This is a genomic window from Tamlana sp. 2_MG-2023, from assembly GCF_030548465.1.
In the GTDB taxonomy this organism is placed as follows: Bacteria; Bacteroidota; Bacteroidia; order Flavobacteriales; family Flavobacteriaceae; genus Pseudotamlana.
In genome coordinates this window covers 230,686-346,028 of sequence record NZ_JAUOSF010000005.1, presented here as the reverse complement: position 1 = coordinate 346,028, position 115,343 = coordinate 230,686, and the positions used below count along the sequence as shown (strand labels likewise).

The 115,343-nt window shown below is 35.0% G+C and carries 105 protein-coding genes, 1 pseudogene and 2 riboswitches (2 of these 108 only partly in view); of the genes and pseudogenes, 30 read left to right on the top strand and 76 right to left on the bottom strand.

Annotated features, from left to right (window positions below):
- The 17 genes from metH to Q4566_RS10900 all read right to left on the bottom strand — a co-directional run.
- Positions 1-2,629, bottom strand: partial view of a methionine synthase gene (gene metH, locus Q4566_RS10980; protein WP_303421089.1) — the 5' portion only. The gene continues 47 nt to the left of window position 1, outside the view; the window shows 2,629 of its 2,676 coding nt (coding positions 1-2,629); it begins with the start codon at positions 2,627-2,629; the stop codon falls past the left edge of the window.
- Positions 2,629-2,910 (bottom strand): antibiotic biosynthesis monooxygenase, encoded by a 282-nt coding sequence (locus tag Q4566_RS10975; protein ID WP_303421087.1) that lies wholly within the window; start codon positions 2,908-2,910, stop codon positions 2,629-2,631. Before Q4566_RS10975 ends, metH begins: the two co-directional genes overlap by 1 nt.
- A 77-nt stretch (positions 2,911-2,987) precedes the next feature.
- Positions 2,988-3,995 carry a homocysteine S-methyltransferase family protein gene (locus Q4566_RS10970; protein WP_303421085.1) on the bottom strand — a complete coding sequence of 336 codons (1,008 nt, stop codon included), beginning with the start codon at positions 3,993-3,995 and terminating at the stop codon, positions 2,988-2,990.
- A gap of 53 nt (positions 3,996-4,048) precedes the next feature.
- Positions 4,049-4,161: riboswitch (SAM riboswitch) on the bottom strand.
- A gap of 107 nt (positions 4,162-4,268) precedes the next feature.
- Positions 4,269-5,159 (bottom strand): cysteine synthase CysM, encoded by an 891-nt coding sequence (gene cysM, locus Q4566_RS10965; RefSeq protein WP_303421083.1) that lies wholly within the window; start codon positions 5,157-5,159, stop codon positions 4,269-4,271.
- Positions 5,149-5,886 carry a serine O-acetyltransferase EpsC gene (gene epsC, locus Q4566_RS10960; protein ID WP_303421081.1) on the bottom strand — a complete coding sequence of 246 codons (738 nt, stop codon included), beginning with the start codon at positions 5,884-5,886 and terminating at the stop codon, positions 5,149-5,151. Before epsC ends, cysM begins: the two co-directional genes overlap by 11 nt.
- Before the next feature lie 175 nt (positions 5,887-6,061).
- Positions 6,062-7,117 carry an NAD(P)/FAD-dependent oxidoreductase gene (locus tag Q4566_RS10955; protein WP_303421079.1) on the bottom strand — a complete coding sequence of 352 codons (1,056 nt, stop codon included), beginning with the start codon at positions 7,115-7,117 and terminating at the stop codon, positions 6,062-6,064.
- A gap of 16 nt (positions 7,118-7,133) precedes the next feature.
- A complete protein-coding gene (locus Q4566_RS10950; protein WP_303421077.1) occupies positions 7,134-7,709 on the bottom strand; it encodes a bifunctional precorrin-2 dehydrogenase/sirohydrochlorin ferrochelatase in 576 nt (191 codons plus the stop codon).
- Between the two features lie 3 nt (positions 7,710-7,712).
- Positions 7,713-8,474, bottom strand: coding sequence for a uroporphyrinogen-III C-methyltransferase (cobA, locus tag Q4566_RS10945; RefSeq protein ID WP_303421075.1), 762 nt, complete (start codon positions 8,472-8,474; stop codon positions 7,713-7,715).
- A gap of 28 nt (positions 8,475-8,502) precedes the next feature.
- A complete protein-coding gene (locus Q4566_RS10940; protein ID WP_303421073.1) occupies positions 8,503-10,590 on the bottom strand; it encodes a HEPN domain-containing protein in 2,088 nt (695 codons plus the stop codon).
- Between the two features lie 235 nt (positions 10,591-10,825).
- Complete coding sequence (locus tag Q4566_RS10935; RefSeq protein ID WP_303421071.1) at positions 10,826-12,073, bottom strand: sulfate adenylyltransferase subunit 1; 1,248 nt, start codon at positions 12,071-12,073, stop codon at positions 10,826-10,828.
- Between the two features lie 176 nt (positions 12,074-12,249).
- Positions 12,250-13,155 carry a sulfate adenylyltransferase subunit CysD gene (gene cysD / locus Q4566_RS10930; RefSeq protein WP_303421069.1) on the bottom strand — a complete coding sequence of 302 codons (906 nt, stop codon included), beginning with the start codon at positions 13,153-13,155 and terminating at the stop codon, positions 12,250-12,252.
- Positions 13,156-13,179: 24 nt separating this feature from the next.
- Positions 13,180-13,800, bottom strand: coding sequence for a phosphoadenosine phosphosulfate reductase family protein (locus Q4566_RS10925; protein ID WP_303421067.1), 621 nt, complete (start codon positions 13,798-13,800; stop codon positions 13,180-13,182).
- 11 nt (positions 13,801-13,811) lie between these two features.
- Positions 13,812-14,069 carry a DUF2061 domain-containing protein gene (locus Q4566_RS10920; RefSeq protein ID WP_303421065.1) on the bottom strand — a complete coding sequence of 86 codons (258 nt, stop codon included), beginning with the start codon at positions 14,067-14,069 and terminating at the stop codon, positions 13,812-13,814.
- Between the two features lie 161 nt (positions 14,070-14,230).
- On the bottom strand, positions 14,231-14,650 hold the full coding sequence (locus Q4566_RS10915; RefSeq protein ID WP_303421063.1) for an Rrf2 family transcriptional regulator: 420 nt from the start codon (positions 14,648-14,650) through the stop codon (positions 14,231-14,233).
- Between the two features lie 103 nt (positions 14,651-14,753).
- Entirely contained in the window at positions 14,754-15,791 is a 1,038-nt protein-coding gene (locus Q4566_RS10910; RefSeq protein WP_303421061.1) for a polysaccharide lyase family 7 protein, read from the bottom strand.
- A gap of 340 nt (positions 15,792-16,131) precedes the next feature.
- Positions 16,132-16,512 (bottom strand): flavodoxin domain-containing protein, encoded by a 381-nt coding sequence (locus tag Q4566_RS10905; RefSeq protein WP_303421059.1) that lies wholly within the window; start codon positions 16,510-16,512, stop codon positions 16,132-16,134.
- Positions 16,513-16,531: 19 nt separating this feature from the next.
- Entirely contained in the window at positions 16,532-16,663 is a 132-nt protein-coding gene (locus Q4566_RS10900) for a hypothetical protein (protein ID WP_303421057.1), read from the bottom strand.
- Between the two features lie 97 nt (positions 16,664-16,760).
- Here Q4566_RS10900 and Q4566_RS10895 point away from each other — a divergent pair, with 97 nt between their 5' ends.
- Positions 16,761-17,120 carry a hypothetical protein gene (locus Q4566_RS10895; RefSeq protein ID WP_303421055.1) on the top strand — a complete coding sequence of 120 codons (360 nt, stop codon included), beginning with the start codon at positions 16,761-16,763 and terminating at the stop codon, positions 17,118-17,120.
- Between the two features lie 84 nt (positions 17,121-17,204).
- Here Q4566_RS10895 and Q4566_RS10890 read toward each other — a convergent pair whose 3' ends face one another.
- The 4 genes from Q4566_RS10890 to Q4566_RS10875 form a co-directional block, all read right to left on the bottom strand.
- Entirely contained in the window at positions 17,205-18,374 is a 1,170-nt protein-coding gene (locus Q4566_RS10890) for a PLP-dependent aspartate aminotransferase family protein (RefSeq protein ID WP_303421053.1), read from the bottom strand.
- 154 nt (positions 18,375-18,528) lie between these two features.
- Complete coding sequence (thrA, locus tag Q4566_RS10885; RefSeq protein ID WP_303421051.1) at positions 18,529-21,927, bottom strand: bifunctional aspartate kinase/homoserine dehydrogenase I; 3,399 nt, start codon at positions 21,925-21,927, stop codon at positions 18,529-18,531.
- A 31-nt stretch (positions 21,928-21,958) separates the two neighbouring features.
- Positions 21,959-23,233, bottom strand: coding sequence for an O-acetylhomoserine aminocarboxypropyltransferase/cysteine synthase family protein (locus tag Q4566_RS10880; protein ID WP_303421049.1), 1,275 nt, complete (start codon positions 23,231-23,233; stop codon positions 21,959-21,961).
- A gap of 185 nt (positions 23,234-23,418) precedes the next feature.
- Positions 23,419-23,520: riboswitch (SAM riboswitch) on the bottom strand.
- A 123-nt stretch (positions 23,521-23,643) separates the two neighbouring features.
- Positions 23,644-25,200, bottom strand: a complete 1,557-nt coding sequence (locus tag Q4566_RS10875; RefSeq protein WP_303421048.1) for a hypothetical protein — start codon at positions 25,198-25,200, stop codon at positions 23,644-23,646.
- Positions 25,201-25,348: 148 nt separating this feature from the next.
- Here Q4566_RS10875 and Q4566_RS10870 point away from each other — a divergent pair, with 148 nt between their 5' ends.
- On the top strand, positions 25,349-26,524 hold the full coding sequence (locus tag Q4566_RS10870; protein ID WP_303421046.1) for a 2-isopropylmalate synthase: 1,176 nt from the start codon (positions 25,349-25,351) through the stop codon (positions 26,522-26,524).
- Between the two features lie 55 nt (positions 26,525-26,579).
- Positions 26,580-27,698, top strand: coding sequence for a 3-isopropylmalate dehydrogenase (leuB, locus tag Q4566_RS10865; RefSeq protein ID WP_303421044.1), 1,119 nt, complete (start codon positions 26,580-26,582; stop codon positions 27,696-27,698).
- A gap of 619 nt (positions 27,699-28,317) precedes the next feature.
- Here leuB and Q4566_RS10860 read toward each other — a convergent pair.
- The 25 genes and pseudogenes from Q4566_RS10860 to ilvD all read right to left on the bottom strand — a co-directional run bounded on the left by Q4566_RS10860 (position 28,318) and on the right by ilvD (position 54,102).
- The gene (locus Q4566_RS10860) at positions 28,318-29,550 is read right to left on the bottom strand and encodes a family 16 glycosylhydrolase (RefSeq protein WP_303421042.1); all 1,233 of its coding nucleotides are present in this window, start codon (positions 29,548-29,550) and stop codon (positions 28,318-28,320) included.
- Positions 29,551-29,763: 213 nt separating this feature from the next.
- Entirely contained in the window at positions 29,764-30,231 is a 468-nt protein-coding gene (locus tag Q4566_RS10855) for a DUF3124 domain-containing protein (protein ID WP_303421040.1), read from the bottom strand.
- Between the two features lie 311 nt (positions 30,232-30,542).
- Positions 30,543-31,457, bottom strand: coding sequence for an alpha/beta hydrolase (locus Q4566_RS10850; protein ID WP_303421038.1), 915 nt, complete (start codon positions 31,455-31,457; stop codon positions 30,543-30,545).
- A gap of 260 nt (positions 31,458-31,717) precedes the next feature.
- Positions 31,718-31,876: pseudogene (locus tag Q4566_RS10845) on the bottom strand (MarC family protein); the annotation flags it as partial.
- A 123-nt stretch (positions 31,877-31,999) separates the two neighbouring features.
- A complete protein-coding gene (locus tag Q4566_RS10840) occupies positions 32,000-32,638 on the bottom strand; it encodes a hypothetical protein (RefSeq protein ID WP_303421036.1) in 639 nt (212 codons plus the stop codon).
- 65 nt (positions 32,639-32,703) lie between these two features.
- A complete protein-coding gene (locus Q4566_RS10835; RefSeq protein ID WP_303421034.1) occupies positions 32,704-33,213 on the bottom strand; it encodes a DUF3124 domain-containing protein in 510 nt (169 codons plus the stop codon).
- Positions 33,214-33,278: 65 nt separating this feature from the next.
- The gene (locus tag Q4566_RS10830) at positions 33,279-33,482 is read right to left on the bottom strand and encodes an N-acetyltransferase (protein WP_303421032.1); all 204 of its coding nucleotides are present in this window, start codon (positions 33,480-33,482) and stop codon (positions 33,279-33,281) included.
- A 14-nt stretch (positions 33,483-33,496) separates the two neighbouring features.
- Positions 33,497-33,772, bottom strand: a complete 276-nt coding sequence (locus Q4566_RS10825; protein WP_303421030.1) for a hypothetical protein — start codon at positions 33,770-33,772, stop codon at positions 33,497-33,499.
- A gap of 17 nt (positions 33,773-33,789) precedes the next feature.
- Positions 33,790-35,064: an argininosuccinate lyase gene (argH, locus tag Q4566_RS10820; RefSeq protein ID WP_303421029.1), complete on the bottom strand. Its 1,275-nt coding sequence runs from the start codon at positions 35,062-35,064 to the stop codon at positions 33,790-33,792.
- 157 nt (positions 35,065-35,221) lie between these two features.
- Positions 35,222-36,292: a M20 family metallo-hydrolase gene (locus tag Q4566_RS10815; protein WP_303421027.1), complete on the bottom strand. Its 1,071-nt coding sequence runs from the start codon at positions 36,290-36,292 to the stop codon at positions 35,222-35,224.
- Complete coding sequence (gene argB / locus Q4566_RS10810) at positions 36,289-37,071, bottom strand: acetylglutamate kinase (RefSeq protein WP_303421025.1); 783 nt, start codon at positions 37,069-37,071, stop codon at positions 36,289-36,291. The genes Q4566_RS10815 and argB overlap by 4 nt, the downstream gene beginning before the upstream one ends.
- Positions 37,064-38,002 carry an N-acetylornithine carbamoyltransferase gene (locus Q4566_RS10805; RefSeq protein WP_303421023.1) on the bottom strand — a complete coding sequence of 313 codons (939 nt, stop codon included), beginning with the start codon at positions 38,000-38,002 and terminating at the stop codon, positions 37,064-37,066. The genes argB and Q4566_RS10805 overlap by 8 nt, the downstream gene beginning before the upstream one ends.
- Before the next feature lie 7 nt (positions 38,003-38,009).
- A complete protein-coding gene (gene proB, locus Q4566_RS10800) occupies positions 38,010-38,771 on the bottom strand; it encodes a glutamate 5-kinase (protein WP_303421022.1) in 762 nt (253 codons plus the stop codon).
- Positions 38,772-38,835: 64 nt separating this feature from the next.
- A complete protein-coding gene (locus Q4566_RS10795) occupies positions 38,836-40,032 on the bottom strand; it encodes a glutamate-5-semialdehyde dehydrogenase (protein ID WP_303421020.1) in 1,197 nt (398 codons plus the stop codon).
- Between the two features lie 11 nt (positions 40,033-40,043).
- The gene (locus tag Q4566_RS10790) at positions 40,044-41,210 is read right to left on the bottom strand and encodes an aspartate aminotransferase family protein (RefSeq protein ID WP_303421018.1); all 1,167 of its coding nucleotides are present in this window, start codon (positions 41,208-41,210) and stop codon (positions 40,044-40,046) included.
- 194 nt (positions 41,211-41,404) lie between these two features.
- Positions 41,405-42,382 carry an N-acetyl-gamma-glutamyl-phosphate reductase gene (gene argC / locus Q4566_RS10785; RefSeq protein ID WP_303421016.1) on the bottom strand — a complete coding sequence of 326 codons (978 nt, stop codon included), beginning with the start codon at positions 42,380-42,382 and terminating at the stop codon, positions 41,405-41,407.
- A complete protein-coding gene (locus tag Q4566_RS10780; RefSeq protein WP_303421014.1) occupies positions 42,382-43,560 on the bottom strand; it encodes an argininosuccinate synthase in 1,179 nt (392 codons plus the stop codon). The genes argC and Q4566_RS10780 overlap by 1 nt, the downstream gene beginning before the upstream one ends.
- 31 nt (positions 43,561-43,591) lie before the next feature.
- Complete coding sequence (locus tag Q4566_RS10775) at positions 43,592-44,176, bottom strand: hypothetical protein (protein WP_303421012.1); 585 nt, start codon at positions 44,174-44,176, stop codon at positions 43,592-43,594.
- Between the two features lie 520 nt (positions 44,177-44,696).
- Positions 44,697-45,197, bottom strand: a complete 501-nt coding sequence (gene azu / locus Q4566_RS10770) for an azurin (protein ID WP_303421010.1) — start codon at positions 45,195-45,197, stop codon at positions 44,697-44,699.
- A 364-nt stretch (positions 45,198-45,561) separates the two neighbouring features.
- Positions 45,562-47,154 (bottom strand): NADP-dependent glyceraldehyde-3-phosphate dehydrogenase, encoded by a 1,593-nt coding sequence (locus tag Q4566_RS10765; RefSeq protein ID WP_303421008.1) that lies wholly within the window; start codon positions 47,152-47,154, stop codon positions 45,562-45,564.
- Positions 47,155-47,318: 164 nt separating this feature from the next.
- Complete coding sequence (gene ilvA / locus Q4566_RS10760) at positions 47,319-48,581, bottom strand: threonine ammonia-lyase IlvA (protein WP_303421006.1); 1,263 nt, start codon at positions 48,579-48,581, stop codon at positions 47,319-47,321.
- A gap of 10 nt (positions 48,582-48,591) precedes the next feature.
- The gene (gene ilvC / locus Q4566_RS10755) at positions 48,592-50,067 is read right to left on the bottom strand and encodes a ketol-acid reductoisomerase (protein WP_303421003.1); all 1,476 of its coding nucleotides are present in this window, start codon (positions 50,065-50,067) and stop codon (positions 48,592-48,594) included.
- Between the two features lie 14 nt (positions 50,068-50,081).
- Positions 50,082-50,618 carry an acetolactate synthase small subunit gene (gene ilvN, locus Q4566_RS10750; protein ID WP_303421001.1) on the bottom strand — a complete coding sequence of 179 codons (537 nt, stop codon included), beginning with the start codon at positions 50,616-50,618 and terminating at the stop codon, positions 50,082-50,084.
- A 13-nt stretch (positions 50,619-50,631) separates the two neighbouring features.
- Positions 50,632-52,362: a biosynthetic-type acetolactate synthase large subunit gene (gene ilvB / locus Q4566_RS10745; RefSeq protein ID WP_303421000.1), complete on the bottom strand. Its 1,731-nt coding sequence runs from the start codon at positions 52,360-52,362 to the stop codon at positions 50,632-50,634.
- A 54-nt stretch (positions 52,363-52,416) separates the two neighbouring features.
- A complete protein-coding gene (ilvD, locus tag Q4566_RS10740) occupies positions 52,417-54,102 on the bottom strand; it encodes a dihydroxy-acid dehydratase (RefSeq protein WP_303420999.1) in 1,686 nt (561 codons plus the stop codon).
- A gap of 606 nt (positions 54,103-54,708) precedes the next feature.
- On the opposite strand from ilvD, the gene metK reads away from it, so the two are divergent.
- From metK to Q4566_RS10725, 3 genes are all read left to right on the top strand, one after another.
- The gene (gene metK / locus Q4566_RS10735) at positions 54,709-55,962 is read left to right on the top strand and encodes a methionine adenosyltransferase (RefSeq protein ID WP_303420998.1); all 1,254 of its coding nucleotides are present in this window, start codon (positions 54,709-54,711) and stop codon (positions 55,960-55,962) included.
- A 428-nt stretch (positions 55,963-56,390) separates the two neighbouring features.
- Positions 56,391-57,839, top strand: coding sequence for an MBOAT family protein (locus Q4566_RS10730; RefSeq protein WP_303420996.1), 1,449 nt, complete (start codon positions 56,391-56,393; stop codon positions 57,837-57,839).
- Positions 57,840-57,954: 115 nt separating this feature from the next.
- Complete coding sequence (locus Q4566_RS10725; protein ID WP_303420994.1) at positions 57,955-58,794, top strand: hypothetical protein; 840 nt, start codon at positions 57,955-57,957, stop codon at positions 58,792-58,794.
- 474 nt (positions 58,795-59,268) lie between these two features.
- Here Q4566_RS10725 and Q4566_RS10720 read toward each other — a convergent pair whose 3' ends face one another.
- The 12 genes from Q4566_RS10720 to Q4566_RS10665 all read right to left on the bottom strand — a co-directional run bounded on the left by Q4566_RS10720 (position 59,269) and on the right by Q4566_RS10665 (position 75,076).
- On the bottom strand, positions 59,269-59,595 hold the full coding sequence (locus Q4566_RS10720) for a hypothetical protein (RefSeq protein WP_303420992.1): 327 nt from the start codon (positions 59,593-59,595) through the stop codon (positions 59,269-59,271).
- A gap of 15 nt (positions 59,596-59,610) precedes the next feature.
- Positions 59,611-60,018 carry a hypothetical protein gene (locus tag Q4566_RS10715; protein ID WP_303420990.1) on the bottom strand — a complete coding sequence of 136 codons (408 nt, stop codon included), beginning with the start codon at positions 60,016-60,018 and terminating at the stop codon, positions 59,611-59,613.
- A 90-nt stretch (positions 60,019-60,108) separates the two neighbouring features.
- Entirely contained in the window at positions 60,109-60,663 is a 555-nt protein-coding gene (locus tag Q4566_RS10710) for an REP-associated tyrosine transposase (protein WP_303420988.1), read from the bottom strand.
- Positions 60,664-60,803: 140 nt separating this feature from the next.
- On the bottom strand, positions 60,804-61,460 hold the full coding sequence (locus Q4566_RS10705) for a hypothetical protein (RefSeq protein ID WP_303420986.1): 657 nt from the start codon (positions 61,458-61,460) through the stop codon (positions 60,804-60,806).
- 3 nt (positions 61,461-61,463) lie between these two features.
- Positions 61,464-64,358, bottom strand: coding sequence for a hypothetical protein (locus Q4566_RS10700; protein WP_303420984.1), 2,895 nt, complete (start codon positions 64,356-64,358; stop codon positions 61,464-61,466).
- A gap of 11 nt (positions 64,359-64,369) precedes the next feature.
- The gene (locus tag Q4566_RS10695; protein WP_303420982.1) at positions 64,370-64,840 is read right to left on the bottom strand and encodes a PAAR domain-containing protein; all 471 of its coding nucleotides are present in this window, start codon (positions 64,838-64,840) and stop codon (positions 64,370-64,372) included.
- A gap of 174 nt (positions 64,841-65,014) precedes the next feature.
- Positions 65,015-66,466: a TolC family protein gene (locus tag Q4566_RS10690; protein ID WP_303420980.1), complete on the bottom strand. Its 1,452-nt coding sequence runs from the start codon at positions 66,464-66,466 to the stop codon at positions 65,015-65,017.
- Positions 66,459-69,701, bottom strand: coding sequence for an efflux RND transporter permease subunit (locus tag Q4566_RS10685; protein ID WP_303420978.1), 3,243 nt, complete (start codon positions 69,699-69,701; stop codon positions 66,459-66,461). The genes Q4566_RS10690 and Q4566_RS10685 overlap by 8 nt, the downstream gene beginning before the upstream one ends.
- A 23-nt stretch (positions 69,702-69,724) precedes the next feature.
- Positions 69,725-70,807, bottom strand: a complete 1,083-nt coding sequence (locus Q4566_RS10680) for an efflux RND transporter periplasmic adaptor subunit (protein ID WP_408056948.1) — start codon at positions 70,805-70,807, stop codon at positions 69,725-69,727.
- A 226-nt stretch (positions 70,808-71,033) separates the two neighbouring features.
- A complete protein-coding gene (locus tag Q4566_RS10675; RefSeq protein WP_303420974.1) occupies positions 71,034-71,435 on the bottom strand; it encodes a hypothetical protein in 402 nt (133 codons plus the stop codon).
- 98 nt (positions 71,436-71,533) lie between these two features.
- Positions 71,534-74,035 carry a DUF5686 and carboxypeptidase-like regulatory domain-containing protein gene (locus tag Q4566_RS10670; protein ID WP_303420972.1) on the bottom strand — a complete coding sequence of 834 codons (2,502 nt, stop codon included), beginning with the start codon at positions 74,033-74,035 and terminating at the stop codon, positions 71,534-71,536.
- Positions 74,036-74,098: 63 nt separating this feature from the next.
- Entirely contained in the window at positions 74,099-75,076 is a 978-nt protein-coding gene (locus Q4566_RS10665) for a pyruvate dehydrogenase complex E1 component subunit beta (protein ID WP_303420970.1), read from the bottom strand.
- A gap of 401 nt (positions 75,077-75,477) precedes the next feature.
- Between Q4566_RS10665 and Q4566_RS10660 the strand changes: the two genes are divergently transcribed.
- The 5 genes from Q4566_RS10660 (at position 75,478) to Q4566_RS10640 (ending at position 80,621) form a co-directional block, all read left to right on the top strand.
- On the top strand, positions 75,478-76,224 hold the full coding sequence (locus Q4566_RS10660; protein ID WP_303420968.1) for an electron transfer flavoprotein subunit beta/FixA family protein: 747 nt from the start codon (positions 75,478-75,480) through the stop codon (positions 76,222-76,224).
- 152 nt (positions 76,225-76,376) lie between these two features.
- The gene (locus Q4566_RS10655) at positions 76,377-77,336 is read left to right on the top strand and encodes an electron transfer flavoprotein subunit alpha/FixB family protein (RefSeq protein ID WP_303420966.1); all 960 of its coding nucleotides are present in this window, start codon (positions 76,377-76,379) and stop codon (positions 77,334-77,336) included.
- 116 nt (positions 77,337-77,452) lie between these two features.
- Positions 77,453-78,070, top strand: a complete 618-nt coding sequence (locus Q4566_RS10650; protein ID WP_303420964.1) for a bifunctional nuclease family protein — start codon at positions 77,453-77,455, stop codon at positions 78,068-78,070.
- Positions 78,071-78,086: 16 nt separating this feature from the next.
- Positions 78,087-79,619, top strand: a complete 1,533-nt coding sequence (locus Q4566_RS10645) for a NupC/NupG family nucleoside CNT transporter (RefSeq protein ID WP_303420962.1) — start codon at positions 78,087-78,089, stop codon at positions 79,617-79,619.
- Between the two features lie 177 nt (positions 79,620-79,796).
- The gene (locus tag Q4566_RS10640; RefSeq protein WP_303420960.1) at positions 79,797-80,621 is read left to right on the top strand and encodes a thymidylate synthase; all 825 of its coding nucleotides are present in this window, start codon (positions 79,797-79,799) and stop codon (positions 80,619-80,621) included.
- Between the two features lie 166 nt (positions 80,622-80,787).
- Here the strand turns inward: Q4566_RS10640 and Q4566_RS10635 are convergent, their stop codons facing one another.
- Entirely contained in the window at positions 80,788-81,084 is a 297-nt protein-coding gene (locus Q4566_RS10635; RefSeq protein WP_303420958.1) for an isoamylase early set domain-containing protein, read from the bottom strand.
- A gap of 301 nt (positions 81,085-81,385) precedes the next feature.
- Here Q4566_RS10635 and Q4566_RS10630 point away from each other — a divergent pair, with 301 nt between their 5' ends.
- The 5 genes from Q4566_RS10630 (at position 81,386) to lspA (ending at position 86,286) form a co-directional block, all read left to right on the top strand.
- The gene (locus Q4566_RS10630; protein ID WP_303420956.1) at positions 81,386-82,306 is read left to right on the top strand and encodes a dihydrofolate reductase; all 921 of its coding nucleotides are present in this window, start codon (positions 81,386-81,388) and stop codon (positions 82,304-82,306) included.
- Positions 82,307-82,547: 241 nt separating this feature from the next.
- On the top strand, positions 82,548-84,104 hold the full coding sequence (locus Q4566_RS10625) for an NAD(P)/FAD-dependent oxidoreductase (RefSeq protein ID WP_303420954.1): 1,557 nt from the start codon (positions 82,548-82,550) through the stop codon (positions 84,102-84,104).
- A 13-nt stretch (positions 84,105-84,117) separates the two neighbouring features.
- Entirely contained in the window at positions 84,118-84,678 is a 561-nt protein-coding gene (locus tag Q4566_RS10620; protein WP_303420952.1) for a sugar O-acetyltransferase, read from the top strand.
- 205 nt (positions 84,679-84,883) lie between these two features.
- Positions 84,884-85,777, top strand: a complete 894-nt coding sequence (gene fabD / locus Q4566_RS10615) for an ACP S-malonyltransferase (RefSeq protein ID WP_303420950.1) — start codon at positions 84,884-84,886, stop codon at positions 85,775-85,777.
- A complete protein-coding gene (gene lspA / locus Q4566_RS10610) occupies positions 85,777-86,286 on the top strand; it encodes a signal peptidase II (protein WP_303420948.1) in 510 nt (169 codons plus the stop codon). The genes fabD and lspA overlap by 1 nt, the downstream gene beginning before the upstream one ends.
- 478 nt (positions 86,287-86,764) lie before the next feature.
- On the opposite strand, the gene galE is transcribed toward lspA, so the two are convergent.
- The gene (galE, locus tag Q4566_RS10605) at positions 86,765-87,787 is read right to left on the bottom strand and encodes a UDP-glucose 4-epimerase GalE (RefSeq protein ID WP_303420946.1); all 1,023 of its coding nucleotides are present in this window, start codon (positions 87,785-87,787) and stop codon (positions 86,765-86,767) included.
- Positions 87,780-88,913 carry a DegT/DnrJ/EryC1/StrS aminotransferase family protein gene (locus Q4566_RS10600; RefSeq protein ID WP_303420944.1) on the bottom strand — a complete coding sequence of 378 codons (1,134 nt, stop codon included), beginning with the start codon at positions 88,911-88,913 and terminating at the stop codon, positions 87,780-87,782. Before Q4566_RS10600 ends, galE begins: the two co-directional genes overlap by 8 nt.
- Before the next feature lie 228 nt (positions 88,914-89,141).
- On the opposite strand from Q4566_RS10600, the gene Q4566_RS10595 reads away from it, so the two are divergent.
- The 3 genes from Q4566_RS10595 to Q4566_RS10585 all read left to right on the top strand — a co-directional run bounded on the left by Q4566_RS10595 (position 89,142) and on the right by Q4566_RS10585 (position 91,470).
- Complete coding sequence (locus Q4566_RS10595) at positions 89,142-90,380, top strand: 3-deoxy-D-manno-octulosonic acid transferase (RefSeq protein WP_303420942.1); 1,239 nt, start codon at positions 89,142-89,144, stop codon at positions 90,378-90,380.
- A gap of 75 nt (positions 90,381-90,455) precedes the next feature.
- Complete coding sequence (locus tag Q4566_RS10590; protein WP_303420940.1) at positions 90,456-90,827, top strand: hypothetical protein; 372 nt, start codon at positions 90,456-90,458, stop codon at positions 90,825-90,827.
- A gap of 217 nt (positions 90,828-91,044) precedes the next feature.
- Positions 91,045-91,470, top strand: coding sequence for a hypothetical protein (locus Q4566_RS10585; protein WP_303420938.1), 426 nt, complete (start codon positions 91,045-91,047; stop codon positions 91,468-91,470).
- A 113-nt stretch (positions 91,471-91,583) separates the two neighbouring features.
- On the opposite strand, the gene Q4566_RS10580 is transcribed toward Q4566_RS10585, so the two are convergent.
- From Q4566_RS10580 to Q4566_RS10570, 3 genes are all read right to left on the bottom strand, one after another.
- A complete protein-coding gene (locus tag Q4566_RS10580) occupies positions 91,584-91,913 on the bottom strand; it encodes a 2Fe-2S iron-sulfur cluster-binding protein (protein ID WP_303420936.1) in 330 nt (109 codons plus the stop codon).
- Between the two features lie 200 nt (positions 91,914-92,113).
- Positions 92,114-92,356: a NifU family protein gene (locus tag Q4566_RS10575; protein WP_303420934.1), complete on the bottom strand. Its 243-nt coding sequence runs from the start codon at positions 92,354-92,356 to the stop codon at positions 92,114-92,116.
- A gap of 3 nt (positions 92,357-92,359) precedes the next feature.
- Positions 92,360-93,496 carry an Mrp/NBP35 family ATP-binding protein gene (locus Q4566_RS10570; protein WP_303420932.1) on the bottom strand — a complete coding sequence of 379 codons (1,137 nt, stop codon included), beginning with the start codon at positions 93,494-93,496 and terminating at the stop codon, positions 92,360-92,362.
- Positions 93,497-93,954: 458 nt separating this feature from the next.
- On the opposite strand from Q4566_RS10570, the gene Q4566_RS10565 reads away from it, so the two are divergent.
- Positions 93,955-94,344 (top strand): hypothetical protein, encoded by a 390-nt coding sequence (locus Q4566_RS10565; protein ID WP_303420930.1) that lies wholly within the window; start codon positions 93,955-93,957, stop codon positions 94,342-94,344.
- 2 nt (positions 94,345-94,346) lie between these two features.
- Here the strand turns inward: Q4566_RS10565 and Q4566_RS10560 are convergent, their stop codons facing one another.
- Genes Q4566_RS10560 through trmB form a run of 3 tightly spaced genes read right to left on the bottom strand, consistent with a single transcriptional unit; the run spans position 94,347 to position 95,981 of the window.
- The gene (locus Q4566_RS10560; RefSeq protein WP_303420928.1) at positions 94,347-94,679 is read right to left on the bottom strand and encodes an MGMT family protein; all 333 of its coding nucleotides are present in this window, start codon (positions 94,677-94,679) and stop codon (positions 94,347-94,349) included.
- Positions 94,679-95,305 (bottom strand): LysE family translocator, encoded by a 627-nt coding sequence (locus Q4566_RS10555; RefSeq protein WP_303420926.1) that lies wholly within the window; start codon positions 95,303-95,305, stop codon positions 94,679-94,681. Before Q4566_RS10555 ends, Q4566_RS10560 begins: the two co-directional genes overlap by 1 nt.
- Position 95,306: 1 nt before the next feature.
- A complete protein-coding gene (gene trmB, locus Q4566_RS10550) occupies positions 95,307-95,981 on the bottom strand; it encodes a tRNA (guanosine(46)-N7)-methyltransferase TrmB (protein ID WP_303420924.1) in 675 nt (224 codons plus the stop codon).
- Positions 95,982-96,272: 291 nt separating this feature from the next.
- Between trmB and Q4566_RS10545 the strand changes: the two genes are divergently transcribed.
- Positions 96,273-97,319 (top strand): glycosyltransferase, encoded by a 1,047-nt coding sequence (locus Q4566_RS10545; RefSeq protein ID WP_303420922.1) that lies wholly within the window; start codon positions 96,273-96,275, stop codon positions 97,317-97,319.
- Here the strand turns inward: Q4566_RS10545 and Q4566_RS10540 are convergent.
- Positions 97,302-98,345 (bottom strand): cell wall metabolism sensor histidine kinase WalK, encoded by a 1,044-nt coding sequence (locus Q4566_RS10540; RefSeq protein ID WP_303420920.1) that lies wholly within the window; start codon positions 98,343-98,345, stop codon positions 97,302-97,304. The two genes, Q4566_RS10545 and Q4566_RS10540, sit on opposite strands and share 18 nt — an antisense overlap.
- On the bottom strand, positions 98,345-99,025 hold the full coding sequence (locus tag Q4566_RS10535) for a response regulator transcription factor (protein WP_303420918.1): 681 nt from the start codon (positions 99,023-99,025) through the stop codon (positions 98,345-98,347). The genes Q4566_RS10540 and Q4566_RS10535 overlap by 1 nt, the downstream gene beginning before the upstream one ends.
- 192 nt (positions 99,026-99,217) lie before the next feature.
- Here Q4566_RS10535 and Q4566_RS10530 point away from each other — a divergent pair, with 192 nt between their 5' ends.
- Both Q4566_RS10530 and Q4566_RS10525 read left to right on the top strand, forming a co-directional pair.
- Positions 99,218-99,559: a T9SS type A sorting domain-containing protein gene (locus Q4566_RS10530; RefSeq protein ID WP_303420916.1), complete on the top strand. Its 342-nt coding sequence runs from the start codon at positions 99,218-99,220 to the stop codon at positions 99,557-99,559.
- Positions 99,560-99,650: 91 nt separating this feature from the next.
- Positions 99,651-100,628 (top strand): acyl transferase, encoded by a 978-nt coding sequence (locus tag Q4566_RS10525; protein WP_303420914.1) that lies wholly within the window; start codon positions 99,651-99,653, stop codon positions 100,626-100,628.
- Positions 100,629-100,778: 150 nt separating this feature from the next.
- Here the strand turns inward: Q4566_RS10525 and tyrS are convergent, their stop codons facing one another.
- Positions 100,779-102,077, bottom strand: a complete 1,299-nt coding sequence (tyrS, locus tag Q4566_RS10520; RefSeq protein WP_303420912.1) for a tyrosine--tRNA ligase — start codon at positions 102,075-102,077, stop codon at positions 100,779-100,781.
- Between the two features lie 86 nt (positions 102,078-102,163).
- Here tyrS and Q4566_RS10515 point away from each other — a divergent pair, with 86 nt between their 5' ends.
- On the top strand, positions 102,164-103,165 hold the full coding sequence (locus Q4566_RS10515; protein ID WP_303420910.1) for an NAD-dependent epimerase/dehydratase family protein: 1,002 nt from the start codon (positions 102,164-102,166) through the stop codon (positions 103,163-103,165).
- Positions 103,166-103,168: 3 nt separating this feature from the next.
- Here Q4566_RS10515 and Q4566_RS10510 read toward each other — a convergent pair whose 3' ends face one another.
- Genes Q4566_RS10510 through Q4566_RS10500 form a run of 3 tightly spaced genes read right to left on the bottom strand, consistent with a single transcriptional unit; the run spans position 103,169 to position 105,696 of the window.
- Positions 103,169-103,624, bottom strand: a complete 456-nt coding sequence (locus tag Q4566_RS10510) for a DUF4296 domain-containing protein (RefSeq protein WP_303420908.1) — start codon at positions 103,622-103,624, stop codon at positions 103,169-103,171.
- A complete protein-coding gene (locus tag Q4566_RS10505) occupies positions 103,621-104,967 on the bottom strand; it encodes a dihydroorotase (protein WP_303420906.1) in 1,347 nt (448 codons plus the stop codon). The genes Q4566_RS10510 and Q4566_RS10505 overlap by 4 nt, the downstream gene beginning before the upstream one ends.
- A gap of 6 nt (positions 104,968-104,973) precedes the next feature.
- Positions 104,974-105,696: a polyprenol monophosphomannose synthase gene (locus Q4566_RS10500; protein WP_303420904.1), complete on the bottom strand. Its 723-nt coding sequence runs from the start codon at positions 105,694-105,696 to the stop codon at positions 104,974-104,976.
- A gap of 118 nt (positions 105,697-105,814) precedes the next feature.
- Here Q4566_RS10500 and Q4566_RS10495 point away from each other — a divergent pair, with 118 nt between their 5' ends.
- Positions 105,815-106,462, top strand: a complete 648-nt coding sequence (locus Q4566_RS10495; RefSeq protein ID WP_303420902.1) for a DUF4271 domain-containing protein — start codon at positions 105,815-105,817, stop codon at positions 106,460-106,462.
- 22 nt (positions 106,463-106,484) lie between these two features.
- On the top strand, positions 106,485-107,234 hold the full coding sequence (locus tag Q4566_RS10490; RefSeq protein ID WP_303420900.1) for a uroporphyrinogen-III synthase: 750 nt from the start codon (positions 106,485-106,487) through the stop codon (positions 107,232-107,234).
- Positions 107,235-107,301: 67 nt separating this feature from the next.
- Here Q4566_RS10490 and pckA read toward each other — a convergent pair whose 3' ends face one another.
- Together pckA and Q4566_RS10480 are read right to left on the bottom strand one after the other, a co-directional pair.
- A complete protein-coding gene (pckA, locus tag Q4566_RS10485) occupies positions 107,302-108,918 on the bottom strand; it encodes a phosphoenolpyruvate carboxykinase (ATP) (RefSeq protein ID WP_303420898.1) in 1,617 nt (538 codons plus the stop codon).
- A 59-nt stretch (positions 108,919-108,977) separates the two neighbouring features.
- Positions 108,978-109,376, bottom strand: a complete 399-nt coding sequence (locus Q4566_RS10480; protein ID WP_303420896.1) for a DUF423 domain-containing protein — start codon at positions 109,374-109,376, stop codon at positions 108,978-108,980.
- A gap of 109 nt (positions 109,377-109,485) precedes the next feature.
- On the opposite strand from Q4566_RS10480, the gene Q4566_RS10475 reads away from it, so the two are divergent.
- Both Q4566_RS10475 and Q4566_RS10470 read left to right on the top strand, forming a co-directional pair.
- Entirely contained in the window at positions 109,486-110,823 is a 1,338-nt protein-coding gene (locus Q4566_RS10475) for a saccharopine dehydrogenase family protein (protein ID WP_303420894.1), read from the top strand.
- 211 nt (positions 110,824-111,034) lie between these two features.
- Positions 111,035-111,505 (top strand): Lrp/AsnC family transcriptional regulator, encoded by a 471-nt coding sequence (locus Q4566_RS10470; RefSeq protein WP_303420892.1) that lies wholly within the window; start codon positions 111,035-111,037, stop codon positions 111,503-111,505.
- Positions 111,506-111,594: 89 nt separating this feature from the next.
- On the opposite strand, the gene Q4566_RS10465 is transcribed toward Q4566_RS10470, so the two are convergent.
- Entirely contained in the window at positions 111,595-113,139 is a 1,545-nt protein-coding gene (locus Q4566_RS10465) for a glycine--tRNA ligase (RefSeq protein ID WP_303420891.1), read from the bottom strand.
- Between the two features lie 107 nt (positions 113,140-113,246).
- On the opposite strand from Q4566_RS10465, the gene Q4566_RS10460 reads away from it, so the two are divergent.
- Both Q4566_RS10460 and Q4566_RS10455 read left to right on the top strand, forming a co-directional pair.
- The gene (locus Q4566_RS10460; RefSeq protein ID WP_303420890.1) at positions 113,247-113,924 is read left to right on the top strand and encodes a ComF family protein; all 678 of its coding nucleotides are present in this window, start codon (positions 113,247-113,249) and stop codon (positions 113,922-113,924) included.
- Between the two features lie 57 nt (positions 113,925-113,981).
- Positions 113,982-115,343, top strand: the 5' portion of a protein-coding gene (locus tag Q4566_RS10455) for an Ig-like domain-containing domain (RefSeq protein ID WP_303420889.1). Its footprint extends 243 nt past the window's final position; 1,362 of the gene's 1,605 nt are visible here — the first part of the coding sequence; it begins with the start codon at positions 113,982-113,984; its stop codon lies beyond the right edge, outside the window.

The window sequence follows — 115,343 nt, the reverse complement described above, 5'->3', positions numbered from 1 at the left end:
TTGGAATCCCTTTACGCTCACAATAATCGGTCACTTGGTCGTCGGTGATTTTCCCTACACCAAAATACTTGGCTTCCGGATTCCCGAAATAATAACCAGAAACCGCTGCTGCTGGCCACATGGCTAAACTTTCAGTAAGGGTCACTCCTATTATTTTTTCAACATCTAAAAGCTCCCAAATGGTTTCTTTTTCTAAATGATCTGGACAAGCAGGATAACCTGGTGCCGGACGAATACCTTTATAAGTTTCTTTAATTAAATCGTCGTTAGTTAAATCTTCATTTGAAGCATAACCCCAATGTTTCACGCGAATTTGTTTGTGTAAATATTCAGCGAAAGCTTCAGCAAATCTATCGGCGATGGCCTGTGCCATAATCCCGTTATAATCATCGTCTTTAGCTCTATAACTATCAGCTAATTCTTGTGCGCCAAAAATACCCACACAAAAAGCACCCATATAATCTTTTTTACCAGAATCTTTAGGAGCAATAAAATCAGCTAAGGCATGATTAGGAATACCTTCGCGTTTCTTTAACTGCTGACGCAACGTCCTAAAAACAGCGATTTCTTCGCCTTTCTTCTGAATGGAAATATCATCATCGTTTATCGAATTCGCTTCAAACAATCCGAAAACAGCTTTGGCCTTCAACGATTGCTTAGCAATAATTTCCTGAATCATAACTTGAGCTTCTTCATACATGATTGTGGCTTGCTCTCCAACAAGGTCATCAGTTAAAATATCTGGAAATTTACCATGTAAATCCCAGCTTCTAAAAAACGGACTCCAATCTATAAACGGCACTAATTCTTTTAAACTAATTTGTTTCAGCATCTGAACCCCTAACTCATTAGGTTTAACAATTTCAGACGTTTCCCAATCAATTTTATATTTTCGTTTACGCGCTTCTTCTATAGAAATATATGATTTTTCTTTACCACGTTTTAAAAACTTAGTTCTAAACTCATCATAATCAGCTTTCATTTTAGCCACATATTCGTGAGATGTTTTCTTATTCAACAAATCACCAACCACAGTTACTGCTCTTGAAGCATCATTTACGTGTACAACCGCATTATTATACTGTGTGTCTATTTTAACAGCCGTATGCGCTTTCGACGTTGTTGCTCCACCAATTAATAATGGCAATACAAAATTCTGACGTTGCATTTCTTTTGCTAAATACACCATTTCATCAAGCGACGGTGTAATTAAACCTGATAACCCAATCGCGTCAACACGTTCACTTATCGCCATTTCAATAATTTTTTCTGGCGGCACCATAACCCCTAAATCTACAATTTCGTAGTTGTTACACGCTAAAACAACACTTACAATATTTTTACCAATATCGTGAACATCACCTTTTACAGTCGCCATTAAAATTTTACCAACAGGCTCTTGTTTATCTGTTTTTTCAGCTTCAATAAACGGGTTTAAATAACCTACAGCTTTTTTCATCACACGTGCCGATTTCACTACTTGAGGCAGAAACATTTTTCCTGCACCAAATAAATCGCCAACCACGTTCATACCAATCATTAAATGACCTTCGATTACATCAATAGGTTTTTCTGCTTCTTGTCTCGCTTGCTCAATATCTTCAATAATAAAAGCATCAATGCCTTTTACTAAAGCATGTGTAATTCTATCTTGAATTGGGTTTTCACGCCATGATAAATCCAGACCTTTTTCAACTTTAGAACCTTTTACAGTTTCAGCAAAATCTAATAAACGCTCGGTAGCATCATCACGTCTGTCTAAAATAACATCTTCAATATGCTCTAATAAATCTTTCGGAATGTCATCATACACTTCTAAAAGCGCAGGATTAACGATTCCCATATTCATTCCCGCTTGAATCGCGTAATATAAAAACACCGAGTGCATCGCTTCACGAACCCCATCATTTCCTCTAAATGAAAATGATACATTACTCACACCACCACTCACGCTTACATTTGGTAAGTTTTCACGAACCCAGCGTGTGGCTTCAATGAAATCTATAGCATTTTTACGGTGTTCATCCATTCCTGTTGCTACAGGAAATATATTTAAATCGAAAATGATATCTTCTGAAGGAAAACCAACTTCATCCACTAAAATATCATACGAACGTTTAGCGATTTCTATACGGCGCTCATAATTATCGGCTTGACCAACTTCATCAAAAGCCATCACAATGACAGCAGCACCATAACGTTTTATCAGCTTCGCTTCTTGAACGAACTTCTCTTTCCCTTCCTTTAATGAAATAGAATTCACCACACATTTCCCTTGCACCACTTGAAGTCCGGCTTCGATAATTTCCCATTTGGAACTATCAATCATAATCGGCACACGACAAATATCTGGTTCGGCAGCAATCAAGTTAAGAAAACGAATCATGGCTTCTTTACCATCAATTAGTCCGTCGTCAAAATTGATATCAATTATTTGCGCTCCTCCATCTACTTGGTGACGTGCAATATCTAAAGCCTCATCGTATTTTTCTTCCTTAATTAAACGAAGAAATTTTCGAGATCCAGCAACGTTAGTACGCTCTCCTACATTTATGAAATTGCTGTTTTCGTTTAGAACTAGTGGTTCTAAACCTGACAGCTTCATGTATTTGGTTTGTTTTATTTTCATTATTTATAGTGTTCTACTGTTGGAAAGGGCTCGTAAAAATGGTGCAATAACGCTTTCCATTGTTGATATTCATCAGATTGCCTAAATCCGATTTCATGATCTTCGATTGTTTCCCAGTTTACTAATAATATATATTTATCTTCTTGCTCTACACACTTTTTTAATTGGTGTGAGACATAGCCCTTCATTGATGAAATGATTTTTTCTGCTTGTCTGAAACTAATTTCAAATTCAGCTGAACGTCCTTTCTTTATGTTTAAAATAGCTACTTCAAGAATCATTTTTTATTTTTTTATAGACCTTTCAGGTTTTGCTTTCACTCAGCTTCATTTGTAGCGAGTGACAACATTAACGTCTGCTATAGAATTCCTGCCTCCGCAGGAATTCTTGGTTTATATTTGGCTGCTAATTTCGCTATCACGCTAATATGATCTGGCGATGTGCCGCAGCAACCTCCAATAATATTAATTAAATTCTTCTTTAAATACTCTTCTATTTGCTCACCCATTTCCTCTGGTGATTCATCATACTCGCCAAAAGCATTCGGTAAACCAGCATTCGGGTGTGCTGAAATAGCGAAATCTGTTTTATTAGCGATTGCTTCTAGGTGTGGCTGTAACAAATTAGCTCCTAAAGCACAATTAAACCCAATTGATAATAACGGAATATGAGATACTGAAATTAAAAAAGCTTCAGCCGTTTGCCCAGAAAGTGTTCTTCCGGAAGCATCGGTAATGGTACCACTTAACATGATTGGAATATCAATATTGCGTTCGTCCTTTACTTCTTCAATCGCAAATAATGCGGCTTTGGCGTTTAAGGTATCAAAAACCGTTTCAACTAATAATAAATCAGCGCCACCATCCATTAAAGCTTCTACTTGTTGTTTGTAGGCAATACGCAATTCATCAAAAGTTACCGCTCTGTAACCAGGATCATTTACATCTGGTGACATACTTGCTGTTCGATTTGTTGGCCCGATTGAACCTGCTACAAAACGTGGTTTATGTGGTTCTTTAGCTGTGAATTCATTGGCAACTTCTTTGGCTATTTTAGCCGATTCATAGTTTAATTCATAAACCAAATCTTCCATTTGATAATCGGCCATAGCGATGGTCGTTCCAGAAAACGTATTGGTTTCTACGATATCTGCTCCAGCTTCAAAATATTTGGCATGAATAGTTTTTATGGCTTCAGGCTGCGTGATAGAAAGTAAATCGTTATTACCCTGCAATGGTGTTGGGTAATCTTTAAAACGCTCTCCACGAAAATCATCTTCATTGAATTTATAGGCTTGTAACATGGTACCCATAGCACCATCTAAAACCAAAATCCGCTCTTTTAAAGCCTGTTGTATATTTGACATTTTTTGATATTATTTTTTAAGTATAATATCATCAAGAAAAGTAAAATCACTCCTCGTTATCTTTCCAATAATTTTTAATTATCAGTAGAACGTAGCACCTTCTTTACCAGATAAAGGGTTGCCAAGGCTTCAACGGGTCTAATCCCTCATCCTTTCTTGATAACATTAATACGTTAATGAACAAAATTCAATACTCTTATAGTTATTGATTTCGTGAACAAAAATACTAACTATATTCCTTTATTCACAGGATTTTGATAAAAATTGCAACCACTATTCAAATAGGGTTGACGACAAGTAACGATCGCCGCGATCACAAATAACGGCGACAATAACACCTTCTTCTAATGTTTCGGCAATTTTTAAGGCACAAAACACCGAACCACCACTGCTCATTCCAGCAAATACACCTTCTTCTTTCGCTAGATCGATGGTGGTTTGTTTGGCATCTTCTTCCGAGACATCGACAACGATATCCACTCTTTTAGGGTCGAAAAATTTAGGCACATATTCTGGTGACCATTTTCTAATCCCTGGAATTTTTGCCCCGTCGGCAGGTTGTGCGCCTACAATGGTTATATCTTTATTTTGCTCTTTAAGAAAGGTAGATACACCGGTTATGGTGCCTGTCGTTCCCATGGCAGAAACAAAATGTGTGATTTTATGATTGGTGGCTTCCCAAATTTCAGGCCCTGTGGTGTGGTAATGGGCTTTCCAGTTGTCTGGATTTTCAAACTGATTGAGTAACACATAGCCTTTTTCATCTCTAAGTTTAAAAGCTAAGTCGCGAGAACCTTCAATACCAACATCTGAAGCCGTTAAAATGACCTCAGCACCATAAGCACGCATGGTTTTGACACGTTCTTCAGTAGAGTTTTCAGGCATAATTAACACCATATTTAACCCTAATAACTTCGCGATAAAAGCTAAGGCAATCCCTGTGTTTCCACTTGTAGCTTCAACTAGAGTACCACCTTTTTTAATGTCGCCACGTTTTAAGGCTTCGTTAATCATATGAAAAGCAGGACGATCTTTTACACTTCCGCCCGGGTTATTTCCTTCTAGCTTCAAAAACAAACGCACCCCTTTTTTCGAGATTAGATGTGTTGCTTCAACTAATGGTGTGCTCCCTATTTGACCAATAATGCTATTTTTATATTCCATTCTTCTTAGGTCTAACTTTTATTTCTGTTTGATAGGTTACCAACGAATTTTTAGGAACCGATTCTGTGATCCAAACATTCGCTCCAATAATACTATTTGCGCCAATGACAATATCGCCCCCCAAAATAGTAGCGTTCGCATAAATGCAAACATTATCCTCAATGGTAGGGTGACGTTTTGTAGATGCTAAATTTTTAGACACAGAAATACCACCAAGTGTTACCCCCTGATAAATCTTAACATTTTCACCGATAATGCTTGTTTCACCAATTACAATTCCTGTTCCATGATCGATGTAAAAAGACTCCCCAATAGTTGCCCCTGGGTGAATATCCACCCCTGTAATACCATGAATATATTCACTCATCATTCGAGGTAAAATGTGTACACCTAGTTTATAAAGCGCGTGACTTAACCTATAAATTGAAATGGCATGAAACCCCGGGTAAGCCATGTAAATTTCCTCTAAACTATGTGAAGCCGGATCATTACTTTCAAAAGCGATGGCGTCTAAATCTAATTTTTTTCGGATTTCAGGAAGTTCTGATTTAAATTTTTCCCAAATTTCCTCACCATTCTCTATATCTAACTTAGATACCATTTTAAGAAATTTTTTCTCTAAATATTTACCATGAGCTTCTTCTTGCTCACAGTCAAATAAAGAATAAAACAATCTTTTAGTAAATGTTTTTGCGGTGTCTTTAAGGCAAACGTTATAACTTTTCATATATGCTATATGCTTTATTAGTCTTAATGATTTTAGATTATAAATGTAAAACTTATCCTTTTAAATACTCCTATTTTAAATACTAAATCCTACAAGGTTTTTACAAACTTTGTAGGATTAGAATATTATTTTAACAGCCTTTTAAATTCAAATCTAAAAGGTTGAATTGAACTTATTAATTAATCGCTTGTACAACAGCTTTTGGAGCCTCTTTACGAGAACCATCAAAACCATCTACACCAGAAACTGTAGTATACTTTAAAATATTTTTCTTCCCTGGGTGTATAATTTTATATGCTGCTTGACACATGATAGTAGCTTCATGAAAACCACAAAGAATTAATTTTAATTTCCCTGGATAGAAATTACCATCACCAATAGCAAATATCCCTGGGACATTCGTTTGATAATCTAAAGCATTATTAACTTTTATGGCATTTTTTTCAATTTCTAATCCCCAGTTCGCTATAGGTCCTAATTTAGGTGATAACCCAAATAAAGGTATAAAATGATCAGTTTCTAAAGTAAAAGGTTCTTCTCCTTTTTTTGTAATTTCAATAGCTTCAACCTTACCATCTCCTAAAATATCAGTAACTTCAGCAGGTGTAATCAAATTAATTTTACCAGCATCTTTTAATTCTTGAACTTTTTCAACAGAATCTAAATGTCCTCTAAATTCGTTACGTCTATGTATAAGTGTCACACTTTTTGCTACATCAGCTAAAAAGATAGACCAATCTAAAGCAGAATCTCCACCACCAGCAATGATTACGTTTTTATCACGATACACTTCTGGTTCTTTAATCATATACTCCACACCTTTGTCTTCAAATTGAGCAAGGCTCTCAAGCTGTGGTTTTCTAGGCTCAAAACTACCTAAACCACTAGCAATAGCAACCACTTTAGCGTGATGCTTTGTTCCTTTATTTGTAGTCACTATAAATGTACCATCCTCTTGTTTTTCAACCGTATCTGCACGTTCACCTAAAGTAAAACCAGGTTCAAACTGTTTTGCCTGCTCAAGTAAGTTTTTAGTTAAATCTCCAGCTAAGATTTCAGGAAATCCTGGAATATCATAAATTGGTTTTTTTGGATATAATTCTGAACACTGTCCGCCAGGTTGTGGCAACGCATCAATTAAATGGCATTTCAGTTTTAATAATCCAGCTTCGAATACTGTAAATAGTCCTGTTGGCCCCGCGCCAATTATTAGTATATCTGTTTCAATCATTGTATGGTACTTTTACTTATTTTTCAATTAATCCTTTGGTGAATTCATTCAGTTTCTCAACCTTTTGCTCGAAATCACCTTTTATTGTTTTTCTGTATTCGTTCAAGTTCTGCACTAAATCATCTACATTTTCTGGAATCACATCTTCAAAAAACTGTCGTAAACGTTTGGCTGTCGTAGGTGATTTTCCGTTTGTAGAAATCGCTACCTTCACGTTGCCTTTGGTTACGATACCACCCATATAAAAATCGCAATATGGCGGATTATCGGCAACATTCACCAAAAGACTTTTTGCTCTACAGTGTTTATGAACTTTAATATTTACTTTCGGCTTATTGGTAGTCGCAACCACAATATGCTTTCCTTTTAAATATTTTTTCTTGTATTTATCTTCAATTAACGTAACATTTCCCGTTTTGGCTAAGGCTATGGTATCTTCTCTAAACATTTTAGAGACCATCGTGACATTCGCATCAGGGCTTGATTTCAGAAGAAAGGTTAATTTCTCTTCAGCCACATAACCTCCGCCAACTATAAGTATATTTAAACTTTTCGCTTTAAGGAAAATGGGATATAAATTATTTCTTTCCATAACCTATTCTTCTTTAACTTCAGAATAAATAGAACTTAATACCGCGCGTTCTCTCACGACATCACCAATGACTATAATTGCAGGAGAAGACAACCCTTTTTCTGCAACAATCTTTTGAATGGTTCCAATGGTTCCGATACCAACATTTTGGTTGTCTCGTGTTCCGTTTTGAATGATGGCTATAGATACATCTTGTTTATTTTCAGCAGAAAAAATCTCTACAATTTCATTCAACTTACTCATGCCCATTAAAATCACCACAGTTGCCGACGACTTGGCTGCTAGAGCCACATCGCTAGAAATTTGGTGTTTTTTAGTGGTTCCAGTAATCACCCAGAAACTTTCTGAAGCCCCACGTTTTGTTAATGGAATCCCTTGGTAAGCAGGCGCTGCAATTGAAGACGATATTCCTGGCACCACAAAGGTCTCTAAACCAAATGGTCTTACATAATCAATCTCTTCAGCACCTCTACCAAAAATGAATGGGTCGCCTCCTTTTAAACGGACAACATGTCCCTTTTCCTTCGCTTTAGCAACAATCAAATCATTAATTTGTTCCTGCTGAAACGCGTAACACCCCTTACGTTTTCCCACAAAAATAAGCTCCGCATCTTTTGAAGCATATTTAAGAAGTGATTCGTTTATAAGCGCATCGTATAGGATCACATCGGCAGACTCAATCGCTTTTATAGCTTTAAGCGTAATTAAATCTTCGTCTCCTGGACCAGCACCTACAACGGTTAATATGGGTGTTTTTACTTTCATTTATTAATTTTATTCTGCTATACTTTAATTAAGCAACTGTTTCTGAATTCCTGAATGCTCTTACCTTTGCTAAAAACTCATTGGCATTTTCAATATATTTTGCTGCAAATTCTTCAGTTGGAGCAAATTTATTGATTTGGTAAATTAAATCAGCGAAAGAAACACCTAAATTAATTTTATCACTAGCTACAAATAGCTCATCGAAATCCTTGATGATCCCGGCATGTGTATTTGTTTTTTTGTTTTCTGCTAATAATAACGCTTTCGCGGAATTTACTAAAGATTGGTATGCGTAATAAATAGCCCCTGAATACACTTTGTTTTCAAATGATTCTTTAGCATTATCAATTTTTTCTTCACTTTCTAAAAATAAAGTGGCAATTAAATCAATAACAACACCAGCACATTCACCAACTCCAATTTCTTTAACATACTCTTCGTTAGTTCCCCAATCGATAAAATCTTCTGGTTTTAAATCACTAACATCTTGTAGGTCTTGTAAGAAATCGTAGAAATACTTTTGTCCTTTTTCTTTATAATAATCTACATAAGATTTTCCACCTGCATTAGCCTCATAATCATCAAGCACACGTCTTAAAGCTTCTGGACCTCTTTTACTTGGTACTTTTACCACTTTATCAGCAAAAACACCGTTTCCATCACCTAGATTTCCACCACCTAATAATACTTGTAAAGCTGGAGCCACTAATTTATCTGGCGTACGAACCGACATCCCTTGGAAACCAATATTTGCCATATTGTGTTGTCCGCAAGCATTCATACAACCACTAATCTTGATTACTAAATCTTCGTTTTTAAGATATTGTGGGTATTCCGCTTTAATCACACGTTCTAACTCATCAGCAATCCCAGTACTACTAGCAATTCCTAAGTTACACGTATCTGTTCCAGGACAAGCTGTAATATCAACAGCTTTATTATATCCTGCTTCAACGAAACCTAGTTTTTCTAATTCCTGGTAGAATAATGGTAATAATTCTTCCTTAACAAAAGGAATCACGATATTCTGACGTAAAGTCAAACGCACTTCTCCAGCAGCGTATTTATCTACTAAATCAGCTAATAAACGTGCTTTATCGGTGTAAAAATCACCTAATAACACTTTGATTCCAATCGCTACATAACCTTCCTGCTTTTGAGGAATAAGGTTAGTAGATTTCCATAATTCGAAAGCTTCTTGATCTTTTATTTCAACTTGAGGTACTTCAACCGAAACTGGTTTTGAAGGCACATAAGCATCAGCATCAATCGCTACACTTTTAAATTCGATTGCTTTTTGTTCTTCAGCAACTAATTCCTTGAAAGCTTCTAAACCGATATCTTTCAATAAGAATTTCATACGCGCTTTAGCACGACTTTTACGCTCACCGTAACGATCGAAAACTCTTAAAACACCTTCCATGATTGGAATAATTTTATCCGTTTCGATGAAATCGAACAATACATCGGCATGACGTGGCTGAGATCCTAATCCACCAGCAACAACAACTTTAAAGCCGCGAACACCATTTTGAACTTTAGCGATATAACCGATATCGTGTAAGTATGATAATCCTGTATCCTCATCAGTCGAAGAGAAAGACACTTTAAACTTACGTCCCATTTCTTGACAAATTGGGTTACGTAAGAAGAATTTATAAAGGGCATCTGCATAAGGAGACACATCAAAAGGTTCCTTAACATCAATACCCGCAGTTTCAGAAGCCGTTACGTTTCTTACCACGTTACCACAAGCTTCACGCACGGTAACCTCATCCTTTTCAAGTTCGGCCCATAATTCTGGAGTTCTATTCAAATCCACATAATGAATTTGAATATCTTGACGTGTGGTAATGTGTAGGCGTCCGCGAGAATACTCATCAGACACTTCAGATATTCTTCTTAACTGATTACTTTTAAGCTTCCCGTAAGGCACTTTAATACGAATCATTTGCACGCCCTCTTGACGCTGACCGTAAACCCCACGAGCCAAACGAAGACTTCTAAATTTTTCCTCATCAATCTTACCATTATTAAAAAGCTCAATTTTATTAGCTAATTCAATGATATCCCTTTCTACAATTGGATTCTCTATTTCTGATCTAAATGTTTGCATGATATGCCCCTCCTAACCTCCCCGAAAGGGGAGGAATTCTTACTCGGGTAGTGCAAGAATATTGTTGTTAAATGCCCTCCCAACCTCCCCATAGTGGAGAAATTATTACTCAGGAGGAGCAAACTCGTTTTATTTTTCAACACTTCACAAAATTTAAAATTTTGTAAAGCTGTTTGGTTTTTTTCGCAACCTAGCTAATTCCCCCTATGGGGGCTAGGGGGCTTTTTTCTCTCTCTTACTGGATGAATCCAGCGCCAACCGTGTTATTCGATTGTGGATCGATTAAAATGAACGAACCGTTTGTTCTGTGATTTTTAAATTGATCGTAAAAAATTGGTTTGTTCAATTTAAATGTTACCGAAGCAATATCGTTTACACCTAAAGATGTAGCGCCTTCTTCGATTCCAGAATAATCTGGATGTATTTTATGGTTTATTTTATCAACTTTAGCTAACACTTTGTTCACACCATGTTGCACTAAGTACTTACCTCCTGTTGTTAAGTTAGAAGCATCCATCCAACATACATTAGCCGTAAATTGCTTTTCAATAGTTGGAAGATCATCAGCTTTAACAATCATGTCGCCACGACTTACATTGATATCATTTTCTAAAGTAATGGTTACTGAAGAACGTCTTGAAGCCGTTTCATACTTCTCATCGTAGAAATAAATGTCTTTAATCTTCGATTTTGTTTGAGAAGGTAACACCACTATATCATCACCAACACTTAAGTTCCCACCGTAAACTTTCCCTGCATAACCTCTAAAATCGTGAAATTCTTCAGTTTTAGGGCGTACTACATACTGTACCGGAAAACGTGGTGTACCAACGTTAAAAATGTCGTTTTTATTTAATTCTTCTAAATGCTCTAATAACGTTTGACCTTTATACCAAGACATTTTATCTGTCTTGTTTACAACGTTATCACCTTTTAAAGCACTTACAGGAATGAATGTTATTTTCTGATCTTGGTAATCTCTCTTGCTCATTAATTCTGAAAAATCTTCTTTGATTTTATTATAAGTTTCTTCAGAATAATCAACTAAATCCATTTTGTTAATCGCAACCACAACATCTTTAATTCTTAATAAATTATTGATAAAAAAGTGACGATTTGTTTGCTCGATCACTCCTTTTCTAGCATCAATTAAGATAATAGACGCTTGAGATGTTGAAGCTCCAGTTACCATGTTACGTGTGTATTCTACGTGACCAGGTGTATCTGCGATAATGTAACTTTTCTTCTTAGTTGAGAAATAGATATGCGCCACATCAATGGTGATCCCTTGTTCTCTTTCTGCAACTAAACCATCAGTAGCTAAAGAAAAATCTAAGTAATCGTAACCACGTTGCTTACTTGTTTTTTCAATGGCTTCTAACTTATCTGTTGTCAATGATTTTGTATCGTAAAGTATACGTCCGATTAACGTACTTTTTCCATCATCTACACTTCCTGCTGTTGCAATTTTTAATACTTCCATAATGAAGCCCCTCCTAACCTCCCCTGGGGGAGGAATCCTTACTCGGGCGCGGTAAGAATATTGTTATTATTTTTTACTTAGTATGGACACTTTAAAATGATGTCTTTATAAGCTTTTTGTTTATTTTTTATTCGCAAACTTGCTAATTCCCCCTTCGGGGGCTAGGGGGCTTCTCTCTAGAAATACCCTTGTTGTTTACGTTTTTCCATAGCTGCTTCCGAACGTTTATCATCGATACGTGCACCACGTTCAGAAATTGTTGAATCTCTAATTTCCTCTACAACTTTAGAGATTGAAACGGCATCAGATAAAACTGCTGCTGTACAACTCATATCCCCAACGGTTCTAAAACGCACCATTTCTTCAATCACTTCTTCGTTATCATCTCTGTAAACAACGTCATCTTCCGCAGACCAAATCATACCGTCTCTTAAGAATACTTTACGTTTGTGAGCGAAATAGATTGAAGGAATTTCAATATTTTCTTGTTCGATATACGACCACACATCTAATTCTGTCCAGTTTGAAATAGGGAACACACGTACATTCTGACCGTGCTCAATATCGCCATTCAACATATCAAATAACTCAGGACGTTGGTTCTTCTCATCCCATTGTCCGAAATCATCACGCACAGAAAAAATACGCTCTTTCGCTCTTGCTTTTTCTTCATCACGACGGGCACCTCCAATACAAGCATCAAACTTGAATTCTTCGATAGCATCTAAAAGCGTGGTGGTTTGCAACATATTTCTACTTGCATAACGACCAGACTCTTCTTTTACTTTACCTTCATCAATAGAATCCTGAACATTTCTTACGATCAATTCTAAACCTAATTCTTCACATAAACGATCTCTAAATTCAATCGTTTCAGGAAAATTATGCCCCGTATCGATATGCATTAATGGAAAAGGAATTTTTGCAGGGTAAAAGGCTTTTACCGCTAGACGTACTAACGTGATCGAATCTTTTCCTCCTGAAAATAATAACACAGGTTTTTCAAACTGTGCCGCTACTTCTCTCATAATATATATCGCTTCGTTTTCTAGCGAGTTTATATTTGACGTGTCTTTTTTCATCGTATTCTTTTTAACTATATATTATTAAGCGTGTAAACCACACTCTCTATTTTCTAATGCCTTTGTTGGGTCGAAATATTTAAATTCGTTAGGCAAATTATTTTGCTTTAAATATCCATCTAATTTTTCATCAGACCAAAAGTAAAACGGACTAACCTTTAAAACGCCATCTTTACTTAAACTAAAAATTCCAATACTATTTCTAAAAGCTGTTTGCCCTTGACGTAAATTTGTAAACCACACTTTTGGTTTATGCTCTGCCATAGCTCTTGTAAAAGGCTCTAACTTCACTTGTTCTGTAAACAAAGCGTGCTCTGGAGCATCAACCGTTGGAATTCCCATAACTACATCGCGATGTGCAGATGTTTGCTTAGGAACATATAAAAACACATTTAAAGCCAAATCTTTAATAACTTCTTCTGCGTGCTTATAAGTTTGAGGCGTGTTATACCCCGTATCGCACCATATTACAGGAATTTCAGACGCCACCGCATTAACTGCATGTAAAATAACAGCTTCGTATGGTCTAAAATTTGTTGTAACAACGGCTTCATTATTAAGTTCAAGCGCTTTTTTAATGATATCGGCCGGTGCCGCATCTTTGAACGCTTTATTTAGTTCCTCTATTTGATTTTCTGTAAACATAATTCTTTTATTTATTTTCCCCACTTAATAGAGTTCCATGCACGTTCGTGGAAAAAATATAAAACCATTTTTGTGACCAATTCGATAGAACCTATCGAAAACGCTAAAGTTAACTCCCCAGTGACTAACCACGAAATTAAAACCGTATCTAAAGTACCGATAGTTCTCCAACTAAGTGATTTCACTACACTTCTAATTGGCTTTTCAGTTGCACTATCCTCTTTGTATGTAGACTTTTCTTTATTTTTAATTAACATCTGAGCAATCATTTGTTGATGTGTTATATTAATCCTATCAATTTAGTAGGGATTACAAAAGTAATACATTTTATAACATATAAAAGTAATTCTCAAACTTTTTAGCATATCGGAATATTTATCGGGATACGATTTAATTTTTTTAAGGAAAAGGAAGGTTTTTTAAGAATTTCTTATCCTTTTGGATGGGACAAATCGGCTAAGGTCGTATTTCTGAACACATTAAGTGTGCTATCACGTACTTGAAGCATCAATTTATTAACACTACATAAATCTTCATCAACACAATCGTCACACTTTTCGTAGTAGTTCAAACTTACACAGGGCACCATAGCAATCGGGCCTTCTAAAACACGCATCACATCGGTCATTAAAATGTCTTCTGGGGTTTCTCTTAAATAATAGCCACCATGCTTTCCTTTTTTGGAGCCTAAAATACCTGCTTTACGAAGCGTTAATAAGATACTTTCTAAAAACTTTTGAGGAATTTGTTCTTGTTTGGCAATTTCGGCAACTTGTAATGGTAAATCACCTTCGCTTCTGGCAATAAAGGTGAGTGCCTTTAATCCGTATTTCGTTTTCTTAGATAACATACAGCTAAGATAGATATTTTATTATATCCTTAAAACGAAAAAACACCATAGAACAGAATTCTATGGTGTTTTAGTATCTTAATGAATCGCTGTGATTCAGTAATTAATAGGTTGTATGTGATTTTTCTAATGAATAAAAAGTGGCTTGTACATAATCATCAGCATCACCTGAATTATTTTGATTATACACACCAGCTTTGAAATACATGTACTGTCCAGAAATATTAAAACCACTATTAGTCATATCTACGGTTTTAACCACATCTGGTTTCCCTTCTCTTGAAATCGTAACGGTTAACAAATCACCTGTAACATTAATGGTATAGCTAAATTTTTCATCTAAAGCGATACCATCGCTAGGGTTTGAAGCACTGTTACTTCTGGAACCAATCATTTCATGCCATTGCTCATCACCATTACCATCGGTTGGTTCGTGAGCAAAATAGATAGATCCTAAATCGTTATCTTTTAATTTTCTATAGTAAATACGAACTGGCTCATCATCATTGGCGTGAATTTGCCCAACAATAACGCGACCAATATGACTATTACTTCCTGTAGTGGTCACATGATTTACAGCCAATGTTGCGGTCATTTCTCCATCATATCCAAAGGCTGCTTTTTTATGTGTTTCCGGCGCTGTACCAAAAACCCAATTGTTCTTATTAACCCCTTGGGTACTAATGCTAGTATTCGTTCCTCGCAACATTTCGCGTAATTCAACACGAGTATATGAGGTATTTACAGAGGTTTTAAAACCATCATTAGGACATTTAAAAACCATACCGCCATCTTCCGCGGTATAAAAATATTCATCATGCTCATAACCTGCATTTATTTCAGCCACCGTTTTTGTAAGCGCTGTACCTTTCCCACTATTCACAGGAATACTCAAATTCCAAGTTGATAAATCAAAATTTCCAGAAGGTGCTCTATTTGGGTCAAGTTCTCCATCGTTATCCTCTTCAGGTTCTGGTTCTGGTTCTGGTTCCGGCTCAGGATCAACCTCAGTCTCCTTATCTTCTTCTGGATCGGTAGGTGTTTCCTGCTCTACATCTTCAAGATCATCATTTGTACTATTACAGTTGTAGGTTCCAAAACTTAAAAATAGGATAATAAATAAATAAGGTAATCTCTTCATATTATAGCGCTTTTTAAATTAAAATTAAAGCGCTGCTAAGGTACTAATAATTGGTTAACCAGTTTGTCTGTATTCTGTTAAATGTTAGAATTAAACCAATATCTATCGATGTAATCACAATAATGACATAGTTTTTTTATACTAATGTAAGTTTCTAAAATTAAAAAGTGGTTATAGTTTTACTATCAAATTCTAATTAGGATCACCACAAAAAAAATACCTTTACAAACCAATAGTAAAGGTATTTATAAGGTTAAAAACACGTTCTTAATCCTTTGGTTGAGTTGAGCCGAAGCCAAACCTGAATTAGTAACAAAAACTAACAAATTAAAATTACTGCCTAGGCAGTCTCTCTTAAAAATTCTTCTTTTACTTGAGTAATCCACGATGTTAACCGGTCATCTGTAAGTTGTGATTCATTATCATGATCTAAAGCAAGGCCATAGAACAAATCTCTTTGTCCGTCTACAATAGCTACCGAATCGGTAAATCGACAGCCTTCCGTAGGCCAATACCCAACAACTTTCCCTCCTTTTTCTAAAACCACTTTGGCCAATATACCTATGCCATCAACAAAATATTCAGCATATCCAATTTGATCACCTAGACCATAAATAGCCACGACTTTATCACTAAAATCTATCGTTTGAAAATCATCAAAAAATTCCTCCCAATCGCTTTGTAAATCGCCATCATACCAAGTGGACAAGCCAAATAGCATGATTTGATACTGCTCTAAGTCATTGACTGTAGCATCTACCAACTTCCATAACCTCTAAGTTATCATCATTCCAAAAGCTAATTAAATCTCGAGTAATATCGTCTGTAACCCCAGAATCCGAACCGTAAAACACTCCTATTTTATCATTCATAATAAACTCTTTATATAGATTTCTGACACAAAGTTAATTATTATTTTTATTTATTCTAAATAAAAATAATTAATATATTTAAAAAAAACAGAAAACCATGTACTACCTAGAACCGCTACATAGCAATTTTATAGGCCAAACGTTTATATTGAGTGAAGCAGACACTAAAATCAACAAAATACAGTTACAAGTCTCTGATATCGCCATTATACTAAGCATACCAGAATTAAAAAATTTACTTGAAGTCATTTCATCCTATAAAAGCAAAACCTGTTGCGACTGTGAGACATGTCAAAATGAAGATCATTTACAACCTATTAAATGCACTACCACATACAGCGAAGTGGTTTTCAGAATAAAAAAAGACCGCGTTAATCAATTTGAAGCGCTGTTAAGCGAAACCTTATTCAACTATGAAATTCAAAGTATATTAGAGGTTAACAATATTAAGCTGTAACAGCAAAGACAAATCATAAACCACAAAAAAATGCCTTCACAATCAAGCAAAGGCATTTTTATTATATTAAAATAAGATCTAAGCTTATTGTAAAGCCTGCTCTAAATCGGCAATCACATCATCTACATGCTCTAAACCAACCGAAACACGCACCATACCATCGGAAATACCAGCAGCAGCCTTTACGTCTGCCTCCACCTTAGCATGCGTTGTACTAGCAGGATGCGTAACAATCGTTCTCGTGTCACCTAGGTTGGCCGATAACGAACACATTTTAATCGCATCTAAAAATGTTCTACCACCTTCTATTCCTCCTTCGACTTCAAAAGCAATAATATTACCTCCTAATTTCATCTGCTTTTTGGCCACTTCATATTGTGGGTGCGATTTCAAGAAAGGATACTTCACCCATTTTACTTTTGAATGTCCTTCTAGAAAAGTTGCCAATTTTAAAGCATTTTCACAGTGCTTATCTGTTCTAACCGCTAAAGTCTCTAAAGATTTCGATAACACCCAAGCGTTAAACGCACTCATCGACGGCCCCGTAAGTCTTGAAAACAAGTAAATTTCTCGAATCAATTCTTTTTTACCTACGGTCACACCACCAAGTACACGCCCTTGACCATCCATTAATTTTGTAGCCGAGTGAATCACCAAATCGGCTCCATGTTTAATCGGGTTTTGCAAATATGGCGTCGCAAAGCAATTATCGATCACCAACAACAAACCATGTTTTTTACAAATGGCACTTAACAAATCTAAATCCAACACATCCACACCAGGGTTTGTAGGTGTTTCAGCGTAGATAAATTTGGTGTTAGGCTTGATTAAGCTTTCAATTTTATCAACTTCATTCACATTGAAATACGAATATTCAATATTCCATTTCGGCAAATATTTAGTAAACAAACCATGGGTTGCACCAAAAACAGAACTACAAGACACCACGTGATCTCCAGCGTCTAACAAAGTACCAAACGTTGAAAACACCGCAGCCATACCGCTAGCAAAGGCAAAACCAGCTTCCGCCCCTTCCATCAAACACACCTTATCAACAAATTCGTTGACATTGGGGTTGCTGTAACGGCTGTATAAATCGCGTTGTTTCTCTTCTGCAAACGAGGCTCTCATTTCCTCAGCATCGTCAAAAACAAAGCCCGATGTTAAATACAACGGCACTGAATGTTCCGAAAACTGAGACGTTTCTGTCTGCGTTCTTATTGCTAAAGTTTCAAATTTCTTGTTATTACTCATAATTCTTTTTAATAATTCTTATTCTGGCATTTCCCGATCGGGTCGGGCTATCCGCTATATCTTTTTTCGCCTTTTAGGAGGCCAAAAAAGGATGCCGCTTCTATCCCTAATGCCCTAATCCGTCAAAGCTGGTTAAATTACCAGACGGTCTCTATTAGTTAATGTGTTTAGACAATCTTAAAATATCACCAAACACACCACGCGCCGTTACTTCTGCGCCTGCTCCAGCGCCTTGAATCACGATAGGTTGTTCACCGTAAGATTCTGTAAATATTTCAAAAATCGCATCACTTCCTTTAACATGCCCTAAAGTACTGTCTTCAGGAATAGAAACCAATTTCACTTCCAGTTTTCCTTTATCTTGAGACAAATCGCCTGACAAATCACCTACATAACGTAGTACATGATCTGGTTTCTGGTTAGCCTTCAGCTTCTGAAATTCATCATCTAAAACATCCAATTGTTTTAAAAACTCATCTACTGAAATATTTTGATATTGTTCCGGAATTAAATTCTGAACTTCAACATCTTCAAACTCATTATGCAAATCTAATTCTCTTGCTAGAATTAACAATTTTCTAGCCACATCATTTCCAGAGAAATCCTCACGCGGATCTGGTTCTGTAAAACCTTTGTCGATCGTTTCCTGAATAATTTCACTAAACGCTTTGTCTTCCACAGAAAAATTATTAAATAAATAACTTAAAGTCCCTGAAAACACCCCACGAATTCTCGTGATATTCTCTCCCGACTCGTGCAATAATTTTATCGTATCAATTAACGGTAAACCTGCACCAACCGTAGTTTCGTATAAATATTCTTTATTGTTTTCTTTTAACTCAACACGTAAGTCTTTGTAGAATTTATGCGATACCGTATTCGCAACTTTATTTGAAGACACCAAGTCGAAACCAGCTTCAATTAAAGGCACATAGTTTTCGTAAAAACTAGGACTCGCCGTATTATCAACCGCAATCAAATTCTCTAAATGATTTGCTTTCGCGAAAGCGATAATATTAGCAAGTGAACTTGCATTATCCGTTGTTTTGATATCATCTTCCCAAGTTAAATCAACGCCATTCTTACTTAAAAGTTGCTTTTTAGAATTGGCTATGGCAAAAATATTGAGGTTAATACCTTTACGAGATTCAATATCACCTTTCGATTTTAAAATCTGATTAATTAAAGCACCACCAACACCACCGTGTCCAAAAATAGCAATGTTTATCTTTTTTGAAATTCCGAAAACCTCACCATGAATCACGTTTACCGCCTTGTGAAGCTGGTCTTTTTTAACCACCAAACTCACGTTCTTCCCAGTAACCGTATTATTGAATAACAACGGTGTAATTTGATTTTTTATAAGCGCATTGAATGGTTTATGGAATGAACTTAACTCAATTCCTACAATGGAGATGACACTCACATCATCAACCACATCAATTTTATTAACGTCTTGCGAATAGAAATCACCTTCAAACTCACGTTCTAAAGCAATTACTGCTTGCGTCGCTTGATCAGAATTGATAATTAACCCGATACCACGTTCAGACGAACCTTGAGACACGATACTCACACTAATGCCGTAATTACTTAAGGCTTTAAATATTCTAGCATCTACACCAATTTTACCCAGCAATCCACGGCCTTCAAAATTTAAAAGCGCCACATTATCTAAAACAGATAAAGATGTTACTTCTTTGGTGCTTGGTCTTGCTGTAATTAAAGTCCCTTCATCATCTGGATTAAAGGTATTTAAAATACGAAGGCTGATATTTTTCTCCACTAAAGGAATGATGGTTTTCGCATGTAAAACAGAGGTTCCGAAATTCGCTAACTCATTCGCTTCGCTAAAAGACAGCTCTCTAATTTGCTGCGCATCGGCAACCATATTAGGATCTGCGGTGTAGATTCCGTTAACATGTGTGTAGTTTTGAAGCTCTTCAGCATCTAAATAATTAGCGATTAATGCAGCTGTATAATTACTTCCGTTTCTACCTAAAGTGGTCGTTTCATTTTTTAAATTAGATGCAATAAAACCAGTGATTACATTCACGGTATCTTTATGCTTCTTAAAATAAGCTTGCGTGTTTTCTTTAGATAATTTTGCTAAAGGCTGCGCATTTCCAAAAACCTCATCGGTTTTAATAAGCTCACGCGAATCGGTAGCATGCGCTTTAATACCACGTGCTTCTAAAATACTTGTAATTAACTTTACCGATAACAATTCGCCTTGCGCCAAAATATTATCCTTAGTCTTATTACTATAATCACCTAATAAGCTAACCCCTTCAAAAAGTTTATCTAAAGTGGAAAACTCTGTTGTAAAATCAACATTTTTAGAAGGCGCACTTTGATAGGCTTTAAAAGCTTCTAAATCTTCCTTATAAGGTTTTCCTTTTAAGGCTTTGTTTAAAATCTCCTCCAAATCATCGGTTGCCGTTCCTCTTGCAGAAACCACTATACTAATACGTTCGCCTGCACTAACTTTATTTTCTATAATGGAAAGCACGGTGTTTAAACCTTCTCCGTTTGCTAATGATTTGCCTCCAAATTTTAATACTTTCATTCTTTTTCTTTTAGAATTTGGCACAAAAATGCCTTCTATTATTTTTTCTAGCTGGTCATATTCCATTAAAAAGGCATCATGACCATGCACTGAATTAATTTCATTATAAGTGACATTATGATGTGTTAATGCCAACTGTTTTTGAGTTTCTCTGTTTTCTTCCGCAGTAAAAAACAAATCGGAATCCACACCAACAATATGAATGTTAGCTTCAATGTTTTCTAAGACATTAAAATTCTCGGTTCTCCCTTTAGTAACATCAATCGTTTTAAGCAGCTGATTCATTAATTTATAAGCTGAAAGCTGAAAACGCTCCTGCAGCTTATCGCCGTGATGCAACAGCCAACTTTCTACATTGAAAATCTCTAAATCGTCATTTTTAGAACGTTTGAAGCGTTCTTTAAACGACTCTGGCGTGCGGTAACACAGCATGGCGTGCATGCGCGCATCATGAACAGGGTGCTTAGAATTTAGTAAAAACTGCTCTTGAATCTGGCAATTTGCAATCAGCCAATCTGTAGATTTCCAATCGGTTGCTACAACCACCAAATGCTTCGTTAAATCTGGTTTTATCACAGCCATTTCCCAAGAAATTCCACCGCCTAGCGAACCTCCAACTACAGCAAACAATTTACCTGTTTTAAGTTCTTCTAAACCGATTAAAAATAATTTCGCAATATCTCTAGCTACAAAATCTTTGTAATTATCGATCACGAAACCATCAAAACCATTTCCTGGAATATTAAAAGCTAAAACGGTGTAAAGCTTGGTGTCGATAACCTTGTCATCTCCAATTAAATCACTCCACCAGCCCCCTTTTCCGGCTACATGACTATTCCCGGTAAGGGCATGATTGACCAAAACAATGGGTGCCTCACCAATAGGTTTGCCAAAAACTTGATAACTTAAATTGATTTCGGGATTAACGGTTTGATTTTCGGTAACGAAATCCTTTATGATAATATGTTGCAATGACTGCTCCAAATGCTATATTTTAAAACGTTGTGTTCTTAATTTAAATCGTCTTAAAAGCTTCTGTTAAATCTGCTTTTAAGTCTTCAATATCTTCAATTCCCACAGATAATCTTATTAAATCTGCCGAAACCCCTGCCGAACTTTGTTCCGCTTCATCCAACTGCTGATGCGTTGTACTTGCTGGGTGAATGATTAAAGATTTTGTATCGCCAATATTAGCCAATAATGAGAACAATTTCGTGTTATCGGCTATCTTTTTTGCGGCATCAAACCCGCCTTTATGGCCGAAAGTCACAATACCACTTTGTCCTTTTGGTAAGTATTTATCGGCTAATTTTTTATATTTATTACTTTCTAAACCTGGATAATTGACCCAAGCAATGTCATCTTGCGCTTCTAACCATTTGGCTAATTCCAATGCATTTTCACTGTGTTGCTTAATTCTAACAGGCAAAGTTTCTAAGCCTTGTATGATTTGAAAGGCGTTAAACGGACTCAAAGCTCCACCGAAATCTCTTAAACCTTCTAAAATTAATTTAAAAGTATAAGCAGCTGCACCTAAAGCTTCGTGGTATACTAAACCATGATATCCGGCTGAAGGTTCTGTAAACTCAGGAAATTTCCCGTTTGCCCAGTCAAAATTACCACCATCAATAATAGCACCACCAAGCGATGTTCCTTGTCCGCCAATATATTTCGTTAACGAGTGTATCACGATATTCGCACCGTGCTTAATAGGATTTAGTAAAGCTGGCGTTGCCACCGTATTATCTACTATAAAAGGAACGCCTGCTGCTTTTGAATGTACCGCAATGGCTTCAATATCTAAAACATCTAATTTCGGATTCCCTAAAGATTCTACAAAAAACGCTCTGGTATTGTCTTTTACAGCGGCTTCAAATTCATCTGGATTAGAACCATCAACAAAAGTTGTGGTAATACCCAAACGAGGCAAAGTCACGCTCAACAAATTATAAGTTCCGCCATACAAACTGCTTGACGCTACAATATGATCGCCTGCTTTTAATAAAGTTAGTAAGCCTGTTGAAATTGCCGAAGTCCCTGAAGCAAAAACCACCGCACCAATACCACCTTCAATAGCGGCTAAGCGGTCTTGTAAAATTTGATTTGTTGGATTGTTTAATCGGGTGTAAATAAACCCTAATTCTTTTAATGAAAAGAGATTCGCCGCATGGTCTGAATTGTTAAAAACATACGATGATGATTGATAAATAGGAACGGCTCTTGTTCCGCCATTGGCTGCAAAATCATGTCCGGCGTGTAATGCGTCTGTTGCAATTTTTTGTGTACTCATTTTTCTAATTTTTTTAGTTAATAATGATTCCCGCCTTCGCGAGAATGAAAATTTCAAAGAACACAGAAAAAACCATTTTCTGAGGGTCTTTGAGAAACCAAAAAGTCAAAATACACGATTATTGACCGTGTGCTTAATAGAAAAATGTTATAAAGAATTTAGAAACTACAGTAGGTAATTTCGTTTCGTTATCTATCCGATCAAGGGTAGAATTTAGCACCTTCTTTACAGGTAAAGGGTTGCTAAGGCTTCAACGGGTCTAATCCCTCTGCCTTTCTTGATAACATTTCAGTAAGTTTTTTGAACTTTGTGAATGCAAATATTCGTTCAGAAAAAGTTAATATCCAAATTTTTTAAGGGTTATTTTATAAATTCAGCAATAACCCTTTAATTATTCCACAGAAAAAACCTTAAGATATATTGCGATTCTCCATCAAAATAAACTTATTCCTAATAATATCGCCAATTGGTTTGTTTTCAATTTTAGATTCTAACCAAGAGATAATATCTAAATACAAAAAGGCACGACTTTGGTAAGGGTCATCTTCAAATTCCTTTAATTTTTTATGCAGCTTAATGAATTCATTTTTCACTTCATGCGGATAAATATCGCCTAAGCCACGTAAAAACTTAATGAACTCCTTTTGCACTTCATATAAATCTTCCATTTTAATTAAGAACTTATAGGTACTCTTAATTAAAACGTCAAGGTTGTAATCCAAACCGGCTTCATAGTGCGCTACAAGATTTAGAATTCTTGAAAAACACAATAAATCTTCCCGCATTTGCAATGATTTATTACTTATTATTTTTTCTAAATAATAAATACATTTTCGATTATCACCAGCACCAAAATACATGCTCGCTATCTTATAATAAAACACCATAATGTGATGTTCATCAATGCGATCTTTATAGTTTTTTAAACGCTCTAAAACCTCATCAATTAAAGGTAAGCCTTCCTTAAAACTTCCTTCTATAAAATGAAGATTAAATTTATTATTGTAAATAAACAGAAACGTTAACCCATCAATATTATCATCAGCAGGAAACCATTTTTCTTTGGTAATGGCTTCAAAACGAGATAAAGCAGATTTAAACTTTCTGTAATGCCTAATGTAGTACAGAGATTCTAGTAAATAATTGTTCCCTTTCAAGAAAAACACAGGATTTAAAACAATCATATCCTTATTCTCATAAAACAACTCCACCCATTTTCTAGAAAATTTATAGCAAGCTAAAAAATCTTGCGTTAAAAAACTATACCAAAGTCTGGACTTGTAAAGCCATAATTTTTCTCTAAATCCCAATTCACTGATATGAAATTTAGGTAATCTTGCATTAAAATAATCGGTGATTCTCTTAGTTTCCGCTTCGTTTTTAACATAACCGGTTTTTAAAAACTGCCCGTATAACTGAAGTGATAAATTTGAAAGCTTACTGGCCAATACATTCTGTCTGCTTAATTCTTTAGCCTCAATCGATAATTGATCGGCTCTGTTATTTAAACTACGCGTTATGTATTGAGATTCTATGACTTTTTCAAGATCTACAATTTCATAAGCCGCGTTCTTCTCCTCATTAGCAATAGCCAAATTTTTAGCTTTGTCTAGAATTTTCAAACTCTGCTTATATAATCCTTTATGATAAAGAATGGTTGCGAAATCTAACTGTTCTCGAATTTGAATACGCACATCTTGATGCGATGGATTTAAACGTAAACTAATTAAGATTTGCTTATATAAATGTGCCTTTAAATTAGACAATTGTTGCTTCTTAACAATGCCCTTTTTTAAAATTACTGCTTCATCATAAGTGGTTAACTTATCCAAAATATTGAACAAAGTCAAAAATTTTGAATCTTCATTAACTCCTAATCGCCCTACATAAAGTTTAAATTGTCGCTTTTCCGATTTGGATAAGGACTTAATTAAAACAAATAAATTATCTTTTTGATCTCTTGTCATAGTTATAAAAACATACGTAACTTTCTGTTTTACAGTTTTTTAACCGTTATATCAATGTGTTTAACATCGTAAAAAACAAATGTAGAATGGAATTTTTACAAAACCAAAATATACATTCGTAGAACAATACGAAAATATATTTTAATAAATGTCTGATAATAAAGTCCAAATTTTTGATACAACCCTTAGAGACGGCGAGCAAGTCCCTGGCTGTAAACTGAATACTGAACAAAAAATAATCATTGCTGAACAGCTCGATTATTTAGGTGTTGACATTATTGAAGCTGGTTTCCCAGTGTCTAGCCCTGGTGATTTTAAATCGGTTGTAGAAATTTCAAAAATTGTAAAAAATGCTACAGTTTGTGGTTTAACACGTGCTGTAGAGAACGATATAAAAGTAGCTGGTGAAGCCTTAAAATTGGCTAAAACCGGACGAATTCATACGGGAATTGGAACTTCTGAATCTCATATAAAATATAAATTCAATTCTACTAAAGAAGCGATTATAGAACGTGCCGTAAAAGCCGTATCTTATGCTAAGACTTTTGTAGAAGATGTTGAATTTTATGCTGAAGATGCAGGAAGAACCGATAACGAGTATTTAGCACGTATCTGTGAAGCTGCCATTAAAGCAGGTGCAACGGTATTAAACATTCCTGATACAACAGGCTATTGTTTACCAAGTGAATATGGTGCTAAAATTAAGTACTTAAAAGAAAATGTAAAAGGCATTGAAAAAGCCATTATATCTTGCCACTGCCATAATGATTTAGGTTTGGCAACGGCAAATTCAATTGAAGGTGTTATTAACGGTGCCAGACAAATTGAGTGTACCATTAACGGTATTGGGGAACGCGCAGGAAACACAGCTTTAGAAGAAGTTGTCATGATCTTAAAGCAACACCCTTACTTAAACTTGGATACAGGAATTAAAACTGAAATGCTTTATGGCTTAAGCCAATTGGTTTCAGATAGCATGGGTATTTACACACAACCAAACAAAGCGATTGTTGGTGCAAATGCTTTTGCTCACAGTTCTGGAATTCACCAAGATGGGATGATTAAAAACCGTGAAACTTACGAAATCATGGATCCTAAAGATGTTGGTGTTACCGAATCAGCTATTGTTTTAACAGCACGTTCTGGTAGAGCTGCCTTAGCATATAGAGCAAAAAAGGTAGGTTACGAATTAACAAAACTTCAATTGGATGAAATCTACACCATCTTTTTAGATTTTGCAGATAAGAAAAAAGAAGTTGATGATGAAGACATCCACGAAATTGTAGCAAGCAGCAAGGTTTATAAAGAAATTATTTCTGCTTAAGGTATAAAAGATGGTTTTGCGCTTTCGCGGAAATGATCACATAAAAAAGTAAAATATGAAGTTAAATATTGGCGTATTACCTGGAGATGGTATAGGACCAGAAGTTACAGCTCAGGCCGTTAAGGTTTTGAAAGCTATAGCCATGGAATTTGATCACGTATTTACTTTTGAAAAAGCCTTAGTTGGTGGCGCAGCCATTGAAAAAACAGGCACAGCTTTACCTGATGAAACGGTTGAAATTTGCAAAAGAGCAGATGCTGTTTTATTTGGTGCGATAGGTAACACAAAGTACGATGAAGATCCAGATGCAGCTGTGCGTCCAGAACAAGGCCTTTTAGGACTTCGTAAAGCATTGGGATTACATACCAACATCAGACCTGTAATTGCTTATGAAGATTTATTAAGCAAATCATCATTAAAAGTAAAGGCAATAAAGGATACAAACCTTGTTATTTATAGAGAATTAACTGGTGGTATTTACTTCGGAAAAAGACACCTTAGCGAAGATGGCAACACCGCTTCCGATGTTTGTGAATACCAACGTTTTGAAATAGAGCGTATCGCTCACGCCGCTTTTAAAGCTGCACAATCGAGAAAACGCAAATTAACTTTGGTTGATAAAGCGAATGTTTTAGAAAGCTCAAGACTATGGCGTCGTGTGGTTAAGGACATAGCTAAGCAATATTCTGATGTTAAAATAGATTACACTTACATCGATAATGCGGCCATGGATTTAATTATCAACCCAAGGCAGTTTGATGTTATTTTAACAGAAAACATGTTTGGCGATATACTTTCTGAAGAAGCCAGTGTAATTGTAGGCTCGATAGGCTTATTAGCTTCAGCTTCTATAGGTGATAAGCATGTTATGTTTGAACCTATTCACGGTGCTTATACCAAAGCAGCTAATAAAGGCATAGCTAACCCTATTGCTTCTATTTTATCGGCAGCCATGCTGTTAGATCATTTTGGTTTAGATGAAGAAGCAAACCGTGTGAGAGAAGGTGTTGACAAGTCTTTGAAACTTCACATTACCACACCAGATTTAAACAACAAATACGATCATATTAGCACAACGAAAGTTGGCGATTTTATTGAGGATTTCATTCACAATCCAGACGAGACCAATCTAAACTTTACTAATATACATTTAGGACAATCCACAATTATTTAATTATTTGAGTTAGTCAACAAACCAATTAAACTAAACTAGAAAGTCCTTAAAAGCGCATCTCTTCGATGCGCTTTTTTAATTTCACATAGTCATAGACTAAAAAAGAGGAAAAGGCTAGTACATTAGAGGGCTTTACCATGAGTCTATTAATAATCGTACTATAAAATGCAACTTTAATTTCAACAATTAAAGACTAAATCCTTAAGAAAAAAATCTTGTTGAGGTCTACGAACATCTTCTCGCTCATTTTAAACAAAACACATACTTGAACTACTCTACATTTGGAATGTCTTGATAAAATTAAAGAAGAAATTGGATTAATTGTAACCGCACATCCCCAACCAGAATCGTGTAACCATATATACTAACACCTCTAGTTTTAATGATGTTTCTTGATCCAAAACAACACCTCCAAGTAGTTAGAAATAATTATAAAAAGTAAATCGTCTAAGAGGTTATCTTAGACGATTTACTTTTTCATATATATAGGTTATCCCTTATTATGTTGCCTGTAGTAGTCACAGACTGGAGCAAGGAAATTTCTAAAAAATATCATGACATGCTAATAGGTCAGTTCTATTTTGAGATAAGCATATCAAGATTATAAACGAACAAATAATTATTCTGGTTTATACGTACGTATGTAGTCAAATCTCGAAGTTGACCTTTCTGAACTAATAACTGAAGGATCGGTTGTATAATCATCAACCTGACCAACTGTTTCTCTCCATGGTTGAGCTGCAGCAGATATAATTAAAAACATATCTTTATTTAAGCCTGTGCCACTAGTGTAATTTTCAGGATCAATTTGATCTGTAGGTACTTCTCTCACCAATTCTCCATCAACATAGTATTTTAAAGTCCATGGGTCTAACCATAACACACCATAATCATGGTAATCATCGGCCCATTTTGTTCCTTTACCATCTGCGTAATAGGTTTCTTCACCTTTTGGCTGATAATCTTGAAAAGGATCTCTAATAAAAACATGATGACTTAAATGCAAACGTTCAGAAAAATAAGTATTGGATTTATCTCCATAGGCTTCTAAATTATCAATTTCCTGGGTCGAGTCATCGCTTAATAACCAAACTGCAGTAGCCAATGAAGACTCGCTAATTTTTACACGAGCTTCCATATATAACGGATAGCCAACCTTCTCTTTCGAGGTCACACAACCTGTATGGACATTGTTACCATTAATGGTAGCTTTATATACAAGCTCTCCTCCTTCTATTGATGAGTTCTCGGGGGTATATTCAGTTGAAGTTGTAGCTGTGCCTGATTTTTTAGGTCCTGTCCAACCATTAAAAAACTTATCCTGCCAATTATCTGTAAACTCGGCAGTTTTTCCTTCATAATTAAACTCATTAGTAAATTTAGGTTGAATTACCCATTCTTTACCCTCTCCTGGACTTGGCAAAAAGTCAACAGGCCCTGAAGGTTTTGGCATTTCATCCGTTAAAATTTCTTTTACCTCACCATATTCAATTTTATCACTAGCAATGAAATAGGCGCTCAGATAATATGTTTGGCTGCCATCTAAGTCGGTAATGGTTACTGAAAAATCGGTAGAATTACTATCTGATATTGATTTGTTATCGCTAACTGATGGCTTATCAGATATACTCCAACAAACCCCTCTTTCTGAAATGGATATATCATCTGTACCCGTTGTAATTTTTCCTCCAGCAATAATTTCTGAATAAACCGATGTTTTCTCCGGTGTAATTGAGGAAATAGTTGTAGGTATTATTGTTGGATTTTCTGTAGAAGAATCATCGTCGCTACTACATCCAACCACCAATAGAATCGCACTTAATAATCCATATAATTTTGTTGCTTTTACCATAATATTTAATCTTAATTTAGTCAAATTACGTTATAAACAAAAACACACATGATTTTTGCTTAAGTATAGTCTTCAAAACTAATTTAAAACCTCGTGTTGGAACTTTCAAATAACTAGACATAAACTGAACAAAGTTGACAGCAAATAAGTGAAGTCCTACTTTAAACTTATCTAAAATTGGTTCAAACTTAAATTCTAACATATTCTGCCATATTATTTAATACGTACTGCTTGTGTTGTAAATGATAATCCTTGCTGCCCAACGGTTGAATTCATAACGCCATCAAATAAGGGTTCTGAGCAGTCTTGAGGAATCTTCCAGTCAAAAATAAAATTTGAACCCACCCCTCCAGAAATATCAACCTCATCGATTATGATTTCAGCTGTTTCAAGTGGTGCTAAGAAAATAATTTTATCAAAATATGTTCTTACCAATTCATCATGAGTATGGTAATAATTAGCGTTCTCAACATCAATAGTATCTTCTGCACTTGTATTCCTTAAGCTAACCATAGCGGTTAAATTGTGAGTCTTATTTTCCGATAAACTATAAATCTGATAATAAATAGACAGATAAGATTTACCAAATTGAAGACTGTCCTTCTGACTGATATCAATCGTTCGTTTCGACCAATTTTCAGGATGCAAAGAGCTTATCTGATTTTCCTCATTACACGCCACTAAACTAAAAATTAATCCTCTTTTCGTACAAATTACACCTAGAAATCGATAATCGCTTTGTTCTTACTTACCTAAACCCTTGATTTTCAAAATAACTACAAAGCTTTCGGTTTTTAGAATCGGCATCCAATCTTAGGTATGAAAAACCGGCTAATTTGGCCTCCTTTTCAATGTCTTGCAAGATTATTTAATTATTTGAGTTAGTCAACAAACCAATTAAACTAAACTAGAAAGTCCTTAAAAGCGCAGCACTTGCAATTCCCCGGAGAAGGATGTTTGTTTGTAATTAAACGATAAACTTTAAATTAAAACTAAAAACTCTTCATCCAATCAAACAATCGATCAGGCCAAGTTTGCAAGTAACCATTTTCCAAGGCTAAGCCAAAACCATGCCCACCGTATGGGTAAATATGCATTTCTGAACTAACCCCTTTATCTTTAAGCGCTTTATACAATTGCAAACTATTCTCTACAGGAACAACACTATCATCTCCTGAATGTATTATAAATGTTGGTGGAGTATTTTCTGTGACTTGTAATTCATTAGAATACTTTTTCTTCAATGCATCACTTGCATCCTTTCCTAACAAATTATTTTGCGACCCTTTATGTGTAAAGTTATCCTTCATGGTAACCACGGGATAAATCAAAATAGTAAAATCTGGTCGTGCGGAAATGGTATCAATGGATGCCTCCTTGAAATTATTAGGTGTATCAAACTGCACACCTAAAGTTGACGCTAAATGTCCTCCCGCTGAAAACCCCATAATTCCAATTTTATTAGGATTTACATTATACTCTTCTGCATGCTGTCTTACCCATCTTATAGCACGTTGTGCATCCTGCAATGGTGCTTCATGAGGTACAATTAATGATTTCGACAATGGCAATCTAGATTTTAACACGAATGCAGCAACCCCTTTGCTATTAAACCACTTTGCAATATCTGTTCCTTCCCAGTCATAACATAAGACCTTATACCCACCTCCAGGACAAATAATTACAGCTTTACCTGTAGCGTTTTGCTTTGTAGGGAGAAAAACTTCTAGCGTCGGTTTTTTTACTAATGAAATTCTTTTTATATCGGTAACTTCAGTAATTTCAATTTCGGGGGTTTCTTTGCTATTTGGGATGTTATCGCCCCATATTTCAAAAATATTGTTTTGCGAATAACTATTATTCATAGCTAGACCTATAATAAAAACGATTAAGCACCTTGATATCATATTGTGTGGTTAAAATTCCGACTACTAATTTACAAATTTATTTATCGGTCACTTATACAAATCAATCGATACGAGAAATGATTTATATGACAAAAAATACCAAGGTGTATAATTACACCCCCTAACTCAAAAAAACGACTGAACACAGATAAAAACCAGTATGCGAAGTCCTATTTTACACTATTCTGAAATTGGTTAAAACTTAACTTCTGATAAATGCAGCTTTCATAGTCCTAATTCATGTTTGAAACCAAACCTAACTAAACCCCTTGAAAGTAGCTATTTATACCCGTTAAGATATTCTGTACGGCATAGGCTGCCAGAATTAAGCCCATGATTTTACTAATAACCGTAACCCCATAGTCCCCAATTCTTTTTTGAAGATGATTGGCACCAAGAAGTATCAAACAATTTACTCCCACTGCTACCGTTCGTTTGTAACGAGTGGCCAATCATTGTAAAAAATTAAAAAAGTATTGTGGACGCCCCCACTATGATCCCATCAAGGGGATGGGGCATTAGTTTTTAAAGTAACAACTCTATTAATTCTGAGTAAGCAAACTATGATAATGTTTCATGGCGTCTAAAATCTTCTCTCCATTTTCATGACTATTTACTCTAAGAACTAGTTTAAAGGAATTCTTCCAAGCCCCACCCTTTGAATTATCCATAAACTTAGGAATCTCTGCATTAATATATGATATTCCTTGATTACGTTTAGATAATTTATGAAATATACACGATTTAGAAAAATTATATAGCTCACGCTTTCGTGGTACATCGTCAGTATTTTTTGCCCTTCGGTAAAACCTCATATAATCACCTTCGAATTCAATGATAATTTGAAATTTACCCGATCGGTCATAACAATATTTATCAATATTTTCTTTGAGAAAATCTTTAGTTTGCTCTTTAGTTAGAGTTGATTTATTATGATCTGACGTGTATTTCTCACTTGTTCCATTTTTGAATATAATTTCAAAAATTTCACTTTTTGGCAATATATATAGTGGACCATCTGGATTATTAGCCTTATGAAACGATATTTCATTCAATCTAATTTCTTTAACTTCTGAAAGTATAGAATCTCTATTTTTTGTAATAATTATATCTTGAGAAAAAACACAAGAATTTACTAATAAAAAGACTATTAACGAATTTTTAAATATATTATTTTTCATTACTAAAACTGATATTTAATTTTCCTAAAAACTCAATTAATAATGTTTTCTATTATCGTCATAAATTACTTAATACGTACAGCTTGCGTTGTAAACGACAAACCTTGCTGCCCGACGGTCGAATTCATAACGCCATCAAATAGGGGTTCTGAACAGTCTTGAGGGACCTTCCAGTCAAAAATAAAATTTGAACCCGTACCTCCAGAAATATCAACCTCATCGATTATGATTTCAGCTGTTTCAAGTGGTGCTAAGAAAATGGTTTTATCAAAATATGTTCTCACCAATTTACCATGAGTATCGTAATAATTAGCGTTCTCAACATAAACAGTATCTTCTGTACTTGTATTTCTTAAGCTAACCATAGCGGTTAAATTGTGGGTCTTATTTTCCGATAAACTATAAATCTGAGAATAAATAGACAGATAAGATTGACCAGATTGAAGACTGTCCTTCTGGCTGATATCAATCGTTCGTTTCGACCAATTTTCAGGATGCAAAGAGCTTATCTGCTTTTCCTCATTACAGGCCACTAAACTAAAAATTAATCCTATGATTAGTAGATTTTGCTTCATAAACCAAAGGTAACAAAAGTGATAGAACTTATCGACATGATGTGAAGCGTTAGCTTTAAGGTATTCTAATTAATCTTCTTTTCGTACAAATTATACGTAGAAATTGATAATCGCTTTGTTCCTAATTGCCTAAACCCCTGATTTTCATAATAACCACAAAGCTTAGGATTTTTAGAATCGGCATCCAATCTTAGGCGTGAAAAACCGGCTACTTTGGCCTCCTTTTCAATGTCTTGCAAGATTATTTTACCAATACCTTGTCCTTCCAATTGTTCAACTACAACTAAAGTTTGGCTTTTTCATCTTGCTTACCCCAATAGAGCAAATCTTCTTCTAGAACACGAACCATTCCAACGCAATCGCTTTCAAGATTTTTGATGAAGAAAAACTCATTATTACCAATACCTTCTTCAACCCATTTTACTTTTTCTTGTGGCGGATTTTTCCAGTATTGCCAATGATCAATATGCTTCTTAGAAATCCTTTCAGCAGCTTCCTTGAAAAGTTTGAGTACCAGGTGCTTCTCATGCGGTTTTATTGGTATGAATTCGATATTCATAAGCGCTAATATTTAACCTAGCTAGGAAACTTATCACGAATTTTATCTAAGCATAAATTATGAATACTTCCAGCATGGGTATGTTTTTTAGAAGTATCTGGAACATAAGTACCGTCTTGCACTTGTCCGCCAATTTTTTGATAAGCCTCCCTAAACGTTTGTCCTTCTACCACTAAAGTATTGATGTTATCAACAGTGAATAAATATTTGTATTTATCATCGTTGATATCAATATCCTTCACTATTATTTGCTGAATAGAATAATTGAAAATATCTAGAATGTCTTTTATTTCTTCGAAAGCAGCAATCATATTTTCTTTTAACAACTGAAAATCGCGGTGGTAACCACTTGGCAAATTATTGGTTATTAAAATCATTTCACTTTGTAAAGCTTGAATTTTATTACACTTACCACGAATTAACTCAAAAACATCTGGGTTCTTCTTGTGTGGCATGATGCTGCTTCCCGTAGTTAATTCATCTGGAAATGAAATAAATCCGAAATTCTGACTCATATACAAGCAAGTATCCATAGCAAAACGCGCCATGGTATTGGCTAGACTTCCTAAAGCTGCTGCAATAGTACGTTCGTTTTTACCACGCCCCATTTGCGCTGCAACCACATTGTATTTCATGGTTGCAAAATCCATTTCTTTAGTTGTCACATCTCTGTCGATTGGAAATGAACTTCCATAACCAGCTGCTGAACCTAAAGGATTTTGATCTACTGTTTTAATGGCTGCATCTAGTAAAAACACATCATCAATCATGAGTTCCGCGTAAGCAGAAAACCATAAACCGAAAGATGATGGCATGGCAACTTGCAGATGCGTATAACCAGGAAGTACTTTATCTTTATAAGTTTCAGCCTGATTTAAAAGTGTATCAAAAAGTGTTTTGGTTTTTTCTTTTACAGCCGATAATTCTTCTTTAAAATATAAATGAAGCGCTACTAAAACTTGGTCATTTCTAGAACGTGCGGTGTGTATTTTTTTACCAACATCACCTAAAGCCTTCGTTAATTCAAACTCTATTTTAGAATGTACGTCTTCAAATTGCGCATCAATAACAAAAGTTCCATCTTCAATCTGGTTAGCCAAAACCTGAAGTCCGGAAAGTAATTTTTCTAATTCAATTTCAGAAAGAATACCAATTTTTTGAAGCATGATCGCGTGGGCACGTGATGCTATAACATCATACTTTGCGATATGAATATCTATTTCTCTATCGTTTCCTACTGTAAATTGTTCGATTTTTTTATCGATGGATATGCCTTTGTCCCAGAGTTTCATAAATTTCTGCGAAGGCAGAAATCTCTACCTTCATTTTTTAATTAATATTTTTTGTTATTCCTACGAAAGCAGGAATCCCTTTTATAGTCGTAGATTTGTTAAATTTTTAAATAATTCAACAAAAAATAATTAATATTCTCAACCAAAAGATTCCTGTCTACACAGGAATTAGTGCACGGTTTAACAATTCAATATATATTTTAATACCTTCTTCTATTTCGTTGATGTAAATGAATTCATCTGCCGAATGTGAGCGTGTACTATCGCCTGGCCCTAATTTTAATGACTTACAGGTTAAAACCGCTTGATCGGATAATGTAGGTGAACCATAACTGGTTCTTCCCATGGCTAGACCTTCTTTCACCAATTCATGATCCATTGGAATTGAAGACGAATTTAAACGTAAGCTACGCGGTGTAATACGCGTTACAGGGGCATTATCTTGTAATATTTGTGCAATTTCAGCATTGGTATACGCATCGTTAACGCGCACATCAATAACCAAATCTACGTGACCAGGAACCACATTATGCTGTGATCCTGCCTTAATTTGAGTCACCGTTAATTTTACATCACCTAAAGCTTCAGAACCTTTATCGAACTTCAAATCTTTAAACCATTGCAAAGCTTCAATAGTATTATAAATGGCATTATTATCGTTTGGATGCGCCGCGTGACTTGGAGTCCCTTCAATAACGGCATCAAAAACCACTAAGCCTTTTTCGGCAACAGCAAGATTCATTAAAGTAGGTTCGCCAACAATCGCGACATCAACTTTCGGGATGATAGGCAGCATGCTGTTTAATCCGTTTGGACCGCTGCTCTCTTCTTCCGCGGAAGCGACAATAACTATATTGTATTTTAAATCTTCTCGGTTATAGAAATGCACAAATGTTGCCATAAGTGACACCAAACAACCTCCGGCATCGTTACTTCCTAAGCCGTATAATTTACCATCTTCAACAATCGCTTTAAAAGGATCTTTGGTGTAAGCCGAATTTGGTTTTACCGTATCGTGATGCGAGTTCAATAACAACGTTGGTTTGCTGGCATCAAAATGCTTGTTAAGCGCCCAAATGTTGTTTTTTGTACGTGTGTATTCTATATTATATTTTGTAAACCAGCCTTCGATATGCGCTGCCGTATGGTCTTCCTCGGAAGAAAAAGACTGCGTTTCAATAAGCTTTTTTAATAAAGCTATGGCATCGTTTGTTAACTGTTCTATCATAAAAATAAGGTCGTAAATTTTTGATCTTTATTACTTATAATGCTAGGGTTCCCAATAAAAACACGGGAAACACCTTCACCAATCGCGTGATAACAGTTTTCTAATTTTGGAAGCATCCCATCGTGAAAAACACCTTTGTGTTTTAAGATTTCGTAAGTTCCAGAATCCATGTAATCAATCACCGAATTATCGTCATCAACCTCCATAAGCACGCCGTTTTTCTCAAAACAGTATACCAATTCTACTTTATACAAGTTTGAAAGGCCAATGGCCAATTCTGAAGCTACTGTATCGGCATTCGTATTGAATAATTGTCCGTTTCCATCATGCGTTATGGCACAAAAAACAGGCACAAAATCCGCTTGAATTAATTTATCAATACTACTATGATTCACCTTTTTAACATCACCTACAAAACCGTAATCAATCTCCTTTACTGGACGTTTTTTTGAAGCAATACTATTAATATCGGCACCTGTTAAGCCAATGGCATCGGTATTTAAACCTTGTAACTGCGCCACAATATTTTTATTTACAAGTCCGCCATAAACCATGGTAATGACCTCTAAAGTTTCAGCATCGGTAACACGTCTGCCATTAATCATATTAGATTCAATCCCTAATTTTGAAGCGATATGTGTCGCACGTTTTCCGCCGCCATGCACTAATATTTTCTTGCCTTCTAATTCAGAAAAATGTTTTAAAAAAGACTCTAAAGCATCTTTATCTTCAATAACGTTTCCGCCAATTTTTACTACTGATAATTTCTCTTTAGCCATTCTCTAGTATTTTTTTAAGCACCAATTGCGCTGCATAAGTTCTATTATTCGCTTGCTGAATCACTAAAGAACTATCGCTATCTAGAACAGCGTCCTCCACAATAACATTACGTCTTACAGGTAAACAGTGCATGAATTTAGCAGCTCCTAACTTTTCTTTGGTTATCATCCAGCTTGGATCTGTATTTAGTATTTTCCCGTAATCATCATAAGAACTCCAGTTTTTCACATATACAAAATCGGCGTCTTTAAGCGCTTCCTCTTGATTGTGCATAATTGGGGTGTCTTTCGTTATTTCTGAACTTAAATTATAACCTTCTGGATTTGTAATAACAAAATCGACATCCATTTTCTGCATGGCTTGAACAAAACTATTTCCAACAGCATGTGGCAACGCTTTTACATGTGGTGCCCAACTTAAAACCACTTTAGGTTTTGCTGTTTTAGCATGTTCTGAAATGGTTAAAGCATCGGTCAACCCTTGCAACGGGTGTCCTGTGGCACTTTCCATATTCACAACAGGTACAGAAGCAAATTCTACAAAAGATTTCAAAACCTGTTCGCTTTCATCTTTTTCTTTATCTGTTAAAGTAGGAAAGGCTCTCACTGCAATAATATCACAGTATTGAGATACTACGGCTGCAGCTTCTTTAATATGCTCGGCCGTATTACCATTCATAACCGTACCATCGCCAAACTCGATACCCCAGGCATCGCCTGAAACATTCATAACAATAGGATTCATACCCAGGTTTAAAGCCGCCTTTTGCGTGCTTAAACGGGTACGCAAACTAGAATTAAAGAACAATAAACCTAAGGTTTTATCTTGTCCTAGAGACTTATGTTTTAAAGGGTTTTCTTTTAAGGCTTTAGCTTCGGAAATCCACGTGTCGATGTTGTCGATATCGTTTATGGATGTATAATTTTTCATCTGAACATTATTTTATTTTAGTAAACGGTACTTTATTATCCATGGCATTTATGATGAAATGGTCTTCGAGTCCGTTTACAATCCAAGTTTCAATATTGGCATGTTTAGCTAAGGCGGCAGCTTCAATTTTGGAAGCCATACCACCACTACCATGCGAAGACTTGGAATTTACTACTTCGTTTTTTAAGGCATCAAAATCTAGGACTTCAGCAATCGTTTCTGGTTTGTTGATTTCAAAAGAAGCTTTTGTATAGATGCCGTTTGTGTTGGTTGCGATAATAAATAAATCGACTCCTAAAAGCGATGCGGTTAAAGCGCCTAATTTATCATTGTCACCAAATTTAATTTCATCGGTGGCTACGGTATCATTTTCATTGATGATAGGAATGTAGTTGTTGTTTACCAAAACATTGATGGTGTTCACAATGTTTGTTTTGCTTTCCTGTTTTTCAAAGTCTGAATAGGATAACAAACATTGTGAACTCAACAAGCCGTATTCTCTGAAAATTTCTTGATAAATACGTATTAAATGTGGTTGTCCAATAGATGCCAAGGCCTGTTTTACAAACAGTTCTTCACGCTGACTTTCCAACTTCACAAACTGTTTAGCCACGGCAATGGCACCAGAGCTTACAATAATAAACTCGTAGCGATCTTGAAGTTGTGCTATTTGACTGGCAATATCTTCAATTTTACCTCTAGAAATATTATCGGTTTCTTTGGTAAGTGTATTAGACCCTACTTTTAATAAAATGCGTTTTTTCTTCATTTATTGAAAAGCTCGCTAACTTTTAATAATCACTTATTGTTATTAACAAGTACGCGCTTAATATTTATCTAATTTGTCCATTTCCATGAACATACCATTTGTTTGTTACTAAATGTTGTAAACCAATAGGTCCACGTTGGTGTAATTTATCTGTACTAATCGCTAACTCACCACCTAAACCTAATTGACTACCATCGGTAAAACGTGTTGAAGCATTATGATAAACGGCTGCTGTATCTGCATTTTCCATGAAAAATTTTGCTTCAGCTTCATTGGTTGTAATGATACAAGATGAATGGCCTCCAGAATATTTATTTATCATAGCTACAGTCGCTTCAGTTGAATCGATTTCACCAATAACAATTTTATAATCTAGAAACTCTTCATACCAGATATCGTCTGATTCAAACTGTGTAATTTCATCGTATTTAGACGTTTCTGCATCACCTAAAATTTCAACATCAAATTCTTTTAATTTTGAAATTAAGCGTTTTATAAAAGCTTCTTTATTCGGAAGATTTTTGTCTATTAAAACTTTATCAAGCGCGTTACAAGCAGAAATTTTTGCCGTTTTGGCGTTAATAATGACTTCCATAGCGATATCTAAATCTGCCTCTGGGTGTACATACACGAAATTATTTCCACGACCACTAATAATCACTGGACAATTAGCGTGTTTCTTAACGAATGCAATTAAACGCTCTCCACCTCTAGGCACCATTAAATCTACTTGTTGCGTAGGGTTTTCTAAAAAGGCTTGTGTTTCTTCTCTGTTGAATTGTAAATACTCTACCCAATCCGTAGAAGCGCCGTTTGCTTCTAGGGCAGCATGCCATAATTCAACAATTTTCAAGTTTGATCTTAAAGATTCTTTACCACCTTTAAGTAAAATTTTATTTCCTGATTTAAACGCAATTCCTGCAGCTTCAACGGTGACATCTGGACGTGATTCATAAATAATTAAAACCGTTCCAAAAGATGCCGTTTTGTTGTAAACCTGCATACCATTATCATGCTTAAACGAAAAACGCTCTACACCAACAGGATCTTCTTGAGATGCCAAATGGGTAACAGATTTAATCATTTCATCTACTTTTGAATCGTCTACTTTTAAACGATCGTACATAGATTTATCGTCACCTTTATAAGCGTCTAAATCTTCTTTATTGATATTAATTATAGTTTCTCGTTCCTCTTCTAATAGCACAGCCATTTTCAGCAATACCGCATTTCTAGTTTCTATAGTTAATAATGTGTTCATTGTATTTTTTTTTAAATGTTTTGTGTCTGCAGTTCTTCTGCAGCCTCAACCTCTGGTAACGCTTCTATTAGTGCTTCAAAAAACATATTGATATGTTCCTTTCTAACGGTTAACGGAGGTAATATTCTTAGTAATTTTTTATTTGAAGCACCACCAGTAAAAATATGATTGTCGTAAATTAAGCGTTTTCTTAAGTCGCCAACTTCAAAGTCAAATTCTAATCCGAGCATTAAACCTTTTCCTTTTATATTTTTAATATGCGGAATGGTTTTAGCAATTTTTATAAAATACTCAGACATCACGTTCACATTATTTATCAGCTTTTGGTCTTCAATAACCTCTAAAACCGATAAACCTGCTGCACATGCGAGGTGATTACCACCAAACGTGGTACCTAACATACCAAATTTAGCTTCTATGTTTGGGTGAATTAAAATGCCCCCAATCGGAAAGCCATTCCCCATGCCTTTTGCCATCGATATAACGTCTGGCGTTACGTTATAATGTTGAAATGCAAAAAACTTACCTGAACGTCCGTACCCCGATTGCACTTCATCGGCAATAAAAAACGTATTGTTTGCTTTACAAAGCTTATCGACTTTTTCAAAAAACTCAGCAGTTCCTTGATCAAGACCTCCTACACCTTGAATAAATTCTACAATAACGGCACAAACATCACCTTTTTCTAATTCAGCTTGAACCCCTGAAATGTCGTTCAATTCTAGAATAGTGACTTCCTGTTGTGCGTTTATTGGCGCAATAATACTTGGGTTATCGGTGGCTGCAACAGCTGCCGATGTACGTCCGTGAAAACCATTTTTAAACGCTACGACTCTAGATTTCCCTGTTTTAAAGGATGCTAATTTTAAAGCATTCTCGTTAGCTTCAGCTCCTGAATTACAAAAAAACAATTCATAATCTTTACAACCTGAAAGCACCTCTAGTTTATCGGCTAATTTCACTTGTAACGGATTTTGAATGGCGTTTGAGTAAAATCCAAGTTCTGCCACTTGATTCGAAATAGCCTCTACGTATTTTGGGTGTGCGTGCCCAATAGATATCACGGCATGACCACCGTAAAGATCTAAATACTCTGTACCTTTCTCATCATAAACATAAACACCTTTTCCTGAAACTGGTGTTACATCATAAAGCGGGTAAACGTTAAATAATGGCATAATTATTAATTTATTATTAGTTGGTTATTTTTTCAAAAGAGGCGTTAATCACTTTTGATAGGAATTGTGCTAAAACTCCCGTTTTTTTTAGTTGTTGTGCAAAAATAATCATTTTAGATGCTTTTATTGCTAAAAGCCTGTCTTTCGTAATGTTAACATTATCTAAAATGATTATTTCATGTTTTAAAATTATCTTAAAAGTATGTCGCTTTTAAACCTAAACCTGAAGTTTCTTCTAAACCAAACATTAAGTTCATGTTCTGAACTGCTTGCCCAGAAGCTCCCTTTAATAGGTTATCTATAATACTTGTAATTAAAAGTTTTCCGTTGTGCTTATGCAAATGAATTAAACATTTGTTGGTATTCACCACTTGTTTTAAATGTAAAAAATCATCTGAAACAAAGGTGAATTCAGCATCTTTATAAAATGCGTTGTATAATGCTTTAGCATCTTCAACAGAACCTTCGTAATCGGTGTAAACCGTTGCAAAAATACCCCTTGAGAAATTCCCGCGGTTAGGCATAAAAAGGATTTCCGAAGAAAAACCATTTTGTAATTGTTTAACCGACTGGTTAATCTCTCCTAAATGCTGATGCGTAAACGGTTTGTAATAAGAAAAATTATTATCACGCCACGTGTAATGTGTTGTTGCAGATAAAGACGTTCCTGCTCCTGTTGCACCTGTTACGGCATTAACATGCACATCCTGATTTAATAAATTTGCTTCAGCCAAAGGCAAAATAGCTAACTGAATGGCTGTTGCAAAACAACCCGGATTTGCAATATAATTTGCTGTTTTAGTCGCTTCTCTATTTAATTCAGGCAAACCGTAAACAAAAGTTTTTCCTTTAAAGACTTTATCAGCTTCTAATCTGAAATCGTTTCCTAAATCAATGATTTTTGTGTTTTCCGAAAAGGTATTAGCTTCTAAAAACTTTACAGAATTTCCGTGACCTAAACATAAAAACAACACATCAACATTAGGATTCACGGTATCGGTAAATTTCAAATCTAACGATCCTACTAAATCTTGATGCACTTTGCTTATTTGATTCCCTGCGTTACTTGTACTAAACACAAAATCAATTTGAGCTTCTGGATGGTTGATAAGTAATCTTATCAATTCCCCGGCTGTATAACCTGCGCCTCCAATTATTCCAACTTGAATCATTATTTTGAATTTACTTGTTGATAAATTTTATTCTGATTACCTAAGATTTTGATAAACCCTTTAGCGTCATCTGCAGTCCATGCTTTGTTTTCTTCACCGTAAGTACTAAACTTACTAGACATTAAATCATGACTAGAAACAATACCATCTAATGAAAAGTGATATGGTTTTAAAGACACCGTTACATCACCGGAAACCATTTTTTGAGAACTCTGTAAAAATGCTTCCATATCTCTCATTACAGGATCTAAATACTGCCCTTCATGTAAATGCATGCCATAAAAACTAGATAAATATTCTTTATGTTGTAATTGCCATTTTGTTAAGGTGTGCTTCTCTAATAAATGATGTGCTTTTACAGTTATTAAAGCTGCAGCAGCTTCAAAACCAACACGACCTTTAGTTCCAACAATCGTATCACCAACATGAATATCTCTACCAATAGCATATTTAGAAGCGATATCATTAAGCTTTTCAATATTTATTTGAGGTGCATTTGCTTCACCATTTAAAGCTGTTAACTCACCCTTTTTAAATGTTAGCACTACTTTTTCTTCCCCTTCTTTTTCTAATTGAGATGGATAAGCTTCACTTGGTAATGGTTTTTGAGATTCTAAGGTTTCAACACCTCCAACACTGGTTCCCCAAAGTCCTTTATTTACCGAGTATTTTGATTTTTCCCAAGGCATATCGATACCTTCAGATTTTAAATAATCAATTTCTTCTTGTCTTGTTAATTTTTCATCTCTAATTGGCGTGATTATTTTAATACCAGGAGCCAATGTTTGGAAAATCATATCGAAACGCACTTGATCATTTCCTGCTCCGGTACTTCCATGAGCAATATATTCTGCACCGATGCTTTTTGCGTATTCTACGATTTCAATCGCTTGAATAATACGTTCTGCACTTACAGAAAGTGGGTATGTACTATTTTTTAATACATTTCCATAAATTAAATACTTCACTACTTTCTGATAAAAAGTGGCTACCGCATCAATATTTTTATAAGTTGTAACCCCCATTTTATAGGCATTACTTTCTATATGTGTAATTTCTTCTTTAGTAAAACCGCCTGTGTTTACACTTACCGCATGAACATCGTACTCCTTTGATAAACTTACTGCACAGTATGACGTATCTAATCCACCACTGTATGCTATTACTAATTTTTTCATTTTACTATATTTATATAACTTATTTTCTACTTTATTTTAATTCTCTAATTTCAGCTTCAAAACACGGATTAACATAATACCTGAAATTTAATTCATCTCGTAATTTTCCTAACTTTTCAAGTTCTTCAACCAAAACTCTAGACATTTGAGACAGGGTGATATGTGTCATCCCTAATAATTCGTTGTAATAATGCACTTTAGTAGTTTGGGCAATTGAAATAAGAAAGGTATCACTATAGAATTCGGTTATTTTGGCCATCAATAACAAACCAAGATTCCAACTTCTATAAATGTTATCTACCCATAATGAGGACCGCTCATATACAAAATGCTCATGAACCTTATGCTCATGCACAAAAATGTGTCCGTAAATAACGCCTGCTTTTCTTAAAATAAAGCAACCATTCTCAACACGCTTTTTAAGCATTTCAATACTTACATAATATAACGTAGGGAGTTCTTTTGATCTTTCTGAGATTAGCGTTAATGATTTAAGAGAGAGCTTATAAACCAGTTCTATTTCTAAGCCTTCTTTTTCGCAAAAATCTTCGGCTTCCTCTATTATACTATCAATTCCCATTTCTAATTCTGTATTCATTTTAATTTCTGTGGACATTTTCTGTAAAACCTACCAAGCTCACAATGACTAAACTGACATTAGATATTCTTATTAACTTATCTGTCATCCTTATTTTCTTTTCTTTTTTTTTTAATAGCTGAACTGGACTCACCTAGTTCAATAAACGAAATACACCCTTACGGGCGACGAGAAAAATTACGACGCACAGAATGATGGTTAATTGTTACTAAATTAACTTTATTTTGAAATGCTATGAAAATATTTTTGGACACTATGAAAAAAATTAAAACTACGTTATGGGTTTACTAATCGAAAATTAGAAGCTGCGGCGATTGCGCGCAGACAAACCGGGTGTAGAACAACGTATATATTTTAATGTTTTCATAAATGTAAAATTAAAACATAATAAAGGAATCAAGGCACTTTCTTAATTTTAATTTTAAAAAATTATTAATATCTCTATATTATAAGTCACAAAATATTAATCCTTCAATTTATACCAAAAAACATTAAATGATCAATTATGAATTACCACTGAAAACGCAAGAAAAACACTCTATTTTACTACAAACTTACCTTTCATAATAGCAAAATGTCCAGGAAAACTACAAAGAAAGTCATAAGAACCTGATTCTGGGGCATTAAACTCAACCGCAGCGGTCTCACCTCCTCCAATTAATTTGGTATGTGCAATAACGTCATCACCATCATCAGGAATGTATTCTGAATCTTTTTCCGTAGCCGCCTTATTACCAAATTTCACCAAATCGACTCCTTTTTTAAGTAGTACAAAATTGTGTCCCATCACATTTTTAGGCATTTTACCAACGTGCTTTAAGACAATTTTCACTTTATCCCCAGCTTGAACTTCAATTTTACTTGTATTGAATTGCATAGCATCATTCGCTGTGATTTCAATCACCTTTACGGAAGTATCTTGAGTACTTGTTTCGCTTTGCGTTTCAAAAGCACTTTTTGATGCCTTTTTTTCTTGGTTTCCGCAACTTATTAAAATACTTAAGACAAGGATACCTAAGAGATATTTGAAATTTTTCATGTGTGATTTGCATTTGATTTACTACAAATTTACTGAAGATGAGTAAATTAATTTAGCTCTATTCATATATTTCATACCCTATTAAGCTAAGACATCATAATTAAATCTTTAAGTCATGCTGAATTTATTTAATCTGGTTGAATCTTCAATTGCCACATCCCATCAAACTGAACAGGAATATCTTAATGTGACCCTGAAACAAGTTCAGGGTGACGTTCATATTAGCTATATCATATTTTGAATATCCAATCCTTTTGAAACAAAGCAAAAAAAATGAACCAACATTACAAAACCAATTAGGCCCATAATATCAATTCATTTTTTAAAACTTGCGACTGCAAACCTGTTGCAGTCATTATTTATTTTACAAAATATAATCTGTACTGATGAAGTTAGATGTTTTTCTTTCCAACAACTCTGTTAAAATTGCATTGTTATATTCGTTGTCTTTTGAAGCTACAAAAGTTCTTATTGAAAAAGAACGTAACGCATCATGCACACTTAAAGTTCCTGAAGCAGAATCTTTTCGTCCTGTAAACGGATACACATCTGGTCCACGTTGACAAGAACTGTTTAAATTCACACGACAAACCAAGTTCACCAAGGTATCAATAAGAGGTGATAAAGTATGAATGTTTTTTCCGAATAAACTCACTTGTTGTCCGTAATCAGACTCCGCCATATCATCTAAAGGTTCTTCAATATCTGAAAAAGGAATCACTGGAATTACGGGTCCGAATTGCTCCTCTTTATAAACACGCATATCTTTTGTTACTGGATATAGAACCGCAGGGAAAATATAATTCTCGCTAGTTTCACCACCTTTATTATTTAAAATTTTCGCACCGTTTTCTAGGGCATCATCAATTAACTCTTGAATATAAGCTGGTTTTTCAACTTCTGGAAGCGGTGTTAATTTTGCACCTTCTTCCCAAGGGTTTCCAAATTTAAGCTGATCTACTTTATAAGCAAAACGTCTATTAAATTCTTCAACAACCGATTCATGAACATAAAGCACTTTTAACGCCGTACAACGTTGTCCGTTAAAAGACAGGGTTCCAGCAATACACTCATCCACTGCTAAATCTAAATCGGCATCAGGTAAAACAATGGCTGGGTTTTTAGCTTCTAAGCCTAAAACCATACGTAAACGATTTCCTTTTGGGTGCTGACCTTGAAGTGCGTTTGCAGAACTACTGTTACCAATTAATGCTAAAACATCAATGGCACCAGATTTCATAATTGGAGCCGCAAGTACACGACCACGACCATAAACCACATTTACAACGCCTTCTGGAAAACTACTTTGAAAAGCTTCCAATAAAGGAGATATTAATAACACACCATGTTTTGCAGGTTTAAAAATCACAGGATTCCCCATAATTAATGCGGGAATTAGCAATGCAAACGTTTCGTTTAAAGGATAATTATAAGGCCCTAAACATAAAACGACACCTAATGGTCCACGACGAATATGTGCGTAAACACCAGCGTGTTTTTCAAATTTTGCTGAATCTCTATCAATTTGTTTGTAAGCTTCAATGGTATCGTAAATATATTCTACGGTTCTATCGAATTCTTTTTCTGAATCTGGTAAATTCTTCCCGATCTCCCACATTAAAAGTTTCACAACTTCTTCACGCTTGGTTTTCATTTGCTCTACAAACGTTTCCATGCAGGCAATCCTATCGGCTACTTTCATCGTTGGCCATAAGCCTTTTCCGTTATCGTAAGCAGAAGTTGCTGAATCCAGAACCTCTAAAGCTTCTTTCTCTCCCAATTGCGGAATAGTCCCTAAAAGGGTTGGTTTGTACTCTGGAGTCGATGAAATAGTTGAATACACTTCGGCAGTATCGCCTTCCCAAGCCTTCAACTCACCATTAACAAGGTAAGTGGTTTGGTGTAAAAGTGATTTTATTTTATAGGCTTCTGGAATTTCCTGGAAACTTGTTTTCATAATGCATTTCTTTTAGCATGTCTGATGGTTTGCTATTAGTTTACATGAAACATCAGACATCACATTTTAACCCAAAGTAACTGAAATTTACCTAAAATCGGCAGATAAACCTTTGATATTTTGAAGAAGTGAAACGAAAACGTTTGCGGGAATTTTTAGAGGTTTTACACTAAAAACTGAAACAAGTCGGGCTTATCATTTAAATAATCGCCATAAAAATTACGTTGTTTCATTTTGATAATTAGTGGTTCTAAATCTGAAGCTGATTTTAACTGCACACCAACGACAGCCGAACCATTTTCTCTATTGGTTTTTTTAGCGTATTGAAAGTATGTGATATCATCATTTTCACCTAAAATATCAACCACAAATTCCTTTAATGCACCTGCACGCTGCGGAAAGTTGATAATGAAATAATGCTTTAAATTCGCATATAACAACGCGCGTTCTTTTATTTCTGGTGTTCTGGTAATGTCGTTATTACTTCCACTGACTACGCATACTACGTTTTTACCTTTTATTTCTTCCGCATAAAAATCTAAAGCAGAAATACTCAAAGCACCGGCTGGTTCTACTACAATAGCATCTTTATTATAAAGTTCTAAAATGGTTTCACAAACTTTCCCTTCCGGAACGGTTATAGTCGCATCCAAATTCGCTTTACAAATAGCAAAATTTAAATCACCAACACGTTTTACAGCTGCACCGTCAATAAATTTTTCAATGTGATCTAATTCTGTGTTTTTATTATTTTCAATAGAAACCGTCATAGAAGGTGCACCCTTTGGTTCAACTCCTATAATTTTGGTATTTGGAGAAAGTTTTTTAAACACGGAAGACAAGCCTGAAGCTAGGCCTCCTCCTCCAATTGGAATAAACACATAATCGATTGGGTTTTCAGTTTGCTCTAAAATTTCTAAAGCGACTGTAGCCTGACCTTCAATAACTTTTTCATCATCAAATGGGTGGATGAATGTTTTGTCTAGCGCTTCGCACTCTTGCATGGCTGCTTTACTAGCGTCGTCAAACGTATCGCCAACTAATTTGATTTCAATATAATCTTCACCAAACATTTCAACCTGCTCTACTTTTTGCTTTGGTGTTGGTGTTGGCATAAAAATCGTGCCCTTTATTTTTAATAATTTACACGACAATGCCACACCTTGAGCATGGTTTCCTGCGCTTGCACATACAACACCACATTCAGACTGCTTAGAAGTTAAGGAACTAATTTTATTATAAGCGCCTCTAATTTTATAAGAACGCACTTGCTGAAGGTCTTCACGCTTCAAATAAATATTGGCGTCAAACTGTTTAGAATACCTTAAGCTATGCCCTAAAGGCGTAACTGCCGATACGTTTTTAATCGTATCGGCAGCTACCTTTATATCACTTAACTTCGGAAAATATGTGTTTTCCTTGTTCATTTAATAAAATTTAAACTATTGGCTTCATAGCCGTCATAGATGTTCTTAAAAATTCACCTACTTTTTCAACTGGGTGATTTCTTAAGGCTTTGTTTACAGCGATAAGTTTAGCGTTATCTACACCTTTACCGTTGTCTTTAGCATAAGCCTTACCTATAACATCTGTACTAACCGTTTTCATGAAATCGGCTAATAAAGGCTTACAAGCGTGATCGAATAAGTAACAACCGTACTCAGCAGTATCAGAAATCACGGCGTTCATTTCGTATAATTTCTTTCTTGCGATGGTGTTAGCTATTAATGGTGTTTCGTGTAAAGACTCGTAGTAAGCAGAAGCATCAATAATTCCAGAATCTACCATAGCTTCGAAAGCTAATTCTACACCAGCTCTTACCATAGCCACCATAAGTACACCATTATCATAGTACTCTTGCTCAGTGATTTCAACATCTCCAGCAGGTGTTTTTTCAAATGCAGTTTCAGCTGTTGCAGCTCTCCATCCTAATAAATCTTTATCATCATTAGCCCAATCTGCCATCATTCCTGCAGAAAAACGACCTTCGATAATATCATCCATATGCTTTTGGAATAACGGACGCATGATATCTTTTAATTCTTCAGATAATTCAAAAGCTTTAATTTTAGCAGCGTTTGAAAGACGGTCCATCATGTTAGTTACACCACCATATTTAAGACCTTCAGTTACAGTTTCCCAACCGTATTGAATTAATTTTGAAGCGTAACCTGGCTCGATGCCTTCTTCAACCATTTTATCGAAACATAAAATAGAACCTGTTTGTAATAAACCACAAAGAATCGTTTGCTCACCCATTAAATCAGACTTCACCTCAGCAATAAAAGAAGATGCTAATACACCCGCTTTATCACCACCAGTTGCTACAGCATAAGCCTTAGCTTGTGCCCAACCTTTTCCTTCTGGATCGTTTTCTTCGTGTACCGCAATTAAAGTTGGCACACCAAACCCTCTTTTATATTCTTCACGAACTTCTGAACCTGGAGACTTAGGCGCCACCATAATTACAGTAAGATCTTCACGGATTTGCATCCCTTCTTCAACAATATTAAAACCATGAGAATATGCTAAAGTAGCTCCCTTTTTCATTAAAGGCATCACCGCTTTAACCACGTTAGTGTGTTGCTTGTCTGGCGTTAAGTTTAAAACTAAATCTGCCGTTGGAATTACCTCTTGGTAAGTCCCTACTACAAATCCGTTCTCTGAAGCATTAACAAAAGAAGCACGTTTTTCTGCAATTGCAGCATCACGTAAAGCATAAGAAATATCTAATCCTGAATCTCTCATGTTTAAACCTTGATTTAAACCTTGAGCCCCACAGCCTACGATTACTATTTTCTTTCCTTTTAATGCGTCCACCCCATCAGCAAACTCTGAAGTGTCCATGAATCTACACTTCGACAATTGATCTAATTTATCTCTTAACGATAGTGTGTTAAAATAATTTCCCATTTTTAATTTAATTATTATAATTGATTATTGAATGCTGACAGCAATTCAGTTATTTTCATTTCTTCTTTAGTTACCGCAATACGTCCTGAACGCACAAATTGCATGATACCAAACACATTTAAATCGCGACGTAAAGCTTCTATTTCGTTTCTTCTTCCTGATTTTTCAAGAACAAAAAATTCTTTATTTACAGTCACAATTCGTGTATTACTTTCTTTAATTATATTTTGAATTTGAGGCTCATCAAATAACAATTCTGATTTAATTTTGAACATACACGATTCGGTAAAAATAGTTTCCTCGTCTGTGTGATAATATGCTCTTATCGTCTCAACTTGTTTTTCAATTTGCTTTACAATTTTTTCCGCATTGGTTTGCGTCACATTCACAACAATGACAAAACGATTTACACCATCGATTTCTGATTGCGATGTTGTTAAACTTTCAATATTGATGTGTCTACGCTGAAAAATTGCTGAAATACGATTTAGTAAACCGATGTTATTTTCGGTGTAAATAGAAATCGTAAATGTTTTTATATCTTCACTCATGTCTTTTCTTAATTTAGCTTAATCGTACATCTGAAACTGATGCTCCCGAAGGAATCATTGGAAACACATTATCTTCTTTTTCAACACAAACCTCTAAGAAATACGAATCTTTTGAAGCAATCATTTCTTTTACAGCTGCTTCCATATCCTTACGATTAGTCACGCGTTTTCCTTCAATGTGATAGCCTTTGGCGATGGTTACAAAATCAGGGTTGGTCATTTCGGTAGAGGCATAACGCTTATCGAAAAACAACTGTTGCCATTGACGTACCATACCTAAAAACTCATTGTTTAAAACCACGACTTTTACAGGTACTTTCTGTTGAAAAATGGTTCCAAGTTCTTGAATATTCATTTGAAAACCACCATCACCAATAATCGCAACAACCTCACGGTTTGGCGCTGCCATTTTAGCACCAATAGCTGCTGGAAGCGCAAAGCCCATAGTTCCTAATCCGCCAGAAGTAATGTTACTTTTAGATACATTAAAATCGGCGTAACGGCAAGCAATCATTTGGTGTTGCCCAACATCAGAAACGATAGCCGCATTCCCTTCGGAAGCGATATTGATTTGTTTGATAACTTCACCCATGGTTAATCCTTCTTTCGTTGGATTAAGATCATCATTAATTACAGTATCGTATTCAATTTGATATAAATCTTTGAATTCTTTTAACCAAGCATCATGCGATTTTGCCTCTAAAGCTTCTGCTAACATGGCTAAGCTTTCTTTTGAATTTCCTAAAACGGCAACATCTGTTTGAACATTTTTATTAATCTCTGCTGGATCAATATCAAAGTGAATCACTTTTGCTTGCTTGGCATAAGTGTTTAAATCGCCCGTAACACGGTCGTCAAAACGCATTCCGATGGCAATTAAAACATCACATTCGTTAGTTAATTTATTAGGTCCGTAATTACCGTGCATTCCAACCATACCTACATTTAAAGGATGTGTCGATGGTATTGCAGAAGCTCCTAAAATTGTCCAAGCAGCAGGAATTCCAGCTTTTTCAACTACAGCTTTTAATTCCGCTTCAGCTTCACCAAGAATAACACCTTGTCCCCAAACAATCATTGGTTTTTTTGCGTTATTAATTAATTCCGCAGCAGCGTTAACCGCATCTTGACTTGTTTTTGGAATAGGCACATAACTTCTTACGCCCTTACATTTTTCGTAGTTGAAATCTAATTCACCAAACTGCGCATCTTTAGTAATGTCTACTAAAACAGGGCCTGGTCTTCCGCTTTTAGCGATGTAAAAAGCTTTAGCAATCGCCGCTGGAATATCTTCAGATTTGGTTACCTGACAATTCCACTTGGTTACAGGCGTAGAAATACCTACAATATCAGTTTCCTGAAAGGCATCACTACCTAATAAATGCGAAGCTACCTGCCCCGTAATACATACTAAAGGCGTTGAATCGATTTGTGCATCGGCAATTCCTGTAATTAAATTTGTTGCTCCAGGTCCTGAAGTTGCCAAAGCCACACCTACACGTCCTGAAATACGCGCAAAACCTTGAGCGGCGTGTGCTGCTCCTTGTTCATGACGCGTTAAGACATGATGAATTTGATCTTGAAATTTATATAATTCGTCGTAAACAGGCATAATAGCACCTCCTGGATATCCATAAAGAATATCAACACCTTCGGCTATTAAAGACCTTACAACTGCTTCGCAACCTGTAATTCGCTGTGTTTTGTTTGCCACTTCTTTTTTATTTAATGTTTTTGTTTCCATAATTCACAATTTTTATTTGTGAGATTTCCGTTTACACGGAAATGAAAATATCTTTTAAAACGCATCAGTAACACATCCTTTAGATGCTGAAGCTACCGATCTTGCGTATTTGTATAAGATTCCTTTTTTATGTTTTAATTCTGGTTGAACCCATTGTGCTTTTCTTTCAGCTAATTCTTCATCAGAAAGTAGTACGTTAATTGAATTATCTTCAGCACTAATTCTAATTTTATCACCTGTTTTCAATATTCCAATAGTCCCTCCGTTTTGTGCTTCTGGCGTTATGTGTCCTACTACAAATCCGTGTGTTCCTCCAGAAAAACGACCATCTGTAATTAAAGCTACAGACTTCCCTAAACCAGCACCCATAATTAATGAGGTTGGTTTTAACATTTCTGGCATCCCTGGACCACCTTTAGGCCCCACATAACGAATGACGACGACATCTCCTTTTTCAACTTCTCCATTAGAAATTCCCGTGTTTGCCGCTTGTTCTCCATCGTAAACCACCGCTTTACCTTCAAAAAGCAAACCTTCGTTTCCAGAGATTTTTGCAACAGCTCCTTCTACAGCTAAGTTTCCGTAAAGGATTTGTAAGTTTCCTGACGATTTTAATGCTTTATCTTTTGGATAAATAACATCTTGATCATTTTCAAAAACCAAAGGTTCAACATCTTTTAAATTTTCAGCTAAAGTTTTTCCGGTAACGGTCATACAATCGCCATGTAAAAAACCATTATCTAATAAATACTTCATAACAGCTGGCGTTCCTCCAATACCGTGAACATCTTCCATTAAGTATTTTCCACTAGGTTTTAAATCGGCTATTAACGGCGTTCTATCACTTACTGCTTGAAAATCTTCTAAAGTAAACTCGATATCTGCAGCATGTGCAATGGCCAAGAAGTGTAAAACCGCATTTGTAGAACCTCCTAAAGCATTTACAATAGCAATCGCATTTTCAATAGATTTTTTAGAAATGATATCTAAAGGTTTTAAATCCAATTCTAAAAGATTTTTAATCGCTCTTGCGGTTCTTTCACTTTCAGATAATTTATTCGGATTTTCAGCAGGAATAGATGAATTGTAAGGCAATGCAAAGCCCATACATTCTATTGCCGAAGCCATAGTATTTGCTGTGTACATCCCTCCACAAGCTCCCGCTCCTGGAATCGCACTTTTTATAATTTCTCTGTATTCCTCTTCATCAATTTCTCCAGCCACTTTCTGACCTAAAGCTTCAAAAGCTGATACAATATTTAATTTTCTTCCTTTATATTTCCCTGAAGCAATCGTACCACCGTACATCATGATTGACGGACGGTTTAAACGCAACATCGCAATGACTGCTCCCGGCATATTTTTATCACAACCTACTACAGAAACCAATGCATCATAACTTTGTGCATTCATAACAGTTTCTATAGAATCGGCAATAATATCACGAGATGCCAATGAATAGTTCATTCCTGAAGTTCCCATTGAAATCCCATCACTAACACCAATCGTGTTAAATCCTAAACCTACTAGATTCGCTATTTTACATTCAATTTTAACCTCAGCTGCTAAGTTATTTAAGTGCATGTTACACGGGTTTCCGTCATATCCTGTGCTTGCAATTCCAACCTGAGCTTTATTCATATCCTCATCAGTCAATCCTACCGCATATAACATGGCTTGAGATGCTGGTTGAGATTCATCCTGCGTTAGCCTTCTACTATGTTTATTAAGTTCTTTCATATTTGTTGCAAATAATTTTATGCTTTATCTTAATTTATATCATTATTCTAAGCTTTATCAACCTTTCAATACAAATCCTTCAAAATCTTAAAATAAGATTCGAAAGTAATTTATTAGGGCGTCAAACTACTTAATCTTTATTATTTATAGTTAAATTCACAATCATAAAAAACCACTTAAACCGCTTTAAATCAGTTGTTTAGTGTGTTTTTTTTATGATGTTCAAAAATGAAAAAAAATGGCATAAAAAAAGCCTTCCATTTTGGGAAAGCAGGTAAAATTTATTTCTTATAAATTATCGCATTCCCTAGCCTTGTGAAATAATCACAATGACAATAATAGAAACGACTTGTATAATTTGTTTTTTCATTTTGCTGAAACAAATATTCAGAAAATTAATTTAACTACCAATTATTTCTTAAAAAATAAAAAAGCCATGTTCATTTTCTTTTATTTTTTTACTTTTGCGGCACAAAACAACAGAGGAAAGATTTGACTGATTGCAACCTCTTTATGCTGAACACGTTTCAACATAAATAAAAATGCTAAAGGCAGTGTAAACTTCCTTCGACGTATTCGTCAAATCTTACTGTAATTTATATTATTATGGCTTATTTATTCACTTCAGAAAGTGTTTCTGAAGGGCATCCAGACAAAGTAGCAGATCAAATTAGTGACGCTTTAATAGATAATTTTTTAGCATTCGACACCGAATCGAAAGTGGCTTGTGAAACTTTAGTAACCACAGGACAGGTTGTTCTTGCTGGCGAAGTAAAATCGACTACCTATTTAGACGTTCAAAAAATCGCTAGAGATACCATCAATAAAATTGGATACACCAAAGGTGAATACATGTTTGATGGAAATTCATGTGGTGTTTTATCAGCAATACATGAACAATCTGACGACATCAACCAGGGTGTAGACCGCGGTAGCAAAGAAGAGCAAGGTGCCGGTGACCAAGGAATGATGTTTGGTTACGCAACCAATGAAACTGAAAACTTCATGCCTCTAGCCTTAGATTTATCGCACTTAATTTTAAGAGAATTAGCCGATTTAAGAAGAGAAAACAAAGACATTACGTATTTGAGACCTGATTCTAAAAGTCAGGTAACTATTGAATACGACGATAATAACGTACCGCAGCGTATTGAAGCGATTGTTGTTTCTACACAACATGATGATTTCGATGAAGACGAGGCAATGCTTGCGAAAATTAGAAAGGATATTATTGAAATTCTAATTCCTCGTGTGATTGCTAAACTTCCTGAAGGTTTACAGAAATTATTTAACGAAGACATTAAGTACCACATCAACCCAACAGGGAAATTCGTAATTGGAGGTCCGCATGGTGATACGGGGCTAACGGGGCGTAAAATTATTGTAGACACCTATGGTGGAAAAGGTGCTCATGGTGGTGGTGCTTTCTCAGGAAAAGACCCTAGTAAAGTAGACCGTAGTGCGGCTTATGCCACAAGACATATTGCTAAAAACCTTGTTGCAGCTGGTGTTGCTGAAGAAGTTTTAGTACAAGTAAGTTACGCAATTGGTGTTGTTGAACCTATGGGAATTTTTATTGATACTTATGGCACTTGTCCGTTTAACATGACCGATGGTGAAATTGCCCAAAAAGTTACTGAAATTTTTGACATGAGACCATTTGCTATTGAAGAGCGCCTGAAATTACGCGCGCCAATCTATAGTGAAACTGCGGCTTACGGACACATGGGACGTAAAAACGAAACCGTGACTAAAACATTTTCTCAACCTTTTGGAGAAACCGTAACTCTTGACGTGGAATTATTCACTTGGGAAAAATTAGATTACGTGGACCAAGTAAAAAAAGCTTTCGGATTGTAGAAATTTGAATGTTTTAAAATTATAGATTTAAAAAGCCCTGCAATTATTTGTGGGGCTTTTTTTTGTTTATAAAACTCTGATAGCGCGGACTTTTAGTCCGTGCAACACTAAGAACTCAAAACAGATATATTGTATTAACAACAACAGCTACCCAACCTACTGTTGTTATTGTTATAAAATACGCGACATCCTTTTCTGTAGCTTTATATTTTGTAGACAACTCTTTTTATTTTTAGAAACTTTCTTGGGGTATTGGTTTAACGTTTTATGTATGGCACGGAATGGCACGGACTACAAGTCCGCGCTATCGGGTTTTCTGTTCGGTTTGTATTTGATGATTAAATTACACAACAAGCCATTTACGGAATCCGTTGTGCGTTGTGCAAGAAAACACTACTTTCACAAACTTAAATTTTAATTAAAATTCAATGCTTTTTAATTCAATTGATTTTGCAATTTTCCTACCAATTGCCTTTATTTCATATTGGTTTGTGACAAATAAAAACTTGAAACTACAAAATTCCCTAATAGTTCTAGCTAGTTATTTGTTCTATGGTTGGTGGGATTGGAGATTTTTATCCTTGATTTTTTTCAGTACAGTAGTGGACTATTCTATAGGCATACTTTTGTCAAAAGAAGAAAGAATATTTAAAAGAAAAATCCTGCTTTGGATAAGCATTGGAGTCAACCTTGGGTTTTTAGGTTTTTTTAAATACTACAATTTCTTTCTTGACAACTTTATAACTGCTTTTTCATTTTTTGGATATTCAATAAATGCACAAGGATTAAGCATAATTTTACCAGTTGGAATTAGCTTTTACACTTTCCAAACTTTAAGTTATACAATTGATGTTTACAAGCGAAACCTTCACCCTACCGAAGACTTTATTGCCTTTTCTGCTTTCGTTAGTTTCTTTCCTCAACTAGTTGCAGGACCAATTGAGAGAGCATCAAATCTTTTACCTCAGTTCTATCAAAAAAGACACTTTGATTACTCTAAAGCTGTAGATGGAATGCGTCAAATTCTTTGGGGACTATTTAAAAAAATTGTTATAGCAGATAACTGTGCTCAATATGCTAATGAGATGTTTAATAATTCTGCTGATTACTATGGAAGCACTTTAGTACTTGGTGCTATTTTCTTTACATTTCAAATATATGGAGACTTCTCAGGATATTCGGATATTGCAATTGGCACATCAAGACTCTTCGGATTTAACTTAAAACAAAACTTTGCATTCCCTTACTTTTCAAGAGACATGGCCGAATTTTGGAGACGCTCGCATATTTCTTTATCCACTTGGTTCAGAGACTACCTATACATCCCATTAGGAGTAAGTAGAGGCGGAACTTGGATGAAAGTCCGTAATATTTTTATTATTTTTATTATTAGTGGTTTCTGGCATGGTGCAAACTGGACCTTTATTGTTTGGGGAGCCTTGAATGCTATTTACTTTTTGCCTCTCATGATAACTAAAAATAATAGAAACAATATAGATATTGTGGCTAAAGGAAAATTGCTTCCAAGCATAAAAGAATTATCATTTATTTTGTTGACTTTTGGACTTACTGTTTTTGCTTGGATATTTTTTAGAGCGGAAAATATTGAACACGCAGTACAATATATAACAAGTATTTTCAAATACCCTGGTTCATTTTTATTACTTAATATCGATTGGAAATATAAAACTATTATTTTTCTTATTTCTTTATTTCTTTTAATCGAGTGGATTGGTCGAGAAGATCAATATGCAATTGAAAAATTATGGTTAAAGAGAACCCGAATTGTGAGATGGCTATGCTATTCTCTTATAATTTTTACAATTGGTATGTATATGCAAACCAATGAATCACCTTTTATATACTTTCAATTCTAAGAATATGAGACGCTTTTTATCAAGTTTAATATTATTTACTTTATACTCTTCAATAATATATTTATTTTCAATATTTATTTGTGGCAGTATAATACCTAGTTCACTAATCCCCAACTTGAAATACCCAATTGGTTCTGTAGGTCATCTTTATTCAAGATTAAAAGAGGTTAAAAGTACAGATAACATTGATGTTTTATTTTTAGGTTCATCTCACGCTATTAGAGGATTCAATACACGAGATATAGAAAAAGGGGGATATAAATGTTTTAACCTAGGCTGTAAGGCGGGGACTCCCCTTCAAACTTTAACTCTTTTAAAAAGATACTTATATCAATTAAATCCAAAAACAGTTGTATTTGAAGTTTTTCCTGCAACTTTTGAAATTGATGGAATTGAATCATCTTTACATTTACTAGCTAATGATGCGGTTGATCAATACGCTATTGAAATGGCTCTAAAATATAGTAACCCAAAAGTGTACAACACTTTAACATATGGGATGATTAGTGATTTCTTTAAAATAAACAGTTCATTTATAGAGGATTCAATAAAAGGAAATGATACATACTTTCGAGGGGGATATGTTGAGAGAAAAGGTTGTTACTGGACGCCTAGAGCATTTGGTAAACACAAAATAAAACTTAATCAAAATCAAATTGTTGCATTTGAAGAAATTATTAAGATGTTAAAATCAAAAAATATCAAAGTGATATTAGTGTTTGCTCCAGTTAGTCCTTCATATTACTCACGTTATTCAAATGTTGGACAGTTTGATTCTATAATGGAAAGTTATACTGAATATTATAACTTCAATAAAATCATAAACTTGAACGACTCAATACACTTTTACGATGAACATCACATGAACAAAGAAGGTGTTGATTTATTTTCTCCTAAAATTATTGAAATGTTAAATAAAGAAAAAGCACGAACGCACAACATTTTGCATAAGTAATGGCAGGCAATGTGGAAAGTATCAAGGTTTGTAACCCCCGATAGCGCCGACTTGTAGTCCGTGCAACACTAAGAACTCAAAACAATTATATTGTATTAATAAAAACAGCTACCCAACCTACTGTTGTTATTGTTATAAAATACACCACGTCCTTTTCTGTAGCTTTATATTTTGTAGACAACTCTTTTTATTTTTAGAAACTTTCTTGGGGTGCTGCTTTTATATTTTATGTATGGCACGGACTAGAAGTCCGCGCTATCGGGATCTATTTGTTCACTAAAATCGGTTTGAGATTATCAAAAGCGCTTCCTATCTGTCTATATGGCTCAGGAACATATATTTGAGTCGCCCCTTCTGGATGCTAACTCTCAAAGCAAGCTTTTTGATATTATTGATACCTACATCCGTGACTCTAAAGCAAGAGCTGCTTATGGGGCATAAAAAAGCCCCGCCAAAATCAGGCTTTCTAAGTCTTTATTTACTGTATTCTGGCACTCTCTCTTTTATCTCACCCATTAAGTTTATTAGCTTTTCCTTAATGGTTTCTAGCAATTCAGGAGCAATAGGGTTTTCCCTTGTCAAGATTAAGTACTTCCCATTGTCCGTATGTTCGTACTCAATGCCTTCCAGATAATCAGGGATGGGTATTTCATAATCATTTGAAAAATAAGTAATCCAACCTAAAGGAGTTTTAAGACCTCTAACCGATTTATTAATATCTCTATCAGAAATTTTAATCACTGAATAATCAACTAAAAAAGATGCTTTAGCTGTATCCAAAAAGAACTTGGCTTTTTCCAAAGTATCAAAACATACTTAATCTACTGATATACTAGCTATTTTCGACCTAAAACTATTTGAATTTTGGAAACTGAAATTTAAAGTCATCAAAGAAGTATTTTGGCTTTTTACTTCTAAACCAATAGATATAATAGATTCACTCATGACAAAATCAGGAGTTGGATTTTCTACTTTATCCATTTTCTGGATTTCCTTAATGTTTTTATGTAGAACCTCTTCTGCTAACTGCTGTTTTGCAGCATCGGCATTAACATTAATACTTTGATATAAAGGCTTCTTTTCTGACACAACACTTATTTGATTAAAGTCTGCATCGGATAAGGACAGTTTCACATAAAAATTAATAACCTGTTCTGCAATCTGAGCAATAGACAACTTCTCTCTTTTTAAAGTTACCAGTGGAACTAACTTTGCTCGTTTCATATCTAATTTATAATCGTTTGTTGAATAACATGAATCACCTCAATATCAATTCCGATAACGCGGACTTGTAGTCCGTGCAACACTAAGAACTCAAAACAAATATATTGTATCGATATCTATTTCACTATCCAGTTCTGCATAATTTCGAGCGGAACTAAACAAATAATCTTCTGGCTTTTCTACAATTTTATTTGCAACTGGATTATTGTGTATATAATTTACTTTTTGCTTTATGAACTTGTTTGAATACACTTTTTCTGCATGATAACCATCTTGCCAAACTTTATACTTCTGATTCCTTTTTAAATGCGCACAAGCTTTAGAAAAATAATCTAACAACCATTCTCTTCGACTTTCTGGATATTCTATGATTGTTTCTATAATTTTTTTTGAAGTAAACGTTTTAAAATCTCTTATAACATTGCTTAACAAAGCTAACTCGTCTACCTTACAAAGTAAGTGAATATGACTGCTCATTATACAATAAGCATAAATCTCTAAACCTTTATGTTGTTGACAATATTTTAATGCATTTATTATAACATACTTTTGCCGTAACCTAGTAAAAACATCTACCCAACCTACTGATGTTATGGTTATAAAATACGCGACGTCCTTCTCTGTAGCTTTATATTTTGTAGACAACTCTTTTATTTTTAGAAACTTTTTTGGGGTACTGATTTAATATTTTATATACGGCACGGACTACAAGTCCGCGCTATCGGGTTATGTATGGTGGCGTGGACTACAAGTCCGCGCTGTCGGTTAATTTTATTTTAAATAATTTATTTTTTCACAAAACCATTTTTCGTAATTCTAACAACTTCTTTTTCTTTACTTATTAATGGCTCTTTCCGTTCTATCATTTCACCTTCATCATCGAATAAAATCCAATCTTCTTCTATTTTACTTATTTCTATCTCTGAAAAGGCTTCATTAATCATAAAATCGTATTGAATAGATATTTCAAAACTAAACCTGTTAAAAACTATTAGATAATCTACTTGATTCCCGTCTAAATCGAACAAATTAAGTTGCAATAACACCCCAGGAATATCATTCTCACCATAATACTCAACAAAACTCCCAACAACAACTCTATTCTCTAACTTCTTTTTAAAGACTGGATAATATTTTTTGCTATCTATATTATAGAAAAAATCATCACTATGATTCGTATGAGTACTGTTTAAATAATCAAAAATACAGCTATCGGTCTTCTTGATTTTCTTTTTATTCAGAAAAAAACCTTCATCATTTTCTCGAACGCTTCCATGAATATCTATTTCGTAATCGTCATAAAATGTTAGCTGACGAATACATTTTTGAAACTCGTTAGTTTCTATAACAGACACTGACACCTGCTTCTCTTCTTTTTTCGCTTCCTTACAGCTACTAATACAAATAAGCAGCAAGACGATTACTAATAAATTTCTTCCCATAAATTATTTTATTCTAGAAAAATCAAAACCTTTTAAGTGAATATGGTGGTGATGTCTATATTTCGCATTCCCTGTTGTCTTTTTCATATGTTTTGTATGAGGCAATAAAGTCGATTCTCCATTATGTGAAAAATTTTCCGAATAATTTTCTCCATTTACACCCCACCCAAATTTATACAATGCATTATTAAACTTCACCTGCCTATCATAATCAAAATGAGAATCCTGCAACAAGGTTCTTTCTCCGTTTTTATTAATACTTAAATATCGTAAATCCCCTACCTTTCCATTTATATGTGAAGAACTACCTCCCGCAGTATTACCATTTTTCACACTAAAACCATTAAAACTCAAATCTTCTATACTCTCTTCAATCATCGCCCCCAACAGCCCTGCTAAACAATATGGATTAATATACCACCTATTTGAATTTGAATTCCAAACAGCGAACTTGAATTTCACATTACCTTTTGAATAACTCGGAAAATCTTTAACGTAAACCATAAGAATATCATCTTTACTAATTGTAGATATTGTATTCTTTTTAGTGTGCCTTCTTGTGATTATAGCTTTTGACTTTCCAAGTATATGAGTTTCTCCATTAACGTCATGATAAACAATCTTTATTTCAGTCCCCGCTTCTAATTTTTCATTTTCTAATTTACTAATAGTCCCATCCCAATAAATATTGATCACATTCTGTCCTCCCACAATCATCTTCATCTGCTCCACAAAAGCGATGGGATGAAAGTGATAAACATTAGATTCTCTAGGAAACTTTCTTTTTCCACAATCCTCAGCTTTCGTATTAGACAAATCGCCTTCCTCTATTTCATGCCAAAAACTTAAGTTTTTAATCTTGTCTTTGAGTACAGAAATTTTAGCATCGCGCTGGGCTACTAGCTCCTGCTTTCCTTCAATGCCTTTTTTATATATTTCTTTTAGCTCCGACTCAAATTTATCTATATTTTCCCAGGTATTCCACTCGCTCTCGTGTTTACAAATCAATTTACTAACGTGATCTAGAGACTCCTTATTTCGCATAACCTGCTGCAACTCAAAATTAGACAGTTTAGAATCACCATCGGTATCGGCTTGTTCCCAAATGTCCTCCACAAACTTATGCGGACTGCTTTTTTCAACAAACTCACCGAACATGTAAAAATATTGGTCACCAGTATTTTCTAAAACCTTCCACCCAAACTCTTCCCACTTATAAGGGTTCTTTTCTGTAAGCTCACTTTTTTTAATCCAACCTTCTTCTTGCTTAGTCTTTATATGCCACCAAGTCTCACCAGCATGATCTTTCGCTTCAGTTGTTTTTCTTATTTTCGAGGTTTTCAGTACTTCAACACCTTTTGAATTATCGCTAGGCTTATTTTCAAATACGGTATCAATATCAGCCACTAAACTTACCCAGGCACCAGGATCTCCCGTAACCTTTGTAGATTTTACCCAAAACTTTTTTCCTGAATATTTAGTTCCGTAACCTATAGTCCTATCTAATTTTTCATCCCCGGTTTCATTTATGAAATATACTTCAGACTTTTCATCTTCCAAAAGTCCTTTAAGTTTTATATTAATTTCATCAAAATGAGCTTCCTTTATCGTGTATACACTTTTATTTGTTTTACTCCCTTTAACATATATGCTTCTTTTCCCTCCATAATCAAGAGTGTCGCGTGGCACAACAGCCGTTTCATCTTCAAATCCGATTTGAGTATAATCCCCATCACTTTGATAAATTTTGACTTTGGTTTTTGCTTTTAAAAAATCACACGGCTTTCCAACATGCAGTGTTTTACCTTTCTCAACTTCATAAGTCGTTTGATCCTTATCTTTATTATTATTTAAAAATCCTGAAAGATTAGCATCATCTGTAAACACCTCCAAATGGAGCGCATTGTATGATTTTCGATTTTCTGAGTCGTATTGACCAAGGTTACCAATTATCTGCCCTGCTTTTATGGGTACATTAACGTTTTCAACGGAGTTAAATTTAACATCGTCCTTTATTTTTTTAGTAATCGGCGTGCAATCCGCTGCTAGTACATAATTTCGAGTGCCCTTAATTTTGTACCAGTCGGCATCTTTTGTAAATTCAATTTCAAGTTCTGTATTTTGAGATTCCATCTTGACATAATTCCCACCAATCCCGTCAAACAACATGGTGCCTTCTACTGCATAGGGTCTAAAAAAATCATCATCGGTTGCTTGTTTATGGTTCACTTGATAAAATTCATCGTTATAATCTAATAACCAACCACGATAGGCACAGAACTTATCACCTTTATAAGAACAAATCACATACTTATTTTTAAAATCGTCGGCATTCGTCCAATGGGTATCTAGCAGTGTTACTGATGGCTCTTTTTTCAACAAACCGCCTTTGCTTACAAATTGCGTTTCAGCCGATTGCTCTGTATCCTCCTTACAATATCGACGTATTTTCAATCCGATTTCATGAGATTTTATATTCGCTTTTACCATATTCTTGGCATACAAATCAGGAATATTTTCGCCATATTTTTTAGCTATTAGCTCCTCTTTAGGCTGCAAGTGCATGTACAGACTATAAAAACGAAATTTTATTTTTTCTAGAGTTTCAAAATCATGCTGCATTAACATGAAGCTATTGGAATATTTAGCCGTTTCACTATCTTTTTCAAGTAAATAGTCTTCAGCAAAACGGTAGGCAATAATGCGTCCGTCAGCTATGGCGCGTACTTGGGTACCCAAACCTTCAATATGTATGCCGCCATGCCAAGAATTATTTATTCCAAGCGGAAAAAACCCGTTTCTATTGTTATGCCCAAAATGATAAGCATTGGTCTTTTCTTTTTCTATTTCGCTAGGATTGCTTCCGTAAGCAGGTACGATGGGGTATTCTACTTTCATTTCCTTAAAATCTAAACACTAAAATCAATTTGAATGAGATAACCATGCTTTTTGGCTTCCTCTTGTTTCTCACGGGCTTCCTTTAAGTTTTCACCCTGACCAATAACAACAGATTTAATTCTATCAACTGTGGTAATTTTTGGAAATGGAATTTTTTCAGCAGGCATAGCTTCTGTTGGTTTTGAAGCACTACTACCTACCATAATATTAGGTTCACCGATTACAATAACACCACCATGAGCAGTAGAATCTCCCAAACAAGCAATGGGTTTACCATTTACTAGCACCGATGGATTTCCTGTGATTACCGTATCTGGACCGCCATTGCAGGTACACATACTACCCATAGTTGCAACTGGCTTACCATTAAACAACACATTAACTTCACCTTTCATAATAGGACCGCCTACATGCGGCGTGGTGCCACTGCACATGGGACACGTATGATTACTTCCTACAGTTGCTACTGGTTTCCCTGCCATAGAATATTCTTATTTGGTTTTAAAAACGCTAAATGTAAGCATTATTCTACTTATTTGTAAGATTTAACTATCTTTTTAAATTATGGTTAATTTCTAAAAAACAAAATCCTCTTAAGCATAACACTTAAGAGGATTAAGAAATAATCAACTATTAATACTAAAATTAAATGCTATTTAATTCCAACCACCGCCTAAAGCACGATACATATTAACAACGGCGCCCATTTGCTCTTTTTTAGTTTCTACCAATTCAAATTTAGACTCTAAAGCATCGCGCTGTGTTAGCAACACCTCCATATAATCTGCTCTAGCAGATTTAAAAAGTGTATTCGAAATATCAATAGAACGTGTCAAGGCCTCCACTTTTTTCGATTTTAAATCGAAACTCTGCTCTAAATTACTAATGTTTGAAAGCTGATTCGCCACTTCCAAATACGCGTTCAACACGGTACGCTCGTAGTTGTACACGGCTTGAATCTGTTTTGCACTTGCGTTGTAATACAACGCTTTTATTTCGTTTCTATTAATTAGAGGACCTGCCATATCACCAACCAGTGAATATATTAAAGATGCAGGTGTTTCCAATAATAAAGAAGGATCAAAAGCTTCAAACCCTACTCCAGCTGAAATTCCTATGGAAGGATAAAACCTAGCCTTAGCTACCTTAATATCTAACTTCGCAGCTTCCAATTCTAGTTCTGCCTCTCTAATATCTGGACGATTATCTAACAATTGTGCGGGCACTCCAACCAAAAGCGTATTAGGAACCAAATCGTAAAAAGATTCTGAGCTTCTTTCAATGGACTGCGGATAACGACCTACCAAAAAGTTAATCTTGCTTTCAGTTTCAGTTATCTGTTGTTGAATATCGAATCTCAAACTTTTAGTATGAAGCACTTCGGCCTCAAACCGGCTTACCGCCAATTCCGTAACACGAGCAGCTTCTTTTTGAAGTTTCACGATTCTTAAAGCATTACTTTGAATACCAATATTCTCTTGAACGATGCTTAACTGCGTATCAAGAGTTAGCAATTCATAATAAGAATTCGCGATTTCAGAAATTAAATTCGTTACTAAAAAATTCTTTCCTTCCACTGAAGAAATATAACGACTATAAGCCGCTTTTTTAGCGTTTCTTAATTTCTTCCAAATATCCAATTCCCATCGTGCTTCAAGCGCTAAACCATAATTTCCCAGAGGTTCTGGAAATTCTTTTCCTGGCTTAATGTCTGTATTGGCATCATTCGCTCCCTGACTCGTGTAACGCCCAACTTTTTCAACTTCAGCACCACCACGAATATCAACAAAAGGCAAATATTCTCCCTTTTTTGCGCGTACTTCATTTCGTGCAATATCTACTTCTTGCAAGGTGATATTTAACTCTTGATTATTTTTAAGCGCCTCTTCTATTAAAGCACTTAAATACACATCGGTAAAATAATCATTCCACTTAACTTTAGCTGTATTTAGCGTATCGGTCGTTTGGTTTTTAAACGCACTAGGCGTTTCTTTGCTTTCCTGCATAACCTCTAAAGTAGGTACGCAGGAATAACATGTTGTTAGTAGAATAACAGTAAGCAAAAATATTTTTTTAAACTGTTGAACAGTTGCTTTTTTCTTATTCATCTTCTCTATTTTTAGTTAGTTTTTTCAAAAGCTTTTTAATTCTTGAAAGCTCTGTTTTAACTTCGGAACTGCTTTCACTCACACGCATAAACTCTTCTGAAACAGGCTCTGCTTTTTCATCTTTTATAAGCGTGCGCCCATCAGCCATTTTAGCAAAGATGAAGTATAATCCTGGAATTACTAGCACCCCTAAAAGAGTACCAATAAGCATTCCTCCCATGGCTGAACCTCCAATGGTTCTGTTTCCAATAGCTCCAGCTCCAGTAGCTACAACTAGTGGAATTAACCCTGCTACGAATGCAAAAGACGTCATTAAAATTGGTCGGAATCTTACTTTCGCACCTTCAATAGCGGCTTCAAGTATGGTAGCGCCTTCATTTCGTTTTTGAACGGCGAATTCGACAATTAATACGGCATTTTTTCCTAATAACCCAACCAGCATGATGACGCCAATTTGAGCGTAAACATCGTTAGCCAGTCCCATAAATTTCAGCAATAAAAAGGAGCCAAAAATTCCGACAGGTAATGAAAATATAACCACCATTGGTAATAGGAAACTTTCATATTGTGCGGCTAAGACGAGATACACAAAAATTAATACCACGATGAAAATATACAACGACTCGTTTCCTCGAGAAGCTTCATCATAAGACAAGCCTTCCCAAGCGATATCGTATCCTCTAGGCAAAGTTTCTTTAGCAACATCTTGAATGGCTTTAATAGCATCACCACTGGTAAACCCTTTAGCTGGGAGTCCGCGAATGGCGGCTGAGTTATACAAATTGTAGCGCGTAATCTCATTAGGCCCTAAGGTTTTTTCCATACTCATGAATGATGAATACGGCACCATTTCACCTGTTTCATTTTTCACAAAAAGCTTTTGTAAATCGGAAGGCATCCCACGATATTCTGGTGCTGCTTGGGTGTACACTTTAAAGAATCTACCGTATTTAATAAAGCCTTGCTCGTAGGTACTACCAATTAAAATATTTAGGTTTTCCATGGCTGCTCCAATGGAAACCCCCTTTTGCATGGCTGCTTTATTGTTTATTTTCAATTTGTACTGCGGATAATTTGCCGCATAAAATGTAAACAAACCAGCTAATTCTTTGCGTTCTCTTAAAGCATCCATAAACTGATTATTAATGCTTTCGAATTCATGATAATCGGTTGAATTTGTTTTATCAAGTAAACGCATCGCAAAACCACCAGAAGAACCAAAACCAGGTACAGCAGGCGGCTCAAAATATTCGATAACCGCTCCAAGATCTTTCGTTTCTTCTTCTAATTCTTCCATGATCTCATGAACAGAATGATGACGTTCCGACCATGGTTTCAGGTTAATTAAACAAGTTCCGGCGTTAGAACCACGACCTTCCGTCATAATTTCATAACCAGCTAAAGATGATACCGATTGTACACCTTCAGTCTCTTCGCAAATTTTTTGAAGTTTATGAGCCACTTCATTGGTACGCTCTAATGTCGCGCCTGGAGGTGTTTGGATGATTGCATAAATCATTCCTTGATCCTCATTCGGGATGAATCCAGCAGGCAATACTTTATTCGTTAGAAATATACCGATACAAAACGCAATGAGTAATCCAAATGTCACGACACGACGGTTAACAATTACATTTAAAATTTTCACATAACGCCCTGTAAGCTTATCAAATTTTGAATTAAACCAATCGATAAATCTATTTATAGGCGTTTTTCTTCTTGCTTTACCATGATTGTTTTTTAACATCATCGCACAAAGTACTGGCGTAAGCGTAAGTGCCACAATTGCGGAAAGCACAATAGCACCCGCCATAGTTATAGAAAACTGTCGGTAGAAAACCCCAACAGGTCCAGACATAAAAGCAATAGGAATAAAAACAGAAACCATAACCATGGTTATGGCGATAATCGCCCCGCCAATTTCTCCCAATACCGCATAAGACGCTTTGTACGGCGTGAGATGTTCTTCTTCCATTTTAACATGCACAGCTTCAACGACAACAATAGCATCATCAACCACAATACCAATCGCTAATACTAAAGCAAAAAGTGTTATTAAATTTATGGATAGCCCGAAAAGCTGCATAATAAAGAATGTTCCGATAAGCGAAACAGGCACAGCAATTATTGGAATAAGCGTAGAACGTAAATCTCCCAAGAACAAGAACACCACAATGGCTACTAAAATAAAAGCATCACGTAAGGTATGTATCACCTGTTCAATGGAGGCATCTAAAAAGTTAGACACATCATAACTTATTTTATAATCTACATCTGGAGGTAAGTCCTCTTTTAATTCTTTTAATTTTTCTTTTACTGAATCAATAACGTCACTACCGTTACTACCAAAAGTTTGCTTTAATACGATAGACGCTGAAGGTTGCCCATCTAAATTGGAATAAATATCGAAAAACTCACTGCCTAATTCGACATCGGCAATATCTCCTAATTTTAGAATTTCACCTTCTTCTGTGGCCTTGACAATAATATCTTTATACTGTTCGGGCTCGTTATAACGCCCTTCATAGGTTAAAACATATTCTAAAGACTGCGCCTTTTTCCCCGAACTTCGTCCTAAACGCCCGGGCCGTGCAATAATACTTTGCTCGTCCATGGCTTTAAGCACTTCTTCTGCCGAAACTTTATACGCTCGCATTCTATCTGGTTTCAACCAAACACGCATGGCATACTTACGACTTCCTAATATTTGTGCACTAGCAATTCCTTTAATTCTTTGAATTTCGGGCACTATTTTAGTGTAGGCGTAGTTGTAAAGGAATTTCTCATCGTTATCCTTTTTCTTACTGTACAAATTCACATACATCAACATACTGGGTTGAACAGGTGTAATCACAACACCCTCTCTTTGAACCAATTCTGGAAGTAAAGGCATCACCTGATCGACCCTGGTCTTCACCCGGACCACCGCCTGATTGGGGTCTGTTCCTGGTTCGAAAATAATACGAATGGTTCCTTCCCCAGCACTCGTCGCATCGGAAGCAATGTAACGCATATCCTGAACACCGTTTATCGCAGTTTCTAATGGAATTAATGTAGATTTTACTAATACATCGGCACTTGACCCAGGGTACGCAATAAATATATTAACGGTCGTTGGGGCAATTTGAGGGAACTGAGAAACGGGTAGTTGATTTATAGCCAACAACCCCGTAAAAACTATGATTACCGATATGACGATTGCCAACACCGGTCTTTTTATAAATTTACTAAACATAATGTTATATGATAAGGAGGTTATTACTCGGCGTACATCTCTAAATTCTTTATAACTGAATTTCCATCTTCAACTTTATAATGAATTTTTTCGCCATTTTTAACCATACGAATCCCTTCTAATAAAACTTTATCGTTTAAAGACAATCCTTCATCTACAACAAAAAGATGTGGTAATTCTGCACCAACTTGAATTTCTTTTTGTCTTACAACATCATCTTTATCAATTACAAAAACATATTTTTTACTTAACACTTCAAAGGTTGCTTTCTGCGGAATAATGATCGCATCTTTAAACGGAATCTTCATAAGAATACTACCCGTTTCACCATGCCTTAAGATGCCTTCTTCATTTGAAAAAACCGCTCTAAAAGCAATATTTCCCGTTTCGTTGTTAAATTCACCTTCAATGGTTTCAACAACACCTTTATGAGGAAACTCTTTATTGTTAGCCATTAACAGGCTCACTTCTTGAGCTTTATTTCTATCAATGTTGGTAATAAAATCTAAATATTCAGCTTCTGACACATTGTAGTACACCCACATTTTACTGTTATCAGACAGGGTAGTAAGCAATTCACCTTCATCTAAAAGACTGCCTTCACGAACATGAAGATGCCCCATAATACCGTCAAAAGGCGCTTTAATATTTGTAAACCCTAAATGGGTTTGCGCGAGAGACACCTCAGCTTTTGCTTTTTCAAGCTTTGCTTTAGCCATAGTTAACTCATTTTGAGAAACGACATCGCTATCGGCCAACAGTTTTGTGTTTTTGTATTCTATGGCAGCAACATCAGCCTCTGCATTGGCTTTTTGTAAATCGGCTTGATAAACATTAGGCATGATATCAAACATTTTTTGCCCTTTTTTAAGCAATTGTCCTTCATCAACATGAATTCCTTTTAGATAACCACGTTCTAGAGCACGGACTTCAATGTTTCTTATAGAATGAATTTGACACACGTAGTCTTTTGTAATTGTGGTGTCAATTTTTATAGGAGTAGTTACTAAAAATTCTGTTTCTTTTTCATGTTTTTTCTTTTCCGATTGGCAGCTGGCAAGCAACAATAGCACGCACAAGCCTGCCAAAAGAAGACTCTTTTTTATCATAATTCGAGATATAAAATATTTGGTTTTTTCTTTATTTTGAGAAGTGTTACATGAAATATGCCTTAGAAAAGCCATAAACAATAATATGGCTAATACCAGACCTATTTTATATAATAAATTGGTTTAATCACACTTCTTCATACCCTTAAAGCTTAACGCCAAGGGTATTAATAGACATAGAAATGCCTGCTGAAATTAAAGACGACAATGTCTTATTTAAATTTCATAACCTATAAACCTCAAATAAAATATAGCGCTTACTAGATAATTTAAGCGGGTAATACTCATGAGAGAAGAAGTTCTTTTTCTCAATTGTGGAGTATAATATAAGTGCTTCAAAACGGTTGGTAAAATCATTTTGAAAACTTGTTTTTTTACGAAGACTATTTTTGTATTCTTCAATTTCAATCTCATCAATTTTTATATCTAATAAACTAGATGAATCAGGAGATGTTGAAAAAAATAGTGATTGCTTTAGATCACGCGTATCATTTTTAACATTAAGAAGAAATTCTGAAACAAGGTCACTGGAGCTTTGCTGATTGACCTCAGCAAACATTTTACTCTGCCCAATAATTAAGAGAGTAAATAGAAAAAGAATGTATTTAAGAAATGACTTTTTCATTTTTTCCATCGGGCGATAAAAGTATATCATCTTAAAAAGCTATACAAGTGATTTGTATTAAAATACATTAAAGCAAAAAAACTAAATTACAATAGATCCTAAAAACTAAAGCCAAAAGCACCTGTTATCCCAAAAGGACGCGCATTAGGGTTTTCAACTTCATCAAGGTAATTCCCTCTAAAGTTGAAATCGATACGAAAGACTTTAAAAATATTCCCTATACCGAAACTGTACTCATAATAAGGATCTTGAGACGGTGCCACGTAGTTTAGGCCAGAAGCATTAAGATCTATATTTTCCTGAGAAATACTTCCCATAACCGTTCTAAAGCCAGCTATAGCTCTTAAATTAAATTTCTTAATTAACGGTATTCGAGAAAATAAGCGTCCGTTAAAATTATGCTCCACGTGCACTGAAGCATAGGTATCGGTAACAAACTCGTAAAAATCGATTTGAGAAAACGTGTTATAAATAGAGAAGTAACTTTGATTTCCTGGAATCACACTTAAAAGTCCTAATGGCACTGCTCCAAAGGTTTTACCTGCTTCAATAGTGGTAAATAATCTACCAAAACCGCCAACTTGCCAAGGTTGTACATATCGAAATTGCAGTTTTGTATAATCAAAATTATCATTTAACCTACCTTTCACCCCTTTGGTTATCATGGCATAGATTTGAGCATAATCGTAGTTTGTAGGCGATCGTTCCACCCCAAAACCTGTCATTTTTCTATTCGGAAAATAAGACATTAAAAGCTCCGATTCGTACTGTTTTATTTCCGAAGACACCCCAGTTGGAGCATTCTCATCATAATAATCAAGACTAAAAGTATCTGAAGCCGATTCTAAAGTTCGATAACTACCACCTAATCGAAATGTTAAATTTTTAGCGGGTTCAAACTCAAAAGATAAGGTCGTTAAATTAATATTGGTAAGTTTATCATTGGTAGCCGTGGTAAAAATTCCTGACGAGGCAAAACTTCGACCTAAAACATCGGTGGAATTGGTTAAACTCGCTCCAATCTGTTCAATATCTCGGCGATTTCCTCCCTGCACAATCAATCTTGTTTTCTTATCCAACAGCCATTTTCCTGAGATGCCGTATTTCACTTTATCATCTCTAAATCCGTAGGCCATAAACCCTTCAATACGCCATAAATCATTTCTTCCAAAATAGGTACGACCACCAGCACGCAAACGCAGGCCTTCAACTTCATTATAACCAAAAGTAGAAAAAACAGGGCCGTAATCTAGTGGCAGCGTATTGAACTCGTAATATCCAGAAGCTAAAACGGTACCAGCACTGTAAAGATTTTTAAACTTTTTTACAGTTTTTAAGGTGTCTAACATTTTATAAACACCCTTTTCATCTTCGCTTAATTTTTCCATGCGATTTTCTTCCCAAAAGGCATCATCACGATTATAAGCATTCTTATCATAAAAGTTTACTTCTTTCTCGTAGAACTTTTTATCTTTTTCAATATCAAATTCATAATTATTAAAGAGCGTGGTACGTTTACCGTAAAGCCCTCGTGACTTCTCCTTCTTATTAGGGGCAAAGTCAGACATCATGTAATCCCGTTTTACAAGAAATAACGAATCATTTAAGACCTCAAATTCTTGCTCAATATAAATTTCCTTAACCCAATTGATGTTCGCACTCTTAGATGCTTGAAGGTTAATTTCCTTTATGGCATACGTCGTATCAGCAACCCAAAAATCACCTTTAAAGGTCAGCTCATTTTTTCGTCTTGGGTAATAAATAATATTGTAACACCATTTATTATCAATGTAGGCACTATCGGCTAAAACATAATTGTAGGTATTGATTCCTGTTCGTGATAAGGGGCTCACAAAACTTTTGTCAAAAAATTTAAGGAAATTGTCATAGACATTAATATCGGCGTACAGATCTTTTACAAAATCGATGAGACTTTGATTATCACTAAACCCAGAGTTTTTATTCCCCTGTAAAACTTCTTTACTTTTATTAATCACGTTATCGCCATACACCTTCGAAGCGGCTTCGTTAACGAAAATCGGCAAGTAAGTTTTTCCGGTAACTTTAGAGGTGTCTACTTCTTCGAACACAAATTCCATCCCTTTAAACAACTTACTTGTAATAAGTGCACTATCTATAGTGTTAAGATCGAATTCTAATTTTTCGTATTTATCGTACTGGTATTGCTTAAACTGTTTGAGGCCATTACTACGTTTATGTTCCCAAATTTTCCGCAATAAATCTATAGCTGGATTATTTTTTTTAGGCTGTTTCCCCGAAACAATAAAGACTTCATTTAACTGTGAAGCCGCTTCAATAAGGGTAAACTTTAAGTCGTAATTTATTCGTTTTTCTAAAGGGACGGTTAAGGTTTCATAACCTATAAAAGAAACGGTTAGGCCAGACCAAGTTTCATCAGACTCTAGATAAAAACGTCCTTCCTCATTAGTAATAGTGCCCTGAGTAGATCCTTTAAAAATAACGTTAGCAAAGGCAACAGGATCGTTATTTTCATCAAAAACATAACCACTCACTTTTGTTTGCGCAAAAGATGCACAAACTGCAATAAAAAATAAAGCTAGGGAGAGTCTTATATTCATAATAAAAAAAACTTCATCAACATAGTATGTTGATGAAGTTTAAATAACGTAAATAAATTCAATTTATTTGTACATCACCTTTTTCACCGCTTTAATTACCTCATCTTTGTTTGGTAACCATTCTTCCAATAATACTGGAGAATACGGTGCAGGTGTATCTGCTGTGTTTATTTTGATAATTGGAGCATCTAAATAATCAAATGCTTCAGATTGTACTAAGTAAGTGATTTCAGTAGCAACATTTCCAAAAGGCCATGCTTCTTCTAAAATAACTAATCTATTTGTTTTCTTTACAGACTCTAAAATCGCTTTTCTATCTAAAGGACGTACTGTACGTAAGTCGATAATTTCACAAGAAATACCTTCTTTCTCTAATTCGTCTGCTGCTTTGTAAGCTTCTTTAATGATTTTACCAAAAGAAACGATAGTAACATCTGTTCCTTCACGTTTAGTTTCAGCAACGCCTAATGGGATAATGTATTCGCCTTCAGGAACTTCACCTTTATCACCATACATTTGCTCACTTTCCATAAAAATAACCGGATCGTCATCACGAATAGAAGCTTTCAATAAACCTTTAGCATCGTAAGGATTTGAAGGTACAACTACTTTTAAACCTGGAGTGTTAGCAAACCAGTTTTCAAAAGCTTGTGAGTGTGTTGCCCCTAACTGACCAGCAGAAGCTGTAGGTCCACGGAATACAATCGGACATTTAAACTGTCCACCAGACATTTGTCTGATTTTCGCTGCATTATTTATAATTTGATCAATTCCAACTAATGAAAAGTTAAAAGTCATATATTCTACAATCGGTCTATTCCCTGTCATTGTAGAACCAATTGCGATACCAGCAAAACCAAGTTCTGCAATTGGTGTATCAATAACACGTTTAGCACCAAATTCGTCTAACATGCCTTTCGATGCTTTATAAGCACCATTATACTCCGCTACTTCCTCACCCATTAAGTAAACGCTCTCATCTCTGCGCATTTCCTCGCTCATGGCTTCGCAAATAGCTTCTCTAAATTGAATTGTCTTCATTAAAGTTTATTTTTATTCGAGTAGCAAAAATAACAATTATTGCTAAAAGTATACTATAAAATATCAGATGAAAATTAAGTAATCATTTTTTTTTATCATGTTTACACAAAAAACCCTCTATTTATGCGGAAAAAGAAATAATTCACTAATATAAAACCAACTGCCTTAATCTTACTAAGTAAGCACTTATAATCATTATGAATTTGTAATATTTATCATTAATTTTTTATAAATTTCTTATGCATGCATAGTAATTTTTACGAATAAAATAATTAACTTCGTGTCCTGAAAATTTCAGACGATTTTACTTAAAATTAAGATGATTACCTTACTAATGTATGTTTCTTAACAACATTTTTAAAGGTTTTACATATGATCTAAACATTATAAAAATTATACAAATGAAAATATTAGTGTGTATAAGTCATGTTCCTGACACTACTTCAAAGATTAATTTCACTGAAGACAACACGAAATTTGATTCCAATGGTGTTCAATTTGTAATTAATCCGAATGATGAATTTGGATTAACACGTGCCATGTGGTTTAAAGAAAAACAAGGCGCTAGCGTTACTGTAGTAAACGTTGGAACTGCCGAAACTGAACCTACTTTACGTAAAGCCCTTGCTATTGGAGCAGATGAAGCTATCCGTGTGAATACTGCTGCTACCGATGGGTTTTCAGTAGCTAAACAGTTAGCAAATGTCGCTAAAGAAGGTGGTTACGACCTAATTATTGCTGGTAGAGAATCTATCGATTATAATGGTGGTATGGTTCCAGGAATGGTTGCAGGATTAACTGAAGCTCATTTTGTAAACAATTGTATTGGTTTAGAAGTTGATGGAACTTCCGCGAAAGCGATAAGAGAAATTGACGGCGGAAAAGAAACGGTTTCTACAGCGCTTCCATTAGTTATAGGAAGCCAAAAAGGTTTAGTTGAAGAAAGTGATTTACGTATTCCAAATATGAGAGGTATTATGATGGCACGTAAAAAACCGTTAACTATCGTTGAACCTGTAGCTTCTGAAGCTGAAACAGCTTCTGTTGCTTTTGAAAAGCCTGCTCCAAAAGGCGCAGTGACTTTAGTTGACGCCGATAACTTAGACGAATTAGTAAGCTTACTTCATAAAGAAGCTAAGGTGATATAGAAGGGCCTCCCCTAGCCCCTCCATGGGAGGGGAAATGATTATGGAGGGATGCGGGTAAAAGCCCAAAAAGAATGCCAAACCAAACCGAAAAACTTGGTAAAATAAAAACAACGAGATTTCCACTTTCGTGGAAATAAAAAAAGAAATTTAATATGTCCGTTTTAGTATATACAGAATCAGAACAAGGCACATTCAAAAAAGCAGCTTTCGAGGTTGCTTCTTACGCCAAAGCCGTTGCTAACCAATTAGGTACAACCGTTACAGCTATCGCTATAAATGCAAAAGACACCTCAGCATTAGGCACTTATGGTGTAGATAAAGTTTTAAATGTAACAAACACGGCATTAGACAAATTTAACGCCAATAGCTATGCTTCAGTTATTAAACAAGCTGCTGAAAAAGAAAGCACGAAGGTTGTTGTATTAAGTTCTAGCGCCGACAGCAAATATTTAGCACCGCTTTTAGCCGTTGGTTTATCCGCTGGATACGCTTCCAATGTTGTTGAAGCGCCTTCAAACACAAGTCCGTTTACAGTAAAACGTACGGCCTTCACTAATAAAGCTTTTGAGTCTACTCAAATTAATACCGATGTAAAAATAATTGGTGTTTCTAACAATGCATTCGGATTGGAGGAAAGTAGTGGCGACGCTTCCGCGGAAGAGTTTTCTCCTGAGGTTCCAAATTCAGGGGTTACCGTTGAATCGGTTGATAAAGCTACAGATAAAGTAGCCATCGCTGATGCTGAAATTGTAGTTTCAGGAGGCCGCGGTTTAAAAGGTCCGGAAAATTGGGGAATGATTGAAGAACTCGCTGATGTATTAGGTGCAGCAACCGCTTGCTCTAAACCGGTTTCAGACTTAGGATGGCGCCCACATGGTGAGCACGTAGGCCAAACAGGAAAACCCGTAGCTGCAAATTTATACATCGCCATTGGTATCTCTGGAGCTATTCAACATTTAGCTGGGGTTAGTGCTTCTAAAACAAAAGTGGTTATTAATACAGATCCTGAAGCACCTTTCTTTAAGGCTGCCGATTACGGTGTTGTAGGTGATGCTTTTGAAGTCGTTCCTGCCTTAATCGAAAAATTAAAAGCATTTAAAGCACAACAATAATTTATTTTTTATAAATTGTGTAGTCCTAAAGAACTGCTTAATTTAGCATTTTATACCATATCTGAATATACAGGTGGTTAAGTTCTAAATTAAGCGGTTTTTTACGTTTTAAATATATGAGTTTAGTAAGATTAAATATCAAGGGGATTTCCTATAGCCAAACGCAAAATGGCGCCTACGCATTAATTTTAAATGAAGTAGATGGCGACCGAAAACTCCCTATCGTGATTGGCGCTTTTGAGGCACAATCTATTGCCATAGCACTAGAAAAAGAAATTAGCCCACCACGACCTTTAACTCACGATTTGTTTAAAAACTTTGCCGATCGTTTTGATATTGTTGTTAAGCAAGTGATTATTCACAAACTTGTAGATGGTGTTTTTTACTCCAGTTTAATTTGCGAACGCGATAAAATCGAAGAAATTATCGACGCAAGAACCAGCGACGCAATAGCTTTAGCACTTCGTTTTCAAGCGCCTATTTTCACCTATAAAAACATTCTAGATAAAGCGGGGATTTATTTAAAAGTAAACCCTAAAAAAGATGATGAAGATCAAGAAGACAGCGTTTTATTAGACGAATTGGTTGCCAATGAAATGGAACCCGATGAGCAACGTGATACATACAAAGGCAAAAGTTTAGACGAACTTCAAAAATTATTAGAAGAAGCTGTTGCTACAGAAGATTACGAAAAAGCAGCGCATATTAGGGACGAAATCTCTAAACGTGAATAACCTTATTTTTTAGACTATGAAGAAGTTGTTTTTGTGTATTGTTGCAATCTGTTTATTCTCATCTTTAAATACATTTGCTCAAGACACAGAAGATCATGCCGTTGTAGATTCTGTGGCACAAGGCATTACGACCGATTCTATCTATTTACCGGCTGGTGATGAATTATTAGATAATTCTGCGATAATTTCAACGCCAAATCAACAAACTGAAGCAGAAACTGCAGCGATCATCCTCCCAAGTGATGGGTTTTCATTAAATAGTTTATGGCGTGGCATCCTAGGAATGATTTCACTCATACTAATCGCTTATTTATTTAGTAGTAATAAAAAAGCCATCAACTGGAAGACGGTAGGCATGGGTTTAGCTTTCCAACTGCTTATTGCTATTGGGGTTTTAAAGGTCCCTTTCATTCAAAACATATTCAAATACCTCGGTAAAGCCTTCAATAAAGTTTTAACCTTTACAGAAGCAGGTACCGAATTCTTATTTAAGTCTTTTATTTCGGGTACGATTGAGAGTCCGCTTATCAACTTTGCGGTAACCATCCTACCTACTATCATTTTCTTTTCAGCATTAACTTCTGTTTTATTTTACCTCGGCATCATTCAAAAGGTTGTTAAAGCCATGGCTTGGTTACTTTCTAAACTTTTAGGCATTTCTGGCGCAGAAAGTTTAAGTGTTGCTGGAAACATTTTCCTCGGACAAACGGAAGCCCCACTAATGATAAAGGCCTATTTAGAAAAGATGAATAAATCAGAAATCCTTTTGGTGATGATTGGCGGCATGGCCACGGTAGCTGGAGGTGTTTTAGCAGCTTACATTCAATTTTTAGGTGGTGACGACATGGTACTGCGTGAATATTTTGCCAAACACTTATTAGCAGCATCTGTTATGGCTGCACCCGGAGCTATTGTGATTTCAAAAATTTTATACCCACAAACGGAGCCTGTGAATTCAGAAGTGGCTGTTTCAAAACAAAAAATTGGTGACAATATTCTAGATTCTATTGCCATTGGTACGACCGAAGGTTTCAAATTAGCTGCCAATGTAGCCGCCATGCTTTTAGTGTTTGTTGCTTTTATTGCTATGATCAACTATTTTTTCTTAAAAATAGGATCTATTGGAAACTTCAATCTTTGGGTTAGTGAAAATTCCCCATATCAAGCCTTGTCTTTAGAAGCCATTTTAGGAACCGTATTTGCTCCGCTCATGTGGCTTATTGGCGTTGCTAAAGAAGATGTCATGATGATGGGGCAGCTTCTAGGTATCAAGCTTGCAGCTAGTGAATTTGTAGGTTACATTCAATTAGGAGAATTGAAAAACACTGCCAACGCCGTACATCTTAATTATGAAAAATCTGTTATCATGGCGACTTACATGCTTTGCGGATTTGCTAATTTTGCTTCTATAGGCATTCAAATTGGAGGTATCGGCTCTTTAGCGCCAGGACAAAGAAAAACACTTTCTAAATTTGGCATGAAAGCCCTTATTGGTGGCACAATAGCTTCTTTAATTTCAGCGACTATTGCTGGGATGATTATTGGATAATGTACATCATGTAGGTTCATAATAGTTTTTAGAAGCACTTCTAATTTCTGTTAAACAAGAGGGTTTATTCACGAAGTTTTAATCCTTTTTACTAAATTCGCCACTGTAATTTTCACTTGAATTTCAAACGAAATTTTCATCTTAAAAGAGATTCCTACTTTCGTAGGAATAAAGCCTATGAAACAATATCACGACTTAGTAAAACACGTTTTAGACAACGGAAATGAAAAAGGAGATCGTACAGGAACAGGAACAAAAAGTGTTTTTGGTCATCAAATGCGATTTGATTTAAGTGAAGGTTTCCCAATGGTGACCACAAAAAAACTCCACTTAAAATCTATTATTTACGAATTGTTGTGGTTCTTAAAAGGTGACACCAATATTAACTACCTCACGGAAAACGGTGTTAAAATCTGGAACGAATGGGCCGATGAAAATGGTGATTTAGGACCAGTTTATGGCTACCAATGGCGCAACTGGAATGGTGATGACATTGATCAAATTAAAGAAATTATTGAAACCTTAAAGGAAAACCCCAACAGCCGACGCATGTTAGTTTCAGCATGGAATCCTTCAGTTTTACCAGATACTTCTAAATCATTTAGTGAAAATGTAGCCAACGGAAAAGCAGCATTACCGCCATGTCATGCCTTTTTTCAGTTTTATGTAGCCAACGGCAAATTATCTTGTCAATTATATCAACGCAGTGCAGATATCTTTTTAGGTGTACCGTTTAATATCGCTTCTTATGCCTTATTCACTATGATGATGGCACAAGTTTGTGGTTATGAAGCAGGCGAGTTTATACACACCTTTGGAGATGCGCACATTTACAGCAATCACTTTGAGCAATTAGAATTGCAATTATCAAGAGATATTAGACCGCTTCCAAAAATGCTATTAAACCCAGAAGTAAAAGACATATTCGATTTCACATTTGAAGATTTCACATTAGAAGACTACAATCCGCATCCACACATTAAGGGGAAAGTAGCGATATAAGTCAACGCTGTCTAAATAGTAACGCTTCCGTCAACCTGAACTTGATTCAGGTTCTCATCATAATCGATTATTAACATGATGTGATTCTGGAATTAAAGATTCAACACCGTTTAATAAATTCAGAATGACGTATACTAATACTTTTTAGATAGCTATTTTTTTAGCCCTATAAGTTTAAAACGCTATTCTCCGCACCGGCATAATCACTCCATGCATAAGCATCGGCCTCCTCGTCATTTATGTAGGCACCGTCAATGATATATTTAAATTCATAAGAACTACCAGAATCTAAATTAATAGCACCTTTAAAAGTACCATTTTTCAACTTTTTTAAAACTGGTTTTTCCTCTTTCCAATTGTTAAAAGTTCCAACTAAAGATACTTTTTTAGCATCTTCAGCATCAATAGAGAAAGTTACTTTACAAATTGGTTTGCTTTTTAAATATTGTTTTTTAATAGCCATAATTTTAGTTTTAAGTGTTGTTCTTAACAACTAATTTATAAAGTTTTTCTCATAAATTATCATTTAAAATACTCATATTAAAAGAATTATCATTTTATTAATTTGGGTTCCTAAAAAATAATGCTTAGAAAATATTTCAATCATAAATTTATTGTATTACTAATAGATACTCTCCTTTATATCTTGATTTTCAAAGTCTTTTAATGAATTTAGAAACAGTATCAATTCCAAAAGTATTCAAAAATTAAACATTTTAATCTCAACAAAAAAGCAGTAACTTTACAATCATTATTTCACAATTATGTTCGGCAAAAAGAAATCAACTCCACAAATAGACAAAGAGCAATTAGAACTTATTAAAAATGCTCAAAAACGCATCAAACAAAAAAAGAGGCTGTACTTTCATTTTGTACTGTTCCTTATAGGAAGTGCCTTTTTAATATTCGCGAATACGGTTTTAGGTATGGGCACCGAATTGACTCAAATACTAGGCACGGAATGGTTTTTATTCGCCATTTTAATTTGGTTATTCTTTTTAATGTACCATACATTTAATGTGTTTGTTACTTACAAGTTTATGGGGAAAGATTGGGAGCAAAAGCAATTGGCTGTTTTAGTAGACAAACAGAAAAAACGTATTGAACAACTTCAATCTAGCTTACCAAAAGAAACCCCTGTTAGCAAACAACCGGAAATAAAAGAAATACCTGCCGTAAAAACGATAAACTCAAACCAGGAACTTACAGTTATTGTCGCTGCCGCGGAAAACAACGCCATTGGAAAAGACAATAAGCTCATTTGGCATTTAGGTGATGATTTAAAGCGTTTCAAAAGACTAACAAACGGGCACCATATCATCATGGGACGTAAAACATTTGAAAGTTTCCCGAAGCCTCTACCTAATAGAATACATGTTGTAATTAGTAGACAACAGGACTACCAAGTACCTGAAGGCGTTATTGTGGTGAACAGCTTTCAAGACGCTATTGATTTCTGTAAAAATGATCCTCAGCCTTATATTATTGGAGGTGGTGAAATTTATAAACAAGCGCTATCTGTCGCTGATAAAATTGAATTAACACGTGTTCATGAAAATTTTGATGCAGATACTTATTTCCCACAAATTGATATGTCTGTTTGGAAAGAATCTCACAATACCTTTCATACAAAAGATGGAAATCATGACCATGAGTTTTCGTTTATTACTTATGTGAGAAAGTAGGTTTTATAATTTCGCTATAAATTTGATGAGTTAATAGAATTTTAATTGATAATGTATTCCTTTTGGGTATAATACAAAACAGGACGCTTCAATGTAATACTCCATTTGAGCATTACCCCTAGATTAGTGTTTAAAAACTAACTCAAAAACATGAAGTATTATCATGTGACACGTATAAAATCATTTATTTGATTCTGTAAGCTTTTTTCAATTCGAAGGCAATTTTCATTAATTTCGCAGCATGGTAAAAGAAATTCAACTTCGTATTACGCTTAAGGAAGAAGAGCGCAGCGATATTTTGGTGTTAAAATCGGCTTTAAAACTAGATATAGACCGTGAGGATATTACTGGGGTTAAAGTGCTACGAAAATCTATTGATGCTCGAAAACCTAAAATTATTTTCAACTACAAAGTAGCCGTTTATATTCGTGAGGTGCTTCCTAAAACTTCCGAATATCAATTTGACTACAAAGATGTTTCCAAAGCAAAACCTGTTCATATTATTGGTTTCGGCCCTGCAGGCATGTATGCCGCGTTGCGCTGCATTGAACTTGGTTATAAACCCATTGTTTTAGAACGTGGTAAAAACGTGCAAGACCGTCGTCGCGATTTAAAAGCCATCAATCGGGATCATTTTGTAAACGAAGATTCGAACTATTGTTTTGGTGAAGGCGGTGCCGGAACTTATTCTGACGGTAAATTATATACCAGAAGTTTAAAACGCGGCGATGTTCGTCGTATTTTTGAAAACCTCGTTTTTCACGGCGCTACGGAACAAATTTTAATTGATGCCCATCCGCATATTGGCACCAATAAATTACCCAAAGTGGTTCAAAACATACGCGAAACCATTTTAAATTATGGTGGTGAGGTGCATTTTGAAACTCGTGTTACCGATTTTAAATTAAAAAACAATGCCATAAACGCCATTCAGCTTCAAAACGGAGACGAATTAGCTGTTGATAAGGTGATTTTAGCCACGGGGCATTCCGCTAGAGATATCTTTTATTTACTTCATGATAAAGAAGTAGCTCTTGAGGCTAAATCGTTTGCCATGGGCGTTCGTGTGGAACATCCGCAACATATAATTGATTCCATTCAATACCATTGTGCTGGAGAACGCAGTGAATTACTTCCTGCGGCTTCGTACGGCTTAGTTCAACAAGTAAATAATCGTGGTGTTTATTCATTCTGTATGTGTCCTGGTGGATTTATTGTACCTGCAGCTACAGCTAATGGCGAAGTGGTTGTAAACGGTATGTCGCCTTCTAAAAGAAATAATTTATATGCCAATTCAGGCATTGTTGTGGAAATAAATGTAGACACCGATTTGGCTAAATATGAAAAATTCGGCGTTTTAAAAGGCTTAGAATATCAAAAAAACTTAGAGCGTTTAGCCTTTACCGCAGGTGGTAGAAGTCAGGTTGCTCCAGCACAACGTTTAACAGATTTTGTTGAGGGCAGACTTTCAAACAACCTCAATGATTCCTCATACCAACCTGGACTAAAATCAGCACCGCTGCATTCGCTATTACCGAAATTTATAGGCGGAAGATTGAGAAAAGGTTTTGAGGCTTTCGGACAAAAAATGAAGGGCTATTATACTGAAGAAGCTAATATTGTAGGTGTGGAATCACGAACCTCATCACCCGTTTCAATTCCTAGAACAGACACATTAGAACATCCGCAAATTACAAACTTATACCCTTGCGGGGAAGGTGGCGGTTATGCAGGTGGAATTGTTTCTGCTGCTATGGATGGTGAACGCTGTGCAGAGGCCGCAGTTTCTGGACTATAAAAACTAAAGACATATGACTGAAAAAGACAAAATGCTCGCCGGAGAAATGTACAGTCCCGCAGACCCAGAGTTAGCAAAAGAGCGCCACCAGGTGCGCTTACTGTTTCATAAATTCAATAGTTTAAGTGAACTTGACTTAGAGGAACGTCAGCAAGTTTTAAAAAAAATAATACCAAACTCTGGTGAAAACTTATTTGCAGAACCTCCCTTCTATTGCGATTACGGCAGCAATATCAAAGCAGGTAAAAATCTTTTTATGAATTTTAACTGCTGTATTCTAGATGTCGCCGAAGTGACTATTGGCGACAATTGCATGTTTGCTCCAAATGTCCAAATTTATACGGCCACGCACCCACTAGAATTTAAAGCAAGAAATAGCGGAAAAGAACTTGGCAAAGCCATTTCTATAGGCCATAATGTCTGGATTGGAGGTAATGCTACCATTTGCCCAGGCGTTTCACTTGGCGACAACGTGGTTGTAGGTTCTGGAGCCGTGGTCACTAAAAGCTTCCCAGATAATGTGGTTATTGCTGGTAATCCAGCTAAAATTATCAAGACCATAGATAACGGCTAATACCAATTCCACATTGAAATTACCGTAATAAAACGCCCTTTTTCTCTTTCTATTTCAACATAAAAAGAATCCGTAACTACGGCTATGCATTATTTTTCTGTTTCCTATAAAGAAAAAAATCATCATTTTCTTTTACAGTAATTTCAAAATAGAATTGGTATAAATTTATAATTCTTATTTTTGCAGCTCTAAAAAAATAAATACAATGAACGCATATATATTTCCTGGTCAAGGTGCACAATTTTCTGGGATGGGCTTAGACCTTTACGAAAACTCTGAACTCGCTCAAGAATTATTCGAAAAAGCGAATAAAGTTTTAGGTTTCCGAATTACAGACATCATGTTTGAAGGGTCGGCAGAAGACCTTAAAGAAACTAAAGTAACGCAACCAGCTATCTTTTTACACTCTGTAATTTTAGCTAAAACTTTAGGTGATAGCTTTAAACCAGATATGGTTGCTGGACATTCTTTAGGTGAATTTTCAGCCTTAGTTGCCAACGGTGCTTTAACTTTTGAAGACGGTCTGAAATTAGTTTCTCAACGTGCTTTGGCTATGCAAAAAGCTTGTGAATTACAACCAAGTACGATGGCTGCCGTTTTAGGTTTAGAAGATAAAGTTGTTGAAGATATATGTAAACAAATTGACGGTGTTGTTGTTGCTGCAAACTACAACTGCCCAGGACAATTGGTTATTTCTGGAGAAATTGAAGCGATCAACAAAGCTTGTGAAGCTTTAAAAGATGCTGGAGCAAGACGTGCTTTGGTTTTACCAGTTGGAGGAGCTTTTCATTCACCAATGATGGAGCCTGCTCGTGAAGAACTTGCTGCTGCGATTGAAAACACGACATTTAGCAAACCAAACTGTCCAATTTATCAAAATGTTACAGCTTCTGCCATTACTGATGAAGCTGAAATCAAAGCCAATTTAATTTCACAACTAACAGCTCCTGTGCGTTGGACACAATCTGTGGAACAAATGATTGCCGATGGCGCTACTTTATTTACTGAAGTTGGTCCAGGTAAAGTGTTGCAAGGGTTAGTTAAAAAAATAAACAGAGCCTCTGAAACAGTTTCTGCAACGTTAGAAACGGAGAATTAATGAAACCAACTAAACGCTCCATTTATATATTTGCGGTTATCATATTAACAATTGCTGCCGATCAAATTTCGAAAGTTATTGTTAGAGCAAATATTGTAGGAAGAACCGAGACTCAATCAAGTGAGCGTATATCCATTATTGGAGATTATTTCACTTTAATGAATGTAGAAAATACAGGTGCGTTTTTAGGCATGGGAAGTGACTTAAACCCAACCCTTCGTATCATCTTTTTATTAGTACTACCAATTCTTGTTTTAGGTCTTGTTTTACGACATATATTAAAGGATAAAACTCTTGACAACTGGAGTTTATTTGCCTTCGCAAGTATTATTGGTGGCGGTATTGCTAATGTTTACGACCGCATTGTTTATGGTTCGGTAACCGATTTTTTATTCATCGATTTAGGAGGTGTTTTTAAAACGGGGATATTTAATCTCGCAGATATGTCGGTAAGTGCTGGAATGATTATTTTATTATTCGTAAGTTTTACTCAGAAGAAAAAGGCCTAATTTTTATAATTAAAAGGTCTAGTTCAAATTCTGGAATATAAAAAAGGCTACAAAGATGTTATTTATACATTTTTGTAGCCTTTTTCAAACTAACCAAACTTAAACTTATGAAAAATATTTTACTATCAATTAACGTTTCAAAGATACGACCCCATTCCTGAATTTAATACGACACGCCGTGTCTGTCTTATAAAACTCATACCGTAATATCAACTTCAGAAAAGTGATCAAATAAAAAAGGCTACAAAATGTCAATTCTAACATTTTGTAGCCTTTTCAAACTAACAAAACTTAAACTTATGAAAAATATTTTACTATCAATTAACGTTTCAAAGGTACTATCCTATTCCTGAATTTAATACGACATGCTGTGTCACAATTTACAAACATAACAAAATCTCTTTCAAATAGAATTCAATAAAAAAGGCTGCTAAATTTTAGCAACCTTCTTTCGTATTTAATTTTATCACAATAAATTTTAAGCACCACGCACTTTCTGCTCCCATTTCCATGCAGAACGCATAGCATCATCTAAAGATAAAGTGGTTTTCCATCCCAATTCATCATTAGCCTTATTGGTATCGGCATAAGCTGAAATGATATCACCCTCACGTCTACCTACAATCTTATAATTCAATTTTTCTCCAGAAACTTTTTCAAAAGATTTCACAACCTCAAGTACAGAACTTCCTGTTCCTGTTCCTAAATTAAAAGTTTCAAAGTTCTCTTTGTTTTTATTTTCTAATAAACGCGCAAGCGCCACAACGTGAGCTTTAGCTAAATCGACAACATGAATATAATCTCTAATACAGGTACCGTCTGGTGTTGGGTAGTCATCACCAAAAACAGATAATTCTTCACGTAAGCCAATTGCGGTTTGCGTAATAAATGGCACTAGGTTTTGAGGTACTCCAATTGGTAATTCACCAATTTCTGCAGTTTCATGAGCACCTACTGGATTAAAGTAACGTAAAGCAATCGCCTTTAAGGTAGGCACAACTTTACAGGTATCTTTAATAATTTCTTCACCTATTTGTTTCGTATTTCCGTAAGGTGATTCGGCTTGCTTTACAGGAGCATTTTCAGTAATCGGTAATTCATCGGCTTGACCATAAACAGTACATGATGAACTAAAAATAAAAGCTGCAGATGGCAACTTTTTTAACTCCTTTAGAATGTATACTAAAGTTCCAATATTATTTTCATAATACAATAAAGGTTCTTGCACACTCTCTCCTACAGCTTTACTCGCTGCGAAGTGAATAACACCTTTCACATCATTATGCTTTGCAAAAAAAGACTCCACACCTGCTTTGTCTTTTAAATCTAATTTTTCAAACAGTGGTTTTTTCCCGGTAATCGCAGTAATGCCATCTAAAACATCCTCTGATGAATTTGATAAATCGTCGATAATTACGACTTGGTAGCCTTTATTTTGTAATTCTACAACGGTATGGGATCCTATGAACCCTAAACCGCCAGTGACTAAAATTTTATTCATTAATAAAGTTTTTAATAGTTGTTGTTATATAGTTAATTTGTTCATCGTCTAATTCGGTATGCATAGGTAATGATATAACCTCTTTCACCAATCGATTAGTCACTTCAAAATCGGCTTCTTTATATCTCTCATCCAAATAGGCCTTTTGTTTATGAAGCGGAATTGGGTAATACACGCCACAAGGAATTTCTTTTTCGTTTAAATGCTTTACTAAAGCATCGCGATCGACTCCCGTAATTTTTAAGGTATACTGGTGAAATACATGGTTGTCGGCTGCTCCATAACGGAAAGGTGTTTCTATTTTCTCAACACCCTCAAAAGCGGCATCATACTTATTTGCAGCCTCTATTCTACGTTTATTATACGCATCTAAAAGTGGTAATTTGGCATCCAAAACAGCTGCTTGAATGCTATCTAATCTAGAATTAACACCAACAACATCATGGTGGTAACGCTCGTACATCCCATGATTTACGATCCCACGAATGGTATGTGCCAGATCGTCATCATTAGTAAAAATAGCGCCACCATCTCCATAACAACCTAAGTTTTTTGAAGGAAAAAATGAAGTTGCTCCCACATCTCCTATTGTACCAGCTTTCACTTTAGTCCCGTCTTTATAGGTGTAATTAGCTCCAATAGCTTGAGCATTATCTTCAATCACGTATAAATTGTGGGCTTTGGCTATTTCCATAATCGCCTCCATGTGGGCACATTGTCCAAACAAATGCACTGGAACAATCGCTTTAGTTTTAGGCGTGATAGCATTTTTAATAGCTTCAATATTGATGTTAAAATCATCTGGATTAACATCAACTAAAACTGGTGTAAGCTGTAATAATGCAATCACTTCTACCGTTGCGGCAAAAGTAAAATCAGCCGTAATAACCTCATCTCCTGGCTTCAAACCTAAACCCATCATTGCAATTTGTAAAGCATCGGTTCCGTTGGCACACGGAATAACATGCTTTACGCCCAAATAGGTTTCTAATTTTTTTTGAAAATCATGAACTTTTGGCCCATTTATGAATGCTGTAGTTTCGATTACCTCTTGAATGGAAGGATTAACGATATCTTTTATCTCGTTATATTGACCTTTTAAGTCAACCATTTGAATTTTTCTCATCTAAAAAAGATTAAAGTCTGCTAATTTTCAGCTTAGCAAAGACTAATTTTAATGAAAACCCAAAGTGGGCTTGCGATTCACAAATTTACAAAAATCATTGTTGTTTAGCCCCCAAACACTTACCAATAATCTGCTAATTTTTATCTTACACATATGAATAATCAAACAATTAAAAGTTTAGTCTTTAAATTATTTTAAAGAAATGTATTTTAGCATAAAGAAAAAAGAGTGGGTTTAATTTATAACATTGGAATACAATTAACTGAAGTCATTTTAAATGGTGGCGCTTTAATTAACGAAAAGCTAAAAAAGGGGGTAGAAGGACGAAAAAACACGTTCAATCTCCTAAAGCAAGGCATAAACCCTTCAGATAAAACGTTATGGTTTCATTGTGCTTCTTTAGGAGAATACGAACAAGGCCTCCCTGTTTTTAAAGCCCTTAGAGCGCATTATAAAAACCATAAAATTATACTAAGTTTCTTTTCGCCTTCGGGTTATGAAATTAGAAAAAATTCACCAATTGCAGATGTAGTCGTTTACCTCCCTTTAGACACCAAAGACAACGCCAAGCAGTTTTTAGATATTGTAAACCCAGAACTTACCATCTTTGTCAAATATGATATTTGGCCTGTTTTTTTAAATGAATTGAAACAAAGAAAGCATCGAGCCATATTAATATCTGCAGCTTTTAGAGAAAACCAATCCTTTTTTAAGTTTTATGGTAAATCATTACGCGAAGCCTTATTTGCGTTTGAACACATTTTTACTCAAAATGAAGTTTCAAAAACCTTATTGAATTCTATAAATTATAATAATGTCACCGTCTCTGGAGACACCCGTTACGATCGTGTTACAAGTCAATTAGATATTGACAACACGTTAGAATTCATCGAAGATTTTAAAACCGATAAACTTTGTATTGTTGCCGGAAGCACATGGCCTGAAGGCGAGTCTCTGCTCATAAACTTCATTAATAAACATGCTGAAAAAGATATTAAATTTATCATTGCTCCTCACAATATAAAAGCGGGGCAGATAAAAAATCTCCAAACACAGCTAAAGGTATCCTCAGTTTTGTTCACTGAAAAAGAAAAGTATAACTTATCTGAAGCCAGAGTGTTTATTGTTAACACCATAGGTATTCTCACTAAAATTTACAACTATGCTGATATCGCTTATGTTGGAGGAGCTTTGGGCCATACAGGTTTACACAATACTTTGGAGCCAGCCGTTTTTGGTATTCCTATAATTATAGGAAATCATTATGATAAATTCCCCGAAGCAAAAGCCCTAATTGACAACGGTGGAATGTTTTCAATATCCAATCAAAAAACGTTCGATTACACACTTAATCTTTTGATTTCAAATGAGGTGAATCGCCTTGAAGCTGGTCATAAAAATGAGGTCTTCATTAAAAAGAATACAGGAGCCGTAGTCCAAATCTTAAATTATCTACGTATATTATAGCACTTAAAGCTTGATATTTATGTGTCAAGCCTAAAATTAAATTCAAACTAATAATTAACACCAAAATCAAACAAAATGAAAAAAGTTTTATTAAGTACTGTTTTAGTTACCATTTTAAGTTTAAGTTTTACTTCATGTAGAGATTCAAAAAAAGCAGAATCTGCAGAAGAAGCAATGCACGAGTCTGCTGAAGAGGCAGGAAATGCAATAGAAGACGCGGCTAATGCAACTGGAGAGGCTATTGAAGATACTACTAACGCTGCTGGAGAGGCCATTGAAAATGCTGCCGACTCGACTGAAGAAGCCGTTGAGAATGCTGCAAATGCAACTGGAGACGCAATTGATGATGCGGTTGACGCAACTGGAGACGCCATTGAAAATGCTGCTGATGCTACAGAAAACGCAATAGAAGACACTTCTGATAAAGTGAAAAAAGAATTAAATTAAAAAGGTCTTTGATAGTATAATACAAAGCACTTTTATGAATTGGTTTAAAAGTAGTAAACCCAAACACTGCTATTAGCCCTACGCAACAAACGTATTTAGTTGTGAGGTTTTAAGACGTTTGTTTGTACAAAAACACACATAGATTTATAGCATGTTCTAAAAAGTTATTAAATTCGTTGTAACTAATAATCAATTCATTAACACAAAATCAAAAATTATGAAAAAATCAATTCTAAGTACTTTAACCATGGTCGCTTTAATTGTTTCCCTTACTGCTTGTAAAGACAATACCAAAGGTGCGGAAGAAACAACTATTGAAGAAACTCCAACTGAGGAAATTATGGTTGAAGAAGATATTATTATTGAAGAAAATATTGAAGTTGAAGAAGGAGAAGTTGAGGCAACTCCACCAACGGGATCAACGAAAGTTGCTGGTGGTTCAACAGCTGATACTGATGATTCTTACGATGATGTTAAAGACGATGAAACAGTTGAAGTGGAATACTCTTATACTGTAATGGGTAAAGTAATTACAGGATCTAAAACTTTTACAGGGCACCAGGATGAAGTTGAAGCTAGTGTTAAAAAACTTTCGGATTCACTTACTAAGATCGATCCAAATATTAAAATCACTACAAAGTAAGCTTTATAATGAACCACAAAGGTTTAAGCATAAAAAAGTCCCTAATTGGGACTTTTTTTTATTTCTATTATTGCCATACATGATAGATTGACAACTGTATTTAAATTATCCAATTAACTTTCAGGAGCTAATTCTACTTCTAGACCTTCCATTTCTGGAGTCATTTGAATTTGACACCCTAAACGGCTGTTATCCTTAACATCAAAAGCTTCCGAAAGCATAGCTTCTTCATCATCACCCATTTCAGGTAATTCTGTATCACTTAATACATAACATTGGCATGAAGCACACATAGCCATACCACCACAAACACCAATAGTCCCTTCTGGAGCAAGTTCGTAAGACCTTACTACTTCCATAAGATTCATTGCCATATCTGTAGGTGCAACAATTTCATGAGTTACCCCGTCTCTATCCGTTATTTTGATATTAATATCTTCCATTCCTTAATTTTTGTTTGCCTAAACAGCAGGTCATTAATTATGATCGCAAATTTAAGTGAAGTGCCTTTATTTTAATAGGTTTTATTGGTATAATTAAAAAAAGTTTCTGAAAAATATTGAATCTTTAAAATTCTATATTGTTTAGAAACCCTTTTGCATTGAAATAATAATTTAATTGAAACTTTTACAGTTTCAATACATTAAGCTTCAATATTAATAACCTGTTCTATTTGAGGCGCATATTTTTTTATGGTCATTTCAACACCAGATTTAAGTGTCATTTGATTCACACTACACCCAACGCAAGCACCTTCTAACTGCACTTTAACCACACTATCATCCTCTATGGATAACAATGAAATATCCCCACCGTCGCTTTGTAAAAAAGGACGAATTTCCTCAAGCGCTTTTTCAACGTTAATCCTTAATTCTTCTGATGTCATATCTTATTTTTTAACCGCTGCACAACCAGCCATTGTAGTTATTTTAATAGCCTCTGTAGGCGGTAAATCATCATTTCTGCGAACAACTTCTTGAACTACATTTTGCGTGATTTTCTCAAATGCTTTTTCTAAAGGTGTATCTGTTTGCAAGGCTGCAGGACGACCAAAATCACCTGCTTCCCTAATACTCTGAACCAATGGTATTTCTCCCAAAAACGGCACTTTTAAATCCAAAGCTAAATTTTTAGCGCCTTCTTTTCCGAAGATAAAATACTTATTGTCAGGTAATTCTTCAGGCGTAAAATACGCCATATTTTCAATCAATCCTAAAACTGGCACATTTATACTTTCCTGTTGAAACATAGCCACTCCTTTTTTAGCATCGGCTAAAGCAACATTTTGTGGTGTACTTACAATAACCGCCCCTGTAATTGGAAGTGATTGCATGATACTTAAATGAATGTCTCCAGTTCCAGGAGGAAGGTCTAACAATAAGAAATCTAACTCACCCCAATGCGCATCAAAAATCATTTGATTTAATGCCTTTGCGGCCATAGGCCCTCTCCAAACCACAGCTTGGTTAGGTTGCGTAAAAAAACCAATCGATAGTACTTTTACACCATAATTTTCGATAGGTTTCATTTTTGATTTCCCTTCCACATTGACTGCCAAAGGTTTTTCTGCAACTACATCAAACATGATTGGAATTGATGGTCCGTAAATATCAGCATCTAAAACCCCAACATTAAATCCCATTTTAGCTAATGACACTGCTAGATTTGCAGTTACAGTAGATTTACCTACGCCACCTTTACCAGATGCTACAGCTATAATGTTTTTAATTCCTGGTACGGGTTTACCCTTTATAACATTCGGTTTTGGTTTTTCAGGCGCATCAACTTTTACGTTTACCGTAATTTTTGCCTTTTCATAAACCTTTTCATGAATGGTTTTTAAAATATCAACTTCGGTACGTTTTTTCGCTTGTAAACTTGGGTTGTTTATAGTAATTTCAACTATAACTTCATCTCCAAAAGTAACTACGTTTTTCACCGCTCCACTTTCTATCATATTTTGTCCTTCACCAGGAACTGTAATACTTTCAAGTGCGGTTAATATATCTTTCTTATTAAGCTTCATTTATTCAGTTTAATTCTAAAAGCAAAGATAATTAATAATGCGCTAAGACGGAAATTCGACCAAGTAAGTTTTGCTTATAATTAACTTTATTTTAATGAAGTAAATCTGATTTTTTAGTTATAAAACTCACTTTAATGTTCCTATTTTTTAATAAAAATCATGAAATATGGTCATAAAAACTATACTAACTATGCATTTTTAAAGAATATACGACTTAAAAACATGAATTTCAACCGCTAAAAAAGCAGTATGTCGTAAAATATTCATGAAACATTTATTTTATGTATGCATAACATAAATATTTCTAGAATTTCGTATCTTAGTAAGGATCAATCTAGTATAATGACGTAATTTTCAATATAACCCAAATCGAATATTGAAGTTATTATTCTAGCATAGACTTTTTAAGTCTAAGACACCTACATAATAACAGTTTAATATAGCTAATTATGTTTAAGATGTTTAACTTCGACAGTAAGGCGACCCGAGAGGATTGTAAATTCATAATTGATATTATAAAGAACTATTCGGAAGATCAATCTATAAAAAAATTAATTTCTCCAATTTCTGATGAATATTACTTATTGGATGAAAAAAACCAAGTTTCAATCTGTATTGCCGATGACGAAATAATACTTGCAAATCACATTTACCTTTACAAAAAAACGTTCAATTTAGCGTTTACAAGCGACCTGAAGAAAATCATTAAGAAGCAGATGGAAAGCGAAATGCAGGAATTAAAAAAGACGCTCTTCAAGAATGAAATTGATCTTTTGGATAAAATTCTAGACCTTTCAGCTCGGAAGAAAAAGTCCTTGACTATAACGCCTAATTTAAAATCAAGCTAAGACTAAAATAATGCATCAGAAGGGTTCCAAAATACACTTTCGAAATTTTGAATTTGGTTTTCAACCACCTCAACACCCTCGCTTTCTAAAAGCTGCTGCATTAAATTGGTTCCTTCAAAATGATGCTTGCCCGTTAGCAAACCTTTTCGGTTTACTACACGGTGCGCAGGCACGTCCTTTCCGTGCGCATTGTTCATAGCGTACCCAACCATTCTTGCACCTCTTTCAGCACCTAAATACAATGCAATAGCTCCGTAACTTGTTACTCTTCCGTATGGAATTTGCCTAGCTACTTCATAAACACGTTCGAAAAAATTAAGTGTTTCCGGTTTCATTAGCCTTTAATAATACCTATTATAGTAACGACACACATGACCGCGGTAATGCCACCAATAAGCCGATTCATATTCTTTTGAGAGGTAAGTGTCCTGCTTTTAATTTTATCGAAGAAGAAGATATACAAATAAAAGATGGCAAACGAGCCCATAACAGCTCCTGCTACATAAGATATAATACTGGTATTATCGAAGTTTAACCAACCCAAAGAAGCTAAAGTAATGGTTATATAGGCTTGATACGGAATAGGAAACACGTTTAAAGCCGACATTAATATGCCTTGAAAAAAACGACTGTGTTTACTTCTTTTTTTAAGTTTAAATTCTTTTGGCTCTTTAGATTTAGCGATGAACAAAAAATAAATGGTTATCAAAGCAAAAATAACAACAGCCACACGACGAAGTACATCAACCACTTCAGGGTTTTTACTCAGATAACTTGCAAAGATTGTTGCCAAGTAGGTTTGCGCTAAAACCACAATTGAAGCTCCAATAGAAAACATGATACCACGAACATGTCCTTCTTTAAGGCTAATTTTTGCAGCTGTCATGTTTAACAAACCTGGAGGAATTACACCCAAAAATGCAAAAACAAAACCTAATAAAAATACAATGGTAATTTCCAAATTATTTAATTTTAAACCTAATGTAAGTGATTGGTTTATTTTGCTCTAAATACTGAGATTCGTAAAACGTTTGGATAGCGGTCACTTCTTCCGGACTACCTTCTTGTTTATACACATTATGATTCGCATAAAGCACTTCATGCCCTGCACCATGGAGCAATCCTAGTGTATAACCATGCATAAACTCACTATCTGTTTTTAGATTAACAACACCATCTGGATTTAACACCTTTTTATAACGCTCTAAAAATTCTGCGTTAGTCATACGGTGTTTGGTACGCTTGTATTTTATTTGAGGATCTGGAAATGTTATCCAAATTTCGTCAACTTCACCTTCCGCGAAAGCGTGATCTATAAGTTCGATTTGGGTACGTAAGAACGCTACATTTGGGATATTTTCTTCAATAGCTGTTTTTGCGCCTCTCCAAAAACGGGCTCCTTTAATATCGATACCCACAAAGTTTTTATTAGGATATTTTTGAGCTAAAGCCACTGAATATTCGCCTTTACCACAGCCTAACTCTAAAACTAATGGATTATTATTTTTAAAAACGTCCTTACGCCACTGGCCTTTTAGTTTGAATTCCGAATCAACAAGTTCATTTCTAGTAGGCTGAAACACATTTGAAAAGGTTTCGTTTTCTCTAAAGCGCTTAAGTTTATTTTTACTTCCCAATGTATGCTAAGTATTTATAATTATTTAATTTCACAGTTGTAATAACTCGCAAAAGTAAGACAACCTTAAGCTATTTTAAAACAATGAATTAACAATTAATTATTATTTGAAATAGATTTGGTAAAATTAAGGAAATATACATGAGTGGTCATACTCTTACCTTTGATTTTATCAAAATTTTCACAGGAATTTCGCTCCTGAGAAAAAAGTGAATCAAAGTTATACACCGTTAGCTGTAAATTTTTAATACAGCAATTTGCGCAGAGCAAAATGAAATAGTAACATCTACTTATGAAAAAGCAAATTTTGGTTGCTCCACTGAACTGGGGATTAGGTCATGCCACACGATGCATACCGATAATAAACGCTTTAATCGCTGAAAACTTCACCCCTATTATTGCTAGTGATGGTGATGCTTTAGCCTTGTTACAAAAGGAATTCCCTACCTTGTCATCCATTGAATTGCCTTCATACAATGTTACTTATGCCAAAAACGGAAAGCACTTTAAGCTGAAGCTTATTAAGGACTCTCCTAAACTGTTAAAAGCCATAAAAAATGAAAAGAAAGCCATTGCCAAAATCTTAGAAGAACATGATATTTCAGGAATCATCTCAGATAACAGAATGGGTGTTCGAAATAAAAAAGTGCCTTCTGTTTTTATAACACATCAACTCTATGTTTTAAGTGGAAGTACTTCTTGGCTGAGCACTAAAATGCATCAAAAATTCATTCAGAAATTTGATAAATGTTGGATACCTGACGTTCCTGGCGAACCTAATTTAAGCGGAAAATTAGGTCATGTAAAATCTTTCGATATCCCTACAGAATATATTGGTCCGTTAAGCAGGTTCACACCAAATGACGACATCATTAAAAATGATTTAATGGTTTTAATTTCTGGACCAGAACCACAACGAACACTTTTAGAAGAAAAACTTTTAGTTGAACTAAAAAATTACTCTGGAAAAGTGGTTTTTGTAAAAGGAAAAATGGAAGCCACCCAAAATAAAGAAGTTTTAGGGCATATGACCATATATAATTTTATGACTTCTACATTACTAGAACAGACCATTAATGAAAGTGCTTTAATCATTTCACGCTCTGGCTATACCACGGTTATGGACTTAGCGAAACTGAATAAGAAAGCTTTCTTTATTCCAACACCAGGTCAATTTGAACAGGAATACCTAGCTGAAAGGCTTTGGGAATTAAGCATGGTACCAACCTGTAGTCAAAATGAATTCACTATTGAAAAACTAAACGAAGTAGCAGCCTATGAAGGCTTAAAGGCTTTTGATTTTGAACCAGATTATAAGGCGTTATTCAGCCTTTTCTAAGGTAAAAGAAAATTCGCTACCAATTCCTGATTCACTTTCAACATATATTTTTTCGTGATGCGCCTCAATAATATGCTTAACGATAGACAGACCTAAACCAGAACCGCCTTCTTTTCGAGAACCACTTTTATCAACGCGGTAAAAACGTTCAAATAATCGCGGCAAATGTACTTTTTCAATACCTTCACCATTATCGGTTACGCGCACGATCACTTTATTTTTTATAAGGTTTTCTATACTAATTTCTGTCGTACCATTTTTACTCCCGTATTTAATGGAATTCACTATTAAATTAGCCAATACCTGTTGGACACGCTCTTTATCAGCACGAACTAGAACTGGTCTCGAATATTTCCTATCAAAAGCTAAAGTAATGTCCTTTTTATTCGCTTTCATTTCTAACATATCGAACACTTGACTTACTAATTCAATAATATCAAAAACTTCAAACTGCAGTCTTAAATCACCAACCTCTAATTTGGTAATCATATCTAAATCCTTGATAATAAAACCTAACCTTTCGATACCTTTACTGGCACGTTCTAAATACTTTTTATGTATTTCCTTATCCTCAGAAGCGCCATCTAACAAGGTTAAAATATAGCCTTGAACCGTAAATAAAGGGGTTTTTAATTCATGAGACACATTACCAATAAACTCCTTTCGGTACTCTTCCCTTACTCTAAGGGTTTCGATTTCAATCTTTTTATCCTTCGCAAAACGATCGATTTCCTCAGTAAGTGTTCTTAAATCTGTTGTAATAGGTCCTTTTGATAAGTTTGCCGATTCTAAGAGCGTTAATTCATCGTATATTTTCTTAATACGCTTATAAATAAACCGCTCGACATTAAACTGTGTAATCACAAAAGAAAACGAAAAAACAATTAGACTAAACAACACTAACCAATACCAGTGAAGCCCATCCAGATAATGTAAAAAAACACCCAAAACGAGTGTTGTGAACAAAGTTATGGCTAGCGATGTTCTTACCGCAAAACGATATGATTTCTTAAACTGTGATGGCATTAATCTACAAACTTATAGCCAACACCTTTAATGGTTTTAAAGCTATCGTCTCCTAATTTTTCGCGAAGTTTTCTAATATGTACATCAATTGTTCTACCTCCAACAACCACTTCATTTCCCCAAACCGCATCTAAGATTTCATCTCTTTTAAATACTTTTCCTGGCTTAGAAGCTAACAATGAAAGCAGTTCAAATTCCTTTCTTGGTAAAATGATCTCAACGCCTTTAGACGTAATTTTATACTCGTCGCGATTAATCACTAAGCTACCTATTTTCATGGTATCGGCAACGTCTTCTTCTTTAAAACGTCTTAACAAAGCTTTTACCTTGCTTACCAATACTTTTGGTTTGATAGGTTTTGTGATATAATCATCGGCCCCAGCATCAAAACCAGCTACTTGAGAGTAATCCTCTCCCCTAGCAGTTAAAAATGTAACTATGGTATTTTTTAAGTCAGGATTTTTTCTGATAATCTCACAGGCTTCTATGCCGTCCATTTCTGGCATCATAACATCTAAGATAATTAAGTGCGGAAGTTCCTTTTTCGCCTTCTTAACACCTTCTTGCCCATTCTCTGCGGTTATAACCTGGTAACCCTCGCTAGATAAATTGTATCCAACTATTTCTAAAATATCTGGCTCATCATCAACCAGTAAAATCTTGATATCCTTTTTTTTCATTGTATTTACGACATTTGTCGAAGTAAAGATAAAGCTAATAACACAATTTAAATAAATTTGCATTATTAATAACACTAAGATAACAATAGTGTTACAAAAATTTAAATTTCACCCAAAAACCACACATATTTAACAATTTTATGGCATCACTTTTGCTGTAAAATACTACCTTTGCAATACCAAATATAACAAATGAAAAAAAACTACATTTTCTTTTTATTTTTTGCTTTTTCCTTGTTTTTAGCGCTACCTACAGCAGCTCAAAACATAGGAGCAAAATCATCTATGGAAGAAAGTATTGAAGGTTTAACCATTTACCCAAATCCTGTAAATAACCAAACTACCCATATTAATATTGCCTCAGCAATTAACGCACCTAAATTCATCGAAATTTACAATGTGCTTGGAAAGCGTTTATTTTCAACAAAACTTCTTGGTAGAGAATTAAATATTTCTCAATTAAACAAAGGTATTTACATCTTAAAAATAACTGAGAATAACCAAAGTGAAACACGAAAGCTCGTTATTAGGTAGTAAATATTCATAAGAAATTAAAGCATTTAAAAGCGTCGCAAATAGCAGCGCTTTTTATATTTTATATACTTTTGTTCTTTATTAAATTATAATGGACGCAAACGCTATTTTCGATATAAAAAATAATTCTGAGTTTGAAAGGGCTGCTCTAGAAGTATTTAAATTTCAGTTTCAAAACAATCGTGTTTACCGGTCTTTTTGCGATTTATTATATGTGCATCCTGCAGAAGTAACCGCGATAAAAGAAATTCCCTTTTTACCCATTCAGTTTTTTAAAACACGTGACATTCTAAGTTCTAAAGCCGAAATTCAAGCGACATTTACAAGCTCAGGCACGACGGGTAGTGAATCCAGTAAACATCATGTGACAAACATAGAGGTTTACAATAAAAGCTTCAACAAAGGCTTCGAACAATTCTACGGAAAAATTGAAGATTACGTGATTCTAGGCTTGCTACCGTCTTATTTAGAACGTCAAGGTTCGTCATTAATTCACATGGTTGATGCCATGATAAAAACATCAAAGCATCCTGAAAGCGGTTTTTATTTGAATAACCTTTCGGAATTAAAAGAACAACTTATAAAATTAGATGCTGAAGGCAAAAAAATCATTTTAATAGGCGTTTCTTTTGCTTTATTAGATTTGGTTGAATCGTTTCAGTTTCAATTAAAAAACACCATTATTATGGAAACTGGCGGCATGAAAGGTAAGCGCAAGGAACTTATTCGCCATGAACTTCACGCCATTTTAAAACAAGGTTTTGGTGTTGACACGATTCACAGTGAATACGGAATGACCGAGCTTTTAAGCCAGGCCTATTCTAAAGGAAACGGCGTGTTTGATTGTCCGCCATGGTTGAAAGTTTTAACTCGAGACACTGAAGACGCCCTAAGTATTCAAACAGCTGGAAAAGCAGGAGGACTAAACATCATTGATTTAGCCAATGTTAATTCGTGCTCATTTATTGCCACACAAGATTTAGGACGTGTCAATTCAGACGGTTCCTTTGAAGTGATTGGTCGTTTTGACAACTCCGATATTCGAGGTTGTAATTTAATGGTTTTATAAAAAATATAATTCACTGTAAGCTATGTAAACCTTAACGACTAAGATTGTAGCTAGAAAAAGAAAAATTTGTATTTAGTGGTTAAGTAAAAAAGGCCTGATTTAAAAAAATCAGGCCTTTTTGTTTCTATAATATTTATAATGAATCGAAGTTTAGTCTACCACTTGCAACACGAAATAGTTCTTCTTTCCGCGTTGTAAAAGCACAAACTTACCATTAATCAAATCTGATGAAGCGATTTTATAATCCTCTTTTACTTTTTCTTTATTCACTGAAATTGAATTTTCTTTTAAAGCACGTCTAGCTTCACCGTTAGATTTTAAAAACCCACCTTGTTCAGCTAAAGCGGCGATAATATCTAATCCGTTTTCAACTTCAGATTTTGCAACTTGAGTAAGTGGCACACCATCAAATACATCTAAAAAAGTTTTTTCGTTAAGTGCTTTTAAATCCTCACCAGTAGATTTTCCGAATAAAATATTACTAGCTTTAATTGCATTATCTAATTCTTCCTTAGAATGTACCATCGTGGTAATTTCTTCAGCTAAACGTTTCTGCAAAGCACGTAAATGCGGCGCTTCTTTATGTTCTTCAATCAAAGATTCAATGTCTTCTCTTGTTAAAAAGGTAAAAATCTTGATGTACTTTTCAGCATCAACATCACTGGTATTTAACCAATATTGGTAAAATTTATATGGTGAAGTTCTTTCGGTATCTAACCAAATGTTTCCGCCTTCGGTTTTACCAAATTTAGTACCATCAGCTTTAGTAATTAACGGCCATGTTAAAGCATAGCCTTTACCAGAATCTACACGACGAATTAATTCGGTACCTGTAGTAATGTTACCCCATTGGTCACTACCACCCATTTGAAGCGTACATTGCTTATCGCGGTATAAGTGTAGAAAATCGTAACCTTGAACCAATTGATAAGTGAATTCTGTAAAACTCATGCCTACAGAAGATTCTGAAGACAAACGTTTCTTAACAGAATCTTTCGCCATCATATAATTTACCGTAATGTGTTTACCTACATCTCTAATAAATTCTAGAAATGAAAACTCTTTCATCCAATCGTAATTATTCACGATGATGGCAGCATTTTCAGCATCGCTATCAAAATCTAAGAATCGAGATAATTGCTCTTTAATGGCATTTTGATTATGTAAAAGGGTTTCTTCATTAAGCAAATTACGCTCAGCTGATTTTCCTGACGGATCGCCAATCATTCCTGTAGCACCACCTACTAAAGCCACTGGTTTATGACCTGATAATTGAAAGTGTCTCAACCCCATAACACCTACAAGATGTCCAATGTGTAAAGAATCTGCCGTAGGATCAATCCCCACATAAGCCATACGCATCGCTTCTAATAAATGTTCTTCTGTTCCAGGCATACTATCTTGGATCATGCCTCTCCATGTTAATTCTTCAACAAAATTCTTTATCATTTTAGATCAATTTTAAAAACCTAGGCAAAGATAAAAATACAAGCATAATAAGGGGGCGATTATGAATAATTCTTTACTTTAGTTGCATGATTTTAGTAACAGGAGGAACCGGATTAGTTGGCGCACATTTACTTTACAGACTTGTTTCTGAAAAAAATAAAGTAAGAGCAATATACAGAACTGAAGAAAAACAAGCGCATACCAAAAATGTTTTTTCTTTATATTCTGAACATTATGAAGCCCTTTTCCATAGTATTGAATGGATTCAAGCTGATATTTTAGACATACCTACTATGACTGAAGTTTTTAAAGACATAACACAGGTGTACCATTGTGCTGCTTTAGTATCTTTCGACCCCAATAAACATCAACTTTTACGACAAGTTAACATTGAAGGCACCGCTAACTTGGTGAATTTATCACTTAGTAATACGATTGAAAAATTCTGTTACGTAAGTTCTGTTGCTACCTTAGGAAGCACTTTAAACCACGCTCCTATAACTGAAGAAACCATTTGGAACCCTGAAGACGACAATAACGATTATGCTATTACAAAGTATGGTGCCGAAATGGAAGTTTGGCGCGGCACGCAGGAAGGTTTAGATGCAGTCATTGTAAACCCTGGTGTTATTTTGGGCGCTGGCTTTTGGGATTCAGGTTCCGGAAAGTTATTTCAAAAAGCAAAAAAAGGTTTTAAATTTTATCCAGCTGGTACAGTTGCACTTGTTGATGTGCAAGACGTTGTATCTATTATGGTTGAACTCGTCAATAGTTCTATTAAAAACGAACGCTTTATTTTAGTTTCAGAAAACTTAAAATATGAAACATTTCTTAGAAGCCTTGCCAAAGCGGTAAACTCAGAACCACCTAAAATATTAGCAACAAAATCCCTTCTCAGCATCGCATGGCGTTTAGATTGGATAAAAAATAAACTGACAGGAAAAGAACGCCAACTTACCAAAAACCTGAGTAAATCTTTAGATTCTATCACCGATTACAGGAATGATAAAATAAAAACCGCTTTAAATTATAAATTTAAAGCGGTTGATCAATCCATTGTTGAAATAGGCACTATTTATTTAAAATAAATTCTAATTCTTTATTGGTTTTGGCGGACTTACAATACTATCCTTTTCTTTAGCTTGAGACTTAAGAAACTCCTCCTCTTCTTTTTTCGTTTGCGCCTTCCATTCGGCTGCTTCGATATCTTTTAATTTTACAACTAACCTTTCCAAGCTATCAATAGCTTTTGAATAAATAGAATCATAAACTTCGACATGAAAAGCATAATAGGCATTGCTTTCAGCAAATTGCAAACTATCAATATTATATTTTTTATAAACATAAGTATTGATATTTAAATTACTATCTCGCATCACTTTTTTATTCGATGAATTCGCTGAAGTCAATAACTTGGAGTCAATCAAAATATCAATCATTTTATCTTCAGGAATTAAATTTTTTGGCTTATCAGGACCGTTAAATCTATTGCATGCCAAAACTGACAGCAAAATTCCTAAAAATAATAATATGCGTTTTAAAATCATCTTGTAAAAGTTAATCGCTTAGCTGCTTTAACATTTTTAAATTCGGCGTTTTGATATACTAAACTACCATTTAAAAAGGTATGCGTAATTCTAGACCTAAAAGTAGTACCCTCAAAAGGAGACCAACCACATTTATATAAAATATTATCTTTATTAACAGTCCATGGATTATTTAAATCTACCAATACTAAATCGGCAAAATAACCCTCTTTAATAAATCCACGTTTTTCAACTTGAAATAAAATAGCTGGGTTATGACACATTTTTTCAACCACTTTTTCTAAAGAAATTTGCCCACGGTGGTGCATTTCTAACATCGCTGGCAAAGCATGTTGTACTAACGGACCACCAGAAGGTGCATTGGTATAAACGTTATCTTTTTCAGCTTTAGTATGTGGCGCATGATCTGTAGCAATCACATCAATTCTTCCGTCTAACAAAGCTTTCCAAAGCTGCTCCCTGTCAGATTGTGTTTTTACCGCAGGATTCCATTTTATTAAAGTCCCTTTTTTCTCGTAATCTTCATCTGTAAACCATAAGTGGTGAATACAAACTTCAGCAGTGATCTTTTTATCTTTTAGAGGGATTTTGTTTGAAAACAAGCTTGTTTCTTTTCCTGTTGAAAGGTGGAAAATATGCAAACGAGCTCCTGTTTTTTTCGCCAATTCAATCGCTTTTGAAGACGACAAATAGCAAGCTTCTTCACTTCTAATAAGCGGATGATATTTTACTGGAATATCATCACCATATTCATCATGATACTTCTGAAAGTTAGCTTTAATTGTAGCTTCGTCTTCACAGTGTACAGAAATAAGTAAATCGGTACTGCTGAAAATTTTCTCTAAAACCTCAGGGTTATCAACAAGCATATTTCCAGTTGAAGATCCTAAAAACAATTTTAATCCAGCAACATTAGTTTTATCAACCTTTAAAACTTCATCCAAATTATCGTTAGTTCCACCAAACATAAACGAGTAATTTGCTGAAGATGTTTCTGCAGCAATGGCAAACTTCTCTTCTAATTTTTCAATGGTTGTTGTTTGTGGGTTGGTATTTGGCATTTCAATGAAAGACGTGATTCCACCAGCAATAGCAGCTCTAGATTCGGTTTCTATAGTAGCCTTTTCAGTTAAACCTGGCTCTCTAAAATGCACTTGATCATCTATCACACCAGGCAAAATATATTTTCCTTCGGCATCAACAATATTCACATCGGCAGATTTAGCGCTAATCGACGTATCAATTTGTTTGATGTACTCACCTTCAATTAATATATCACCGCTAAAAACTTTGCCTTCATTAATAATTTTAGCGTTTTTAATAAGTGTAGTTTTCTCTTTCATAGGTTTCTACTTTTTAAATAGACTTTTTATCTTCATGGAAATAACTCCAAAAATAGCTTCAGAAATAATGCTTGAACTTAATTTTGATTCACCACGCGTACGATCGGTAAAAATAACAGGAACTTCTGTGATTTTAAACCCTTTTAGATACGTTTTAAACTTCATTTCAATTTGAAAAGCGTAACCAATAAATTTAATGGTGTTTAAATCTATTGCTTCCAACACCCCGCGTTTATAACACACATAACCCGCCGTTGTGTCTTGTATATTCATACCAGTTATTAAACGCACATATTTTGATGCCAAATAAGACATTAAAACACGCCCCATTGGCCAGTTCACCACATTAACTCCAGTAACATATCTTGACCCTATAGACAAGCCAGCTCCCTCTAAATGACACGCATTATATAACCTTATAATATCCTTAGGATCATGTGAAAAATCGGCATCCATTTCAAAAATATATTGGTAGCTTCTTTCTAAACACCATTTAAATCCGTGAATATAGGCGGTTCCCAATCCAGATTTCTCTTGACGGGTTTCTAAAAACAACTTGCCTTGAAATTCATCTTGTAGTGCTTTAACCTTTAGACCTGTTAAATCTGGCGAATTATCGTCTACAATTAATATATGCAAATTATCAGATTGTGAAAACACAGCTCTTATAATAGCTTCTATATTTTCAATCTCGTTATAAGTAGGAATAATAATAACAGTATCGGGCATATTTCAAATTTACTGCAAGCATTTTAATTTTGACAAATGTACATTATTAAGGCTTTATTTTTTTTAAATAATCCTTAATAATACCCTATAAAACTAAATTTTATAATAATTTTATGGCATGCTTCGCAACATAGTTTCAAACGAAATATTTACAATATTAATAATTGCTGGTTTAGCCATTGTAGCTACCGCTAAATTACTGGCACCAAAACGGTTTCATGATTTTATGCTGGTTATTACTAACGACCGCTATCTCAAGATTTATGCCCGTGATCAAAAGTTTTTCGATCAATTCGACGCCCTTCTATTTGGTAACCTAACCGTATCACTGTCCTTATTTAGCCTAATTATTTATAGGCATATCACTTCGGTGAACAGCATTCCTGTTAATGACATGCTGAAATTACTCATATCCATAGCTGTTTTTATCCTTATAAAAGTCCTTTTTGAACGACTAATAGGTAGTATTTTCGAAATTGACAAAATCACAGACCATTATCTTTTTCAGAAAATTACCTTTAAAAACTATTTAGGTGTTTTATTATTACCAATAAATGCTATTCTTTTATTTTCTTTTCGGCCTACATTGCCTATAATTTACGGTATCATTATTTTATTGTTAATTATAAACACTATTGGCTTAATCAGTTCATTTAAAACGCATCAAAGTTTAATTAAATCAAACTTGTTCTATTTTATTTTGTATCTTTGCACTCTCGAAATCGCACCCTATATTATATTGTATAAGGTGTTTGTTTCTCAATAAATACAATCGACCGGAATCCCTTATGAAAGTAAAAACAATTTTAGTATCTCAACCAGAACCTAAAATAGAGAATTCTCCCTACTTTGATTTACAACAAAAGCAGCGTGTAAAAATCGATTTTAGACCTTTTATTCATGTTGAAGGTGTTTCTGCTAAGGAGATTAGACAACAAAAAATTGATTTAAAAAACTATACCGCTATTATACTTACGAGTAGAAATGCGGTAGATCATTTTTTTAGAATTGCAGATGAAATGCGTTTTAAAGTGCCAGATACTTTAAAGTATTTTTGCCAATCTGAAGCTGTTGCCTATTATTTACAAAAATATGTGGTTTATAGAAAACGTAAAATTTATGTTGGAAAACGTACTTTTTCGGAACTTTCACCGCTTATCAAGAAATATAAGGACGAAAAATTTTTATTACCAAACACAGACAAAGTTAAACCTGAAGTTCCAGATACTTTAGATGCTTTAGGTGTTGACTGGAAACAGGCTACTTTTTACAAAACTGTAGTAAGTGATTTATCTGACTTAGCTAATGTTTCTTACGATGTACTTGTATTTTTTAGTCCTTCTGGAATCGAATCGTTATTTCAAAACTTTCCAGATTTTAAACAAAATGACACGCGCATTGCTGTTTTTGGAAATACCACTATTAAAGCTGTTGAAGAAAAAGGTTTACGTGTAGATATTTCTGCACCAACACCTGAAACACCTTCAATGACTATGGCTTTAGAGAAATATATTGAAAAAGCAAACAAAGGAAAATAATTAAACAAACGTTTAATTATTATATAAAAAAGGGCTGATTTTAAAAAATCAGCCCTTTTTGCTTTATTTAAAAAGCATAACGTTGTGGTCCGCCACGTCTAATTTCTTCTGAACAATGTGCTTCAAATTTTTTAAAGTTTTCACGAAACGCATTCGTTAGCTTAAAAGCTGTTGTATAATAAGCTTCATCGTCGTTCCAAGTTGATCTCGGACTTAAAACTTCGGTAGGCACACCTGGACAACTTCTTGGCTGAGCGACACCAAAAACAGAATGAATATGGTAATCGACATAGTTATACAAACCTAAATCTCCATTAAGAACAGCATTAATCATAGCGCGTGTATATTTTAACTTCATGCGCGTTCCAACACCATAAGGACCTCCCGTCCACCCCGTGTTTACCAGCCACACATTTACACCAGCATCGGTCATTTTCTGACTTAACATTTCGGCATATTTAGCAGGGTGCAATGGCATGAAAGGCGCACCGAAGCAGGCCGAAAATGACGGCACAGGCTCAACAACTCCAGCTTCTGTTCCCGCTACTTTTGCGGTGTAACCCGAAATAAAATGATAAGCCGCTTGACTTGGTGTTAATTTTGAAATTGGAGGTAATACCCCAAAAGCATCAGCAGTAAGAAAGAAGATATTTTTCGGATTCCTACCTATAGACGGCACTTGAATATTTTCAATATGATCGATCGGGTAACTTACGCGCGTATTTTGAGTGATGGAGGTATCTGTGAAATCCACCACACCATTATCGTCTAAAACCACGTTTTCAAGAATGGCTCCTTTCTTTATAGCATCAAAAATTTCAGGTTCCTGATCTTTAGACAGGTTGATCACCTTGGCATAACAACCACCTTCAAAATTAAAAATCTTATTTTCCTTAGTCCACCCATGTTCATCATCTCCAATTAGACTTCTATCCGGATCGGTAGAAAGTGTGGTTTTTCCCGTTCCAGATAGGCCAAAAAACACTGCGGTATCTCCATTTTCACCTACATTAGCGCTACAGTGCATAGGCATGGTTTCCTTAAATACAGGCAAAATAAAGTTTAATGCAGAAAAAATACCTTTCTTAATTTCTCCTGTGTAACCCGTACCTCCTATTAAAGCAATTTTTTTTGTAAAATCTAAAATAGCAAAGTTATGTTGCCTCGTACCATCTACATCAGGATCTGCCATAAAACCTGGGGCATTTACTATGGTCCACTCAGGATTAAAATGATTTAATTCTTCTTCAGTAGGGCGTAAAAACATGTTATAAGCAAACTGATTACTCCAAGGATACTCATTAATCACACGAATATTTAGCTTATAATGTTCATCCGCACAAGCGTAACTATCGCGCACATAAACAGCTTTTTCCGATAAATACGCTGTTACTTTATTATAAAGCTTATCAAACTTCTCAGGCTCGAAAGCAATATTTACTTTACCCCACCAAATACGATCTTTGGTAATGTCATCTTTAACAATAAAACGATCCTTTGGTGAACGTCCAGTAAACTCCCCAGTATTCACAGCTAAGGCACCAGAACTGGCTTCTACCCCCTGCCCTTTTTCAATGGCAATGGCTTGTAAAGCTTCAGGAGTTAATTGATAGTGAATTTTGGCATTTTTAATACCATATTGATCTAAAGAAATTGTTTTTTTAACCTGATTTTGATTTCCCATATCTTACTAAAAATTAATTATTCCATAAAATTAACACAATTATTTTAAATTAAGTTTAATTATGACCGGTTTTTAGATCTATTTTTTACTAAATCAGCAAACATAGCTCCCCAAGCCAATATCAACAATAACCCTCCAATAGGAGTCACAAAACCAATGCTTTTAAAATCAAAACCAGACAAAGTATTGGTTGCCAATCCGTATATAGACCCTGAGAAAAAAACAACTCCAACTAAAACCAAATAATACATGACTTTTTTCGTCTTTAAACTCACAAATGAAGTACTTCCCACAATGAGCAGAAAAAAGGCGTGATACATTTGATAGCGCACACCAGTTTCAAATGTTAGTACCGCTTCCGCGGAAATTAATGCTTTTAATCCGTGTGCTCCAAAAGCTCCTAAAATGATACTTAACATCCCTAAAACAGCACCTGCGATTAATATTTTCTTATCCATATACCCTAAATAATTACTTACTATTACTATTAATATTTATAAATTAGTGAAACACAAGAACTAAATAAAACAGCGCGTGTCTAACAAAATTACCTAAACATTAATTAATATGAGACAGATTTTAGTAATAGGTTCAGGAAAATCCACTTCCTACCTAATAAAGTATTTATTAGACCACGCTGCTACTGAATCGCTCTTGATAACTATAGCAGATATTCATATTGAAAATGCAGAACGTTTAATTAATAATCATCTTAATGGAAACACCATTCAACTCGATATTTTTAATGATGCTTCCCGATATGAAATTATTAAAGCTTCAGATATTGTGATCTCCATGCTTCCTGCACATTTACATATCAATATTGCCAAAGACTGCTTGAAGTTAAACAAAAACTTGGTAACCGCTTCTTATGTGAGTCCAGAAATGCAAGCTTTAAATGAAGAAGTTAAAGCGAAAGGCTTGATTTTTATGAATGAAATTGGAGTAGACCCTGGATTAGACCACATGAGTGCGATGAAAGTTCTAGATGACATTCGAGAAAAGGGAGGCGAAATACTCTCTTTCGAATCTTCTACCGGCGGATTAATCGCTCCAGAAAGTGATAACAATCTATGGCATTACAAGTTTACATGGAACCCTAGAAATGTTGTACTTGCTGGACAAGGTGGAACTGCTAAATATTTAAAAGAAGGCAGCTACAAATACCTACCATACAATCAACTATTCAAACGTGCTGAAACATTAAACATCGAAAACCATGGCCGTTTTGAAGTCTATGCCAATCGAGATTCTCTAAAATACCAAGCGGCTTATAAGCTAGAAAACGCTAAAACCCTCTACCGAGGTACTATGCGACGCGCAGGGTTTTGTCAAGCCTGGGACGTTTTTGTTTCCCTTGGAATGACAGACGATAGTTTTACCATGGACGATAGTGAACACTTGAGTCATCGTAATTTTCTAAATGCATTTCTACCCTACCACCCTAGCGATTCCGTGGAATCCAAACTACAAAAGCTTCTTAAAATTGAATATACAGATCTTATTTGGAAAAAACTTGAAGCATTAGACTTATTCAACAATAACAAATACACAAAACTAGAAAAAGCAACACCAGCACAAATACTTCAAAATATCCTCATGGATTCTTGGTCACTTTCAGAACAAGATAAAGACATGGTGGTGATGTATCACAAATTCGGCTACAAACTATCAGGTAAAAAACACGAAACAACATCTACAATGGTAACTATTGGTACCGATAGCACGTATACTGCTATGGCAAAAACGGTAGGACTCCCTGTTGCTATCGCTACAATTTCTATTTTAAATAAAAAAATAACACAACCAGGAGTACACATTCCAATAACTAAAGAAATATACCTACCTATTTTAACTGAACTGGAAACTTATGGTATCATTTTTAATGAAAAAAACAGAATTTAACAAGAATAACCTTGTTAAAAACCTAACCATTTCGCATTCAGCGCATATCTACTTTATAATTTCAGTTTTTAACACTTTTAAAAACAGGGACAACAAGTCCTGTAAATCAACCACTTACATAAAATAAATCATTGCACTCTTATTGTTTGGCCTAAAAAAAAGTTTCAATTTAAAATCAAATGTTTACTTTTATGCTTTAATTTATAACCAAATGAACAAAAACCAAAAAACTATAAGCATAGACGGCATAGATAAAAAAATTCTACGCGTTTTAACCGAAGACGCAAGAACCCCAATTCTTGAAATTGCTAGAAACGTTGGAATATCAGGAGCTGCTATTCATCAACGACTAAAAAAACTTGAAAAATCTAACCTTTTATCTGGTTCTAAATTTATAATTAACCCAAAAGTATTAGGCTATTCAACTATGGCTTTTGTTGGTATATATTTAGATAAAGCAGCAAATACAGACGAAGTAATTAAAGCATTAAAGCGTTACCCAGAAGTTTTAGAGTGTCACTTTACCACAGGAAACTATAATTTATTTATAAAATTATTATCTGTAGATAACGCGCATCTTATGCATTTGCTTAACAAAAACATTCAATCTATTGAAGGCGTACTAAGAACTGAATCGCTCATATCTCTAGATCAACAAATAGACAGACAAATACTGGTATAACACCTGTTTTCTTTAAAAAGGATATAAAAAAAGAGGCTTTAAACGCCTCTTTTTTTATATCTAATTTCTAGTAAATATTTATACTGGAACTATTTCATTTTCTTTAACCAGTTACGCACTTCTACTTCATTCTTAATTATATTTTTTAAGTCTGAAATCTTAACACGTTCCTGCTCCATAGAATCTCTATGACGAATGGTTACCGATTGATCTTCTAAAGTATCATGATCTACAGTGATACAGAATGGTGTTCCATTGGCATCTTGCCTTCTGTAACGTCTACCTACAGCATCCTTTTCATCGTAAATTACGTTGAAATCCCATTTTAAATCTTCTAAAATTTCTTTAGCAACTTCTGGTAATCCATCCTTTTTCACCAAAGGTAAAATGGCTGCTTTTACAGGCGCTAATACACTTGGTAATTTTAAAACGGTTCTTGTGGTGCCATTTTCTAATTCTTCTTCTTGAAGGGCATTAGAGAAAACAGCTAAAAACATACGATCTAAACCAATAGAAGTTTCTAACACGTAAGGTACATAGCTTTTATTTTCTTCATGATCGAAATATTGTAATTTCTTTCCTGAGAATTTTTCGTGTTGCGATAAATCGAAATCAGTTCTTGAGTGAATCCCTTCCAATTCTTTAAATCCGAATGGAAACTTGAATTCAATATCGGCAGCTGCATCAGCATAGTGTGCTAATTTTTCGTGATCGTGGAAACGGTAATTATCTGCTCCCATACCAAGCGACAAGTGCCACTTCAATCTGGTTTCTTTCCAATGCTCGTACCATTCTTTTTGAGTTCCTGGTTTAATGAAAAATTGCATTTCCATTTGTTCAAACTCACGCATTCTAAAAATAAACTGTCTTGCAACAATTTCATTTCGAAAAGCTTTTCCTGTTTGCGCAATTCCGAAAGGAATTTTCATACGTCCCGATTTCTGAACATTTAAAAAGTTCACGAAAATACCTTGAGCTGTTTCCGGACGCAAATATAAATCCATCGCACTTTCCGCGGAAGCGCCAAGTTTTGTCCCAAACATTAAATTGAATTGCTTAACATCGGTCCAATTCTTGCTTCCGGTTAACGGACAAGCGATTTCTAATTCTTCTATCAAAGCTTTCACATCGGCCAAATCTTCATTTTCAAGTGATTTTGCCATACGAGAAAGAATCGTATTGATTTTTTCTTGATAACCAACCACACGGCCGTTAGTAGAAATAAACTCTTCTTTATTAAAAGCCTCACCAAAACGTTTTGCAGCTTTAGCAACTTCCTTTTCTATTTTTGTTTCAATTTTAGCGCAATAGTCTTCAATTAAAACATCGGCTCTATAACGCTTTTTCGAATCTTTATTATCAATTAAAGGGTCGTTAAAAGCATCGACGTGGCCAGAAGCTTTCCAAGTTGTTGGATGCATAAAAATTGCAGAATCTAGTCCTACAATATTATCATTCATTTGCACCATGGCTTTCCACCAGTAGTCGCGTATATTTTTCTTTAGCTCAACTCCATTTTGAGCATAGTCGTAAACTGCACTTAATCCGTCGTAGATTTCACTACTCTGAAACACGTAACCATACTCCTTCGCGTGAGAGATTACTTTTTTAAATTGATCATCTTGATTTGCCATGCTGCAAAAATAAAAAACCGCATTAAACTAATAGCGTGTTTATTAAAAAATAACACTGCAAAACCTGTAATTTTTAATTATGTTTACAAGAAAGATTTTTCACACGTATGCTTTATCACCTTGTTGACTTATTTTTCCCTAAGATTTGCTATGCTTGTCAACAGCCATTACACGACAACGAGGCAAGTATTTGTTTGGATTGCCGCCATGATTTACCCGTAACAAACTTTCATTTTACTAGCGACAAAAGTGTTGAAAAGGTCCTTTATGGAAGAACTAAAGTAGAAAATAGCACAGCGCTTTTTAGGTTTGAAAAGAAAAGTACTGTGCAACAACTTATTCATAATTTAAAATATAAGAATCATGAAGAAATTGGGACACTCCTTGGCAATTGGCTAGGCGCTGAATTAAAAACAATTGAAGCCTATCAGCATATTGACATTGTAATTCCTGTCCCGCTTCACAAAAAGAAACTTAGAAAAAGAGGCTATAATCAAGTCGCCAAATTTGGAGAACAACTTGCTGAAGCCTTAAATGCCGAATACAAAGATGATATTCTTTTAAAAGTATCTAAAACAAAATCGCAAGTCGGTAAAAAGCGCTTGGCACGTTGGCAAAATAATTCCGAACAGTTTACCGTTAGCCACATTCACACGTTAGAAAACAAACATATTTTATTGGTAGACGACATAATTACCACTGGTGCTACTTTAGAAAGCTGTGCTACAGTTTTAAATTCGGCAAAAAACATTAAAATTAGCATTGCTACCATGGCAATAGCTTAATGACTTACTTCATATATCTTTAAAATTATGTAGGTTTGTATAAATTTTAAATCTTTGATGAAAAAGACCATTTCTAATTTTGTTTTAGCCCTTTTAGTTGGTGCTGTTTTTGTTAATTGTGCAAATCGTGGAACTCCTGATGGCGGACCAAAAGACGAGTTACCACCTATCATAATTAAATCATCTCCAGAGAATTATTCTACTAATTTCGAAGGTAACGAAATAGAAATCACTTTTGATGAATACATAAAAATCAAAGACATACAAAAACAGTTGATTATTTCACCTCCCATGGAATACCAACCGGATATTACACCACTTAGTGCCGCTAGCAAAAAAGTTGTTATAAAAATTAACGACACTTTAGCGCCAAACACGACTTACGCTTTTAACTTTGGAAACAGTATTACCGATAATAACGAAGGTAATCCATATCCTTATTACCGTTACGTGTTTTCAACGGGAAGCTATATTGATTCCTTAAAAGTTACAGGTAGCATTGTTGATGCCATGAAAACAAAGCCTGAAACGTTTATAAACGTTGGACTTTACGAGGTAAACACCACATTTACTGATTCTATTATTTTTAAAGAAAAACCTAAATACATTACCAATACATTAGACAGTGTAACTACTTTTTCTATTGAAAATGTAAAACCTGGAAAATACTTACTCGTAGCTTTAAAAGATGGTAACGGCGATAACAAGTTTCAACAAAAAACAGATCAAATTGCTTTTCATAAAAACTTGATAGATGTTCCTACCGATACCACTTATACCTTGAAGCTATTTAATGAAGAACCTGATTTTACAGCCACCAGGCCAAAATTATTATCAGGTGAAAAAATAGCTTTTGGTTATGAAGGCGATTACAGAGGCATGGCAATTAAAATAGTCTCGGATACGCCTGAAGATTTTAACTACCGCATTACAAAAGATCCGAAAACCGACTCACTTCTTTATTGGTACACCCCAAGAATGAAAGTAGATTCGTTGCTTTTTAAAGTTACCAAACCTATTGATTACGAAGAAGATTTTACGGTAAGAATTAGTGAACAAAAAAGAGATTCTATACGCCTAAATGTCCTTTCTGGCAGCACAATCGGACTAAAAGAACCGTTTCAAATTACAGCAAATACACCAATTACAAAGTTTGATGCTTCAAAAATATCGCTAATAGATAAGGATTCTTTAGATATTTCTTTTAAAACAGAATTTGACACCCTGAATAACACCTACGATTTCGATTTCGAAAAAACAGAAGACAATAGTTACAAAATGCAAATTCTACCGGAAGCATTTACTGATATTTTTGACTATAAAAACGACACCATACAAGTGTCGGTAAAAACGAAAAAAGCTTCAGATTATGGTTATGTACGTTTTACTTTAGTTAATGCTACCTACCCAATTATCATT

Excerpts from the sequence above, each read along its gene's own strand:
- Q4566_RS10975 (WP_303421087.1), bottom strand. The coding sequence starts at position 2,910 with ATGATTCTTGAAGTAGCTATTTTAAACATAAAGAAAGGACGTTCAGCT.
- Q4566_RS10970 (WP_303421085.1), bottom strand. The coding sequence starts at position 3,995 with ATGTCAAATATACAACAGGCTTTAAAAGAGCGGATTTTGGTTTTAGAT.
- cysM (WP_303421083.1), bottom strand. The coding sequence starts at position 5,159 with ATGGAATATAAAAATAGCATTATTGGTCAAATAGGGAGCACACCATTA.
- epsC (WP_303421081.1), bottom strand. The coding sequence starts at position 5,886 with ATGAAAAGTTATAACGTTTGCCTTAAAGACACCGCAAAAACATTTACT.
- Q4566_RS10955 (WP_303421079.1), bottom strand. The coding sequence starts at position 7,117 with ATGATTGAAACAGATATACTAATAATTGGCGCGGGGCCAACAGGACTA.
- Q4566_RS10950 (WP_303421077.1), bottom strand. The coding sequence starts at position 7,709 with ATGGAAAGAAATAATTTATATCCCATTTTCCTTAAAGCGAAAAGTTTA.
- cobA (WP_303421075.1), bottom strand. The coding sequence starts at position 8,474 with ATGAAAGTAAAAACACCCATATTAACCGTTGTAGGTGCTGGTCCAGGA.
- Q4566_RS10940 (WP_303421073.1), bottom strand. The coding sequence starts at position 10,590 with ATGCAAACATTTAGATCAGAAATAGAGAATCCAATTGTAGAAAGGGAT.
- Q4566_RS10935 (WP_303421071.1), bottom strand. The coding sequence starts at position 12,073 with ATGGAAGTATTAAAAATTGCAACAGCAGGAAGTGTAGATGATGGAAAA.
- cysD (WP_303421069.1), bottom strand. The coding sequence starts at position 13,155 with ATGAAAAAAGACACGTCAAATATAAACTCGCTAGAAAACGAAGCGATA.
- Q4566_RS10925 (WP_303421067.1), bottom strand. The coding sequence starts at position 13,800 with ATGTTTACAGAAAATCAAATAGAGGAACTAAATAAAGCGTTCAAAGAT.
- Q4566_RS10920 (WP_303421065.1), bottom strand. The coding sequence starts at position 14,069 with ATGATTGCTCAGATGTTAATTAAAAATAAAGAAAAGTCTACATACAAA.
- Q4566_RS10915 (WP_303421063.1), bottom strand. The coding sequence starts at position 14,650 with ATGTTATCTAAGAAAACGAAATACGGATTAAAGGCACTCACCTTTATT.
- Q4566_RS10910 (WP_303421061.1), bottom strand. The coding sequence starts at position 15,791 with ATGAAGAGATTACCTTATTTATTTATTATCCTATTTTTAAGTTTTGGA.
- Q4566_RS10905 (WP_303421059.1), bottom strand. The coding sequence starts at position 16,512 with ATGCTATTTGGCTTGTCCACTTGGTATGATGGCGATTTACAAAGCGAT.
- Q4566_RS10900 (WP_303421057.1), bottom strand. The coding sequence starts at position 16,663 with ATGAATGATAAAATAGGAGTGTTTTACGGTTCGGATTCTGGGGTTACA.
- Q4566_RS10895 (WP_303421055.1), top strand. The coding sequence starts at position 16,761 with ATGTACTACCTAGAACCGCTACATAGCAATTTTATAGGCCAAACGTTT.
- Q4566_RS10890 (WP_303421053.1), bottom strand. The coding sequence starts at position 18,374 with ATGAGTAATAACAAGAAATTTGAAACTTTAGCAATAAGAACGCAGACA.
- Q4566_RS10880 (WP_303421049.1), bottom strand. The coding sequence starts at position 23,233 with ATGAGTACACAAAAAATTGCAACAGACGCATTACACGCCGGACATGAT.
- Q4566_RS10875 (WP_303421048.1), bottom strand. The coding sequence starts at position 25,200 with ATGACAAGAGATCAAAAAGATAATTTATTTGTTTTAATTAAGTCCTTA.
- Q4566_RS10870 (WP_303421046.1), top strand. The coding sequence starts at position 25,349 with ATGTCTGATAATAAAGTCCAAATTTTTGATACAACCCTTAGAGACGGC.
- leuB (WP_303421044.1), top strand. The coding sequence starts at position 26,580 with ATGAAGTTAAATATTGGCGTATTACCTGGAGATGGTATAGGACCAGAA.
- Q4566_RS10860 (WP_303421042.1), bottom strand. The coding sequence starts at position 29,550 with ATGGTAAAAGCAACAAAATTATATGGATTATTAAGTGCGATTCTATTG.
- Q4566_RS10850 (WP_303421038.1), bottom strand. The coding sequence starts at position 31,457 with ATGATATCAAGGTGCTTAATCGTTTTTATTATAGGTCTAGCTATGAAT.
- Q4566_RS10840 (WP_303421036.1), bottom strand. The coding sequence starts at position 32,638 with ATGAAAAATAATATATTTAAAAATTCGTTAATAGTCTTTTTATTAGTA.
- Q4566_RS10835 (WP_303421034.1), bottom strand. The coding sequence starts at position 33,213 with ATGAAGCAAAATCTACTAATCATAGGATTAATTTTTAGTTTAGTGGCC.
- Q4566_RS10825 (WP_303421030.1), bottom strand. The coding sequence starts at position 33,772 with ATGAATATCGAATTCATACCAATAAAACCGCATGAGAAGCACCTGGTA.
- argH (WP_303421029.1), bottom strand. The coding sequence starts at position 35,064 with ATGAAACTCTGGGACAAAGGCATATCCATCGATAAAAAAATCGAACAA.
- Q4566_RS10815 (WP_303421027.1), bottom strand. The coding sequence starts at position 36,292 with ATGATAGAACAGTTAACAAACGATGCCATAGCTTTATTAAAAAAGCTT.
- argB (WP_303421025.1), bottom strand. The coding sequence starts at position 37,071 with ATGGCTAAAGAGAAATTATCAGTAGTAAAAATTGGCGGAAACGTTATT.
- Q4566_RS10805 (WP_303421023.1), bottom strand. The coding sequence starts at position 38,002 with ATGAAAAATTATACATCCATAAACGATATCGACAACATCGACACGTGG.
- proB (WP_303421022.1), bottom strand. The coding sequence starts at position 38,771 with ATGAAGAAAAAACGCATTTTATTAAAAGTAGGGTCTAATACACTTACC.
- Q4566_RS10795 (WP_303421020.1), bottom strand. The coding sequence starts at position 40,032 with ATGAACACATTATTAACTATAGAAACTAGAAATGCGGTATTGCTGAAA.
- Q4566_RS10790 (WP_303421018.1), bottom strand. The coding sequence starts at position 41,210 with ATGCCATTATTTAACGTTTACCCGCTTTATGATGTAACACCAGTTTCA.
- argC (WP_303421016.1), bottom strand. The coding sequence starts at position 42,382 with ATGATTCAAGTTGGAATAATTGGAGGCGCAGGTTATACAGCCGGGGAA.
- Q4566_RS10780 (WP_303421014.1), bottom strand. The coding sequence starts at position 43,560 with ATGAAAAAATTAGTAATAGCATACAGTGGTGGATTAGATACGTCATAC.
- Q4566_RS10775 (WP_303421012.1), bottom strand. The coding sequence starts at position 44,176 with ATGTCCACAGAAATTAAAATGAATACAGAATTAGAAATGGGAATTGAT.
- azu (WP_303421010.1), bottom strand. The coding sequence starts at position 45,197 with ATGAAAAATTTCAAATATCTCTTAGGTATCCTTGTCTTAAGTATTTTA.
- Q4566_RS10765 (WP_303421008.1), bottom strand. The coding sequence starts at position 47,154 with ATGAAAACAAGTTTCCAGGAAATTCCAGAAGCCTATAAAATAAAATCA.
- ilvA (WP_303421006.1), bottom strand. The coding sequence starts at position 48,581 with ATGAACAAGGAAAACACATATTTTCCGAAGTTAAGTGATATAAAGGTA.
- ilvC (WP_303421003.1), bottom strand. The coding sequence starts at position 50,067 with ATGGGAAATTATTTTAACACACTATCGTTAAGAGATAAATTAGATCAA.
- ilvN (WP_303421001.1), bottom strand. The coding sequence starts at position 50,618 with ATGAGTGAAGATATAAAAACATTTACGATTTCTATTTACACCGAAAAT.
- ilvB (WP_303421000.1), bottom strand. The coding sequence starts at position 52,362 with ATGGAAACAAAAACATTAAATAAAAAAGAAGTGGCAAACAAAACACAG.
- ilvD (WP_303420999.1), bottom strand. The coding sequence starts at position 54,102 with ATGAAAGAACTTAATAAACATAGTAGAAGGCTAACGCAGGATGAATCT.
- metK (WP_303420998.1), top strand. The coding sequence starts at position 54,709 with ATGGCTTATTTATTCACTTCAGAAAGTGTTTCTGAAGGGCATCCAGAC.
- Q4566_RS10730 (WP_303420996.1), top strand. The coding sequence starts at position 56,391 with ATGCTTTTTAATTCAATTGATTTTGCAATTTTCCTACCAATTGCCTTT.
- Q4566_RS10715 (WP_303420990.1), bottom strand. The coding sequence starts at position 60,018 with ATGAAACGAGCAAAGTTAGTTCCACTGGTAACTTTAAAAAGAGAGAAG.
- Q4566_RS10705 (WP_303420986.1), bottom strand. The coding sequence starts at position 61,460 with ATGGGAAGAAATTTATTAGTAATCGTCTTGCTGCTTATTTGTATTAGT.
- Q4566_RS10700 (WP_303420984.1), bottom strand. The coding sequence starts at position 64,358 with ATGAAAGTAGAATACCCCATCGTACCTGCTTACGGAAGCAATCCTAGC.
- Q4566_RS10695 (WP_303420982.1), bottom strand. The coding sequence starts at position 64,840 with ATGGCAGGGAAACCAGTAGCAACTGTAGGAAGTAATCATACGTGTCCC.
- Q4566_RS10690 (WP_303420980.1), bottom strand. The coding sequence starts at position 66,466 with ATGAATAAGAAAAAAGCAACTGTTCAACAGTTTAAAAAAATATTTTTG.
- Q4566_RS10685 (WP_303420978.1), bottom strand. The coding sequence starts at position 69,701 with ATGTTTAGTAAATTTATAAAAAGACCGGTGTTGGCAATCGTCATATCG.
- Q4566_RS10675 (WP_303420974.1), bottom strand. The coding sequence starts at position 71,435 with ATGAAAAAGTCATTTCTTAAATACATTCTTTTTCTATTTACTCTCTTA.
- Q4566_RS10670 (WP_303420972.1), bottom strand. The coding sequence starts at position 74,035 with ATGAATATAAGACTCTCCCTAGCTTTATTTTTTATTGCAGTTTGTGCA.
- Q4566_RS10665 (WP_303420970.1), bottom strand. The coding sequence starts at position 75,076 with ATGAAGACAATTCAATTTAGAGAAGCTATTTGCGAAGCCATGAGCGAG.
- Q4566_RS10660 (WP_303420968.1), top strand. The coding sequence starts at position 75,478 with ATGAAAATATTAGTGTGTATAAGTCATGTTCCTGACACTACTTCAAAG.
- Q4566_RS10655 (WP_303420966.1), top strand. The coding sequence starts at position 76,377 with ATGTCCGTTTTAGTATATACAGAATCAGAACAAGGCACATTCAAAAAA.
- Q4566_RS10650 (WP_303420964.1), top strand. The coding sequence starts at position 77,453 with ATGAGTTTAGTAAGATTAAATATCAAGGGGATTTCCTATAGCCAAACG.
- Q4566_RS10645 (WP_303420962.1), top strand. The coding sequence starts at position 78,087 with ATGAAGAAGTTGTTTTTGTGTATTGTTGCAATCTGTTTATTCTCATCT.
- Q4566_RS10640 (WP_303420960.1), top strand. The coding sequence starts at position 79,797 with ATGAAACAATATCACGACTTAGTAAAACACGTTTTAGACAACGGAAAT.
- Q4566_RS10635 (WP_303420958.1), bottom strand. The coding sequence starts at position 81,084 with ATGGCTATTAAAAAACAATATTTAAAAAGCAAACCAATTTGTAAAGTA.
- Q4566_RS10630 (WP_303420956.1), top strand. The coding sequence starts at position 81,386 with ATGTTCGGCAAAAAGAAATCAACTCCACAAATAGACAAAGAGCAATTA.
- Q4566_RS10625 (WP_303420954.1), top strand. The coding sequence starts at position 82,548 with ATGGTAAAAGAAATTCAACTTCGTATTACGCTTAAGGAAGAAGAGCGC.
- Q4566_RS10620 (WP_303420952.1), top strand. The coding sequence starts at position 84,118 with ATGACTGAAAAAGACAAAATGCTCGCCGGAGAAATGTACAGTCCCGCA.
- fabD (WP_303420950.1), top strand. The coding sequence starts at position 84,884 with ATGAACGCATATATATTTCCTGGTCAAGGTGCACAATTTTCTGGGATG.
- lspA (WP_303420948.1), top strand. The coding sequence starts at position 85,777 with ATGAAACCAACTAAACGCTCCATTTATATATTTGCGGTTATCATATTA.
- galE (WP_303420946.1), bottom strand. The coding sequence starts at position 87,787 with ATGAATAAAATTTTAGTCACTGGCGGTTTAGGGTTCATAGGATCCCAT.
- Q4566_RS10600 (WP_303420944.1), bottom strand. The coding sequence starts at position 88,913 with ATGAGAAAAATTCAAATGGTTGACTTAAAAGGTCAATATAACGAGATA.
- Q4566_RS10590 (WP_303420940.1), top strand. The coding sequence starts at position 90,456 with ATGAAAAAAGTTTTATTAAGTACTGTTTTAGTTACCATTTTAAGTTTA.
- Q4566_RS10585 (WP_303420938.1), top strand. The coding sequence starts at position 91,045 with ATGAAAAAATCAATTCTAAGTACTTTAACCATGGTCGCTTTAATTGTT.
- Q4566_RS10580 (WP_303420936.1), bottom strand. The coding sequence starts at position 91,913 with ATGGAAGATATTAATATCAAAATAACGGATAGAGACGGGGTAACTCAT.
- Q4566_RS10575 (WP_303420934.1), bottom strand. The coding sequence starts at position 92,356 with ATGACATCAGAAGAATTAAGGATTAACGTTGAAAAAGCGCTTGAGGAA.
- Q4566_RS10570 (WP_303420932.1), bottom strand. The coding sequence starts at position 93,496 with ATGAAGCTTAATAAGAAAGATATATTAACCGCACTTGAAAGTATTACA.
- Q4566_RS10565 (WP_303420930.1), top strand. The coding sequence starts at position 93,955 with ATGTTTAACTTCGACAGTAAGGCGACCCGAGAGGATTGTAAATTCATA.
- Q4566_RS10560 (WP_303420928.1), bottom strand. The coding sequence starts at position 94,679 with ATGAAACCGGAAACACTTAATTTTTTCGAACGTGTTTATGAAGTAGCT.
- Q4566_RS10545 (WP_303420922.1), top strand. The coding sequence starts at position 96,273 with ATGAAAAAGCAAATTTTGGTTGCTCCACTGAACTGGGGATTAGGTCAT.
- Q4566_RS10540 (WP_303420920.1), bottom strand. The coding sequence starts at position 98,345 with ATGCCATCACAGTTTAAGAAATCATATCGTTTTGCGGTAAGAACATCG.
- Q4566_RS10535 (WP_303420918.1), bottom strand. The coding sequence starts at position 99,025 with ATGAAAAAAAAGGATATCAAGATTTTACTGGTTGATGATGAGCCAGAT.
- Q4566_RS10530 (WP_303420916.1), top strand. The coding sequence starts at position 99,218 with ATGAAAAAAAACTACATTTTCTTTTTATTTTTTGCTTTTTCCTTGTTT.
- Q4566_RS10525 (WP_303420914.1), top strand. The coding sequence starts at position 99,651 with ATGGACGCAAACGCTATTTTCGATATAAAAAATAATTCTGAGTTTGAA.
- tyrS (WP_303420912.1), bottom strand. The coding sequence starts at position 102,077 with ATGATAAAGAATTTTGTTGAAGAATTAACATGGAGAGGCATGATCCAA.
- Q4566_RS10515 (WP_303420910.1), top strand. The coding sequence starts at position 102,164 with ATGATTTTAGTAACAGGAGGAACCGGATTAGTTGGCGCACATTTACTT.
- Q4566_RS10510 (WP_303420908.1), bottom strand. The coding sequence starts at position 103,624 with ATGATTTTAAAACGCATATTATTATTTTTAGGAATTTTGCTGTCAGTT.
- Q4566_RS10505 (WP_303420906.1), bottom strand. The coding sequence starts at position 104,967 with ATGAAAGAGAAAACTACACTTATTAAAAACGCTAAAATTATTAATGAA.
- Q4566_RS10500 (WP_303420904.1), bottom strand. The coding sequence starts at position 105,696 with ATGCCCGATACTGTTATTATTATTCCTACTTATAACGAGATTGAAAAT.
- Q4566_RS10495 (WP_303420902.1), top strand. The coding sequence starts at position 105,815 with ATGCTTCGCAACATAGTTTCAAACGAAATATTTACAATATTAATAATT.
- Q4566_RS10490 (WP_303420900.1), top strand. The coding sequence starts at position 106,485 with ATGAAAGTAAAAACAATTTTAGTATCTCAACCAGAACCTAAAATAGAG.
- pckA (WP_303420898.1), bottom strand. The coding sequence starts at position 108,918 with ATGGGAAATCAAAATCAGGTTAAAAAAACAATTTCTTTAGATCAATAT.
- Q4566_RS10480 (WP_303420896.1), bottom strand. The coding sequence starts at position 109,376 with ATGGATAAGAAAATATTAATCGCAGGTGCTGTTTTAGGGATGTTAAGT.
- Q4566_RS10475 (WP_303420894.1), top strand. The coding sequence starts at position 109,486 with ATGAGACAGATTTTAGTAATAGGTTCAGGAAAATCCACTTCCTACCTA.
- Q4566_RS10470 (WP_303420892.1), top strand. The coding sequence starts at position 111,035 with ATGAACAAAAACCAAAAAACTATAAGCATAGACGGCATAGATAAAAAA.
- Q4566_RS10465 (WP_303420891.1), bottom strand. The coding sequence starts at position 113,139 with ATGGCAAATCAAGATGATCAATTTAAAAAAGTAATCTCTCACGCGAAG.
- Q4566_RS10460 (WP_303420890.1), top strand. The coding sequence starts at position 113,247 with ATGCTTTATCACCTTGTTGACTTATTTTTCCCTAAGATTTGCTATGCT.